The organism is Daeguia caeni (assembly GCF_042653845.1).
Taxonomy (GTDB): Bacteria; Pseudomonadota; Alphaproteobacteria; order Rhizobiales; family Rhizobiaceae; genus Brucella; species Brucella caeni.
The window spans coordinates 1-114,465 of sequence record NZ_JBHSEL010000001.1; the positions used below are offsets into that span (position 1 = coordinate 1).

Here is a 114,465-nt window from a genome sequence, read left to right on the forward strand (position 1 = left end):
TCCTTTGATAAAGCTATGATGAGCCGAAAACCCTCTCTTCTCAATTAATACAATTTGGTCTCATGGGCGTTGATGTCGGACACAATCCACTATACCATCGGTTCCCGAAATCGAGATTCGATAATGGGACCGGCTTTGAGGACTTCAGCAGATGGAACATCAGGAGCTCCTCTCCGGATTCATTCGGCTCCACGTCCTGCACCATGCCGCCGAGGGCGACCTGTACGGACAGTGGATGATCGAGGAACTGGCTCGGCATGGCTACCGCGTCAGCCCGGGCACGCTCTACCCGATGCTCCACGCGATGGAGCGCAAGGGGTATCTCGAATCCCGCACCGAACGGGCGGGCCGCTCGCATCGGCGCATCTACAGGGCGACGCCCTACGGGACCGAGGCGCTGAACCTCGCGCACGACAAGATCCGGGAGCTATTTCGTGAGGTCGTTCCGGGAAGCGACGGCGCCTGAGCGTGCCGGCCCGCAGGGCTCGGCGGGCGAGGTGTTCCGGGCTTTTCTGAAGCTCGGGCTCACCTCGTTCGGCGGCCCGATCGCGCATCTCGGCTATTTCCGCGACGAGCTCGTCACACGACGCAAGTGGATCGACGAGGCGGGTTATGCCGACCTCGTCGCGCTCTGCCAGTTTCTGCCCGGGCCGGCCTCGAGCCAGGTCGGCTTCGCGCTGGGCCTGCTTCGCGGCGGTCCGCTCGGGGCAGCCGCGGCGTGGGCGGCGTTCACGCTGCCGTCCGCTCTGCTGCTCGTGCTCTTCGCGTTCGGTGCATCCGCCTTCGACGGGCCGATCGGAGCGGGCCTCCTGCACGGGCTCAAGATCGTCGCCGTGGCGGTTGTCGCGCAGGCTGTCTGGGGCATGGCCCGAACGCTCGCGCCCGATCGCGGGAGGGCCAGCATCGCCCTTGCGGCGGTGCTGATCGTGGTCTTCGCCGCCGGATCGGTCGGACAAATCGTGGCCATCGTCGTCGGCGGTCTTGCCGGTCTCTGGCTCTGCCGGGGCGGCGCCGCTCCGACGACGGGGCATCTGACCTTCGCGGTCTCCAGGACGGTGGGAGCCGCTGCGCTCGGACTGTTCTTCCTGCTGCTGTTTCTTCTGCCGGTCCTGTCGACAGCGGCGGGATCGCAGGGGCTGGCGCTCTTCGACGCTTTCTATCGGGCGGGCTCGCTGGTGTTCGGCGGCGGTCATGTCGTCCTGCCGCTGCTCGAGGCGGAGGTGGTCCGGCCCGGCTGGGTCGGCGAGGACGCGTTCCTGGCCGGATATGGCGCGGCGCAGGCCGTTCCGGGGCCGCTCTTCACCTTCGGCACCTATCTGGGCGCGGTCATGGTGCCGGAGCCGAACGGCCTTGCCGGCGCGGCCATCGGCCTCATCGCGATCTTCCTGCCCGGGTTCCTACTGCTGATCGGCACGCTTCCCTTCTGGGACGCCTTTCGGACGCGGCCGCTGGCGCAGGCGGCCATGCGCGGCGCAAACGCCGCCGTCGTCGGCATCCTCGGCGCGGCTCTCTATGATCCCGTCTGGACGAGCGCGATCTTCAGCCCGCAGGACTTCGCGCTTGCTCTGGTGGGGTTCGTGCTGCTGACCGTGTGGAAGGCGCCGCCGTGGGTAGTGGTGGTGCTGATCGCGACAGGCGGGATTGCGCTCGCTCTCCTCTGATCACCGGCATCGGTCCGCGCCTCAGCGCTGCAGGATCAGCCGTGCGCCGAGCTGACACCGCGGGGCGGCCGCAGGCGGGATTGATCTCGCTCTACATCTCCACTATTGTGGAGAGATGGAAAAACAGGCCACACTCGCTGCGCTTGCCGCGCTCTCGCAGGAGACGCGTCTCGACATCTTCCGCCTGCTGGTGGAGGCCGGTCCGGAAGGGCGTGCAGTGGGGCGGATCGGCGAGGCGCTGGATCTCCCTTCGGCCACGCTCTCGTTCCACCTCAAGGAACTGAAGCACGCCGGGCTGGTGACGGTCCAGCGCGAAGGACGCTCGCTGATCTACTCAGCGGACTTCGCCACCATGACAGGCCTCATCGACTATCTGACCCGCCACTGTTGCGCCGGCGATCCGGCAGCATGCGGGATCGCCCCCTCGACGCACGCCGCCCGGAAAGAGACCGCATGACCACCAGGATCTATCACAACCCGAACTGCGGCACGTCGCGCAACGTGCTGGCGCTGATCCGCAACTCCGGCGATGAGCCGGAGGTTATCGAGTATCTGAAGACGCCCCCGAGCCGCGAGCGGCTCGGGGCGCTGATCGCCGCGATGGGGATCCCCGTGCGCGACCTCCTGCGCCGGAAGGGCACGCCCTACGACGAGCTCAAGCTCGATGCCCCCAAGTTCTCCGACGACGAGCTGATCGACCTGATGCTGGAGCATCCCATCCTCATCAACCGCCCCATCGTCGAGACGCCGCTCGGAACACGGCTCTGCCGCCCCTCCGAGGCGGTGCTCGACATCCTGCCGAACCCGCAGCGCGGGGAGTTCCGCAAGGAGGACGGCGAGCTCGTGGTGGACGCCGACGGGCGCCGCGTAAACGAGAGCCCCGCCCGATGAGCAACGACACCTACGCGCCCACGGCCGAGGCCATCGCAGCGGCGCCTGCCGGCATCGGCTTCTTCGAAAAGTGGCTCTCTGTCTGGGTGGCGCTCTGCATCGGTGCCGGGCTGCTGCTCGGCAACGTGCTGCCGGGCCTGTTCGAGACGCTCGCCGCGCTCGAGATCGCGTCCGTCAACCTGGTCGTTGCCGTCCTGATCTGGGCGATGGTCTATCCGATGATGGTGGCGGTCGACTTCGCGAGCCTGCGCCACATCGGCGATCGGCCGAAAGGGCTCGTGCTGACGATCGTGGTGAACTGGCTGATCAAGCCCTTCACCATGGCAGGGCTCGCCGTCCTGTTCTTCGAGGTTCTGTTCGCGGACCTGATCGCACCGGCCGATGCGCAGCAGTACATTGCCGGTCTGATCCTGCTGGGCGCGGCACCCTGCACCGCGATGGTGTTCGTCTGGTCGCAGCTCACTCGGGGCGACGCCACCTACACGCTGGTGCAGGTCTCGGTGAACGACGTCATCATGATCTTTGCCTTCGCGCCCATCGTGGCGCTGCTCCTCGGCGTCACCGATATCGTCGTGCCCTGGGAGACGCTCATCCTCTCGGTCGGGCTCTACATTCTGATCCCGCTCGCTGCCGGCGCCGCCACGCGCCAGTGGCTCGCGCGGGGCCGCCGGGGGGCGGACGCCGAGGCGGCGGTCGCGCGCTTCACGGCGGCGGTCAAGCCCTTCTCGGTGCTCGGCCTGCTGGCGACGGTCGTGCTTCTATTCGGGTTTCAGGGGCAGATCATCCTGGAGCAGCCGCTGCTGATCGCGCTGATCGCGGTGCCGCTCCTGATCCAGTCCTACGGCATCTTTGCGCTGGCCTATGCTGCGGCCTGGGCGTGGCGCGTGCCCTTCAACGTCGCCGCGCCCTGCGCGCTGATCGGTACGTCCAACTTCTTCGAGCTCGCGGTGGCCGTCGCGATCAGCCTCTTCGGACTGCAATCCGGCGCTGCGCTCGCGACCGTGGTCGGTGTTCTCGTCGAGGTTCCGGTCATGCTGTCACTTGTCGCCTTCGCCAATCGGACTTGTCACCATTTTCCCGCGGATGACGGAGGCGCGCGGCATGGTTGACCATCCCGTCCCGATCGAAGACCTGCCGAACATCGACCCAGCATCGCTCCGGCCGATCGACGTGGCTGCGCTCGCCGGGCCCGGCGCGCCGGCGCACCCGCCCCGCATCCTGATGCTCTATGGATCGCTCCGGACGCGCTCCTACTCGCGCTTTGCCTCGGAGGAGGCGGCGCGCCTGCTGCGCTGGTTCGGCGCCGAGACCCGCGCCTTCAACCCGTCCGGCTTGCCGCTGCCGGACGCGGAAGACCCCGACCACCCGAAGGTCAGGGAGCTGCGTGAGCTCGCCACTTGGTCGGAGGGCATGGTCTGGTGCTCGCCCGAGCGGCACGGCGCGATGACCGGCGTCATGAAGGCGCAGATCGACTGGCTGCCGCTGTCGCTCGGCGGCGTGCGGCCGACGCAAGGCAAGACGCTCGCGGTCATGCAGGTCTCCGGCGGCTCGCAGAGCTTCAACGCCGTCAACCAGATGCGCATCCTCGGCCGCTGGATGCGCATGGTGACGATCCCAAACCAGTCCTCGGTGGCGAAGGCGTGGGGCGAATTTGATGAGGGCGGCCGCATGCGGCCGTCGCCGTACTACAATCGCATCGTCGACGTCATGGAGGAACTCGTGAAGTTCACCCATCTCACGCGCGGCCGTTCGGCCTATCTAACCGACCGCTACTCGGAGCGGGTGGAAAGCGCTGAGCAGCTGTCCAAGCGCGTCAACCAACGCTCGATCTAGCATTTTCCTCTGCCGCTGAGGTGCTTGCGCGGAGCGGGGCCATTAATATCGCAGCATCGCACTCACTGAGACGAGGCGCTTGTCGACATCATCGCAAGAGGCGCAGCGGGTCGCTCCCGACCAACAACTACGAAGAAGCGCTACATTGCGTTGATCGACGCAGCGCGCGTGGTCAGTCGAGGAACTCGGGCTACCCCCGGACGCGTACGCCATCACCGACCGCGCCCCGTCACGCCAGAGCGCCATGAGGACCAGTACTTTCTCGATGGAGAAACCGTGCCCCTGAACGGGGCGGATAAAGCGCAACGTGTGACGCGCCGCAGGTCTCCTCTGGGCCGGGGGCCAAGCATCACCCTTGAAACGCCCGCTCATGAGGGAAATCGCCTTCCTTCAGATATGCAACTTCCGCCCGCGACGAGCGGCGGCCAAGAACCGGATTGCGATGGGGATGACGGCCGAACGCCGCGATCACTTGCTTCACGTCCAGGGCCTGCTTCACGAGCGAACGGTAAATCGGCTGCAGGTGCGTGGGGGCTTCTGCGGCGATCTCCTCGCGAAGTCCGATGAGAAGGTCCAGGCGCTGGAGATGGTCTGGCCCTTCGCAGTGGCCGAGTGGCAGACCATGAACGACCTTGAACCATGGCGTTGATAGCGCGGCGTAGTGGCCATTCAACAATCCGTTCATTGCCAGCGCCAGCGCCGCCTTGTCCTGCGCGAAAGCGTGGGCATTGCCTCGCCAGACCGATCGCGAGAACTGATCGAGCACGATGATGAGCGCGAGCCTGCCTTCGGGATCGGAGGCCCAGTGGTCAAGATTTCCCGCGGCTCCTTCAACTGTGAGTTCCGCGAAGCGGGCCGTGATTTCGTCGTCCGCGCCGCCCCGCATCCGCCAAGACCAATGGCTGCGATGGACGTCCGCATCTATGTCGAGCGAGTTCCCCTCAGGGAACCAGAATTCGAGTACGACCTGCCATTCATTGCGTTTGTTCGTGTTCTTCATCGCAAAATGTGTGCGCCGAGGGACTGAACATCGAGACTAACGCCCATCCATGTCAACAGGTCCAAAACGAAACACTCCATTTGGCCAACAGGTTTATACGAGGCCAATGTGGAGGCAAATTCAGGCCAGCTGGTGTCGCAGCAGCACGCGGACTGGTCATCCACACGTGATGGACCTATGGTTAAAGAGGCCTGCCAAAATACAAGGAGCACACCATGCGCGGATTTGTCGATGACATCGAAAAGTTGACCGAGGAGAACGCCGACTATCGGCGGGTCCTCTATACGGCGAGGAACATGCAGTTGGTCCTGATGGCGCTACAGCCCGGCGAAGAGATTGGCGAAGAGGTCATGACGGTGGCGACCAGTTCTTCCGTGTCGAGAAGGGGCAAGGCGAGATCCTGATCGATGGCGTCGTCCATTCGACCAAAGGCGAAGCCGACGCTGCCCACGAGCACTTCGACGGAAAGACGACCGAAGAATAGCTCGGCTTTGCCGACTCTGTCGGAAACCGGCACCAGTCTCACTGACAGGAGCCAGCGGCGACCATCGTCGAACGTTCATGATCTCGTCGCTACGGCGGGCGGCGCGCGTTGTTGCGCCCGGAAGCATAGTTTCGGCATGAGAGCCTGCGCCGCGATTAGGAGATGAAGTGGGAAAAACATTCGAGATCGATCGTTCGTTCGTTTTGACGGTCCTGACCGTCGCTGGGATGCTTCTGGCCATACTCGCTCTTTGGCCGCTGCAGGGTGCCGCCGCCGCGTACTTTTCCCTCGCAGGTCTGTTGCTCGTTTATCTAGCGGGCGGACTGCCAGCCGCTTGGCGGGCGGCCGCCACCTTGTGGGAGGAGCGGATCCTCGACATCGACCTCTTGATGGTCGTTGCAGCGGTCGCGGCTGCGGCCGTCGGGGCGCCTTTCGAGGGCGCCGTCCTGCTGACGCTCTTCAGCATCTCCACGACGCTGGAGGAACGGGCGCTCGGCCGCGCGCGCCGGGCCATCGAGGCGTTGATGGAGCTTCGGCCGGAGACGGCACTTCGCAAGGCGCCGGACGAGTCAGTCTCGGAAGTCCCTGCTGCCGATCTTCAGGTGGATGACGTCGTGGTGCTGCGGCCTGGCGCGCGGGTTCCGGCGGACGGGGTGATCGTCAGCGGCCGGGGCTCTCTCGATGAAGCCCATATCACCGGCGAGTCCATGCCCGTCGCCAAACAACCCGGCGCCCCGGTCTTCGAGGCGACGGTCAACCTCGACGGCGTGCTCGAGATGGCCGTAACGAAGACGATCGAGGAAAGCACCGTCGCCCGCATGATCGCACTCGTGACCGAGGCGCAGGCGGCCAAGGCTCCGTCGGAGCGCTTCAGTGCCTGGTTCGGGCAACGCTACACGGTCGCGGTCATGGTCGGAGCCGTCCTGGCCTTCGCCGCGTTCTACTGGCTGGGGCGCGACTGGGAGGAGGCGCTCTACCGATCAGCGACCCTGCTGGTAGCGGCGAGCCCCTGTGCAATCGTGATCTCCGTCCCTGCCGCGATCCTCTCCGCCCTGTCGGCTGCCGCACGCGGAGGTGTATTGTTCAAGGGCGGCGCCGCGCTCGAGACGCTGGCGGCGGTCGACACCTTCGCCTTCGACAAGACGGGAACGCTGACGACCGGCAGGGCCTCGATCACGAAGGTGGTGGCGCTCGACGGCAATGAGCGACGCTTCCTCTCGCTGCTGGCTGGACTTGAGGCCCACTCGGAACATCACAGCGCGGCAGCCATCCGGCAGGAAGCCGTCAGCCGCGGTGTTGAACCGGCCAAGGTACTTAACGTGATCACCCGGCCGAGTGCCGGCATCGTCGGCGACGACGGCGGGAGGCAGGTATGGGCAGGCAATCCGCGCCTCGCCAGGCAAATGGACGCTTCCATCGATCACCCGATGCTGAAGGCGTTGGCTGCGGACACCGAGACGGTCATCTATTTCGGGCGGGATCAGCAGGTGATGGGAGCTGTTACCATCGCGGATCAGGCCCGCCCGACCTCTGCGGCGGCGCTTGCCGCATTGCGGGAAGGTGGGGTCACCGCAATCATCATGATGACCGGCGATCGCCGTCCGGTTGCGTTGCGGATTGGCGAAGAGCTCGGATTGAAGCCCGAGGAAATCCATGCCGACATGCTGCCGGAGGACAAAGTCAGGATGGCGGGGGAGTTGACTGCAAGAGGCAAGGTCGCCTTCGTCGGCGACGGGGTAAATGACGCCGCCGCGCTGGCCCGCGCCGATGTCGGGATCGCCATGGGTGCTGCGGGCTCCGACGTCGCGCTCCAGGCAGCCGATGTGGCGCTTCTGTCGGAAGACATGGGACGGCTCGCGGAGGCGCATCGACTGGCGCGGCGCACGGCGCGGATCATTCGGCAGAACCTCGCCTTCGCCATGGGTGCCATGGTCATTCTGGTGACGGGCGCGCTGTTCTTCGAGCTGCCTCTGCCGCTCGCAGTGATCGGTCACGAGGGCGGAACGGTTCTGGTGGTGCTCAACGGGCTGCGTCTGCTGCGGGACCCCATCCGCCGCAACGAAAACAAGTCAGCGTCACCAGATCAGGTGGTGACGGTCGACAGCATCAGCGCCCCCGTCCAACGTCATGCCTATCGCAGAAAAATCCCGCGGCGCGCGGGTTGAAGACAACGACTTCAACTCGTTTCCGGCCCAGAGAAGGTTGGACGTCAGGCCCATCCCCTCCGCCATTAATTTCATGCAGGCTATTGATTTTATTCGGTAAAGTTCTTTGCGGCATTTATGTGCTGCCAATTTTGCTACAAATCCCGAAGACCGGCGCCTGAACAGGCTGATACCCCTGCCATCCTCACGGTCAGTCATGGCTGGCACTGTTGGCAGACTTGCTGTTGATGTGACGGGACAGCCGTGAAGATATCATTGTCAGGGTGGCGGTTTGAGAGTGCGGCGATGACAGACCGCCGGATAGAGACAAAACACCGGTTCAGACGGCCCAAGTGCGTTCTTTTTCCACTTTTCCAACCTTGCCCGAACAATGCCTATGTGCAGAAAGGCATGGGCGATCATCGTCATCAACACATGTAAATGCAGGCCTTGCCATGATCGCCTTTCGAAGTGATCGAGGCTGACTTCTTTCATCTGTTATTGCGCTTGCGCGCAAACCCGCGCGCATTGATTGTCGCGGCTCGTGTTCACATCGCCGCACCGGCCCGGTGAGGCCTTGAGCCGGTACAGGCCAAGGCGCTTGAGGATGCTGCTAGGGTTGATACGCAACAAGATTGCGGATCGTGCAATTGTTTGATTCCTTGCGGTCGGAGGTATTAGCGATGGCAAGGAAACGCGCTATTTATTGGCTGTCGGATGCGGGAAGCGACCCAGCCACATCTGCCGACCGGCAGGTGCGGTGCACGGCAGGTGGATGACCACCGCCCCATGTCATGGCTTTCTTGCGCAAGGGCAGAATATGCAGGCTGCACAGCCCCTTCATGCTCAAGGAGAGCGGAATGCCAAGCGGCCCCACATTCCGGCACAGGGCTGTCATTCTGAATAGTGGACAGCATGAATTCCAATGTACACGGACGCTGTGGTTCACGCCCTTGTTGACAAAGACAGCAATGCAGGCGACCGTCTGACAGCGGTAGTCAGGGCATGGCAGGCCGGTCACATCACATGATACCGTAGGGGAACAAGCAAGATCGCGGCGTCGAAGCGAAGCGCAAATCGTCACAGCATGGCCAGTTACAGCATTCGTCAGTCGTTAGGCATTCTGGGGCGAACCTGGCCCTTCATTCTCTTGCGCCTGATCGTGGTTGCGATTTCAACCATGATCGCATTGGCCTTCATCGGGGCCTGTTCTGCCGCCGGTTATAAAATCGGTGGCGTAGCAGCAGAATCTGCCCTGCCCGGTGCTGTCTTCGGCGCGTTTTGCGGCTTTACCGCCTATTGTTTCATTCTCTATGCCCTGCGTGAATATGTGTTCTACCTGCTGAAGGCAGCCCATATCGTCGCCATCACCAATTATCTGACGAAACAGCCTGCCCCTTCCGGCATGGCACAGATTCCTTACGGCATCGCGATTGTGCGCGAACGGCTTCTGGAAAGCAGTGCATTCTTTGCCATCGACCAGCTGGTCAAATCAATGATCTCGACCGCCATGTCGCTTCTCAATGGAACCATTCTGTCGGGTGCGCGGGGCACGCTGGGACAGGGCGTCAATGCGATCCTGAACATGGCCATTGGCACCATTGATGAGCTGGTGCTTGCCTATATCCTGAAATCGAACCGCCTTGGCGCATGGGAAGCGACCGAGGAAGCGCTTACCTATTATGTGCAAAACTTCAAACTCATGATGAAGAAGGCCACCATTCTTGCGCTCATCATGTTTGCTCTTTCCGCCCTCGCCTATTGTGCCGGGCTGGTTGCCATGGCCGCGCTGATTTTTGCCGGCAATGCAAGCCTGTGGAGCATTGGCCTTTCCATCCTGCCGCTAATTGCAGCATGGGCGTTCCGGCGCATCATCCTGAAGCCCCTGGCGCTGACCTGCCTGATGCAGATCTATTTTCACCTGATCGAAAACCAGGAACCGGACCCGGACTGGCGCCAGCGCATAAGCCGGTTTTCAGAAAAATGGACGCCGAACCTCGGCTGAATCTGGCACCTACTCTTGCCAGCCCGGACCACAGTCCTAGCGCGATGAGGCAATACGGGTTGGCGAGGTTGCCTGCGACAGGCTTGCGACCACGATCATTTGCCTGACTTCACCGCGCTTGAAGGCACGCAGGAAGCGCGGATAATCGCGGAAGACAACGCAGCCATTGGAGTCGCCGCGGCGGGCCAGCATATAGGTGTGCGCCAGGAAACCATCTCGATTGAACGGGTTCTTGCCATCGGCAGGCAACAGGCGAATCGCCTCAATGCCATGGAACAGCGCCTCGCGCATGCGCAGATTATAGGTCTTGGGCGGCGTGGAGCCACGATTCTTCACATGCACAAAGCGCGGATTGTCACGCATGTGACCGACACCTGAATGCGCCTCCAGCCTTTCGCCATTGGGCATGTAAACGGTGGCAGCCGAAATATCATAGACGGCAATGCGGTTGCGCGCCGCATGGCTGAGCAGGGGATGCGACAGGCCGGGCATGGGTGCCTCTTCCGTGGCACCGCTTGCTGGCGCATAGGCAAGCAAGTTGCGGGCAGATCGTCTGGGTACGGCAGGTTTCATGCCCGGAAGCGGGATTGAATCCGGTGCAAGAAACGGATTGCTGGCACTTTGTTCTTCAATATCCGCATCCGCCTCTTCGCCGAGCGAAAGGGGGCCCACCTGCGGCTGCAGGGTGGCAAGCGCCATGGCAGCAGAAGATGCAGCCGGTGTGGCAGCATAGGCAGCAAGCGTTGCCGGAGTTGCCTGTGCCGATGCACCATTGGCAGGCTTGGAAGGGTGGGCGGCGGCAAGCGCGACCGGCTCTGGCCGGCGCACGCGGTCCGCGCGCAATTCGATCAGGGATGCCGGATCAACCGGGACATATTCAGTCACCGCATCCGGCCCGATATCAGCCAGGATGATCGCATCCGCCGCAACCTTGCTGCGCCGCCAGTCGAGATTGGAATAGGCGGCATCTGCCGTATAGGCTTTGACAAAACTGTCGCGTTTCTGTCTGGCAAGGTTTTGCGTCGGGCTTACCGTGGCCAGGGCAAGTGGCGCCGTCATCAGGTGCATGGCATGGCTGCCGGCAAGCTTTGGCATGGTGGCATTCAGCGTTCCCAGCGTGGTGATGATCCAGCCGCCGGAGATGGTCACCATTGCGGCGATTGTTGCCGCACCTGTCAGGATACGCAAACCTTTGGGAAAGCGGATAGCTGAGCTGCGTGCAGCCTTATAACCATACTCAACGGATACGAACGCCATGATACTCGACCTGAACAGAAGACAAGCCAGTGGCATTGCTCAGAAAGGCCAAAATCCAATGATATGACTTGGGCGGCGCAGCAACTGGCGAATGCGGCAAGCATCGCCAATTATGGTAACTAAAGTCTTTACAAATCGCGGCGGTTGCAAAATTCCTGCCGCGCAACCGATGTGCTGGCACGATATCTGTTGCTTATGGAAATGCGGCCTTGGTTACGCCACGCCAAAATGGCATGTTTAAGCATTCCCGGAAAATCAGACGGAGATGATGGATGCGCCAACAGTTCGACCTATTTGCCCCGGCTGATGCGGAGGGGGAAAAGCAGGCTGAACTGCGCCCTGCGCATGCCAGATCTGCCCGCACAAAACCAGCGCGCAACCTGCCGCGCACAACTGTGCAGGATGAGTCCGAAATGGTCAGGCGCCTGAATGAAACCGGGCGCTATCGCATCCTGCGCCGGCTGGATCCGCTGCCGGTCGTTGCCAATGCCGACCGGGTGAAATTTCCCCGCCTCGGCGTGGTGGTTGATACGGAAACGACCGGCCTGAATGCGGCAAGCGATGAAATCATCGAAATTGGCGCCGTGGCCTTCCGCTATGCCGATGACGGCTCGATTGGCGATGTCACTGCCACCTTTGGCGCCCTGCAGGAGCCATCAAGGCCCATTCCGGCCGACATCAGCCGCATTACCGGCATCACCAATGAGATGGTGAAGGGCAAACGCATTCCGCGCGAGGAACTGGAAGCCCTGATCAGCGAGGCTGATCTCATCATCGCGCATAATGCCGGTTTTGACCGGCCGTTTCTGGAGCGCTTTTCGCCGGTCTTTGCCATCAAGCCCTGGGCCTGCTCGGTCAAGGAGATCGACTGGACAGCCCGTGGTTTTGAAGGCACCAAGCTTGGCTATCTGATTGGCCAGAGTGGCTATTTCCATAATGGCCACCGCGCAGAGGATGACTGTCATGCCCTGCTTGCCGTGCTGATGGAAAAGAATGGCAAGCAGACACCCTTTGCCGAACTGCTGCAGGCAAGCCAGCGCGTGCGCATACGCATCTATGCCGAAAACAGCCCGTTTGAAATGAAGGACAAGCTGAAGGCGCGTGGCTATCGCTGGTCTGACGGCAGCGATGGCAGACCGAAAAGCTGGTGGACGGAAGTTGGTGAAGAAGAACTCGACGCCGAACTCGAATATCTGCGCATGGAAATCTATGGCTGGCGTGATGCCGATCCCTTGATCCAGAAGCTGACGGCGGTTGAACGTTACAAGGAACGCGCCCCTGCGACCAAAGACCTAACGCAGCTTGTTCCGCACCCTGCGGCCGGAAAATGGCTTTGGCACTGCGGCAACCAGCGCCCTGGTATAATCATGCTGCGGATTGTCAAATACCGCGTGGGTCTCGCCCTCCTCGACAATCCGGCCCTGATAGAGCACGGCAACACGGTCGGTGATGGCGCGCACCACGCCGAGATCATGGCTGATGAACAGATAGGACAGGCCAAACTGCTCCTGCAGATCCATCATCAGATTAAGCACCTGCGCCTGAATCGACACATCCAGCGCCGAGACCGGCTCATCGGCGACAATCAGCGCCGGACGCGTGACCAGCGCACGGGCAATGGCAATGCGCTGTCGCTGTCCGCCAGAAAATTCATGCGGATATTTGTCTGCCGCCGATGCCGGCAGACCAACGGCATCGAGCACTTGCCGCACCCGCCTTTCGCATTCGCTCTTGCTGGTTTCAGGTTCAAGCGAGATGACCGGCTCGGCTATGATCCGGCGCACCGAATGGCGCGGGTCAAGCGAGCCATAGGGATCCTGGAAAATCGCCTGAAAGCCCTTGCGCGCCTCCCGCAGACGGCTGCGATCAAGCGCATAGATATCCTGTCCCTGAATGCAGATTTCGCCTGACTGTGGCCGTTCCAGCCCCATCACCGCGCGGGCAAAGGTCGATTTTCCAGAGCCGCTTTCCCCCACCAGACCAACGCTTTTACCTGCCTCTATATCAAGGCTGACGTCATTGAGGACGCGCAAGATTTCCGGGCGCGAAAACAGCGATTTGCGCGGCAGGCGATAATCGCGCACGACATTGCGCGCTTGCAGGATGAATGTGCTCATGTGCCAAATTCCTCATCGCGCGGGTGAAGACAGGCCACATGATGATTGGCGTCGCCATGAAGTGGCGCAAGTGGCGGCATGGCCTTGCGGCAATCATCCGCGGCAAAGCCGCAGCGCGCGGCAAAATGGCAATGGGACGGACGCTCCAATGGATCAGGCACCTGCCCTGGAATGGCAGCAAGACGCCGGCGTCCTTGTGCTGCGCCATTGACCAGAGCTGCCCCATGCAGAGGCGATTCGCCGAACGACAGCGGGCAGGCAGGCATTTTCAAGCCCGACAGGGGCTTGCCCGGCATGGATGGCGCAATCTGTCAGCCCGCAGGCCCGGAATTCCGGGCCTGTTGAATTTTTCCACAATGAACGCATGTATTTATGCGCGATTTTCTGTTGCAAAATGAAAAGCATTGGTCCATATACGCCCTGCCTGATGGCAATGACTTCAAGTCAGCGACTGGCGCGAGCGGGTGTAGCTCAGGGGTAGAGCACAACCTTGCCAAGGTTGGGGTCGAGGGTTCGAATCCCTTCGCCCGCTCCAGTCCAGACATTCAGGCCCTCAAAATCCCGGCTTTGACCGGGATTTTTGCTTTTCAGAGTTAGGCTTGCAAAAGGACCGGACGGGCCTCAAGCGTCCTTTGCCCGCGTGGATGCACGTGCTGCGGCTGATTCGGCCGCCTTCATCTGCCAGAGAATCGGAACCAGCATCAAGGCAACGATCGGGAATATCAGCCAGTTGATTGTCTGCCAGCCCGCAGCATTCAACAGTGCACCGGAAAAGAACGACGCACAGGCAACCGAGCCGAAGACCAGAAAATCATTGAGCCCCTGCACGCGACTGCGCTCTTCGGCGGTATGACAGTCTGTCACCATGGCCGTGGCCCCGATGAAAGCGAAATTCCAGCCAAACCCCAGCAGAATCAGCGCGCCATAAAAATGGGCAAGTGTCAGTCCGGACAAGGCTGTTATACCCGCAGTCACAATCATCAGCAGGCCCAGCGCCGTGATCTTTTCCTTGCCGAACCGCGCAATCAGGTTGCCGGTGAAAAAGCTTGGCGCGAACATGGCCAAGACATGCCACTGAATGCCGAAAGCTGCCTCGCCAATGGTGAAGCCACAGCCAACCATGGCAATGGGAGCAGCCGTCATGACGAAGGTCATCAGCCCATAGGACACCATCCCGGCAGCAACCGCGATGACAAAGCGCGGCGTGGCAAGAATTTCACGCAATGACCGTCCGCCCTTGCCTTTCGGGCTGGTCGGCCCGGGCGCTGGTACCGCCTCCTGCGTGCGAAGCAATAACAGAACCGGAATCGCAAGCAGGGCCAAGCCGGCCTGGCTCAGAAAACTGCCGGCAAAAGGCGCCTGCGGAAAGGCATCGCGCGTCCAGATCACAAGCTGTGGTCCGATGACGGCAGCAATCAGCCCGCCGATCATTACCCAGGAAATGGCCTTGGCCTTGAAACTGCCCGTGGCCGCATCAGCAGCCGCAAAACGATAGCTCTGCACATAGGAGCCATAGAAACCGGCCAGAAACGTACCCAGACAAAATACCAGAAAACTTGCCAGGACAATACCATAGGACGCCATCAGGCCGGCAATCAGCCCGAGCGTTGCCCCAATCAGATAGCCGGTGCGCCGGCCATTGCGACGCATGATGGCAGCAGCCGGCAAGGTTCCAAGCGCCAGCCCAAAACTGTACAGACTGATTGGCAGGGTCACCAGGGCCGGATTGGGCGCCAGCATCTGCCCGACAATCCCGCCGAGGGAAAAAATGATCGGCGGACCGGAAGCCCCTAGCGCCTGCGCAATCGTCAATATCCATACATTCCTGCGGGCAAGCGCTTCAGCAGACATCACCATCCCCAATCCTTGCGGCCATCCTGCAAGCATGGATTTCGGCAAATCACAGGTGTTACGGGACAGCGGTCAGCAATGTGCTGTCTGTGCGTGGAATTGTAAAGCACATAGAAAAATTGCCCGCAAAATTGTCTTTTGCGGGCATTATTTTTCCAGTTCGCATGGCTGACAATCCTTTCGGACCCGCCACGCTTGCGCGCGTCAATTGCCGCCGAACACCTCGTTGAAGGCCTTTTCGCCCGGCGCGCCCTTTTCAAGGCTGATCAATGCCCTGCGGCCATTGCGATAGGAAATCGGAATATCCAGCCAGTGCTGATTGCGCATCAGCTTCAGATTGGTATCGATGGCCGTACGCGCATCATTGAGCCAGATGATGAAGAAATTATCGGCAATCTTGGATGGCACGGCGATCAGCGGATTGCCGGCTGCCTCCTCCGTATCCTTGAAGGTAATACGCTGGACATTATCAACCACGCCACCACTGAAATCCTCCGGAACAGTGAAGAACAGCTCTACCAGATGGCTTGCCGGGATCGACTGATCCGTGTTCTTGCGGAAGGTCATTTTCAGCTCAAGATTGTTGGCCGGAATGGTGACTTTGGCGCGCACGGCCGGCTGGGCGGGCTCACCTTCGCTGGGGCTTTCCTCAATGACCGACCACTGAACCGTGCCCTTCAGCACCGTGCCGGATTCCGTGCCGGAGCGTTCTTCATAAAGCAGCGCCTCCTGACCCGTTACTGCTGGCTGTTCGGTTGCACTGGTCTGTGGTGTCTCGACAGGCGTTGCCTGCGCGGTCGAAGTGCCCTCGCCTATGCCCGGCGTGCCACCGGCCGGCCCTTCATCGCGCTCCGTGCCATCCGGCAGAAGACGCTGGGTCATCTTTGGCTCAGGCTTTGTTTCCGGTTGTTCCGGCATTGCCGTTTCAGACGCCTGATCGCTGCCGGATGATGCCGCAGGCACATCCTTGCGCCCCATGCTGGTTGCCAGTTCCTGCAGATTGTCCTTGTTCGTCCAGAAAGCATAGCCCGCGCCAGCAATCACGATCAGGGCAAGGGCGGCAATGGCCCAGGCCTTGAAATTGCGCTTTTCGTGCGGCTTGCGACGCTGCGGCCGTTCGCGATCATCAAGGCGTGAAAAATCCGTTTCGTGCGCCCGCTCCGTAAAGCCCGCATCGGCACGCTCGACGGCGAAATCAGATCCACCGTCCTGTCCTGGCGCTTTTTCTGCGCGGCCCGGCTGCGGTTCGGCCGCAAACTGATCGTCTGCGGCAGAGCGCGTTTGATCGGGCTCAGCACCGTGGAGAAAATCCTCCAATGCATCGTCCACCGGCTCTTCGGTTGGTTTGGGCGATGGCGCGTAATATGCTTCGACCTCTGCGATTGCAGCTTCAAGAAGGTTGCGCTGGCGCACCGCAAAAGCCTGCGACGCATTTGCGGTGACAAGCTTCTGCTCAATCGTCGCACGCGCCTTGGCGTAAACACGCTGGCGCAATTCAGGCGATTGATCTGCCTGCGCATCGATTGTCTTTTTCAGTACCGCTACAAAATCTGCCATGCCTTCTATCCGGTTTCTACCCGTTCAGGATGCAATGAATGCCTCAATAATCACAATAATCAAGGGAATGCAAAGTATACGCCTGCGTTAAAGGCGCCAGCTTGGCAAAAAGACCCGACAAATCAACTGAAAATCCCCGGTCAGGTCTGGCTGGCCGGGGATCGGATTGTCCTAGTCCTGGAAAGGATCCGTGACGAGAATTGTATCTTCGCGTTCCGGGCTGGTGGACAGCATCGCCACCGGCGCGCCGATCAGTTCCTCGATATGGCGGACATATTTGACCGCCTGTGCCGGCAGATCGTTCCACGAACGCGCACCAGCCGTCGTTTCCGACCAGCCCGGCAGCGTTTCATAGATCGGCTTCACTCGGGCCTGTTCATTCATCGAGGCCGGCAGATAGTCAATGCGCTTGCCGTCGAGCTCATAGGCAACGCAGATCTTGATTTCATCCAGACCATCCAGAACATCGAGCTTGGTCAGGGCAATGCCATTGATGCCGGAGGTACGAACCGTCTGGCGGACGATGACGGCATCAAACCAGCCGCAACGACGCTTGCGGCCCGTCACAACGCCGAATTCATGCCCCTTGGTGCCGAGGAATTCGCCGATTTCATCGGTAAGCTCGGTCGGGAACGGACCTTCGCCGACGCGGGTCGTATAGGCCTTGGTGATGCCGAGCACATAGCCAATCGCCGTCGGGCCAAGACCAGAACCGGCAGCAGCCTGACCGGCAACCGTATTGGAAGAGGTCACGAATGGATAGGTGCCATGGTCATTGTCAAGAAGCGCGCCTTGCGCACCTTCAAACAGGATGCGGGCGCCAGCCTTGCGCTGTTCATCCAGCACGCGCCAGACCTGATCAATATAGGGCAGGATTTCATGCGCGACCGAAGTCAGTTCCTCAAGGATGGCCTCGACCGTCACTTCCTCAAGGCCCATGCCGCGGCGCAGCGCATTGTGGTGCGCAAGCAGCCGTTCAACCTTCGGACGCAGATTGTCCGGATCAGCCAGATCGACCACGCGGATGGCACGACGGCCAACCTTGTCTTCATAAGCAGGGCCAATGCCGCGCTTGGTGGTACCGATCTTGAAACCGGATGTCGCGCCTTCACGCAAGCCATCGAGATCGCGGTGCAGCGACAGGATCAACGGCGCATTTTCGGCAATGCGCAGCACTTCCGGCGAAACTTCCACGCCCTGGGAACGCAGCTTGGCAACCTCCGTGACAAAGTGGTGCGGATCGACCACGACACCATTGCCGATCACGCTGAGCTTGCCGCGCACAAGACCGGACGGCAGAAGCGACAGCTTGTAGCTGACGCCATCGATTACAAGCGTATGACCGGCATTGTGGCCACCCTGATAGCGCACGATGACATCGGCGCGCTCGGAGAGCCAGTCAACGATCTTACCCTTGCCCTCGTCGCCCCATTGCGACCCGACGACAACTACGTTTGCCATTAAGAAACTCCTTGGTCCGGGCTTCACATCCCGCAACGAAAGCAGCGGCAGCGGAAGAAACGGCTTCCATCTACAGCTGCAAGAGACAAAATCTAGCCAGGGATCATTGCAGCCCTGACGCACAATTCGCGGTAAAGGGGCGCTGATCCTTCGTCTCTATACAGATTGAATCGCGATTATGCGACTCTTTCATCATTAAAAATCGCGGAAATTTTTCACTATCCACGCGCTCTGTGCCGCTTTTACCCAACGCGCACCATATAAAGTGCGTCATCCGAATAGGTCTGCAGCTTTTCTTCCAGTGCTGGCAGGCTGCGCACAACAAAGCCGTGCCTTTCCCAATAGCCGCGTGAGCCATTCACCGCAACCAGCGCCATTGTGGCAAATCCGTCATGCTCGGCCTGCCCCGCCATCAGCCTGACGACGTGTGCCGCATTGCCGCCCGAGCGGTAGGCAGGCAGGATGGCAATGTCGTGAATATAATAGGTGCTGGCATTATCTGGCAATTTTTCGATCACCGTATTGAGCGTCGGTATGGAATCAAGCCTCCAGGGATGGCTGATGCCATAGCCGACAATCTCATCGCCGGCTGTCAGCACGAAACAGCCGGCAGGATAAAGGGCGAAGCGGTTTTGAAAAACCGCTTCTTCCTCGAAAAAATCGACATGGATGGCATTACCCACCTCATTGGCGCGGGCGACATCCTCTTCACGCATGCGGCGCCATTGCGCCTTTGCCATCACATCTGTCATGATCGTCACGCATCTCCGACATTGAACTCGAGTGGCCGGGCATCCTTGATTGACTCCTGTGCGACCAGTTCGTCAATGGCTGCCTGCGGGATCGGCCCGTCTATATAAAGCATGGCAATGGCATCGCCACCCGGTCGGTTACGTCCCAGCGCGAAATTGGCGATATTGACCTGATGCTTGCCGCAAATCGTGCCAAGCAAGCCAATCATGCCCGGAACGTCGACATTGGTGACATAGAGCATGTTCGGGCCGACTTCCGCATCAAGATTGATGCCCTTGATCTGGATGAAGCGCGGACGGCCATCCGAGAAACAGGTGCCGGCAATGGTGCGTTCACGCAGCGACGTGCGCACCGTCAGCTTGATATAGCCGTCAAAAATGCCTGACTTGTCGCGCTTGACCTCGGAGACGATAATGCCACGCTCCTTCACCATGATGGGAGCAGAGACCATATTGACATCGGCCACCTGCGGGCGGATCAACCCCGCCAAGGCAGCACTCATCAAGGCGCGTGTATTCATGGCAGCCGTCGAGCCATCAAACAGGATTTCCACTTCCTGAATGGGCTCATCCGTCACCTGCCCGACAAAGGCGCCCAGCACTTCGGCAAGCTTGATGAACGGCCTGAGCCTTGGCGCTTCCTCTGCCGTGATCGGCGGCATGTTGATGGCATTCGACACCGCACCCTTGGTCAGATATTCCGACATCTGTTCGGCCACCTGGCGGGCGACATTTTCCTGCGCTTCCGTCGTGGAGGCGCCAAGATGCGGCGTGCACACCACATTGGGCAGGTCAAACAGGGCGCTGTCGGTTGCCGGCTCCTTTTCATAGACATCAATACCAGCACCTGCGACATGGCCGCTTTTGAGTGCCTCGACGAGGTCCTTCTCCACAATCAGCTCGCCACGTGCGCAATTGATGATGCGCACACCGGGCTTGGTTCGTGCCAGCGTCTCAGCGTTCAGAATGCCGCGCGTCTTGTCGGTCAGCGGCGTATGCAGCGTGATGAAATCGGCCTTTGCCAGCAGCTCATCCAGCTCCACTTTCCGTACGCCCAGTTCCTGTGCCCGTGCTTCAGACAGGAACGGATCAAAGGCCAGCACATGCATCTTGAGCCCGACGGCACGGCTTGCCACCACCGCACCAATATTGCCGCAGCCAATGATGCCAAGCACCTTGCCGGTGATCTCGACACCCATGAAACGGTTCTTTTCCCACTTGCCCGCGCGGGTCGACTGATCCGCCTCCGGCAATTGCCGCGCCACGGCAAACATCAGCGCAATGGCATGTTCGGCCGTGGTGATCGAATTGCCGAAGGGCGTATTCATGACAATGATGCCGCGGCGCGAGGCGGCATGAATATCTATATTGTCCACGCCAATGCCGGCGCGGCCAATGACCTTGAGATTCTTTGCCGCCTTGATCAGCTTTTCCGTGACCTTGGTGGCTGAACGGACCGCCAGACCATCATACTGCCCGATGATTTCAAGCAGCTTTTCCTTGTCCTTGCCAACATCAGGCAGATAATCGACCTCAATGCCGCGATCCCTGAAAATCTGTATGGCAGTCGGCGACAACTTGTCGGATACGAGTACGCGAGGTGCCATGATGGCCTCCTTCAACTGTCGCAATCCAGCGGGCAAGCGAAATCCGGTCTCTCCCCCCGGCATTGCTTTGAAACAGACCCGGAGCACGCCCCAAAGTGGCTAGCGAATTTGGCAGACATGCTCTTGATCGATCGGAGTCTGGTGACCGGTCAAGCCGGTCACCGCATGTGCATTCATGCTCAGGCCGCAAGGGCTGCCTTCTCGGTAGCAAAAGCCCAGTCAAGCCAGTGGGTCAGTGCTTCCAGATCGGAAGTCTCGACCGTAGCCCCCGTCCAGATACGCAGGCCCGCCGGCGCATCGCGATAGGAGCCGATGTCATAGGCAACCCCTTCCTTGTCGAGCCTGCTGACAATCGCCTTGGCAAATGCCGCCTGTTTTTCGGCTGGAAGTGCGGCCAGTTCCGGATCGGAAATGGTCAGGCACACAGACGTGTTCGAACGCGTTTCCGGCACTTTGGCCAGATTGGAAATCCATGGCGTCTTCTGAACATAGGCATCAAGCACCGCAAAATTGCGATCAGCACGACCAACCAGACCTTCAAGGCCACCGATCGATTTTGCCCATTTCAGCGCGTCAATATAGTCCTCGACGCACAGCATCGACGGCGTATTGATGGTTTCGCCAACAAAAATGCCTTCAATCAGCTTACCGCCGGATGTCAGGCGGAAGATTTTCGGCAATGGCCATGAAGGCTTGTAGCTTTCAAGGCGCTCGACCGCGCGTGGACTCAAGATGAGCATGCCATGCGCACCTTCCCCGCCCAGAACTTTCTGCCAGGAGAAGGTAACGACATCGAGCTTGGCAAAATCAAGCCGCTGCGCAAAGGCAGCCGACGTTGCATCGCAGAAGGTCAGCCCCTTGCGGTCGGCCGGAATAAAGTCCCCATTCGGCACGCGCACACCCGAGGTCGTGCCATTCCAGGTAAAGACCACGTCGCGATCGAAATCGACCTGCGCGAAATCGACGATCTCGCCATAGGGCGCAACGAATGTGCGCACATCGTCCAGCTTGAGCTGCTTGGTCACATCGGTAATCCAGCCTGAGCCAAAACTTTCCCAAGCGACCATATCGACGCCGCGCGCGCCGAGCATCGACCACAGTGCCATTTCAACCGCCCCCGTATCCGAGGCCGGCACAATGCCGATACGATAATCGGCGGGCACCTGCAGCACCTCACGGGTGAGGTCGATGGCTTCCTTCAGCTTGTTCTTGCCGATCTTCGCGCGGTGCGAACGGCCAAGCGGCGCATCGGCAAGCGCATCAAGCGACCAGCCGGGGCGTTTTGCACAGGGACCAGATGAAAAATTGGGATTAGCCGGACGAACCGTCGGCTTTGCAATCGTCGTCATGATGTATCTATCCTCTCAGATAGCGCGCGTCTCGTTGGGGAGACGTGGCCCACTGACTGGAATATCGCAAAGCGCAGTTTTCCACAATAGAACTTCGGCCTTCCCGGCTGCGTTTCACCATTCGGTGCAATGCAAACGCACATCCGGACTCCCCGTGCAATGCCACAAAGATGATGTCCCAAACCATTGGGATTATAACTGAAACATGATTGGTATAATTTGCCAATAAAATGAATTGGATAGCTTATGATATTTATATTTGTGGCATTGACAGGCTTTCTGAGCTGCCTGAACATTATTGCAATCTATATTACAATCAAAAAGTCAGCGCATGACGACACGCTGATCCTTGATCATTATTATGATCATGCCATTGGCGAGATAATGAATGGCCTGCTCCGTCATGGCAACGATCAGGACATGCCGATCGAAGCCTATCCGCTGGCACCAGAACGCATCCACTCACGGCTTTAGACCGGGGAAAGCGGGCACCGCAACTGTGAAGCACAATATGTCAGAGGGACCCAGCCCTTTCAGACCGGACGATCAATGAAAGGCATAGCGCAGGCCGATGCGCAGATCATGCACGTTCAGGCCGCGATCCGTGATGCTGCTAGCCCCTGCAACATCGTCATGGACCACACCACCATTGATGCGGCGGAAGCGATAACCGGCATCAAGCTTGAGATTATCCGAGAGGTCCATCGAAACACCGGCCATGACCGCATAGGTAAAGCGCCAGTTTTTCGCGCCATCGACCGACAGTGCACCCGTATCGCCCGTGACCGACCAGTCCATATGGGTGGCACCAAGACCTGCCCCGGCATAAGGGGTAAAACCGGCAAGATTACCGAGGTCGACATAGGCATTGGCCAGAACCGAAACGGCCGACAGCCTTGTTTCGATGCCGTCGCCCATGCGCGCCTCAAAATTGGCGCGCGTCAGATAATCAACCGTCACATCCGCACGCAGCCAGTCGGTTGCCTGATAGCCAATGCCGCCGCCAAGCAGGAAGGAGCCGCCCTTTTCGCCGGCAATGCCGACATCATCCGTACGCACGGACGACCAGCCATAGCCAAGATCGCCACGCACATACCAGCCATTGGTTACGGGCGCGCTGATGGTGACTTCCGGTACCGCTTCATCAATGTCAGCCGCATGCGACGGCACGCCCAGCGCCAAAAGCGAGAGTGCCAGTGTGATGCAGGATGGTCTTGCAAAAGCGCGCATTCGTCTGTCCGGTCAAAGCGCACCTTGAAAATGCGCGTTACAACACATGATGGAACCGCCTGCCGAAGCAGCAGGCAGAGCTGTCTGACATGAACATAGGCCGCAATGGTTAAGCAGCTGTTAACCCTGTTTGTTAACCGCTCGTTTTCCATAGCTCCAGACACATCATCTTCAGCCCCACGGGCAGGCAGGCTGCCGCTTTCGCTTGCGCCCTGCATCATGCCTGGTTGAATCGGAGTATGAGGCAGGTCTGCGGCCGGAACCTTCCTGGCACCGGGAATCGGCATGATGAATCATGCAACAATTCCGCGATCTTGCCGCATTTCAGCCTGTGCAGCCGTGTTTCTGCCGCAATTTGCCGCCATTGGCTATGCAGATTGCTGCGGGCGCTTGCCCCCAGACTGCAAGAAAACATTAACCATACTTATTGAGCCTGTTTTAACCTCAATATGATTATTGGGCCATCAAACAGGAACATTCATCTTAAGGAGCTTCGGCCCATGCGCCGCATCCAGTCGATTGCACGTAGCCCGATCGCTATTGCACTTTTCATGTCGCTCGCCGTTGCCGGCTGTGCCTCGAAAAAGAACCTCCCGAACAACGCTGGTGATCTTGGCCTTGGCGGAGCTGGCGCAGCAACACCTGGCTCGCCGCAGGACTTCACCGTCAATGTCGGTGACCGCATCTTCTTCGACCTCGACTCCTCGCTGATCCGTCCGGACGCACAGCAGACCCTGACCAAGCAGGCACAGTGGCTGCTGCGTTATCCGCAGTACAAGATCACCATCGAAGGCCATGCCGACGAACGCGGCACCCGCGAATACAACCTCGCCCTGGGTCAGCGCCGTGCCGCTGCAACCCGCGACTTCCTTGCCTCGCGCGGTGTTCCAACCAGCCGCATGCGCACTGTCTCCTACGGCAACGAACGCCCGGTCGCCGTCTGCGACGCCGACTCCTGCTGGTCGCAGAACCGCCGCGCCGTTACCGTTCTCAACGGCAACTGATTGGCCGTTTCGGCACAATCCTGAAAAAAGCGGTCTTCGGGCCGCTTTTTTATTGATGGCAGTCCATGGGCTGCCCGGTTTGACACACTTTGGCCGATTTCGCAGGGCCCCTTATGGACAATATTTGATCCATGCCCGGCACAAGGCTTTTCGGCAATCGTCGCACAAGCATCTTTGCTTTTTTTACGATTCCTCTAAAAGCTTGACGGGCCGCGTAATCACGCTGGCAATTGGCCGCAGATGAGCGGTGCTCGATCATCCTGCCTGTGCGAACAGGACAGGATAGTGGGAATGAGGAAACCGATGAGAAAAGTGACACTGGCGCTCGCCATGCTGCCGCTTTTGGCAACGACCCCGGTTCTGGCCGCAGCGGGCAATCTGATTGGCGCTGTGCAGCTGGACAATGACGCCGCAAACAAGGCAAGGCGCCTGAATGGTGCAACCATCTATCTGGCGCAGGCCAGCGACGGAACGCAACAGCTGTGCAGTCTCATCCAGCAGAATGCGCAATCCTATGGCAGGATCCTGCAATTGCGTGACAGGCTGGTGCAGGCGCAGCGCAGCAATGAAACCCGCTTCAAGGCGCTGGAAGCCAGGAAGGGCGTGGGAGGCGGTACACGCACTGTCAGCATCGGCTCGACCGCCCTTCTGGATGAGATCATCCGCGACAACACGGCCACATCCGGCAATCATGGCGATTATGTCAATCAGGGTGCCGCTGCCATGGCGGAACTGATCCGCAACCTGACCGGCAAGGTCGAGGATGTGGAAATGCAGATCACCGATACCGAACGGCAGTTGCAGAATGCGCAGGATGACATCGATTTCCGTTTCAAGGAACTCGAAAAGGCAGCCGGCATTGCCTCTCCTGCGCCGCAGCCAGCCCCGGCAAATGCCACCGCCGCAGCACCGGATCCCTGCACGCAAGGCCTGACCAATCCGGCTGCGATTGCCAATATTCTGGGCGCACGTGTTGAGGCCATGAACTTCCAGATCCTCGAATTCCAGGATCAGATGCAGAAAATGCTGGAAGAAAATGAGCGCCGCTTCGAAGCGCTTGAAACCGGCAAGCGCAGCGATGCAGGCGATGCCATGCCTGCAGCAGGCGATTCGGGGCTTGCCAGCGCACCGGCAGCCGATGTCCCGGCCGCAATTGATACGCCTGCAGGTGATCTCGCAGCCGCACCGGCGGATAATGGCGGCACACTGGCACAGGCCAGCCCCGGCCCGGATGGAGCTGCCCCGGCAAACAGCGGGCATGTGCTGGGTGAGCCGCCACAGACCCTCGGTTCGATCCGTTTTGACCAGCATGGCAATGTGATTGGCGACAGCATCACCGCCACGCCGCGCCCTGCCACCGAGCTTGCCCCTGCCGGGGGCGCTTCCGGTGGCGAACAGGTCGCCGCCCTACCCATGCCCGACAATCCGAACACGCTTTATCAGGCAGCCTACAAGTACCTGATGGCGGGCGATTACAAGGCCGCCGAGACTGGTTTTCGTGAGCACATCAAGCGCTATCCGGCCGATCCGCAGACCGCCGAAGCCCGTTTCTGGCTTGGCGAATCGCTGTTTGCCCAGGGACGCTATCCGGAAGCCGCAACGATCTTTGTCGATACGCAGCGCGACTACCCTGACTCCAAACGCGCGCCCGAAAACATGTTCAAGCTCGGCCTGACGCTGGAAAAAATGGACAATCGTGATGTTGCCTGCGCCACCTTCGAGCAGATTCCGCAGCGCTATCCCAAGGCAGCTCCAGCCGTTCTCAAGCGCGTGGCAGAAGAGCGCGCCCGGATCAAATGCTGAACGCAGGCGACCTGACGCATCTCCAACCCTCCCTGATCTTCGCGCCTCATGCGCTTGAAAACACCGGCGCGCTCATCGCTGCCGTTTCCGGAGGCAGTGATTCTCTCGCTCTGCTCTTTCTCCTGCACGATTATCTGACCGGACTGGACAATCCGCCAAGACTTCTTGCCGTCACGGTCGATCACCGGCTTCGCCCGGAATCAACCGCAGAAGCGGAAAATGTTGGCCGTCTGTGCCAGCGCTTTGGCATCGAGCACCAGATCCTGAGCTGGACAGACCCCAAGCCCGCCCACGGGATTGCTGCCGCCGCACGCGAAGCGCGCTATCGCCTGTTGCTCAAGGCCGCTCGTGAGGCACATGCCGCCTGCATCCTGACTGGCCACACCCGGAACGACCAGATCGAAACCTATCTGATGCGCAAGGCACGCAGCCAGGGCGCTGCTTCGCGCGGTCTTGCCGCCATGGCAGACAATGTCACGCTGGAAGGCACGGTCCAGTTGCTGCGGCCGTTTCTGGGCATCACGCGCGAGGCCCTGCGCGTCTATCTGAGGGCAAGAGACATTCCATGGGTTGATGATCCCAGCAATGTGAATATTGCCTATGAACGGCCGCGCATTCGCCTGAACGCCGACAAGGAACAGGAAGAGCGCATTCTGGCCGAAATTGCCGCCGCCACGGCCGCGCGGAAGCGCGACAATGACCGCCTGACCGCAGCCCTTGCCGATCCGGCAAGCCTCTGGCGCGATGCGGCCCATCAGCTCCATGTCGATGCTGCGATTTTTGCCAGCCTGCCGGAAAGCGTCCAGAGCCTTTTTGCCGGCCTTGTCACCGCCCTTGCGGGCGGACGCCGCTTCATGCCCGGCGAAGCCGAGCGCAGCCGCATCGCGCATTTCCTGACGACAGCCAATACCGTCGCGCGCATGACACAGGGCGGCGCGCTGATTACGCGCGCAGGCAAGAACAAAACCCATATTTTCCGGCGTGAGCAGCGCAATCTGCCGATGGACGAGCTTGCCCCTCATGCAACCATCATCTGGGATGGCCGCTATCGCCTGCATAATGAAGGGACAGCGACCGTCACGATCGCGCCGGCTGATTCTTGCAGCCTTGCAGCCTTTCTGGAACGAAAGGGCATTGCGGCAGATGCGGCCCTACGGCGGGCGCTTTGCGTAGCACCTGTCATTTATCATGATGGAGCGCCATGCGCCTTTCCGTTACTGGAAAGGGAGGAATCGCCTTCCCATATCAGGATCAGCAACCACTATGCCCTGTTTGATCATGTCCTGTCCGGTCATGACAGTGGGCTGGCAGAGGCAGTCAGGCTACGTCTGGAACACAAATAGGCGAAATTTCATAAACCAGAATGCGAAGAATCGCGCATCTTGAGCGTCTCCCGCCTTGGCAAGGCCATTCATCAATCCTATGTTAGACGGAAACACCATGCCGTCTCTGACGGCTGGATCGAGGCATCGATTGGACCCGTTATGAATCCGAATTATCGCAACTTCGCCCTTTGGGCGATCATTGCCCTACTTTTGATCGCGCTGTTTAACCTGTTTCAGAGTCCTGGCCAGCGTGGCAGCTCCCGTGAAATCTCGTATTCTCAGTTCATTGATGATGTATCCAATGGGCGTGTGAAGTCGGTTACGATAACCGGTGACCGCATCACAGGCACGCTGAACGACAACGGAACCACGTTCCAGACCTATTCGCCGGGCGATCCGTCACTGGTTTCACGCCTCGAATCCAAGAATGTCAACATCACCGCCCGTCCGGAAAGCGATGGTTCCAGTTCGCTGATTGGCATTCTCCTGTCGTGGTTGCCGATGATCCTGATCCTTGGCGTGTGGATTTTCTTCATGCGCCAGATGCAGGGCGGCTCGCGCGGCGCGATGGGCTTTGGCAAGTCCAAGGCCAAGCTTCTTACCGAAGCGCATGGCCGTGTCACCTTCCAGGACGTCGCCGGCGTTGATGAAGCCAAGCAGGATCTGGAAGAAATCGTCGAATTCCTGCGCGATCCACAGAAGTTCCAGCGTCTGGGCGGCAAGATTCCGCGCGGCGTCCTGCTCGTCGGCCCTCCCGGAACGGGTAAGACCCTCTTGGCGCGCTCGGTTGCCGGTGAAGCCAATGTGCCGTTCTTTACCATTTCCGGTTCGGACTTCGTCGAAATGTTCGTCGGTGTCGGCGCAAGCCGTGTCCGCGACATGTTCGAACAGGCCAAGAAGAATGCGCCCTGCATCATCTTCATCGACGAAATCGATGCGGTCGGCCGTCATCGCGGTGCAGGCCTTGGCGGCGGCAATGACGAACGCGAACAGACGCTCAACCAGCTCCTGGTCGAGATGGACGGCTTTGAAGCCAATGAATCGATCATCCTGATTGCGGCAACCAACCGCCCGGATGTTCTTGACCCGGCCCTGCTGCGTCCGGGCCGTTTCGACCGTCAGGTCGTCGTGCCGAACCCGGATATTGTTGGCCGTGAACAAATCCTCAAGGTACATGTGCGCAATGTGCCGCTGGCACCCAATGTTGATCTGAAGGTGGTCGCTCGCGGCACGCCGGGCTTCTCCGGTGCTGATCTTGCCAATCTGGTCAACGAGGCAGCCCTCATGGCTGCGCGGCGCGACAAGCGTCTCGTCACCATGCAGGAATTCGAGGATGCCAAGGACAAGATCATGATGGGCGCGGAACGCCGCACCGCCATGACACCGGAAGAAAAGGCCAATACCGCCTATCATGAAGCCGGCCACGCCATTGTCGCGCTCAATGTGCCCAAGGCTGACCCGGTACACAAGGCGACCATCATTCCGCGCGGCCGTGCGCTTGGCATGGTCATGCAGCTTCCGGAAGGTGACCGCTATTCGGCAACCTATACATGGATGGTGTCGCGTCTTGCCATCATGATGGGTGGCCGCGTGGCGGAAGAACTGAAATTCGGCAAGGAAAACGTCACGTCTGGTGCCGCTTCCGATATTCAGCAGGCAACCAAGCTTGCCCGTGCCATGGTGACCCAGTGGGGCTATTCCGACAAGCTCGGTCGCGTTGCCTATGGTGACAATCAGGAAGAAGTCTTCCTTGGTCATTCGGTTTCGCGCACCCAGAATATTTCGGAAGAAACGGCACAGATCATCGATGCCGAAGTGCGTCGCCTGATCGATGAAGCCTATGCCGAGGCAACCCGCATCCTGGCCGAAAAGAAGGATGACTGGGTCACGCTGGCCGAAGGTCTGCTCGAATATGAAACGCTGAGTGGTGAGGAAATAAAGGAACTGCTGGCCGGCAAGAAGCCATCCCGCGAACAGGGCAACGATACCCCCTCGCGAGGCTCTGGCGTGCCGAAGGCTGGCCGCCCCCTGAACAACAAGGGCAGCGAACCCGGAAACGAACCGGGCATGGAGCCCAACCCGCAGCCACAATAACAGGCTAATAAAGCAGATACTCTATACAAGAAACCGGGCTCCGTGCCCGGTTTTCTTTACTTCAATCAGCAATTGTTAGGCTTAACGATAAATCATCCATCAAAACATTACTCTGGTCATCCGGCCCGGAATAAAGTAATCGCCTGTTAGCCGTGTAGAAACGAATTGCTGGAATACAGTTGACGTTGAAATTGCAATAGCAAGGCATTTTACGGTAAAAATCTCGATAGGCACGGTGTTCGCATAATTAGAATTTGAAGTGATCAGGCCAGTCCGATTGCCTTCCGGTTTCAATTATGCGAGAGCACATGGAGCTCAAGGCAAGGCGAAAATACGATGCGAAAATATTTCGGAACCGATGGCATTCGTGGGCAGGCAAACAAATTTCCCATGACACCGGATGTCGCCATGAAGGTCGGCATTGCAGTCGGGCATATTTTCCGCAATCAGGGACATGCCTCCCGCGTCGTGATCGGCAAGGATACGCGCCGTTCCGGCTATATGCTTGAAAATGCGCTGGTGGCTGGTTTCACGGCAGCGGGCATGAATGTTTTCCTGCTCGGCCCGATCCCGACCCCTGCAGTTGCCATGCTGTGCCGGTCGCTGCGCGCCGATATCGGCGTGATGATCTCTGCCTCGCACAATCCTTATTACGACAATGGCATCAAGCTGTTTGGCCCCGATGGCTTCAAGCTCTCCGATGAGATCGAGCTCCAGATCGAGGAACTGATTGATTCCGATCTCAGCTCCTGTCTGGCAAGCCACGGCAATGTCGGACGCGCCCAGCGCGTTGACGGTGACATTTACCGCTATATCGAATTTGCCAAGCGCACCCTGCCACGCAATATTTCACTGAGCGGCCTGCGCATTGTGGTCGATTGCGCCAATGGCGCCGGCTACAAGGTCGCCCCTGCCGCCCTTTGGGAACTGGGCGCGGAAGTCATTCCGATCAATGTCGAGCCCAATGGCGTCAACATCAACGAGGATTGCGGCTCGACCCATCCGATCGGGCTGATGAAAAAGGTGCATGAAGTGCGCGCCGATGTCGGCATTGCGCTGGATGGCGACGCCGACCGTGTGCTGCTCGTGGATGAAACCGGCACGGTCATTGATGGCGACCAGCTCATGGCCGTCATTGCCGAGAGCTGGGCCAACGCCAACCGTCTGGAAGGGGGTGGCATTGTTGCCACCATCATGTCCAATCTCGGCCTTGAGCGTTTCCTGGCAGACCATAACCTGAAGCTGGAACGCACCAAGGTTGGCGACCGCTATGTCGTCGAACATATGCGCCAGAATGGCTTCAATGTTGGCGGCGAACAGTCTGGCCATATCGTCCTGTCCGACTTCGCAACAACCGGCGACGGCCTCATTTCCGCCCTGCAGATCCTGTCCGTGGTGCAGCAGGTCAACAAGCCGCTGAGCGAGGTCTGTCACAAGTTTGAACCCGTGCCGCAGCTTCTGAAGAATGTGCGCACGGGCGGCGGCAAGCCGCTTGAAAACAAGCGTGTCCAGCATGCCATTGACGAGGCACGCGCCCGTCTCGGCGTTCAGGGCCGCCTGGTCATCCGCCCATCCGGCACCGAGCCGCTGATCCGCGTCATGGCAGAAGGTGATGATCGCGCCCTGATCGAGAAGGTCGTCAACGACATCGTCAATGTGATTGCGGCTGAAAGCACTGCGGCCGCTTGAAAGCAGTAAAACGCAAGGGTCACTTCATCAAGGCTCATGCAGGTGATCTGCATGAGCCTTGATGTGCAAAATGCGAGCTTGCAATAGGTTGTCCATCCGATCCCGGCAGGAAGGCTGAGCTTGTCAAAGCTTCAGTGCTTCTCTGAAAGTGAATGGGCATCCATGAGAATGCCCGCCTTACTCTGCGCCTTCCAGGCTTGCGCAGGATGCCACCGATAGGCCGACAAAAGACGGCGGTTATCGTCCGCCTTAGCCGGATTGTTCCATGTCGCGGAAACGCAATCGCGGCTTTCCATCCCGTCCTTCCACCCAAGTGCTGAGGTTCAGCACGCCCTCTTCCATCGCCCGTCAGGATCGGCGTTGGCCAGCGTCTTCAGCGTGAACAGGTCTCGGGCGGTGAGAAGCAACGCGTTGCGCGGCGTGATGCGCTCCACCTCTCCTTGCCGACGATGGCGATCATCGCGTCGGTCCCCATGCTGTCACCTGCGAGATCATCAGACTGGCAAACGTGGCGAGGGTCACCGGCATGGCCGCAGACCAGTCCTGCAGAATGCCCCGCGAGGCTTCGTCCAGCGCGAAGGCAAGGGCAAGCGCGGCTGGACGAACAGGCATGATGAACTCCGATGATTGCGCGGGCATAGAGCAATTCAGATTTTCATGAAAACCTGAATTGCTCCAACTGTTTTGCAGCTCCGGATGGAAAACCGGTACCCACTTTTCCTGGAACTGCAGTTTATCCTTTGCGCAGTTCCCGGGCGGAAAACCGGTACCCACTTTTCCTGGAACTGCTATAGAACTTCATGCTGTTTCACGAAACAAGACGGGGGACCGAAGCCCCCCGCAAACCGTCTCCCTGGTTTCTCTCAGTCAAGCAACGGCGACCAAGCCGGATCCGATGCAAAATTCGGTGTCTGGATCTGGCGCTCATTGCGGCCAGTCAGATCGATCGTGTAGAGGCGTGGACCGCCGGAACCCGCAGCCTTGCGGAAGAACATCAGCACGCGACCATTTGGCGCCCATGTCGGGCCTTCATTGTGGAAACCGGAGGTGAGAATGCGCTCGCCCGATCCGTCCGGCTTCATCACGCCAATCGAGAACTGGCCCTGCGACTGTTTGGTAAAGGCAATCAGGTCGCCACGCGGAGACCAGACCGGCGTTGAATAGCTGCCGTCACCTGCCGAGATACGGCGCGGATTGGAGCCATCAGCGCCCATGACATAAAGCTGCGGACGGCCGCCACGGTCAGAGGCAAAGACGATCTGTGAGCCATCCGGGGAATAGGAGGCACTGGTATCGATGGCCTGGCTGTTGGTCAGGCGGGTGATCTGCCGATTGCGCAGATCCATGGTGTAGATATTGGCGCTGCCATCATCCTGCAGCAGGCTCATCACGACCTTCTGGCCATCCGGAGAGAAGCGCGGCGCAATGGTCATGCCGGGGAAATTGCCGACCAGCTCACGCTGTCCGGTTTCAAGCTGCAGCAGATAGACACGCGGCTGGCCGCCGGCGAAGGACATATAGGTCACTTCCTGACGGTTTGGCGAGAAACGGGGAGTCAGCGAAATATCGCGTCCATCCGAGAGATAGCGCACATTGGCGCCATCCTGATCCATGATCGCAAGGCGCTTGACGCGCTTTTGCGCCGGACCAGATTCGTCAACAAAAACGATACGCGTGTCGAAATAGCCCTTTTCGCCCGTCAGACGCTCATAGATGGCGTCGGCGATGATATGGGCAACACGACGCCAGTTATCGGGCGTGGTGAAGAATTGCTGGCCAATGAGCTGCTGGCCGCCAAACGTATCCCACAGGCGGAATTCAGCCTTCAGCCTGCCGTCCGGCTGCTTGCTGATGCGGCCCGTGACCAGCGCCTGTGCATTGATGACCTTCCAGTCCTCGAACCGTGGCGCGGCATCAGGATTGGAGATCTTTTCAATGAAGGCCGTCTTGTCGATGGGAGCAAACAGGCCAGAGCGCTCCAGATCCGCTGCAATCACCGCACTGATATTGGCGCCAAGCTGGTCGCCCGACAGGAAATCGGTGATGGCGATAGGCAGAGGCTCAATGACGCCCTTGTTGATATTGATTTCCACCACGGCACGCGCCGGCATGGTGCTGGCAAGGCTTGCGGCAATCACACATGCGAAAGCCGAAAAGACTGCCCGGATCTTCTTCTTGATGCCGATAGTCATATCTTTTGGGACCTCTTTTGTCCTTGGCATGGAGCAATCCAGCTTTTCACGGAAACTCCGACTGCTCTACCATATTGTCATTTCGCAGTTCCGGATGGAAAACCGGTTTCCACCTTTCCTGGAACTGCTCCAGTTTCAAGGTGATCAAGCCTGGCCTGATCAGAACATGTCACTTGGATCAAAGTGAACGATCACTTCACTCCATGAATCATACTTGTCGCGTGGCAGGTTGTATGGGGCACAGCGCAACACGGCGCGCTTGGCGCTTTCGGCTGCAGCACGCGCCACACCATCACCACCGCCGGACGTCACCTCTGGCGCACCTTCAATCTCGCCATTCTCGTTCAGGCGCATCTTGACGGTCACCACCAGACCCGGTGCATCCGCGACACCGGCCGGCACATTCCAGCACTTGGAAATGGCGCCCTTCAGCGCATCCATTTCCGTCTGGCTGAGCTTGTTGCCGCCCGTATTCTTCCTGCCACCAAGTGCGGCCTGATCGGTCGAACGCTTCGCACCGCCGCCAGCCGCCTTCTGCTTGTTCAGCAGCGCCTGCACCTCATCCATCAGCGCGTCATTCTTCGACTGACTGGTCTGCGACGTATTCTTCTTCGGCTTTACGTCCTCGGTCGGCTTCTTCTCCGCCGTCTTGGTCGGGGGCGTCGGCTTGGTCTGCGGGGTCGGCACACGTTCCGGCGGCTTCGGCCGATCTGGTTCCGGTGCTTCCGCCTGCGTGTCAATTGCCTCCTTCACCGGATCAGGCTCCGGCTTTGGTTCAGGCCGTGGTTCAGGCTTCGGTTCCGGTTTTGGCTCGGGCTTGGGTTCCGGTTTGGGCTCAGGCTTCGGCTCCGGCTTGGTCACCGGTTCCGGCTGCGCCATTGGTTCATCCGCTGTTTCCACCGGCTTCGGCTTGTCGCCCGGCATGGGCGGCGTATCAAGATCAATATCCTGATCCCCAATATTCTGCGCTTCCGGCACGGTCTGCGGCTTGCTGGTCGGCTTTGGCGCCGACTTTTCCGCCTTCGGCGCCGTCTTTTCGCCTATCTGAACCTGTGACAGCGCTTCAATCGGCACGATATCAACGGGAAACGCCTCCGAATCCGTCGCATCGAAGGTTTTCGGCGACGAAAAGGAGACCACGGCCAGCGCGATGACCAGCGTGTGAAGCGCAACAGAGGATGTGAGGCCGACCTTCATGATGACGTCAGCTATCCTGCTCCTGGAGGGTCACAAGGCCGATATTCTTGAATCCGGCGGCGGAAATACGGGCCATGACCTTCATCACGGTGCCGTAATCAGCGGCTTTGTCGCCGCGAACGAAAATGCGCTCTTCATAGCCTGTCTTGGCAATGGCCTGCAGCTTGGGCACGACCTCATCAATCGCGATCTCGGTTTCCTGCAGATAGATCTTGCCTTCAGGATTGATCGATACGGTAATGGGCTGGGTATCGGCATTCATGGCCTTGGCCTGCGTATCTGGCAGGTCGATCGGCACGCCAACGGTCAGAAGCGGCGCCGACACCATGAAAATGATAAGCAGCACCAGCATAACGTCAACAAAAGGCGTCACGTTGATTTCGCTCATCAGTGCCTTCTTGCGGCCGCGCCTGCGACGCCCGCCCGATTGCATTCCTGAATTTCCAACTGACATGCCCATTGCAATATTCCTGGAGGCTGAATTGGCCGTAATCTCAAGCCGCGTTCAATGACGCGGCGTCAGCTTCTCATCGATTTGGCGCGATAGTATGGCGGAGAACTCATCGGCAAAGCCTTCAAGCTGCGCCCCGATCTTGCCCGCATCGGCGGAAAGCTTGTTATAGGCAATAACGGCCGGAATGGCGGCGAGAAGACCGATGGCCGTTGCCAGAAGTGCTTCCGCAATACCCGGCGCAACCACCGCCAGACTGGTATTCTTCGACGCGGCAATGGCCTGAAACGAGGTCATGATACCAACAACCGTACCAAACAGGCCGATAAAGGGCGCCGCCGAACCAATCGTCGCCAGAAAGCCAAGGCGTGATTCCAGCTTTTCGCTTTCACGCGCGAGAGCCACATCCATGGCCTTTTCAATACGCATCTGCAGGCCGATCGGGGAACGTGCGCCCTTTTCCAGCGACTTTTTCCATTCCCGCATCGCCGCCATGAAAATCGACGCCATGCCCGAGGTGCGGCGCTCGCTCAAGTTACGATACAACTCTTCCAGCGACTGGCCAGACCAGAACGCCTCTTCAAAGCGGCCAATGGCGCGGCGTACGCGCCCATAGGCAATCACCTTGTCAAAGACAATCGCCCAGGTCCAGATCGAGGCACCGAGCAGACCCAGCATAACCAGCTTGACCACCCAGTTTGCCTGCATGAACAGACCCCAGAGGGTAACATCCGCGGCGGGGGCCGCTAAGGCAACATTTTCCATCGATCCTTCGTCCTCGAATCCAAACGCCCGGCTCTTGACCGGGCGGCATCGAAAATCCCTGACTGTACGCTTTGCAAGAAAGCGCTCAAACAAGTTAAGCTTGCTACACAGATACTGTCTGATCGTTCGCGCCGAGTTACAGCTTTCTGCATATCAAACGCGCCATGCTGGATTTTCTGTAAAATCCTCATAGGCTTGTAAGGTTAATTTTGGTGAAAGGAAGGCATCGCAGCACAAACCTGCCTTTCCACCGATTCCATCACCCTACTCATGAATGATTATGGTTAAAGATGCGTTAGCATATGCAACGAATTTGAAAGCAAAACATCGGGCAGACGGCAAAAATCCAGGCTTTTACGCGCCATATGGCAGGAATGCGGGTGTGTGTGTCTGAGAAAACAAAAACCGCTCCTGTCTGGCCGAATGGGACGCCATTGCAGCGCGCCGCATGCAACCCGTCATTTGGTGCCGGTAAAGGCGGCGCGCCATTCGTCCGGAATGCGCCGCGGATGGCCCTGTTTGGTGATCATCACCGCCTCCACTCTCGCTTCTGACAGGAGGCGTCCTTCGCAGGTGATTCTCTGCTGCATGATCACGCGCGCACCGCGAATTTCCTTCACGCTGGTTTCGATCAGGATCAGGTCATCCATCCTGGCTGGCGCACGGTAATCGATCTCCATCCGACGCACGACCCAGACCATCTCCTCGCCAAGCGCGCCTTCCGCAAGCTCAATATGGTGCACATTCTGCAGGCGTAGAAAATCGGTGCGCCCGCGCTCGTAAAATTCGAGATAGCGCCCATGATAGACAAAGCCGGAAAAATCCGTGTCGGCATAATAAATGCGTGCATAAAGCCGATGCACACCGTCCTTCAGCTCACCCGATACGGCCCGTTCGATCGCACGATCACCCATTTTATGACTCATCATCCATAAACAGACCGAATTGCGCCTGTTGCGCATTATCTGCCGGCGGTGTCAGCCCCAGATGCGCCCATGCCACGGAAGTCAGCACACGCCCACGCGGCGTGCGTTGCAGGAAGCCCTGCTGGATCAGATAGGGTTCGATAATATCCTCAATTGCGTCGCGCGGTTCGGACAGACCAGCGGCAATCGTCTCGATCCCCACCGGGCCACCGCCAAAATTGCGCGCAATCATGTTGAGATAACGCCGGTCAAGCTGGTCAAACCCGCGATTATCAACTTCCAGCCGCGACAGGGCCTCTTCCGCAATCTTGCGGTCAACCACGTCAGCTCCTGCGACCAGCGCAAAATCGCGCACACGGCGCAACAGACGTCCGGCAATACGCGGTGTGCCGCGCGAGCGGCGCGCCACTTCCAGCGCGCCATCGGGCGAAATGCCCATGCCCAGGATGCGCGCGCCACGACGCACAATATATTCGAGTTCCTCGACCGTATAGAAATTCAGCCGGACCGGAATGCCGAAACGGTCGCGCAGCGGCGTCGTCAGCAGGCCAAGCCGCGTGGTGGCAGCCACAAGCGTGAACTTTGCCAGATCGATCTTGACCGAGCGAGCCGCCGGCCCCTCGCCGATGATCAGGTCAAGCTGGAAATCCTCCATCGCCGGATAGAGAATTTCCTCAACCGCCGGGCTCAGACGATGGATTTCATCGATGAACAGAACATCACGTTCTTCGAGATTGGTGAGCAAGGCAGCAAGATCGCCCGCCTTGGCGATCACCGGCCCGGAGGTCGAGCGGAAATTGACGCCCAGTTCCTTGGCCATGATCTGTGCCAGCGTGGTCTTGCCAAGGCCCGGCGGGCCGACAAACAGCACATGGTCAAGCGCCTCGCCGCGCGCCTTGGCTGCTTCAATGAATACTTTCAGATTGGCGCGCGCTGCCGCCTGCCCGACAAAATCGTCAAGGCTCTGCGGGCGCAGCGTATTGTCGGTTTCATCACCGCGCTTGGTGACATCAATCAGAGGATTCCGTTCGCTCATGCCCCTCTCCTCGCATGCCTGCACCCCTGAGGCAAGGCAATCAACGCGAAAGCTCCTTCAATCCAAGCCGGATCAGCTTGGCTGAATCGGCATCCTCGCCTGCCTCGCGCAGCGCTGCGGCAACGGCATTGGCCGCCTGATCGCGCGAATAGCCAAGATTGGCCAGAGCCGACACCGCATCGGCAACCGGCGTCGACGCCACACCGGAGCCAAGCTCCTGTTTCAGCCCGATCGTGCCGCTTGCCTCGCCGGCAAAGGCGGGCGCCTTGTTCTTGAGTTCCGTCACGATGCGCTCGGCAACCTTCTTGCCAACGCCCGGTGCCCGCGCCACCATGGCAAGGTCACGCAGCGCAATCGCATTGGCAAGCTCGGATGGCGAAAGCGTGCCCAGCACGGCAAGCGCAACCTTGGCGCCCACGCCCTGCACATTCTGCAACAAGCGGAACCATTCGCGTTCAAGCTGCGTGGCAAAGCCATAAAGCCGGATCATGTCCTCGCGCACATAGGTTTCGATGAACAGCACAACCGCTTCCCCGACCGCGCCAAGATTACCCAGCGTTCGCGCCGAACAGAAGGCGACATAGCCAACCCCATGCACGTCGATGACGACATGGTCTTCCGCGATCTCATCAATCGTTCCCTTGAGCTTGCCGATCATTCCCGTCCCCTCAACCTGCCAGAAGCTCTTTCAGGCGTCTGGCATTGGCAATGCTCTTGCGGTTATGCGCATGACAGATGGCGATTGCCAGCGCATCCGCAGCATCGCTGGTATCGAAGTTGGCACGTGGCAGCAAAACCTTGACCATCATGTGGATCTGCTGCTTTTCGCCGTGTCCCACGCCAATCACCGATTTCTTGACCGCATTGGGTGCATATTCGGCAACCGGCAGACCGGCCTGCGCTGGCGCAAGCAGGGCAATGCCGCGCGCCTGGCCAAGCTTCAGCGTGGCGGTCGCATCCTTGTTGACAAATGTATGCTCAACGGCTGCCTCATGCGGCATGTACATGTGCAGGACTTTTGCAAGCCCCTCATGCAGCTGGCAAAGCCGTGATGCGAGATCAAGCTCGGCATCGGAAGTCACCGTGCCGGAGGCAATGAAATGCAGGGAATTGCCAAGCGATTCGACAATGCCCCAGCCGGTACGGCGCAGGCCCGGATCAATGCCAATGATGCGAATCGATTCTTTCATAAGTGAACCCTAGCTTGAGATGGGTTCGCTTGACAGCAGAAAAGTGAACAAAAGAGAAACATACGCACAAGATGCGCAGATTCCGTTCAAGCCACTCCGAAGGCCGTGCGCAGAAGCACGATCTGCTGTGAGACCGGGTTGCCATGCCGGTCCGTGGCCAGCTGGCGCTGTGGATTGCGCACTTCACAATCCATGTGGCGGATGCGCTCTTCCAGCCGCAGGGAACGCTCGACCAGATCAACAAAGGCCTGTGGCAATTCGCTCCAGCCGGGCGCAGCCTGGCCTGCGCTTGGGGTATCCAGACGAACCTTGGCCTTTTCGGCCGTTACCTGCTGGCGTGACATCTCGCCATTGCGCATGGCGCGCTGCAGGAGCAGCCATGAGGCGATCTGCATCAGCCGCGTGGTCAACCGCATTGATTCCGTTGCATAAAGCGAAGCGGCAACACGCGACAGATTGCGCGATTCAATGCGCCCTGCGCCATCGAGATAGCGCGCGGCTTCTTCCACCATCGCCATACCTTCGGCATAGAGCGGGCGGAACTTGTCCGAGAAAACGATGCGCTCAGCAAGGCTGATCATATTGCCCGTCACCTGACCCTGTTCGCTAATCACAACTGCCACCCTGCATCACCGCCATGATTGGCGGATCACTGTTTGCCGCGCAGACAGTCTGCCCACGCCATTATTCGAATGTGCTGACGTTCGAACACGGGAATGATCCTGAGAAAACCGTCCGCACGGACCGCTCCACGACAAAGTGCACAGTCATGCACGGTTGCGCAAGAATATGTTTAATTTTGGGTTAATGCTGCAAACCACCCGTTAACCCCTGTTGGGCAGGCAAAAAAAGAGCCGCAAGGGCGGCTCTCGAATTTAACAGGGAGGCGTCAAACAGAGTGACTAACCACTCGGTCAGAATCCAGCCGAACTGGATAGGATCAGTTAACCATCACAGGGTTAATGAATGGTTAATGACTGCTCCGAGCGTGAGGAAAATGGAACTATACGGTGCGAAGCGCAGGTGCCGGCTCTGGCACTGCGTGCCCGGCCGGCGTGGTGGCATTATCGGCCGGCTTCGGCTCGACAATTGCAGCCGGCTTGATAACGCCGTTCTTGCCCCAGCCAATGCTCGGCAGCCATTCCAGATAATAGGCCAGCGCAAACTGCACCACGATGCCGGTTGCAATCAGCAGCGTGTCGTAAGGCAGGCCGCCCGGATTGACCAGCTTCATGACCTGCGCCGTCATCGACAGAAGTGTGCCGACGATGAAGATCGGCAGCGAGTGCTTGCCAAGAATGGCAAGCGGATTGTCGGGCCGGGTGCGCGCCATGTTCGACAGGGCCGGAATCACGGCAATCAGATAGGCCATTGCCAGAACATGCAGCAGGCGCGGCAGGGACAGATAGGTCTTGTCAAAACCGGTCAGCACCATGGGCAGGCCCATGGACGTATCAATGCCCCACAGCGGAATGCGCACCCATGCCAGCGCCAATACCAGATAGGCAACCGCCGCCGCAATCAGGGCCGGATGATGCGGCAGTGTTCCGCCGCGGCGTACATGAAGCATGCCGGCAATGCCGATGGCAAACAGGAACTGCCATGACAGCGGATTGAGGAACCACTGGCCTTCGGTCGGGAAATTGACCGGCGCCACCATGTAATAGCCGGACAGGAACCAGACGGTTCCGGAAATGGCAAGCATCAGCGGCAGACTGATGCGCGCAAGCAAAAGCATCAGCGGCGCAAACAGCATCAGGACGGCATACATGGACAGGATATTGTTATAGCCGAGCTGATGACCAAGCAGGACAAGGCCGAACAGAGCCTCAACCGGCTGTTTGACCAGTGGGCCGATATTGATCTCGTTGAGCAGCTCGGTGCGCTTGAGGAAGATCGCCGCGGACGCAAAAATGGCAATGGTCGCCATGGTCGTCATGATATGCGCGGTATAGAGCACACCAGCACGACGCCACATCTTCAACGACAGCAGCAGCCTGTTGCCGGCCACGAACCTGCTGCCATAGGCAAGCGCGACGGCAATGCCGGAAATCAGCACAAAGGCTTCCGCAGAATCGGAAAAACCGAAATTGCGATGGGTGAAATGCTCGTAGATCGTACCCGGCACGTGATTGACAAAGATCGTCAACAGCGCAAGCGCGCGAAAGACGTCAATACGTGTGTCGCGTGCCTTTACCGTTGCAGGCAACGTTGGCCGTCCAACTGCATTTGTCATCTGCGTTACTGCCTATCCTGTCTGGAACGGCGCTGGATCGGGAAGACCGCGCGTTCCATTCTTCGTTTCCTGGCTTGCCGTCAGGCGCGCATTCCCAACATCATGTTGGCTTCCTACCCAACCGCCAGCCGTGCCTCATTCGCAATATTTCCGCCTTATATAGTGCTATCGTGGCAGAAACAGAGAGCGCGCCAATCAACTTTGGTTCACACTGATAACAAATCGACAGCAAAGGCCTGCCGGAATGCAAAAAAGCTGTTCTTTGCGGCATAGTTAATCTATGCCCGAATTCCATCATGATTTTCACGTTAGGTTGCGACCATGAACACGACCAATCCTCAATCTGAACGTTGCCGCATCGTGCTGGTTGCGCCACCGCTTGAGCATGGCAGCAAACTGGCGGAATTATTGGCCTCAGCCCTTTCCGGCGGCGATGTCGCAAGTGTCATTCTCGATTCAAACGGACTTGATGAGGCAAGCTTCCAGACGGTTGCCGAACAGGCCGTGCCGATCATCCAGCAGGCCGGGGCTGCGGCGCTGATCATCAATGATACGCGCATTGCCGGACGCGTTGGCGCCGATGGCGTCCACATTGAAGGCAAGGCCGAGGATGTGGCCGAAACCCTTCAGAAACATTCGCCCAGGATGATCGTCGGCAGCGGCAATCTTCGCGACCGCCATACCGCCATGGAAATTGGCGAATTGCAGCCCGATTATGTCTTCTTTGGCAAGATCGGCGCGGACAACAAGCCGGACGCCCATCCGCGCAATCTGTCGCTGGCCGAATGGTGGGCGGCAATGATCGAAATTCCGTGCATCGTTCAGGCAGGCAGCGACCTGCAAGGCATCGTCGCAGCCGCTGAAACCGGCGCAGACTTCGTCGCACTTGGCCGCGCAGTCTTTGATGCGCCCGATCCCGCCATGGCCGTTGCCGAGGCCAACCGGCTTCTTGATGAGAGGGCGCCACGATTTGAGAGCTGAAACGTCCGCAATGAAACGTGATTCAGGAACAAGCATGAAGGCGAAGATATTGCTCACGACAGCCTTGTCATTGGCCATGCCTGCCATGACACCTGCCGCTGCCGAGCCTGCCGGATCGCAAAGCCAAACCAGACAGGACACGCAAGCCCCAGACAAGAAGCAGCAGGCAGACAAGGGCGACAAGCCGGTGATGCTGCGCCAGCCCGCCACCATGGAACCCATGCCGCCCATCGACCCGCACCGTTTTGGCGACAAGGTGCCGGATGAAGCCTTTGGCGCCTATCAGCGCGGTCTTTATCTGACCGCATTCAACCTCGCCAGACCGAAGGCCGAGCAGGGCGATCCGGCTTCCCAGACGCTGATTGCCGAAATCTATGCCCGTGGCCTTGGTGTTCCTGCAGACCAGACCAAGGCTGCCGAATGGTATGCCAAAGCCGCCGAGCAGGGCCAGCGGGAAGCCCAGTTCCGTTATGCTGCCATGCTGCTTCAGGGCAAATATGTGCCCAAGGATCCGCAAAAGGCTGAATTCTACATGAAAAAGGCAGCCGAAGCCGGCAACCCCATGGCGCAGTTCAACTATGCCCAGATGCTGATGCTCAAGACACCGGGCAAGGCCGGCCTCGACCTCGCATTCCCGTGGTTTGAAAAGGCGGCAGAAGCCAATCTTGCCGATGCGCAATATGCCCTGAGCCAGATCTATGCCAATGGCACCGACAAGATTGCCCGCGACGACAATAGGGCTCGCGCCTATCTGTTGCAGGCAGCCATCAAGGGCTATGACACCGCGCAATATGATCTCGGCGAATGGCTGGTGACAGGCCGCGGCGGCGAACGCAATTATGAGGCAGGCTTCAAATGGACGGCGGCAGCCGCCCGCCGCGGCCTTGTTGCCGCACAGGCCTCTCTTGCCCGGCTTTATCGTGACGGGCTTGGCACGGAAGGCGATCTGGTCAAGGCCGCTGCCTGGTATATTGTCGCCCAGCGCGCCGGCTATCGCGCTCCAGACCTCAACGACATGATGGACGGACTGGACGACGAACAGATCAAACAGGCGATCGAAACGGCAAACAAACTCGATATCCGTTAATTTAAGACGGATTTTTATCGCAAGTGATGGCAAGTTCTGCCCGCAAGTCTTGCGCAAAGCGGCTTTTTATGGTCTTGGAAACGCCGATTGTCGTGGTTCGGGTCAGGACAGCATGATCGTCGGAAATTGCCGGTCGATCGCTTCTGATTTTTTCAGACGAACCGCTAATGTTTCACATCAGTCCCGGATCAAACGCATGAAGATCAATGGTAACGAAATCCGCCCAGGCAATGTCATCGAGCATGATGGCAGCCTTTGGGTTGCCGTCAAGTGCAATGCAGTCAAGCCTGGCAAGGGCGGCGCTTACAATCAGGTCGAACTGAAGAACATCATCAACGGCACCAAGCTCAATGAACGCTTCCGCGCCGCTGAAACCGTCGAGCGTGTCCGTCTTGAACAGAAGGATTTCTCTTTCCTCTATGAACAGGGCGACTCGCTGATTTTCATGGATACCGAAACCTATGAACAGCTTGAGCTGCAGAAGGACTTCGTTGGCGACCGCGCTGCCTTCCTGCAGGACGGCATGATGGTCACGGTCGAACTCTACGAAGAAAAGCCGATCGGCATCCATCTGCCGGATCAGGTCACGCTGACGATCACCGAGGCCGATCCGGTCGTCAAGGGCCAGACCGCAGCCTCCTCCTACAAGCCGGCCGTGCTGGAAAACGGTATCCGCATTCTCGTTCCGCCATTCATTGAAGCTGGCGAACGCATCATCGTTGACACCAACGAAATCACCTATGTAAGCCGCGCATGACAAGCGCGCCTGTTCGTTGATTGAAAATCCCGGCGGCGCCAGCCACAATTGGCGCCGCGGTCCGGCTGCCATGACGGCACCGCGACGGTTCTTTTACAAACTGCTCAATTCCAGAGGACGATCAGAAAATGGCTCGTTCAGCCCTTCTCAATGTTATGGTTCAGGCCGCCATGAAGGCCGGGCGCAGCCTTGCGCGTGATTTCGGCGAAGTACAGAACCTGCAGGTCTCGCTCAAGGGGCCAGGCGATTATGTCAGCCAGGCTGATCATCGCGCCGAAAAAATCATCTTTCAGGAATTGAGTCGCGCTCGTCCCGATTACGGCTTTCTGATGGAAGAAAGCGGTGAGATCGCAGCCAAGGACGGGCAGCATCGCTGGATCGTTGATCCGCTCGATGGCACCACCAATTTCCTGCATGGCATTCCCTTCTTCGCAGTCTCGATCGCGCTTGAGCGTCAGGGACAGATCGTTGCCGGCGTCATCTACAATCCGGCTCTGGATGAGCTTTACACTGCCGAACGTGGTGGTGGCGCCTTCCTGAATGACCGCCGCCTGCGCGTTGCCGCCCGCACCAAGCTGGTCGATGCCGTCATCGGCACCGGCATCCCGCATCTGGGCGTCGGCCATCATGGCCATTATCTGGTTGAACTGCGCAATGTCATGGCGGAAGTCTCTGGTGTGCGCCGCATGGGAGCCGCAGCGCTTGATCTGGCATCGGTTGCCGCTGGCCGTCTCGATGGTTTCTGGGAAGACGGCCTGTCACCATGGGATATGGCCGCAGGCATCATCATGGTGCGCGAGGCTGGCGGTTTCCTCTCCGACAAGAACGGCGGACAGGACATGTTCACCACCCGGAACATCGTCGCCGGCAATGAGGCCATTCACCGCGCCCTGCTGAAGACGATCAAGAAACCCATCTGATCAGACAAAAAATAAAATATGGCCGAACCCTGAACAGGTTCGGCCATTGTTCATCCGCCCCATATATCTCTGTCATCAATTGACACGTGAAGCGCAATTGATCAGCTTGGAAATATAATATGATGGAAGCAAAAGAACTTTAAATAACTATCGACGTATAACGCCGACCGTTATTTATTAGAGGAACTTGTGGATGATGTCCGGGATGCATTCGATCAGCTTGTTGGCTGCACCAAGAGCAATATTGGTAAGCAAAAAAGTCCAGTCCATTTAAATATTCATTTCCTAAAATAATGATTACGACGCTTATGTAAAAAAGTATGAAGGTAAATTCAATATACAATTTTGAAGTTAATTTTTACTACAGGATTTTATGGTGTTTATTGTGTTTTGCTGCTTTAGGCGGCAATTTGATAAGAATAAAAATTTCTTCAACAAATGATTCCTAATGCCTTCGTTTTCAAGTAGTCTTTCATCCGACAACAGGTACGGAGCATGAAGGATGAGTGACAAGACAGCTTCTCGGGCACGTGATGACGCTGGCTATGATTTCGATCCCTATCGCCTGAGCAGCCCGCATATCGCCATTCTGTCAATGGTGATCTTTCTTATTCTGGTTGGTTTTCTGGCTGTCATCCTGAGTCGGCAGATTCATACTTTCTTCGTCACCAACCCGCTTTTGAACGGCCTGATTCTGGGCGTTTTGCTGGTTGGCATTCTGCTGGCCTTTGGTCAGGTTCTGCGTCTTTTGCCAGAGATTCGCTGGGTCAATTCGTTTCGCGAGGGTAACAGGGATGGCTCCACCCGTGCGCCCGTCCTGCTTGCCCCGATGCGTGCGCTGATCGGCAGACGCCAGTCCATGGCGCTTTCCCCCACCTCGATGCGCTCCATTCTCGATTCGATTGCCACACGCCTGGATGAAAGCCGCGACACATCGCGCTATCTGATCGGGCTTCTGGTCTTTCTCGGCCTGCTTGGCACGTTCTGGGGACTTCTGGAAACCGTCGGTTCGATCGGACATACGATCCAGTCCCTGAGCGCGGAAGCAGGCGACACAAACAGCATCCTTGATTCGCTGAAAGCCGGTCTGCAGGCTCCGCTTTCCGGCATGGGCACGGCCTTTTCCTCATCATTGTTCGGCCTTTCCGGCTCGCTTATTCTTGGCTTTCTTGATCTTCAAGCAGGCCGTGCCCAGAACCGCTTCTATACCGAACTGGAAAACTGGCTGTCGTCGGTGACGGATCTGGGCTCCGACATCAATGCCGACTATGGCAATAATGAAGAACTGCGCCTGCTTGCTGACCGCCTGCAAAGCCTGCAGGGAACGGAAGCCTCGTCCCATCGCACCACGGCAGCCCTTGCCAGTCTGGCCGAGGGCATACAGGGGCTCGTCAAGAACATGCGCAGCGAACAGCAGATGATGCGCGACTGGGTCGAAAAACAGGCAGAAGAGCAAAAGGCCATGCGCGCAACGCTGGAGCGCCTGTCACGCCTGCTTGCGGCCAGCGACCAGCACATGCACAACGACAAGGCGGAGTAGGCCCGATGGCGCTCGCCCGCAATCGCAAACCACAACGCCATATCGATTACTGGCCGGGCTTCGTTGATGCCCTGACGACGCTCCTTCTGGCCATCATGTTTCTGCTGACGGTCTTTGTCCTGGCGCAGTTCATTCTGAGCCAGGAAGTCAATGACAAGGACAGCGTACTGGCCCGTCTCAACAGCCAGATTCAGGAACTGACCCAGCTTCTGTCGCTGGAGCGCAGCAACAGTCAGGATTTGCAGGAGACGATCGCCACCCTGCAAGCCTCCCTTGCCAGTGCCGAAAGCGAACGCTCCCGCCTGCAGTCCCTGCTCAATGAAGGTGCTGGCGCGGGAGCCGCCGCCGAAAAACGCGTTGGCGAACTGTCGGCCTCGCTTGAGGCAGAAAAACAGGTCAGCGCACGTGCGCTCAGTCAGGTCGAACTGCTCAATCAGCAGATTTCGGCCCTGCGCCGTCAGATTGCCGCACTTGAAGAAGCATTGAACGCATCCGAAGCGCGCGACAGGGAATCCAATGCCAAGATTGCCGATCTTGGGCGGCGCCTCAATGTGGCGCTTGCCCAGCGCGTGCAGGAACTGAACCGCTATCGCTCCGATTTCTTCGGCCGGCTGCGCGAGATTCTCTCTGACAAGGAGAATATCCGCATTGTCGGCGACCGCTTTGTGTTCCAGTCGGAAGTGCTGTTTCCAACTGGTTCAGCCGAAATCAATCCGGCCGGTCAGGCAGAGCTGAAGAAGCTGGCGGATGCGCTTATCGCGCTCAATCAGGAAATCCCAAGCGATATCAACTGGGTGCTGCGGGTGGATGGCCATACCGACAATGTGCCCCTGACCGGCACCGGCAAGTTTCAGGACAACTGGGAATTGTCGTCGGCACGCGCCACGGCCGTGGTCAAATTCCTGATTGCCAATGGCGTTCCGGCCAATCGCCTGGTGGCCGCCGGCTTTGGCGAATATCAGCCGCTGGATACGAGCGATACGCCCGAGGCCCGCGCCCGTAACCGCCGCATCGAGCTGAAACTGACAGAACGTTAGAACATCAAGCTTGCGTTCAGACCACCCTCCGGACATTTAAGAGTCTGAAAACAAGGGATTCGAGTCTGATCCTCATGTAAGAAAGAGCTGATCCATCCGATCAGCCCTTTCGACATTCCTGTTCTTCAGAGCCAAAGGCTTCCGCGCCTGTATCAAATTGCAGCTTGGCCAGACGAGCATAGATACCGCCCCTGGCAACAAGGCTTTGATGATTGCCTTCCTCGACAATGCGTCCGTGATCGAGCACCAGAATGCGATCTGCCTTCAGCACGGTCGCCAGACGATGCGCGACGACCAGCGTCGTGCGGCCCTGCATCAGCCCATCAAGCGCCTGTTGCACCAGCATCTCGCTTTCCGCATCAAGGGCAGAAGTTGCCTCATCCAGCAGCAGCACCGGCGCATCGCGCAAGATTGCCCGCGCGATGGCAATGCGCTGGCGCTGGCCGCCGGAAAGCGTAACCCCGCGCTCACCCACTTCCGTATCATAGCCATTGTCGAGTGCCATGATGAAGTCATGCGCAAGGGCAGCCTTCGCCGCCGCCACGATCTCGGCATCGCTGGCATCGGGGCGGCCAAAGGCAATGTTTTCACGCACGCTCGTTGCAAAAATCGTCACATCCTGCGGCACGAGCGCAATGCGCGAGCGCACATCCTTAGGATCTGCATCCGGCAGCGCCACGCCATCAAGCAGGATCCGGCCCGATTGCGGATCATAATTGCGCATGACCAGGGCAAAGACCGTACTCTTGCCCGCCCCTGAAGGGCCGACAATGGCCACTGTCTCGCCCGAGCTGACGGTAAAGCTCACACCATTGAGCGAAGGCGCCTCCGGCCGGGTCGGATAGGAGAAATGCACATTGTCGAAGACAATTTCGCCACGAGCCGGCTCTGGCAGGCGTACCGGATGGGCGGGGGAGACAATGCCGGGCTTTTCATCGAGAATTTCGGCCAGACGCTCGGTTGCACCGGCAGCCTGCGCAAGCTCACCGCCCACTTCCGACAGTGCACCGAAAGAACTTGCCGCAAACACGGCATAGAGCACGAACTGCCCCAGCGTGCCGGCAGAAATGGCACCTGACAGGACATCGCGCGAGCCAAACCACAGCACGGCGACCACGCTGGAGAAGACCAGAAAGATCGCAAAGGACGTCAACAATGCGCGCGCCGTCACGGAAGAACGCGCCGCCGCATAGGCATCTTCCACCGCACGGGCAAAACGGCCAACCGCCCTGTCCTCATGGGTAAAGGCCTGCACGGTGCGCATCGCGCCGATCTGTTCACTGGCATAGGAATTGGCTCTGGCCAACATGTCCTGCGTCATGCGCGAGCGGCGGCGCACGGAACGGCCAAAGGCAATCAGCGGAACGACAATCACCGGAATGGCCACGATCACCAACGCCGAAAGCTTCGGGCTTGTCACCACCATCATGGCAAGCGCACCAAGGCCGAGAATCAGGTTGCGCAGCGCCACAGAGGCTGTTGCCCCGACAACGGATTTGATCTGCGTGGTATCAACCGCAAGACGTGAGACGATCTCGCCCGATTGCGAACGGTCAAAAAATTCAGGCGACAAGGAGCTGACATGGGAAAAGACCGCATTGCGCAGGTCCGCCACCACACGCTCGCCCAGCGTGATGACGAAAAAATAGCGCAGGCCTGAGGCCACCGCCAGAAAGAAGGCCAACAGCACCAGCATGCCGAAATAATTATTGACGAACACCGCATCCGAGCCGCTGAAGCCGTGATCAATCATCCGCCGCACGGCAACCGGGACGGCAAGCGTGCTCAATGCCGCCGCCACCAGTGACAACAGGGCGCCAGCCACCAGACCCTTATAGCGGCCAATGAATGGTGCCATACGCTTCAACGGCTTCAGGGAACGACGCTTGCGCGGCATCTGTTCACCTGTTGAAAGCGGAGAAGATTGCGTATTTGTGCGAATTTGATCAGATCGTTCTGCCATTCTTCGGATTGCGCCCTTGTTATTAGCGTGCGCCTGATGTATAGGCTCGGCAACCCTTTTGGAAGCCGTTGCGTGTGTAACGGGTCTTCATAATTGCCATTGGGCGGAAGTGCCGCAGTCTGGATCATATTCAGAATGCGCCTTGGCGCCGACTTTCAGGAATAAGACAATGAAAGCCAATATCCATCCCGATTACCACACCATCAAGGTCGTGATGACCGATGGCACCGAATACCTGACCCGTTCGACCTGGGGCAAGGAAGGCGATACGATGAACCTCGATATCGACCCGACCACTCATCCAGCCTGGACCGGCGGTGCCCAGACCATCGTTGACCGCGGCGGTCGCGTTTCCAAGTTCAAGAACCGTTTCGGCAATCTCGGCCTCTGATCCAGATCTTGCCAACGAAAAGCCCCGCCTTCGGCGGGGTTTTTTATTGCCTGCGGAAGGCATCAACCAACAAAAAACTCCCGGCCATCTGGCCGGGAGTTTCAGAATCCAGCGTCTGGCCAATCAGGCGCTCAGCTTTTCCATGATTTCGTCGCTGACTTCAAAGTTGGTGTAGACGTTCTGGACGTCATCATCTTCTTCGAGAACGCTGAGAAGCTTCAGCACGGAGCGTGCCTTTTCCTCGTCAAGTTCGGTATAGGTCTGCGGCTTCCAGATCGTCTTGATCGATTCTGCTTCGCCCAGTGCGGCTTCGAGCGCCTTGGAAACTTCACCGATGCTTTCAAATGCGCAGATGATGACGTGACCGTTTTCATCGCTCTGCACATCGTCCGCGCCTGCCTCGATGGCAGCTTCCATCACCTTGTCGGCATCACCGACTTCCGGCTTGTAGACGATTTCGCCAACGCGATCGAACATGAAGGAAACAGACCCGGTTTCGCCGAGCGAACCGCCCGCCTTGGTGAAGGCAGCGCGCACATTCGATGCGGTGCGGTTGCGGTTGTCGGTCAGCGCCTCAACGATCACCGAAACACCGCCCGGGCCGCGACCTTCATAACGCACTTCATCATAGTTTTCCGCATCATTGCCGGAAGCCTTCTTGATGGCGCGTTCAATGTTTTCTTTTGGCATGGACTGCGCCTTGGCGTTCTGGACCGCCAGACGCAGGCGCGGGTTCATCGCAGGATCAGGCAGACCCTGCTTTGCAGCAACCGTGATTTCGCGCGCAAGCTTGGAAAAGATCTTCGACCGCATGGCGTCCTGACGCCCCTTGCGGTGCATGATGTTCTTAAACTGTGAATGGCCAGCCATGGCACCCCTGTTCTGTTAATTGGCAGCGCATGCGGAAAGCTGTTCGCCTGATGGAGAATGGGCGCGCAAGTCCGCCGCCGCGCTTTCCGTGCAGAGAATGGCGGCGTTATAAGAAATTGAGCGTGGTTCGTAAAGTGCAAGAGCCGTATTGTATAACGGCCGAAATTTCAGAAAATCGCGAAATCCCTCATATTTAAAAGAAAACAGGCCAGTGCCGATCAGGCTCGACGAAGCCCGTGCATCTGATTATCTATAAATCATGACCAAGCACGCATCCGAAACCATCGCCGCCCGCATCAGCCGCATCCTCGCCGACCGTATCATTGCCGGTACGATCGAGCCCGGCACCAGATTGCGGCAAGATCATATAGCAGAAGAATTTGCGACCAGCCATGTGCCGGTGCGCGAGGCCTTCCGGCGGCTGGAAGCGCAAGGTTTGGCCGTATCCGAACCGCGGCGCGGCGTGCGTGTCGCCGCATTTGACATCAGCGAAATCCGCGAAGTGGCCGAAATGCGCGCCGCACTTGAAGTCCTGGCCTTGCGCCATGCCGCACCCAACCTTACCCGTGCGATCCTCGACGCCGCTGAAAAGGCAGCCATCGAAGGCGACAGATCAAGCGATGTCAGAAGCTGGGAAGAAGCAAACCGCAAATTCCATCGCCTGATCCTTGCGCCATGCAACATGCCACGCCTGATGGCGGCAATCGATGATCTGCATGCCGCAAGCGCGCGTTTCCTGTTTGCGACATGGCGCTCGGAATGGGAAGTACGCACCGATCACGACCATCGCGCCATTCTGGCCGCCTTGCGCAAACAGGATGTCGAAAGCGCTGCCACCATATTGGCACGCCATGTGCAATGGATTGGCCACCGCCCGGTCAAGACGGCCTCCGGCCAGACGCGGGACGCCTTCGCGATTGTGGGCTAGCCACGAAACGCAATTTGCCCGAAAGTGATTGCCGCGACGCTGCTGACATCTGACAAAAGATCTGCCCGTTATAGCGGGTTGCGATGCCGCGAAAGCCCTTGAGCCAGCCGCCGTTTGGTCGCGAAACCGGGGCCAGCTTCAGCGAATGGCGTCAACGGTGCGTCTGCTGCGGGCTCTGGAATTACTGGCAGCCGGTCAATCCGTGACCGCCGTGGCGCTGGATTCAGGCTATAACAATGTGAGCGCCTTCATCACACTGTTTCGGCTGGTCTTCGACGTCACGCCGGGAAGGCACCAGACTGATCCTGAACTCCTTGAGTGTTTCTGAAGCGTTCGGTGCAGATGGGAATAAAACTCCCATGAAAAACCTGAACACAGGAACCGCCCCCACGTCTTCTCCAAACCTTAATGCTGCATCATGCAAGCCTTGCGCCTGTGCATGTCTTCCCTGCAGGACAGAAGAACAGCCCCAAAGCGGGCATTGCGCAATCATCCGGCGGCAGCCAACCACTCGCGCAGGCCGATATGATCTGCCGAACCAATCGCCACGGACCCGAACGCCTTTCTGCACGCCCCTGACATTCCAGCCATGAGACATGAAGGCAGCCGCTTCCATACACCCCTGCCGAATGCGCACGGATGGATCTTGCAGCATCGAACAGATCAATATCACAGACTGCAGGTTGGCACGCTCATGCTTGCGGCTTTGGCCTGAATTGTACCGCCATATGCTGGTTGTGGCGATGAAGGCGATGGCAGGAAAATAGCGACGCGTGTCGTGGCGAAAGACGCGGCACCGGAAAGTCCTGCGGCGGCAGAAGATGCGCCCGATGCCATTGCTGGCCCTGCAAACTTGCTTTCTCGCGACACGTCCGCTTGCCGGGCAGCGCCCCCTGCACAGGCACATTCTATAATTTTATAGATAATCATCCCGTCATTTATTGATAATCAAATCAGAAGCACAACCAATCGGCCCATCTCTCCATTTTTTCTTGCAATATTATCTATATTTGTTTGATAGTTGAATCGATGATTCAAAAATTATCTATAATTCGAGGAAACCATGACCGCACTGACCCAGACAAAATCTTTCAGCCCGCTCAACCTGCAATCGCGCAGCCTTGCGGTTAAGATCTTCGCTGTCCTGTTCGGCACGCTGGTGCTTGCCATCACCTCCCGGATTGAAGTGCCGATGATCCCGGTTCCCATCACGCTGCAAACGCTGGTCGTACCCATGGTTGGCGCGATTTATGGCGCACGCCTTGGCACAACAACGGTTCTGGCCTGGCTTGCGGAAGCCTTCGTCGGCTTTCCGGTTCTGGCGGGCGGCGCTGGCGGAGTCGCACATTTTGCCGGGCCAACGGCCGGCTATCTCGTCTCCTTCCCGATCATTGCCGCAGTCACGGGCTTCCTTGCCGAACGTGGCTGGAATGGAAGGCGTGTGGCGCTTGCCTTCCTCGCCTTCCTGCTTGCCAACGCCCTCTGCCTTGTCATCGGCGCGGCCTGGCTTGCCGCATTGATCGGCATTGAAAAGGCCATCGCTTTCGGCGTAACGCCCTTCCTGCTGGGCGGACTCATCAAATCGGCACTTGGCGCAGCCATGCTGAAGGCCGCAACACGCAGCTGATGCGGAAAAACCTGTGCTAAGCCTGCGCGGCCATCACCTGCTCTGCATGCTGAGCTATCGCGGCAATGGCTATTCGCCTGAATTCGTTCAGAATTTTGATGTCATTGCCGAACGCCTCAACAACAGGGAGACAATCCGTCTCGTGGATGGACCGGACGACATCTGTGCGCCTCTTTGCCGAGGGGGCGCTTCCTCGTCCGGTCACTGTCATAATGAAAGCGTCACCCGGCGCGACAGGCTGGCGCTTGCAGCCATAAGCCCCCTGCTTGGCCGCACACTGCAATCCGGCACGGAAATGGTGCTGGATGGCAGACAGCTTGCGCTGTTACGCAGGGCCTTTGCCGAAGGCGCAATCCGCAAGGCCTGTCATGGCTGCGAATGGTTTGATCTGTGCACGACGACAGCCGCTGAAAACTTTGCCCATACAAGAATAAATGACCACCCTCGTGACAGGGTGGTCAATGCCTGCAAGCCTTGTGCGTCCTAATCGACGCTCGTCGAGCCACCCCCCTTTTGCTTGCGCCGTGCCAGCATGTTCAATGCCTCCACCATCGCCGAGAATCCCATCGCGGCATAGATATAGCCCTTGGGCACGTGATAGCCGAAGCCTTCGGCAATCAGCGTCGTGCCAATCATGAGCAAAAAGCCGAGCGCCAGCATGATGATGGTCGGATTGGCGGCAATGAAACGCGACAGGGGTTCGGCGGCCAAAAGCATCACCATCACAGCCACAATCACGGCAATGACCATGATGACAATCTCATCTGTCATGCCGACCGCGGTAATGATGGAATCCACCGAGAAAACGAGATCCAGCAACAGGATCTGCATGATTGCGGCCCCAACCGTGAGACCGGCCACCGAACGCCCAAGCTTTTCCTTGTTGTCGACCGGATCCACAGAGTGGTGGATTTCCTTGGTCGCCTTCCAGACCAGGAACAGGCCGCCGGCAATCAGTATGATGTCGCGCCAGGAAAAACCATGGTCAAAGGCATGAAACAGCGGCTCTTTCAGTTGCACGATGATGGAAATCGTAAACAGTAGCGCCAGACGCAGGATCAGGGCCGCACCAATGCCGATCCGCCTTGCGCGCGCCTGTTGCGTGAGCGGCAGCTTGTTGGTCAGGATGGAAATGAAAATCAGATTGTCGATGCCGAGGATAACCTCCATCGCCACCAGGGTTACAAGGGCTGCCCAGCCTTCCAGGCTGGTCAAAAAGGCAAAATGCTCGACGATAGGCGCCATATGACTATCTTCCAATATGATTGTCTTCCATCAGGAATCCTGCCAGCAAAGACCGGACAGAGATGGATCGATAATCGGAAGATAATAAGCGCAAGACGGGTTTCAATCGGCCGACTGAAACAAAACAGGAAATGCGAGCAAAGCCGCCTTCCCTTCATTGGCTCGGCATCAGAAAATCGATTAGCACCAGAAGGAAGGAATGGTTTCTTCAAGATGCGGGCCGATGCGCAGCGGCGCGATCTTTTCGGCAAGTCCCGTGCGATCGGAAATCTCGATCCCCACGCCGCAAAGCGTTGCCGGGCCATTTGCCGCCTCAAAGCGTCCCTTTGGTACCTTCGACAGGAAGCGATTGAGCGGTTCTTCCTTGTCCATGCCAAGCGATGAATCGTAATCGCCGCACATGCCGGCATCCGACATATAGGCTGTGCCATTGCGCAGGATCTGGTAATCGGCGGTTGGCACATGGGTATGCGTGCCGACAACAGCACTTGCCCTGCCATCGACAAAATGGCCGAAACACTGTTTTTCGCTGGTTGCTTCGGCATGGAAATCAAAGAAGACCACATCCGCCTGCTCGCCAAGCGGGCAGGCGGCAAGGATCTGCTCGGCGCAGCCGAACGGATCGTTGAGATCCGGATGCATGAACACCCGGCCCATGATGTTGGAGACGAGAACACGCGCGCCATTGCGGGCAAGATAAAGCCCCTCGCCCTTGCCGGCCGTCCCTTTCGGAAAATTGGCCGGACGCAGGAAACGATCCTCGCGCCGCGAAAATTCCAGCGCCTCGCGCTGATCCCAGACATGGTTTCCGGTCGTCACCACATCGGCACCGGCACGGATCGTCTCGTGGAAAATCTCTTCGGTAATGCCAAAACCGCCAGCGGCGTTCTCGCCGTTGACGATCACAAAATCCAGCTTCAGATCGGAAATCAGACCCGGCAGTTTGTCAAAGACCACCGTGCGCCCCGACCGGCCCACCATATCACCCAAAAACAGCAATCTCATGGGGAGGCCTTATAAACCTGCGGAAAAGGAACGCAAGCCGCTCTCTGTCAGTATCTGATCAAGACCAATGTCATGCGGCTCATTGGGCACATGGTCAACTTCCTGGCAATCAAAGGCCATGCCGATCAGAACCGGCTTCACACCCCGCGCGGCAAAACGCGCCAGAGCCCGGTCATAATGGCCCGCACCATAGCCAAGCCTGTGCCCGCGCCTGTCAAAGGCAGCCAAGGGCATCAGCATGAGCGCCGGATCAACCATGGGCGCATTGCTGTCAGGCCCCATCGTGCCAAAGCCGGTCTGTACCAGCTCGGTATCCGGCAGATACTCCCGAAAGCCGATCGTCTCGTGATCAAGCACGACAGGCAGGCAGATGCGCGCGCCCCTTTCCCGCATCGAGAACAAAAGCGGGCGCGGATCAATTTCCGAGCGAATCGGCCAGTAACCGGCCACAATGACCCCTTCGACAATCGCAATGCCCGCCTCGCCTGCCTTTGCAGCTGCCAGACCGGCATCATAGCGAAAACGCGGGTCAAGCCCGTCCCGCCTGGCCAGAACCATGCGGCGCAATTGCTGCTTTTCTGTCGTATCGGGAGGGAACGCTTCCACCATCTTCATGCCTTCCTTCGTCCGGCGCCGTATCCCGCATGAGGGAAACAGAACCTGAGAACGCATGAAAGCACAGCCTTCCATGAAGCGTAAACAGGCTTTTGTGGGAAAATGAAACAGTGGCGACCACGACAACCGATGGAGAGATTGATCCCGGGTACCTACAAAGTAGGTGGGCGCCATATGCGAAGGCCCACGAGCCTTCACAGGGACAGCTCCCTAAGAGATCAATAAGGCCCCAGGGAATGCTGTTACTCCTGTCGGGAAGCGCAGTACGCCGAAGCACAATATAATGGCTGGCATACCGGATTGCCAGACGGCAAACCACTTTCACGAAAAACTTTTTTCAGAATTTTACGAGCCGGTGCGCGGTGCGATGCGGGCAGCCATCTGCTCAAGACGGACTGCGATATTCGACAGAAGATCCGTCAGGGCCGCATCATTCCTGTCAGCGCGGTTAAGCGCCTCATCACGTGCCTGACGCAGGGAATCAAGCTCGTTTTCAATACGCTGCAGGCGCTTCTGCAGCTCGTCCAGCTCGTCCATGACCATGATGCCGGCCATGACCGTCAGACGCAGATCGCCGATCTCACCGAAGGAAGATTTCAGATGCGTGACATATTGGTCAAAGCGCGCTGCAAGCCCGGCCAGATGCTCTTCCTGACCCTCGTCACAGGCCATACGATAGGATTTGCCATCAATGGTAACGGTAACGGTTGCCACGCTGCCCCTCCTATCGATCCAGAACGGCGCGAATGGTTTCCATCGCGGTGACAAGACGGCGGGAAACTTCACGATTGGCCGCCTCAAGCCGTTCGGCCCGCGCCTCAGACAGATCGAGCTCCTGCGCAAGACGCGAACGATCGGCATTCATGCGCTGCACTTCTTCTTCAGCCTCGATCAGGTCGCCTTCCTTGTCGAGGCGAAGTTCGATGGCCTGCTCAAGTATATTGACGGCCTTTTCAAGCCGTTCCAAGACTTGCCTGAGGGGTGCTTCCGGTGCCATCCATATCCTTTCTGAGGCCGCATCTGATTAATCGAATCGAGACTGCCAGACGGGCATCTTGGAAAAGACTGTAATAAGCGTATGATCGATAAGCAACAAATGAGGAAGCAATCTGCCCCGTCATGCACTGTTATCGGCAGGAAATTTGACTTTCCACCGAATAAAATTCCATCTTGTCCGCAACTCAATCGATTAGGCTGACGCAGTTTCCTGCTGAAAAGCCATCGTTTTATTGACTCCTCATGCGCAGGTGTTATGTGTCCCCTGTCTTCTGGCGCGCGCGGCAAAGATACCCCCATCTTCGTGTGACACGCGCCCAGACATGAGGCATCGCCGCAAACCCGGTAAACCTTTCTATGGAAAGACGGTTGGTACCATGAGCAATTCCGAAAAACAGAACCAGATGGCTAACGCAATCCGCTTCCTCTCGATGGATGCGATTGAAAAGGCCAATTCCGGCCATCCCGGCCTGCCCATGGGCGCAGCCGATATCGCGACGACGCTCTATACGCGTTTCCTCTCGCATGACCCGAAAAACCCGCATTGGCCAGACCGCGACCGTTTCGTTCTGTCAGCCGGCCACGGCTCGATGCTGCTTTATTCGCTGCTCTATCTTTCGGGCTATGAAGACATCACCATCGACGAAATCAAGAATTTCCGTCAGCTTGGCTCGCGCACCGCAGGTCATCCTGAATATGGCCATGCAGCAGGCATTGAAACCACAACCGGTCCGCTCGGCCAGGGCATTGCCAATGCCGTCGGCATGGCGCTGTCCGAGCGCATCCTGAATGCGCAGTTCGGTGATGATCTCGTCGACCACTATACCTATGCGCTGGTTGGCGATGGCTGCCTGATGGAAGGCATCAGCCAGGAAGCCATTTCGCTTGCGGGCCACCTGAAGCTCAACAAGCTCATCGTCTTCTGGGATGACAACAACATCTCCATCGACGGTCCGATCTCGATCACCGACAACACCAATCAGGCCGCCCGTTTCGCCGCTTCCGGCTGGAACACGCTGGCCGTTGACGGCCATGATCAGGACGCCATTGCCGCAGCCATCGAGGCCGCAAAGGCATCCGACAAGCCAACCCTGATCGCTTGCAAGACGACCATCGGCTTTGGCGCACCAAACAAGGCCGGCACAAACAAAGTGCATGGCTCGCCGCTGGGTGCAGAAGAAATCGCGGCCACGCGCAAGGCGCTGGGCTGGACGGCAGAGCCCTTCGTCGTCCCGGCTGAAATTCTCGATGCATGGCGCGTGGCCGGTCTCAATGCCGCCAAGAAGCGTCTGGAATGGGAAAAGCGCTTTGCCGCGGCCGATCCTGAAACGCGCGCCGAATTCGAACGCCGCATGCGCGGCAATCTGCCGGCAAATTTCAACGATGCCATCATTGAATACAAGAAGAAGCTTTCTGCTGAAAAACCAAAGGTTGCAACCCGCAAATCTTCGGAAATGGCACTGGAAGTCATCAATAACGTTGTACCGGAAACGGTTGGTGGCTCGGCCGACCTCACCGGCTCCAACAATACCAAGACCAGCCAGACCGTTTCCATCACGCCGGAAAATTATGGCGGCCGTTTCGTCCACTATGGTATCCGCGAGCTTGGCATGGCCGCTGCCATGAACGGCATTGCGCTGCATGGCGGACTGATCCCCTATTCCGGCACGTTCCTGTGCTTCTCCGACTATGCGCGTCCGGCCATGCGCCTGTCGTCGCTGATGGGCATTCGCGTCATTTATGTCATGACGCATGACTCCATCGGCCTTGGCGAAGACGGCCCGACCCACCAGCCGGTTGAACATCTGGCGGCCCTGCGCGCCATTCCGAACCACAATGTCTTCCGCCCTGCCGATGCGGTTGAAGTGGCGGAATGCTGGCAGCTGGCACTCCAGAACAGGAAGACACCATCAACCCTGGCGCTGACACGTCAGAGCCTGCCGACCGTTCGCACCGAACATCGCGATGAAAACCTCTCGGCCTTTGGTGCCTATGAGCTGGCTGCAGCAAGCAGCGATGCGAAGGTCTCGATCTTCGCATCCGGCTCGGAAGTCGAAATCGCGCTCAAGGCGCGCGACCTTCTCGAAGCCAAGGGCATTGCCACCCGCGTTGTTTCCGTACCGTGCTTTGAGCTGTTCGAGGAACAGAGCGCCCAGTATCAGGCAGCAACCATCGGCAATGCGCCGGTCAAGATCGCCATCGAAGCGGCAATTTCCCTCGGCTGGGAACGCTTCATCGGCGAAGACGGCATCTTCATCGGCATGAAGGGCTTTGGCGCTTCCGGCGAAATCAAGGATCTTTACAGGCATTTCGGCATCACGGCGGAAGCTGCTGCCGAAGCTGCCGAAAAGAAGCTCAACGCCGCATGAATTTCATGGCGCCGGGGGTGAAAGCCCCGGCGCTTCTCATTCGTGCCTGTCGTCACACCGCAGGCCAAGGCAACCAGTGAAGAACCCCATCGGGAGATTAAGAGAAATGGCAGTTCGCGTCGCAATCAACGGCTTTGGCCGCATTGGCCGTAACGTCCTCCGCGCTATCGTGGAATCGGGCCGCACCGACATTCAGGTCGTCGCAATCAACGATCTTGGCCCTGTCGAAACCAATGCACATCTTCTGCGTTATGACAGCGTGCATGGCCGTTTCCCGGCTGAAGTGAAGGTTTCCGGTGATACGATCGACGTTGGCTATGGCCCGATCAAGGTACATGCCGTGCGCAACCCGGCCGAGCTGCCCTGGGCAGCAGAAGGCGTCGACATTGCGCTCGAATGCACCGGCATCTTCACCGCCCGCGACAAGGCTGCGGCCCATCTTGAGGCAGGCGCCAAGCGTGTCATCGTTTCAGCTCCGGCTGACGGCGCCGATTTCACCGTTGTCTATGGCGTCAACCATGACAAGCTGACCAAGGATCATCTGGTCATCTCCAATGCCTCCTGCACCACCAACTGCCTTGCTCCGGTTGCGCAGGTTCTCAACGATGTCGTTGGCATCGAAAAAGGCTTCATGACCACGATCCACTCCTACACGGGCGACCAGCCGACGCTGGACACCATGCACAAGGATCTCTACCGCGCCCGCGCCGCAGCCCTGTCGATGATCCCGACCTCGACGGGCGCAGCCAAGGCTGTTGGTCTGGTTCTGCCGGAACTGAAGGGCAAGCTCGACGGCGTTGCCATCCGCGTGCCGACTCCGAATGTCTCGGTTGTTGACCTCACCTTCATTGCCAAGCGCGAAACCACGGCCGAAGAAATCAACAATGCCATCCGTGGAGCCGCAAATGGCCGCCTCAAAGGCATCCTCGGCTATACCGATGACAAGCTGGTTTCCTCGGATTTCAACCATGATTCCCATTCCTCGGTCTTCCACACAGATCAGACCAAGGTCATGGAAGGCACCATGGTTCGCATCCTGTCGTGGTACGACAATGAGTGGGGCTTCTCCAACCGTATGAGCGATACCGCTGTTGCCTTGGGCAAGCTGATCTAATCCTTTGCAGCGCCCCTCCCCAGGAGGGGCGTTTCACTTCATTATGAATTTCGGGGAGAAACATGAATTTCCGCACTCTTGATGATGCCGACGTCAAGTCGAAGCGCGTTCTGGTTCGCGTTGACCTCAACGTACCGGTCGCCAATGGCGAAGTCACCGACCTCACCCGCATCGAACGCATCGTGCCAACCATTGCCGAGCTGTCAGACAAGGGTGCAAAAGTCATTCTTCTCGCCCATTTTGGCCGCCCGAAAGGCATTGCATCCGAAGAAAATTCGCTGAAACAGGTCGTCAAGCCGCTGGCAAGGGTGCTGGGCAGGAATGTCCATTTCGCCGAAGACTGCATTGGCGACAAGGCCAAAGCCGCAGTCGATGCGCTGATGGATGGAGAGATCCTGCTTCTGGAAAACACCCGCTTCCACAAGGCGGAAGAAAAGAACGAACCGGATTTCGTCAAGGCTCTGGCAGCCAATGGCGATGTTTTTGTCAATGACGCCTTCTCGGCAGCCCACCGCGCCCATGCCTCGACCGAAGGCCTTGCCCATGTCCTGCCTTCCTTTGCCGGCCGCTCCATGCAGGCTGAACTGGAGGCACTGGAAAAGGGTCTTGGCAATCCGGCTCGCCCGGTCGTTGCCATTGTTGGCGGCGCCAAGGTTTCCACCAAGCTTGACCTTCTGTCCAACCTGATCGAAAAGGTGGATGCGCTGGTCATCGGCGGCGGCATGGCCAACACCTTCCTTGCCGCCCAGGGCCATAATGTCGGCAAGTCGCTGTGCGAACATGATCTTGCGCCGACTGCGCGCGAAATCATGGAAAAGGCCAAAAAGACCGGATGCGCCATCATCCTGCCGGTTGACGCCGTCGTGGCCTATCGCTTTGAGGCCGATGCGCCGAACCAGACCTATGGCATTGACGCCATTCCGGCCGACGGCATGATCCTCGATGCCGGCGCACTCTCAACCGAAAAGATCGCTTCGGTCATTGATGACGCCAAAACACTGATCTGGAATGGCCCGCTTGGCGCCTTTGAACTGCGTCCGTTCGATACGGCAACGGTTGCAACCGCAAAGCACGTTGCAAAGCGCACCAAGGAAGGCAATCTGGTTTCGGTCGGCGGCGGCGGTGATACGGTCGCAGCCCTCAACCATGCCGGCGTGGCCGATGACTTCACCTATATTTCAACCGCTGGTGGTGCCTTCCTCGAATGGATGGAAGGCAAGCCTCTGCCGGGCGTTGAAGTGCTGAAGAAATAGGCCGGTCTCAGCTCCGGGGCGTGAGTTTCACAAGCCGCCCCGGACTGTCATCCTCGATGAGCCAGACAGCACCATCAGGGCCGACCGCAACATCACGAATGCGGTTGCCCATGTCAAAGCGCTCCACTTCGTCTGCCCTTCCATGCGCATCAATCGCCACACGGACCAGCGCCATTGAGGCAAGCCCGCCGATCAAGGCCGAGCCTTTCCAATTCGAAAACAGTTCAGCCTCGTAAAAGACGAGCCCTGCCGGCGCAATGACCGGATTCCAGTACAATGGCGGCGGCTCAAATTCGGGCCTCGTTGCATGACGCGGGATTTTCGCACCACCATACTGGTCGCCATTGGAGACGACCGGCCAGCCATAGTTCAGGCCCGGCCGGATCAGGTTGAACTCGTCACCTCCGCGCGGCCCCATCTCATGTTCCCACAACCGGCCATCGGCTGAAAAGGCAAGCCCATAGGGATTGCGGTGGCCCAGACTATAGGTCAGCGCACGCACACCCTTTTCATGGGCAAAAGGATTGTCTTGCGGCACCGTGCCATCCAGTTTCATGCGCAGGATCTTGCCCATGGGCGCATCCCTGTCCTGCGCCTTTTCAGGCAGCATCCGGTCGCCAACTGTCAGGAAAAGGTGCCTGCCATCCGGCGCAAAGGCCATGATGCCGCCCGGCTGGCCACCGCGGGCAGAGACATCCTGTCGCCATAGCGTGGCAAGATCCTGAAGCCTGGCCGTTGCCTTGTCTTCCTTCAGTTCGCCACGGGCAAGGACGAGACGACTGCCCGTTTGTGCAGGCTCGTTATAGGTCAGGTAAATCCCGTGGCTTGACTGGAAATCCGGCGCTGGCGCAATATCGAGCAACCCATTCTGTCCGCCAAAGGCGACCTTTGGCACACCCATGACTTCTTTCTTCACGCCTTCTTGCGTGACCAGAAAGATCTTCCCTGCCTTTTCGGTCAAAATCAGCCTGCCATCCGGCAGAAAGGCAATCGCCCATGGTCGATCGAAACTTGCAATTTCCTCGACATGGAATGGAAGACTGGTCATGGCAGGGCGCCCACCCGCATTGATGCCTGTGGCCCAGACTGGTAAAATTTCCAGCCCCACAAGAAGAACGCCAACCGTGATGACGCGATTTATCAGGATCGGAAGTACCATGATCCGTGTCTCCTTGGTATTGGCATGGTGGAGCCAAGTTATCCCCAAGTCAAATACTGTGTGTATCTGTTTCCCGGACCCAGCAAGAAAACTTGTCCAATCTAAATCGTTTAAAATAATTTCAATCGTTTCAATCGGTTGCACCACCATTTGTTTTCCTGGACTCTTCTGCTATCGGCAATCAACCAACTTCAATTGGGAATGATCTGCGACCCGCTGGGTGTCAAAAGGAGCTTGCACATGACCGAACGTCTCGAAGATATTGCAGTTGCCATGGTAGCATCGGGCAAGGGCATCCTCGCCGCCGATGAAAGCTCCGGCACGATCAAGAAGCGTTTTGATACGATCAATCTGACCTCGACCGAGGAAACGCGCCGCGACTATCGCGAAATGCTGTTCCGCTCGGAAGAGGCAATGAAGAACTACATTTCCGGCGTCATCCTTTATGACGAAACCATTCGCCAGAAGGCCAAGGACGGTACGCCGCTGACCGATCTCATCCGCAATGCCGGCGCAATTGCAGGCATCAAGGTCGATGCCGGCGCCAAGCCGCTGGCAGGTTTTCCGGGTGAAACCATCACCGAAGGCCTTGATGGTCTGCGTGAACGCCTGAACGAATATTATGGCCTTGGCGCGCGTTTCGCCAAGTGGCGCGCCGTGATTGCCATCGCCAACGGTGTTCCGACCTGGGGCGCAATCAAACAGAACGCACAGGCGCTCGCACGCTATGCTGCGCTGTGCCAGGAAGCCAATATCGTGCCGATCGTTGAACCGGAAGTCCTGATGGACGGCAATCCGGGCGATCATTCGATCGACACCTGCTATCAGGTCACCGAATGGGTGCTGAAGACGGTCTTTGCCGAACTCTATGACGCCCGTGTCAAACTCGAAGGCATGGTTCTCAAGCCGAACATGGTCATCGACGGCAAGAACGCCCGCAAGGCATCGGTTGAGGAAGTGGCCGAAAAGACCGTCCGTTGCCTCAAGTCCACCGTTCCGGCTGCGGTTCCGGGCATTGCCTTCCTTTCGGGCGGCCAGTCCGACGAAGAAGCAACTGCCCACCTGTCGGCCATGAATGCGGGCTATGATCTGCCGTGGAACCTCACCTTCTCCTATGGCCGCGCCCTGCAGGCTGCTGCCCTGAAGGCCTGGGGCGGCAAGCCGGAGAATGTGGCTGCTGGCCAGCGCGCATTCACCCACCGCGCCCGCATGAACAGCCTTGCTGCAACCGGCACCTGGAACAAGGAACTCGAAAAGGCTGCCTGAAGCAGTTTCAGGAAAAACGGCAACCGGTTTCCGTCCGGAACTGCGGAAAAACGCTATGCCAGAGCAATTCGGAATTTCTCAAAGAATCTGAATTGCTCCAAAGCCTGGTCATCGCAACGAAGAAGCCCACCCCTGGTGGGCTTTTTTGTTGGACAATCTCAATGGCCGGCCAGATGCATCGCAAAGGCAAGCCCCATGGCCAACAATGCCACGACGGCAATTTTCCAGAAATCGCCGCGCCGCCGCAGCCCTGGCAAACCAAACGGCTTAATCACATGCAGGGCCATCAGCATCATCAGCAGGACTGCCAGAAGTTTGACCACGAAATACCTCGCTGACTGCCAATGTCCGGACACGTGAAACGACCCGACCGCTTATGCTGCAGAATACGCCGTGGCGCAAACAACAATACGCAAGCAGCAGGAACCGCGCCATATCACCCATAAGTCCGATGGACGCAAAGCCTTCGCTTTGCTTAAATCACAGCAGGAGGATGTGAAATCGCACGGAGGAGCTCAAGTCCGGCCACTTGCCGGATCAGCGTGTGAAGGCACATCACACAATGAAAACGACATCGCCTGACCTGCAGGAGGGGTCTGGCGCATGCGTATCTGGGGAGGATACCTATGACGTCGCACTATGCCGCAACCTATGCCGGCTGGCAGCACGATCCTGAAGCTTTCTGGGCACAAGCGGCACAAGGCATCGACTGGTTCAAGCCATGGGACAGGGTTTTTGCGGCAGATGAGGGCATTTATGGCCGCTGGTTTTCAGGCGCCGAATGCAACACCTGCCATAATGCGCTGGATCGCCATGTTGCCAATGGCCGCGCCGATCAGACCGCAATCATCTATGACAGCCCTGTCACCGGCCAGAAGCGCAACATCAGCTATCGCGAAATGCTGGAAGAGGTGGAAGCGCTTGCCGCCGTCATGCTCGACAATGGCGTGACGAAGGGCGACCGCGTGATCATCTATATGCCGATGGTGCCGGAAGCGGCGGTCGCCATGCTTGCCTGTGCGCGCATTGGTGCGGTGCATTCGGTTGTCTTTGGCGGCTTTGCCGCGCATGAGCTTGCTACCCGCATTGATGACGCCAAGCCCGTCATGATCATCGCTGCCTCCTGCGGCATTGAGCCAAACCGTGTCGTTCCCTATCAGGACATGCTCGACAAGGCGATCAGCGAGGCTAGCCACAAGGTGCCGCACTGCATCATTCTTCAGCGCCCGCAGCATGGTCATGAACCGGTTCCGGGCCGCGACATTGATTACCGTTCGGCCGTTGATGCCGCGCGCGGCCGGCATGTGCCCTGCACGCCGGTCAAGGCCACCGATCCGCTCTATATCCTCTACACTTCCGGCACGACGGGCGAGCCGAAAGGCGTCGTACGCGACAATGGCGGCCACATGGTGGCGCTGACATGGTCTATGAAGAATGTCTATGGCATCGAGCCGGGACAGGTGTTCTGGGCCGCTTCCGACGTCGGCTGGGTGGTTGGTCATTCCTACATCATCTATGCGCCACTGCTTTATGGCGCGACTTCGGTCCTGTTCGAGGGCAAGCCGGTCGGCACGCCGGATGCCGGCACATTCTGGCGCGTGATCGCCGAGCACAATGTCGCGGTGATGTTCACCGCGCCAACCGCCATCCGCGCCATCAAGAAGGAAGATGCCGATGGCGCCCATGTGCGCAAATATGACCTGTCACGACTGCGCGCCCTGTTCCTGGCCGGCGAGCGCGCCGATCCCGACACGGTTCACTGGGCAGAAAACCTGCTGAAATGCCCGGTCATCGACCATTGGTGGCAGACGGAAACCGGCTGGGCCATTGCTGCCAATCCGCTTGGTCTTGGCCTGCTTGAAACCCGCTACGGCTCGCCAACAGTCAGCATGCCGGGCTATGAAATCCATGTGCTGGATGATGAGGGCCATCCGGTCGAGCGTGGCCAGCTTGGCAATATCCTGATCAAGCTGCCGTTGCCGCCCGGTTGCCTGCCGACGCTGTGGAATGCCGATGAGCGGTTCAGGAAATCCTATCTCAACGAGTTCCCCGGCTATTACAAGACGGCCGATGCCGGCTATATGGATCATGATGGCTATCTCTACATCATGGCGCGCACCGATGACATCATCAATGTCGCGGGCCATCGCCTGTCCACCGGCGCGATGGAAGAAGTGCTTGCCAGCCATCCGGACGTTGCCGAATGCGCCGTTCTCGGCATTGCCGATGCGCTGAGAGGCCAGGTGCCATGCGGTCTGATCGTGCTGAAAGCCAATATCGATCGCGATCCGCATGAGGTGGAAAAGGAATGCATCGCCATGGTGCGTGATGCGATCGGCCCGGTTGCGGCCTTCCGCCTCGCCATCACCGTCAAGCGCCTGCCCAAGACACGGTCGGGCAAGATCCTGCGTTCAACCATCCAGAAGATTGCCGATGGCGAACCATGGAAAATGCCGGCCACGATCGATGACCCGGCAATTCTGGATGAAATCAGCGCCATCTTGCGCGAGCGCCATATCGGTCTCGCATTTGCCTGATGCACCTCGGCACGAGCGGCTGCCGGCTTATGTCAGAGGCCGCCCTTGCCCCTGATCTTTGCGCCTTTGGCCGCAAGGCATCTGGAGGCATGGCTGAAAATACCCTGTTGACCGGCCTGCAGGAACATTTCCCATTTCACTGGATCACGGGAAATGGTCTATTGGTCTGAACACACGTCCGGCCCGGCAGGTTTTGCAGACATGCCCGTGCCGGTACACGGCAAGGTACGGAGACAGGAAATGCAGCTTGAAGGTAAGGTCGCCATCGTCACCGGCGCAGCCAGAGGTATCGGCCATGCCATTGCAAAACGCCTGCTTGTTGATGGCGCCCGCGTTGTCCTGGCCGATATTGACCATGATGCCGTGCAGCGCGCGGCCAGGGATCTTGCGCTTTATGGCACGGTGCGTCCGATGGTGGCCGATGTCAGCGACAAGCTCGACATTCACAATCTCCTCACCTCGACCAGCGCCGCACTGGGCGAAATCGACATTCTCGTCAACAATGCCGGCATTGCGCATCAAGCAGCCTTTCTCGACCTCAAGGAAGAGGATTTCGACCGCGTCATGCGCGTCAATACCAAGGGCGCATTTCTATGCGGTCAGGCTGTGGCGCGGCGCATGGTTGAACGTGTCGAGGCAGGCGGCAATCCCGGCACCATCATCAATATTTCATCGGTGAATTCCGTCTTTGGCGTGCCGGATCAGCTGGCCTATGCCGTTTCCAAGGGCGCGCTCAACCAGCTTACACGATCCATGGCACTGGCGCTGGCACCATGGGGCATCCGCGTCAATGCCATTGGCCTCGGCTCGATCGAAACCAATATGCTGGAAGGCATCAATCCAAGCCTGGAAAACCGCAAGAGACTGGCCGCGCAGACACCGCTTGGCCGGATTGGCCAGCCTGACGAGATTGCTGCCATTACCGCATTTCTGGCCTCTGACGAGGCAAGCTATGTCACCGGGCAAATTCTCTATGCCGATGGCGGGCTCATGGCAATAAGCGCTTCCGGCCAGCTGCCACAGAGAATCTGACGGCGAACCAGAACACACACGTAAGCGCGCGACAGGAAACGCCAGTCTGTTCAGGTGCCCATATCCTTTGGCGGCGGTGCTTTCCCGATGGACACGATCAAGGTTTGCATCACACATGGATCTGGCTCTACAATGGCCATTCCTCCTGACACCGGGCTGTCAGCAGGGCTGTGCGATAGTGCGATAACAGGAAGCCACGTACAGGAGGGAGTAGCCATGGCTTTGGCAATCGCACCACTCATCGCAGCCTTGAAGGCTTACCGGCGCCGACATGTTGCAAGGCGCCGCATGGCGACTGTCGCGCACAGCATTGACCATTTACCAGACTATCTGCGCAAGGATCTGGGCTGGCCGGATCGCTATCTGGAACAGCACAACCTGAAAGGAGATTGAGCAGGCATGCGTCGCGCAGACCGCTTATTCCAGATCGTTCAGTATTTGCGCGGTGGCAGACTTGTCACCGCGCGCAAGCTCGCCGAACGTCTGGAAGTCTCCGAGCGCACCATTTACCGCGACATTGCCGATCTGCAGTCATCCGGTGTCCCGATCGAAGGCGAAGCGGGCGTTGGTTATATTCTGCGTCAGGGCTTTGAACTGCCGCCGCTGATGTTTACCCGCGATGAGATCGTCGCACTTGTGGCCGGTGCAAGGCTGATTCGCGCCTGGGGCGGCCTGTCCATGGCACGCGGTGCCGAGGAAGCGCTGGTGAAGATCGAGGCTGTCCTGCCGCCGGAAGAACGCGCCCGCGTCTCCGGCACGCAGATTTATTCGCCAAGCGCCAGCATCAGCATTGAAGAGCGCCGCATACTCGACATGGTCGAACGCGCGGTTGATGAACGTTGCATTCTGAGCATCCGCTACCGTGATCTGGAATCGCGTGACAGCGAGCGCGACATCCGCCCGCTTGGCCTCTGGTTCTGGGGCAAGGTCTGGACGGTGATCGGCTGGTGTGAGCTGCGCAATGCCTTTCGCACCTTCCGCACCGACCGCATTATGGAAGCCAGCATTTCAGAACGACATTTTCGACTCGAGCGCGGCAAGACACTGTCTGATTTCTACCGCCTGATGGAAATGAGTGAATATAACGCCTTCAGGGACTGATCAGATGAAAAACCCCGGAAAGGCGATGCCTTCCGGGGTTCTGTTCTGCGGCGGGCATAAGCCCGGCAATCCTATTCTTCGTCTTCGTTCGTCCTGTCGCTCTTCAGCGAAGACAGCTTGGCGAAAATCTTGTCGGCATCGAGTTCTTCTTCGGCAGGCGACTCGTCGCGATAGTCGAAGTTTTCCGTTGCCGATGCCGGCAGCAGCGTATTGTCGCCCTCCGGCATTGCCGGACGGTTGCGGGCTGCGCGTTCGACTTCCATGTCGAGATCGATCTGCGAGCACAGGCCAAGCGTGACCGGGTCCATTGCCGTCAGATTGGCCGAATTCCAGTGCGTACGGTTGCGGATCTGCTCGATCGTTGACTTGGTGGTGCCGATCAGGCGGGCAATCTGTGCATCCTTCAGCTCAGGATGGTTGCGTACCAGCCAGAGAATCGCATTCGGACGATCCTGGCGCTTGGACAGCGGCGTGTAGCGCGGGCCCTTGCGCTTGGTTTCCGGCACGCGCACCTTTGGTTCTGCAAGCTTCAGGCGATGGTTCGGATCCTTTTCGCCCTTGGCGATTTCTTCACGCGTCAACTGACCGGTAATGATCGGATCAAGCCCCTTGATGCCCTGCGATGCTTCACCGTCGGCAATTGCCTTCACTTCAAGCGGGTGCAGCTTGCACAGGGCAGCGATCTGGTCGAAGGTCAATGCCGTATTATCGACAAGCCAGACTGCCGTAGCCTTCGGCATGAGAAGCTGGGTGGCCATAAGATATAATCCTCTTGTTCGTCCGCTCCGGTGGGGCGGGCCGTGGGAAAAACCACAAATTCCGGGAAATCGTGGTCTATATATAGGTTTTTTCTCCTCAGAGCAAGAAAGCCGCAGGCATGAGCCACATATTCAATCAAGATCCAGCACGATCTTGCCGATATGCCTGCCCTCTTCCATACGTTCATGCGCGAGGGCAGCATCTTTCAGCAGAAAAATCATGTCCATCGTCGGTGCAACCTGGCGGCTTGCCAGAAGTGGCCAGACTTTTGTTTCAAGTTCACGTGCAATCCCTGCCTTGAATTCGACCGAACGGTTGCGCAATGTCGAACCTGTATGGGTCAGACGCTTGGTCATCAGAATGGCATAATTGGCGCTCGCCTTGGCACCATTCAGAAAGGCAATCTGCACGATACGCCCGTCTTCTGCCGCCGCCTTGTAATTGCGGTCGACATAATCGCCGCCCACCATGTCAAGAATGACATCTGCGCCCCGGCCATTGGTTGCCTGTTTGACGGCGGCAACAAAATCTTCTTCGCGGTAATTGATGGCATGTTCTGCTCCGAGCTTCAGACAGGCATCGCATTTTTCCTTCGAGCCGGCCGTGGCAATTACATGCGCGCCAAAGGCCTTGCCAAGCTGGATTGCCGTGGTGCCGATGCCGGAGGTTCCGCCATGCACCAAGAGCGTCTCGCCCTGTTTCAGCCCGCCCCGTTCAAACACATTGTGCCAGACCGTGAAGAAGGTTTCAGGAATGGCCGCAGCTTCAATATAGCCATAGCCTTGCGGTAGCGGCAGCGCATTGGTCTCATGCACGACCGCATATTCGGCATAGCCGCCGCCGGGAAGCAGCGCCGTGACCTGATCCCCAATCCGAAAGCGCCTGACACCTTCGCCGGTTGCCACGACATCACCGGCAATTTCCAGCCCCGGAATATCGGAGGCGCCGGGGGGCGGAGCATAATGACCCTGGCGCTGCAGCACATCCGGCCGGTTGATCCCGGCAGCTTTCACCCGCACCAGCAATTCGCCCGCATCCGGCGCAGGAACAGGCCGTTCCACCGGGCGCAGAACCTGCGGTCCGCCGAATTCGCTGATTTCGATCGCAGTCATGACTGAAGGCACTGCCGGCATTTGTAAACGCTCCCATGATAGCCTGATAGTTACGCGAAGGCTTTTTGACAGGCGCCATGCTGATGGCGGGTGAGGGAAATCATATCGATTTTCACAAATATATATGTCAGGATTCAGCCGTTCAACGATTTCTCATTTTGCCTGCACATCCTTGGCAAGGAAGGACGGCCATGCGTGATTTTGATGATGATGCTGCAAAACAACAGAAAAGCCTTGTGCTCAGCGATGATGCGCTTTCGCTTCTGTCGGTCACGGAAATCGACCAACGCATCGCCCTGCTTGAAAACGAGATTGCCCGCCTGCAAGCCGAACGCACCAGGAAAGGCGATAGCCGTGCCGCAGCAGAAGCCCTGTTCCGTTAGAACATAATTCTTGATTCAGTTTGCCATCGAACTACGCTAAGTTGGCTGCTTCGTTCGATGATATCCAACCATCTGCCAAGCTTGAATGCACCGGCAGGCAGGCCTTGCAAGCGTCGGGAACAGACTATTGCGTATCTACATTCAGGTGCTGGCCCTGTTATGCGGGACAGCCTTTCTACTCATTGCTTCGGGCTTGCATAGCCTGCTTCTGCCGCTGCGCGGCCAGCTGGAGGATTTTTCCGTCACATCGCTTGGCATGCTCGGCACGACCTGGGCTGGCGGCTTTGTCGCCGGCTGCCTGCTTGCACCGCGCCTGGTGCGCCGCGTCGGCCATGTCCGCGCCTTCAGCTGCTGTGCTGCCTCTGCCGCCATCATCGCACTTCTGACCGGCATATTCATCGACCCGACAAGCTGGATCATCCTGCGCGCCTTTACCGGCTTTGTCATGGCCGGTTCCTTCATGATCATCGAGAGCTGGCTGAATGAACGCGCCACCAATGCCACACGCGGGCGCATCTTTGGCCTTTACATGATGGTCAGCTATTGCGGCACAGTGAGCGGCCAGATGCTTGTTGCCGCCGGTGACATCGGCTCGGATCATCTTTTCATGGTGACCGGCATTTTCTTCTGTCTTGCCCTGATACCGACCGCCATTTCCAATGCCGTCAGCCCCAAGCCGCTGACGCAGGTGCAACTTGACCTGAAGGCGCTTTATCGCAATTCGCCCGCCTCCTTCATCGGCTGCATCCTGATTGGCATCGCCAATGGCGCATGGGGCACGCTGGGTGCGGTCTATGGCGCGCAATCCGGCATTTCGACGGCTGAAATCGCACTGATGGTGAGCGTCACCATCGCCTCAGGTGCGCTGATGCAGATTCCGGTCGGTCGCATTTCCGACCTGACCGATCGCCGATTCGTTCTGGCAGGTGTTGCTGCCCTTGCCGCAGCCATCGGGCTGCTCATCTTCCTCATCTCACCTGCAAGCGGCTATGTCATCATCCTGATGGCCGGCTGCTATGGCGCGCTTGCCTATTCGCTCTATCCGGTTGCCGTTGCCCATGCCAATGACCATGCGAGCGCGGAAAGTTTCGTCAAGGTTTCAAGCGGCCTGCTGCTGCTTTATGGCTTCGGCACGATGCTGGGGCCGCTTCTGGCAGCGTCTGCGATGGAGGAAATCAGGCCATCCGGCCTGTTTGCCGTAACCGCCCTTGCGCATATCCTGATCACGGTCTACGCACTTTTCCGCTCGCGCAAACGCGCAGCCCCGCCCCGCGAGGCCAAGGATCAGTTCACGAGCGTGCCTGCCCCGCGCCAGACAACGCCGGAACTCGTCAAGCTTGATCCGCGCGCAGAGGGTGAGAATCAGGAAGGATGAAATCTTCTGGCCCTGCGGCGGCTGTCATCCAGCCGCCCGGCCTGTTCGTGTCATGGCCTGTCAGTCTGACAGGCATTCAATACGGTCTGTCTGAGCGCCAGCCTGCCTGCCGGGATCAGTGACACGTTGCTTCGGCTTTCAGCTTTTCAATCTGCTCCTTGAGCACCAGTTTCTTTCGCTTGAGTGATGCAATATGAAGATCGTCCACCGCAGGTGACGCCATAGCTTCGGAAATTTCCCGTTCCAGAGCGCCGTGCTTCTTTTCAAGCGCGGCGAGATGGGATTCGATAGCCATTCCATATCTCCTTCAAATCATCTTCCCAAACATTGGGCAGATTAGCGAAAGCGCCGATCGGTGTCATTCGACCACCTGCCCTCCCAAGGAAGGCCGCCCTTCCAGTGGATCTGGTGCGGCACCTCCAGAGCCAATCTACGCATCGATTTTGGCGAGAATCGATCCAGTCCTGTCGATACGCAGATCTGCCTGCCCTTTGCTGCCTACAGCATGGTGCAGGCCGTACCATCCTGACGGCCGTGCGCCCGGTCATTCATGACGGTACTGTGACAGTTAAACATGACTTCACGACAAAGTCGAATTTGTCGTGGTAGCATTTTCCAATCGCAAAAAATATGATAAGGGCTTGCCGCAAAACGGGCCAGAACAATGCCGGTTTTCGGCAAACGACAATGCCTGAAAATCATTGCAAACGAATGAGGCGCACAGCATGTCCGATCAGGAACAGGCCGAAATCAGATTGGCCGTCGCACGTCTGAAACAGGAACATGCGGATTTTGATGCAGCCATCAATGCGATGATCGAAGTGGGCTGCGATCAATTACGCATTCAACGCATGAAAAAGAAAAAGCTGGCGATCAAGGACAAACTTCAGGAACTGGAAGACCAGATCATTCCGGACATCATTGCCTGATCAGTCACAGCAACCAGACAAGAGCCGAGCCGGGTCAGCCCGGCTTTGTTTTTCACCCTCCCAACCATATTGAAAAGGATCGCAAGTGTGAGTGCAGACGTCGCCATCATCATGGGCAGCCAGTCGGATTGGGAAACCATGCGCCATGCTGCCGAGACTCTTGAGGCGCTTGGCGTTTCGTTTGACGCACGTATCGTCTCAGCCCATCGCACGCCAGACCGCCTTGTCGCCTTTGCCAAGGGCGCAAAGGCGGAAGGCTTCAAGGTCGTGATTGCGGGTGCCGGCGGCGCCGCCCATCTGCCCGGCATGACTGCTGCCATGACACCGCTGCCGGTTTTTGGCGTGCCGGTTCAGTCAAAGGCGCTGTCGGGCCAGGATTCGCTGCTGTCGATCGTTCAGATGCCGGCAGGCATTCCGGTCGGCACGCTGGCCATTGGCCGTGCAGGCGCGGTCAATGCAGCCCTTCTTGCCGCTGCCGTTCTGGCACTCAATGACGAGGTGCTTGCCACCCGCCTTGATGACTGGCGCAAGGCTCAGACCGAAAGCGTCGCCGAACGCCCATCCGACGAGGTCTGATCATGACAAGGCAAACTCTCAAGCCCGGTTCCACCATTGGCATCATTGGCGGCGGTCAGCTTGGCCGCATGCTGGCCATGGCCGCTGCCCGTCTTGGCTTTCGCACGGTGATTCTTGAGCCGCAGGCCGACTGCCCGGCAGCCCAGACCGCCAATCGTCAGATCGTTGCCGCCTATGATGATCCTGCTGGCCTGGCAGAACTGGCTAGGGTGAGTGATGTCATCACCTATGAATTTGAGAATGTGCCGGTCAGTGCGGCCGACAGGCTGGCTGAAACAAGGCCTGTCCTGCCGCCGCCGGCCGCGCTTGAAATCTCCCAGGACCGCTTCAACGAAAAGAAGTTCCTCAACGATAGCGGCATTGCAACCGCGCCCTGGCGCGTTGTTGATGACCTGGAAACGCTCATCGCCGCCCTTGGCGCACTCGGCGGACGCGGCGTTCTGAAAACCCGCCGCCTTGGCTATGACGGCAAGGGACAGGTGCGGCTCAATTCGCTGGATGAGGATCAGGCGCGCGCAGCGCTTGAAACCATCGGACATGCGCCAGCCATTCTTGAAGGTTTCATTGCCTTTGAACGTGAAGTGTCGGTGATTGCCGCGCGCGACAGCAATGGCAATGTCGCCTTCTTCGACATTGCCGAGAATGTCCACAAGGACGGCATTCTGTCGACCTCGACCATTCCGGCCAATATTTCCGACGCAACCGCGCTTGCCGCGCGCACCGCAGCAGAAAAGCTGCTCCATGCTCTTGATTATGTCGGCGTGCTGGGACTGGAGTTCTTCGTGCTGCCGGATGGCACCCTGCTTGCCAATGAATTTGCCCCGCGCGTGCACAATTCCGGCCACTGGACGGAAGCGGCCTGCGCCATCTCGCAGTTCGAGCAGCATATCCGCGCCGTTGCCGGCCTGCCGCTTGGCGACACGGAACGGCACTCCGACTGCGTGATGGAGAATCTGATCGGCAATGATGTTGATTCTGTCCCGGCGATTCTCACCGAAAGGAATGCCGTGCTCCATCTTTACGGCAAGGCGGAAGCCCGCCCCGGCCGCAAGATGGGCCATGTGACGCGCATCACGCCGCGCCAGTAAAGCATGAGGCCGGGAATCTGACTGCTTCCCGCCTCCGCCCCGGAATTTCAGGCAAACTGCCTGTGAATCTGCTCTTCGGGAGTTGACATTCGCCTGAATTCCTGTGTATTTCGGCCAACCCTTCGGGCAAGTTCCTTGCCTGTAACCATTCGGCGCCTTGAGCGCCTGTTTTATTGCAGCCCGGCGGCATGTCCTGTCGATGGGCCAACCAGACCGGTGATTGACATGAAGATCAAGAACTCGCTTAAAGCGCTTAAGGCCCGTCATCGTGACTGCCAGCTGGTCCGCCGCAAGGGCCGCGTATACATCATCAACAAGAGCGCCCCACGCTACAAGGCTCGTCAGGGCTGATCCTGACACGGCTCGATCTGATTGATGCTTTTGCATTTGACGTTCCGCATCACTTGATAAACATTAGGTGCATGCGGAACGTTTTTGTATGTCTGGCGCTCTGCGCCCTTTTGCTTTCAGCGCCGGCTCTGGCGCAGGAAGATGATGCTGCACCCTATCCCGACGCACCGCTGGGCGGGCTTCCCCTGCCCGAAGCGCCGCAAACAGACATGCCTGCCGATGAAGCCGCAAAGGCCAGCGCAAAACCGGCAGAATCGCCCAGCGACGACGCTTCCCGGAACGCGGAAACATCCCTGACCGAACAGACAGTCGCAGAACGTCTGGACTCGCTTTTTGTCAGGCTCCGCCGTGAACGCGACGATGCCAAGGCATTGGCCATTGCTGCCCAGATCAAGACGATCTGGTCACGATCCGGCAGCGCGACAGTCGATCTGCTGATGCAATGGGCCACCAAGGCGATGGTGGAAAAGCGCTATGCCTCGGCGCTTGATTTCCTCAATGAGGCGATCGCGCTTGCCCCGGACTATGCCGAAGCATGGAACCGGCGTGCAACGGTCTATTTCCTGCAAAAAGACTACCAGAACGCCATGTACGACATTAATCGCACATTGGAGCTCGAACCACGCCGTTTCGATGCGCTGACCAGCATGGCAACGATTTTGCGCCGCACTGGCCTCAAACAACGGGCGCTGGAAGCCTATCAGAAGGCGCTGGATGTCTATCCGATGATGCGTGAAGTGCAGAAAAACTACAGCGATCTGGCCGACGAACTCACCGACACCCGCACGTGATTTCAGGCTTCCGGATTGGCGCCAATGAAAAGGGCGCCGTCGGCGCCCTCTTCCGATACGCAGTTCCTGCCTGCTCAGATGCCACTCTGGCCATCTGCGCCAATATAGGCAATGCGCAGCATATTGGTTGCCCCCGGCGTTCCGAACGGCACACCAGCGGTAATGATGATGCGGTCGCCAGCCTTGCCGAACCCCTCGCGATGGACGATTTCGCAGGCATGGTTGACCATATCCTCAAGGTCGCTCGCATCTTCGGCGACCACGCAATGCAGTCCCCAGACCAGCGAAAGCCGGCGTGCAGTATCCACCACTGGCGACAATGAGATGATCGGCGTCTGCGGCCGCTCGCGCGCCGCGCGCAGACCCGTCGTGCCGGACGCCGTATAGGTGACGATGGCCGTAAGCTTCAGCGTTTCGGCAATCTGGCGTGCGGCGAGCGAAATCGCATCCGCGCCCGTCGGTTCCGGAACCGCGCGCTGCGCATCAATGATGCTGGCATAGGTCTGCTCGCGCTCGACCTTTTCGGCAATGCGGTTCATCGTTGCCACGGCTTCGACCGGATATTGGCCGGAGGCCGATTCGGCCGACAGCATCACTGCATCCGCACCTTCAAACACAGCCGTTGCCACGTCGGAGACTTCCGCGCGCGTTGGCACCGGCGCGCTGATCATCGATTCCAGCATCTGGGTTGCAACAACCACCGGCTTGCCGGCACGGCGTGCACGGCGCGTGATCTGCTTCTGGATGCCCGGAACGCTTTCCAGCGGCATTTCCACGCCCAGATCGCCACGCGCCACCATGAGCGCATCGGAAAGCTCGATGATTTCATCCAGACGCGCCACGGCCTGCGGCTTTTCGATCTTCGACATCAGGCCGACCTTGCCCTGCGAGATCTTGCGCACTTCGACGAGATCTTCCGGCCGCTGGATGAACGACAGGGCCACCCAGTCAACCTCTTCCTGCAAGACGGCATCAAGATCGCGGCGGTCCTTGTCGGTCAGCGCGCCAACGCCGAGTGTCGTATCCGGCAGGCTGACGCCCTTGCGGTCGGAAATGCGCGTGCCCGCCACAACCTTGCAGCGAATCGACTTGCCATCGCAGTCTTCCGCCACCAGATGCAGCTTGCCATCATCGATCAGCAGGCGGTCGCCCGGCTGCACGGCTTCCAGAATTTCCGGATGCGGCAGGAAAACGCGCGTCTCATCGCCCAGTTCCTCATTGTTGTCGAGGGTAAAGGTCTGCCCCGGAACGAGATCAGCCTTGCCATCCCGGAACTTGCCGACACGCAGCTTCGGCCCCTGCAGATCGGCGAGGATGCCGATCGGACGACCAACAGCCTTTTCGACATTGCGGATGCGCCGGACAAGCGTGCGCATCAGATCGTGATCGGCATGGCTCATATTGATGCGGAACACGTCTGCGCCCGCCTCGAACAGCTTATGGATAATGGCTTCGTCACTGGAAGCCGGGCCAAGGGTTGCTAAAATCTTGACCTTGCGGTTGCGCTTCATTGGCTATTCGTTCCTGTTACAGTCGGATTTTCGGATGGTGCGTCATCGGAGAGCTGGACCATCCAGCTGGTCTGTTCTCCAGTGTCATATTCCTGGAATCCGACGCGTTGATAGCCTCGTGAGAAGCATTCCTGAACGCCTTCAATACGGAATTCCTTTTCTGCGACGCACATGTTCACATTGCCTGCCCAGCGCCCGCCCCCTTGGGCATCTTCGGCATAGAGGTAATAGAAACGTGAAGACAATGGACCTTCGAGCAGCGTCTTGCAGGTTGAACCGTCAATATGCCACCAGCCTTCGGTAACCCATCCGGTTTTCGCCCGGTACCCGATTGCAACGCCGACCACATTCTGGGTCGCATTGCAAACGCGGAAATCAGCGTGAGCCGCCATGGATGATATGCCGAGTGTTCCCAGCACAACACCCGCATACAAGGCCAGAGATATTGGAAGTCGCATTCGCCGAACCCTTCAGCCCGCAATCGCATTGTCTCACGAATGGAAAACCCGTTCGGGAAATCCGGTTTTGGAAGCTCTCTTTTCGGCAGTTTCGCCTGTGATGTCAACGCAGTCACTGCCCGAAGCAAGCGCATCATACACAATCATGCTCGTAACGGAGATTGCAATCGCGTCATTCTCATGACACTTCTGGCAAGGACTGAAAATTTCTGCACAGCCCCGATCAAATTTCCGAGACAGTTTCATGTCATTTTCACCTGCAATCCGGATCGATGGTGATTTCGGCCTCGGTCTTTTCCTGACTGCCGACCATGCACGGCGCGAACTGCCTGCCGAATATGGCACACTTGGGCTTGATGCGCACGAATTTGAGCGCCACATCGCCTATGACATCGGCGTCGAGGCGCTCACGCGCGAACTGGCAAGGCGGCTCAATGCGCCCGCTGTCATGGCCGGCTTTTCCCGCCTGCTGATTGATCCCAATCGCGGCGAAGATGACCCGACACTGATCATGCAGCTTTCTGACGGCGCCGTGATCAAGGGCAATTATCCGATGTCGGCCGGCGAACGCGAGGAGCGCATGCAGCGTTTTTACCGCCCCTATCATCAGGCCATTGCCGAAATGAGCGACAGGGTGGAACAGACAAGCGGCAAGGCACCTTTCATCGTGGCCGTGCATTCCTTCACCCCCTTCTGGAAAGGCAAGGCGCGGCCCTGGCATGTCGGCCTGTTATGGGACAGGGATGACCGCGCAACCGCCCCGCTTCTGCAGCGCCTGCGCGCAGAACCGGGCCTCGTCGTGGGCGACAACGAACCCTATGATGGCGCCCTGCGCAATGATGCGCTTTATCGCCATGGCACGTGCAAGGGCTTTGCCCATGTGCTGATCGAGGTGCGGCAGGATCTGATCGCCGACGAAAAGGGCGTGCTGGAATGGGCAGAACGTCTGGCCCCCATGCTGGCAGAGATCAACAGCATGGATGAGATGCATGTTGTCCGGCATTTCGGCTCCCGCACCGGCCCGGTCGATGCGGAACATCGCCGGGAGGCCAGTGTGCCCGCTATCCACAGGCCCTGAGGCGTTAAATTGCATTGCAGGCAAATTTTGCCCTTACTTTTGCCTGCGACTCGGAGAAAACACGGGGCAACCTCAGGAGCGGATGCATTGGCGCTCCGTATATGTTGAACTGAAACTGGAGAGAATGCCGTGAGCGACGATATTACCCGCGAAGCCCAGACCATTGCCGTCGGCCAGTTGCGCGCCTTCATCGAACGCATTGAGCGCCTTGAGGAAGAAAAGAAGACCATCGCCGACGATATCAAGGAAGTTTATGCGGAATTGAAGGGTTCGGGGTTTGACAGCAAGATCGTTCGCACCATTATTCGTTTGCGCAAGAAAGAAGACCACGAACGACAGGAAGAAGAAGCCATGCTCCAGCTCTACAAGGATGCGCTGGGCATGAGCTGACCGGCTGGGGCAGTTCCAGGACAAGTGGAAACCGGTTTCCGTCCGGAACTGCGAAAACAGCATGTTAGAGCAATCAGCCTTTCCGTGAAAATCGGGATTGCTCTAAGGCGTGTCGGCCGCAGGATCGGGATTGATTTTCGGCAGACACGATGTGCCATTTCCATGTGAGCACGCCGTTGACCGTTACCTATGATGGCACGCTGGCCCGCCCTTCCTGTCGTTTATCTGGGTCGCCTGCGGCCCCTGATGACAGCAAAGGACAGGTTCATGGAATACCGCACGCTCGGAAAGACTGACATCAAGGTTTCGTCGCTTTGCTTTGGCGGCAATGTGTTTGGCTGGACGGTCGATGAAGCGACTTCCTTTTCGCTTCTCGACCGTTTTGTAAATGCCGGTCTGAATTTTATCGATACGGCCGATGCCTATTCTGCCTGGGCGCCAGGCAATGTCGGCGGTGAATCCGAAACCATCATCGGCAACTGGCTGAAATCACGCGGGCTTCGTGACCGCGTGGTCATTGCCACCAAGGTCGGCTCACAGATGGGACCCGACGAAAAGGGGCTTTCGCCTGCCTATATTCGCAAGGCGGTCGACGCATCACTGAAACGGCTGCAAACCGACTACATCGATCTTTATCAATCACACTGGGATGACCCGGAAACGCCTTTCGAGGATGTGCTTGGCGCCTATCAGGATCTGATCAGGGCTGGCAAGGTACGCGCGATTGGTGCGTCAAACCTGACACCTGACCGTCTTGCCGAAGCGCTCGAAACGGCAAGACGGCATGATCTGCCGCGTTATGAGACCCTGCAGCCGAAATATAATCTCTATGACCGGGCCGAATATGAAGACGGGCTGGAACAGATCTGCCGTGCCAATGGCCTTGGTGTAATCCCCTATTATGCACTTGCCGCCGGATTCCTCACCGGCAAATACCGCTCTGAAGCCGATCTTGGCCGGCGTGCGCGCAGCACGACAGTAGAAAAATATCTCAATGAACGCGGGCTCAGGATCGTCGCGGCACTGGATGAAGTGGCACAGGATCTCAACGCAACACCTGCGCAGGTTGCGCTGGCCTGGCTGATGGAGCGGCCCAGCATTACCGCGCCGATTGCAAGCGCCACCAGCCTTGCCCAGCTTGGCGAGATGATCAATGCCATCCATCTGAAGCTCAATGACGCAGCACGCGCAAGGCTCGAAGCCGCAAGCGCCCCCTCTATCCCGACCTGATCAGGCCCCATGTAGGAAGCAAACTGACTGGAAGGGGCTTACCCTTCCAGTTCCTCGCGCAGCATTTCCAGTTCCAGCCATTCCTCTTCCATGGCCGAATTTTCAGCCCGCTTCTTTTCCAGAAGTTCGGCCGTTCTGGCAAAAAGCACCGGATCCTTGCTGTAAAGCTGCGGATCGGCCAGCTTTGCTTCCAACACGGCAATCTCCCTGGCCAGCGTCTCCATCTTGCCTGGCAGGGTTTCAAGCGCAAATTTCTGCTTGTAGGACAGCTTGCGCTTTTCCTCGCGTCTGACCGGCGCTTCCGTTTCAGTCTTCCCCTCTGCCCGGCCAGCTCCTTCTGCCCTGACAGTGCGGCGGTTGAGCGCCTGCTCCTTGCGCTGCGCCATCATATCGCTATAGCCGCCGGCATATTGCAGCCAGCGCCCATCGCCCTCCGGCGCAATCACCGAACTGACTGTGCGGTCAAGGAAATCACGGTCGTGGCTGACCAGAATGACCGTGCCGGGAAAACCTGCCACCAGCTCCTGCAACAGATCGAGCGTTTCCATATCAAGATCATTGGTCGGCTCGTCGAGGATTAGCAGATTGGCCGGCCGCGACAGGACACGCGCCAGCATCAACCGGGCACGCTCGCCGCCCGAAAGCTCACGAATGGGTGTACGCGCCTGTTCCGGCTGGAACAGGAAGTCCTTCATGTAGGACACGACATGGCGCTGCTCGCCATTGACGATCAGGTTTTCGCCGCGCCCATCGGTCAGGTAATGCGCCAGCGTGTCATCCGGATTGAGGCCTTCGCGCTTCTGGTCAAGCTCGGCCATTTCCAGATTGACACCCAGACGCAATGTGCCGGAATCGGGCTGAAGCTTGCCGGTAAGCAGCGACAACAGCGTGGTCTTGCCAGCACCATTGGGCCCGACAAGGCCAATGCGGTCGCCACGCTGCACGCGAATGGAAAAATCCTTGACCAGAACACGCTCGCCATAGGCCTTGTTGAGCCCCTGGGCCTCAATCACCAGCTTGCCGGATTCCTTCGCATCACTGGCTGCAAGCACCGCCGTGCCTTGCGCCTTACGATGATTTCGGAATTCAGCCCGCATGGCATTCAGCTCGTTCAGGCGGCGCATATTGCGCTTGCGGCGCGCCGTTACGCCATAACGTAACCAGTGCTCCTCACGCACGATCTGACGGCCGAGCTTGTGCAATTCGCGTTCTTCTTCCTCAAGGATCTTGTCGCGCCATTCCTCAAAATGGGCAAAGCCCTGATCGATCCGCCGCGTCATGCCGCGGTCGAGCCAGATGGTGGAACGGCTGACATTTTCGAGGAAACGCCGGTCATGCGAGATCAGCACGATTGCCGAGCGGATCTGGCGCAATTCGCCTTCCAGCCATTCAATGGTGGTCAGATCCAGATGGTTGGTCGGCTCATCCAGAAGCAGCACATCCGGCTGTGGCGCAATCACGCGCGCAAGGGCGGCACGTCGCGCCTCGCCACCGGAGAGATGATCAGGCGTCTCCTCACCCGTCAGCCCCAGATGTTCCAGCAGATAGGTCACGCGATGCGGATCATCGGCCGGCCCAAGCCCTGCCTCGACATAGGCGCGCACATTGGCATAGCCTTCCATGTCCGGCACCTGCGGCAGATAGCGGATGGTGGCACCCGGATGCTTGAACACTTCACCCGATGTCGGTTCGACCATCCCGGCAGCGATCTTCAGCAAAGTGGACTTGCCGGAGCCGTTACGGCCGACCAGCGCAATGCGGTCGCCTTCGCTCACCGACAATGCGGCCTCTTCAAGAAGCGGCGTGCCGCCGAATGTAAGCTTGATCTGGTCGAGACGAAGAAGCGGAGGAGCCATGGTTCTCTTTGCAATGCGATGTGAAAACTGCAGTGCTTGTCCGCGACAAATCGCTTTCTGTCAAATGCGAAGACACTAAAAACAGACAGGCCGGGTTTCCCCGGCCTGCAAAACCCTCATGATCCATGAGGCAACTGCCAGTCTTACTGGCAAGGTGCTTCATAGATGCGACCATAACGGTCACGGTAACGGCAGTAATCAACGCCATTACGGGTCTGCGCTGCACCAACCAGCGTTCCGGCAACAGCACCGATTGCAGCACCCGTCAAGGCACCGCGCGTATTGCCGCCAATGGCGCCGCCTGCCAGCGCGCCAAGTGCTGCACCGCCTACGCCGTAGCCAGCCGTACGCTGTTCAGCAGTGGTGCAGGCTGCCGTTGACAGCGCAAGAATTGCTGCAACTGCGATCGTGGAAAGACGTGACTTCATCAAACAGACTCCTACAAGAGTGACTCACACCGATTATGCATCCTGCGCGATATGCATTCCAGCTCGGCGTAAAAAGCAGTAATACCCGCCTTCTCTCATTTACAATACATTTGAATGGCCATCGTCAAGCCTAAACAGATGTCTGACATGCTTTATTGCAAGAAACCAAGGTCTGCCAACAATATCGCCATGCCGGAGCGTGTCGTAACTTCAAGTTGTCCGCGCACTATATTGGAAACTGTCCATGAAGAGCCGAATGGCAGGGTCACATTGTCTAACGGCCACTCAGCATTTGTGATCGAAAGCCCCTCGACTGTACAGAAATTCAGGATGCTGAAGGTCGTGCCGGACGGAAAATCATAGACCGCATGGCCGGGAAGCAGGGGATAGGCCTCTTCCCTGCCGCTGGTGAGCATGACAGCACGCCCATTTGCCGCCTGTGCCGTCGCCATGGTCAGATGCAGAAACGTGTGGTCGGTGCGCGCTCCGCCAAAGGCGCCGCACATGATCACCCGCGAAGCACCGCGCGCAAAGGCTTCCGCAAAGGCAAGCTCGCCATCGGTCTTGTCCTTGGCACGCGGGAAGGTCATCCTGGGCACATGCGCATAGGTTTCCAGCAGGTGTTGGCCTGCCGAATCAAAATCGCCCAGCCACAATTCCGGCTCAACGCCCAGGGCTGCTGCATGGCGAATGCCGCTGTCGGCAGCCAGAACACGCGCTCCGGCAATCTGGCTTTTCAACCGTTCCGTCACAACCAGATCGCCGCCCAGAAGAAGAATGAATGTGCTCATGCGACGCTCATAACATGCGTGAGTCGCGCACGAAAGCCCGGCATGGCATCAAGAGCAACTCTTGCCCTTCAAAAATGAATTCGCTATTTTGACGGCGCTCTAACGGGGTGCCGTGCACAATCATCGTGCATGGCTGAGAGGCCATCCAGCCAACCCGCTGAACCTGATCCGGTTTGTACCGGCGGAGGGATTAGACGCCACATAGCTTCAATGGCGCCAATCCTTATGTGAAACGACGAAAGGAGGAGCCGTTGCGGCACCTGAGATCACTCTTCACTCTCACCATTTCAGCCTGTATCCTTTTTGCCCCGGCAAGCCTTGCCGAGGACAAGACGCTGACGATCTATACCTATGACAGTTTTGTCAGCGAATGGGGCCCCGGCCCCAAGGTCAAGGCAAACTTTGAAAAGGAATGCGACTGCACCGTTGAATGGGTCGCATCCGCTGATGGCGTGGCGTTGCTGAACCGGCTCAGGCTTGAAGGCAGCAATACCAGGGCCGATATCGTGCTTGGCCTTGATACGAACCTTACCGCCGAAGCACGTGCCAGCGGCCATTTCGCCCCGCACACTATCGACCCGGCCAATATCAATGTGCCCGGCGGCTTCAAGGACGATATCTTCCTGCCCTATGATTATGGCTATTTCGCCGTGATCTATGATTCCGAAAAGCTGGCCAATCCGCCAAAGAGCCTGAAGGAACTGGTCGAAGGCGACGCAAGCCAGAAGATCGTGCTGCAGGATCCGCGCACCTCGACCCCCGGTCTTGGCATGCTGTTGTGGATGAAGTCGGTCTATGGCGACAAGGCATCCGAGGCATGGCAGCAATTGCAGAAACGCATTCTCACCATCACCCCTGGCTGGTCGGAAGCCTATGGACTGTTCACCAGGGGCGAGGCGCCGATGGTTCTGTCCTATACCACCTCGCCCGCCTATCACATGATTGCGGAAAATACCGATCGCTATAAGGCGCTTGCCTTCCCGGAAGGCAATTATCTGCAAATCGAGCTGGCCGCCCAGACCGTCAATGGCGCGAAAAATCCGCTGGCAGCACAGTTCCTGCAATTCATGACCAGCCCCGGCTTTCAGGACGTGATCCCGGAAACCAACTGGATGTATCCGGCGGGCAAGACCTCGACGCCACTCAATCCTGCCTTTGACAAGCTGCCGAAGCCGGAAAAAACCTTGCTGATACCCGCTGAGGAGGTTGCGCAAAACCGCAAGGCCTGGACGGATGAGTGGCTTGCGGCGACCAGCAAATGACAGCCAGCCTCGCCACCCGCGGCATGACAGCGAAACACGGTCTCAAACCTGTTGCAGGCTGGCTGGCGCTTGGCTTTCTGGGCCTGCTTGCCGGTGGCGCACTGGTTGCCCTTGGCTTTGAGGCAACAGGCGGCGGTTTTGCGACCGCCGCCCAGTTCGATGCCTATCTATGGCGCATTGCACGCTTCACGCTCTGGCAGGCCATCCTGTCGAGCCTGTTGTCGATCCTTTTCGCCATACCGCTTGCGCGTGCGCTTTATGCCGAACCACGCTTTCCGGGTCGCGCACTGATCCTGCGCCTTTTTGCGCTGCCGCTTGCCCTGCCCGCCCTTGTTGCCGTATTGGGCATCACCAGCATCTATGGCCGCAACGGGCTTGTGGCATGGATGTCTGCGGCACTGGGCCATCCATTCCAGCCCGACATCTATGGCCTGACCGGCATTCTGATCGCGCATGTCTTTTTCAACATGCCGCTTTGCGTGCGCATGATTCTGGCCGCCTATGAGTCCATTCCAGGCGATTACTGGAAACTTGCCGCCCAGCTTGGCATGTCGGCGACGGCCCGTTTTCGTCTGATCGAATGGCCGGTGATCAGGCGCAATCTGCCCGGCATGATCGGCCTTGTCTTCATGCTCTGCGTGACAAGCTTCACCACCGTGCTGACGCTTGGCGGCGGCCCGCGCGCCACCACGCTGGAAGTCGCCATCTATCAAAGCCTGCATTTTGACTTTGACCCCGCCCGCGCGGTTGCCCTTACGCTGACGCAACTGGCACTGACCCTGCTCATCCTGATCGCCCTGCGCCTGACCGGCAAAACGGCAGAAGAGGCCCATACATTCACAACGACACCGCAGCGCTATGGAAAGCCGGGGCGAAGCGAACGCCTGACCAATATCGTCACCATCACGCTCGGCTTTCTCTATGTGGCGCTGCCCATTGCCGGTGTTCTGGTCTCCGGCCTTGCTGCCGATCTGATCCGTCTCTTAAGCGAGGCGGCCGTATGGCGCGCCATCATCACCAGCCTTGTCCTTGGCTTTTCAGCCGCACTGCTTGCCGTCCTGTTGTCATTGGCAATCGTTGCGGCGCGTGAAGCCGTCAGGAACACCGGCAGCGCCCAGATTTTCGAGACAGGCGCAAGCCTCATCCTTGTCATGCCGCCGATCGTGATTGGCGCCGGCTGGTTCATCCTGTTGCGCCATTTCACCGACCCCTTCACGCTGGCACCACTGATGATCATCGCCGTCAATGCGGCCATGGCCATGCCCTTTGCCATGCGGCTCATGCGCCCGGCATGGGATACCGCAGCCGCACGCCATAACCATCTGTGCGCACAGCTCGGCATTCATGGCTTCAACCGTTTCCGCCTCATCGAGTGGCCATCCATCCGCCGCCCCTTCGGCATGGGCTTTGCCTTTGCCATGGCGCTTTCACTGGGCGATCTTGGCACGGTGGCGCTGTTTGGCAGCGATGCGGTGCTGACACTGCCCTATCTCCTGTTGCAGCGCATGGGCAGCTATCGCACATTCGATGCAGCAGGACTGGCGCTGATATTGGGGGCGCTCTGCCTTGCCCTGATGATGATTGCCGACCGCGCCGCAGCCTCGTTCAAGGATAACCAGCCATCATGACCCCCTATCCACCCGCAGAAATCCGACTTGACGCCGTGCGTTTCGACTATGGTGACATGCACATGCTGTATGACACCACCATTCCAGCAGGTGCAATCACGGCCATTGTCGGCCCCAGCGGTTCCGGCAAATCGACCCTGCTCAATCTGATCGCAGGTTTCGAACAGCCTTTATCAGGCCGGGTGCTGATTGGCGGCGCGGATGTGACCGGTCTTGCGCCAGCCGAACGGCCAGTTTCCATGGTGTTTCAGGAAAACAACCTGTTTGCCCATCTGACGGTGGAACAGAATGTCGGCCTTGGCCGCTCGCCACGGCTGAAACTGGATGCCGAAGATCATGCCGCAATCCGATCGGCCCTTTCCCGCGTCGGACTGGATGGCAAGGAAAAACGCAAGCCCGAAGCACTTTCCGGTGGCGAACGCCAGCGGGTTGCCATTGCCCGCGCACTTGTGCGCGACAAGCCCGTGCTACTGCTGGATGAAGCCTTTGCCTCGCTGGGACCAGCCATGCGCCTGCAAATGCTCGATCTCATCCTGGAGCTGAAGCGCGAAACCGGCATGACCGTGCTCATGGTCACTCATACGCCGGAAGACGCGCTCTATCTCGATGCCGGGCTTGTCTTCATCGAGAATGGCCGGATTTCCGCACAGGGGCCAGCAAAAGAACTGCTGGCAGAAACAGGGCCGGAAGCGCTCAGACGCTATATTGGCAGCCCGCCCTCCCATTCCGTTGCAACGGCTATTTGATAAAAGCCATATTTTATACGTAATTGCCCCAAAGATACGCCTAGATGATTGTTTTCACGCAGTTCGTGTAAACAGTGCAGTTTTCATTTGGGGCAGAAATGCTCTAGATTTAACTTGGTCGAGCGTTACGTGATTTGCGAGGATAAGACCCTGTTTCGTCAAACGCCCCATATGCGGGCATGTCAGTCATTTTCCTGTCTCACGCCTGCACGGCCGCGCCTTCAATGGCGGCAGCCGACGCTGGGGCTTACCCTGATTCTGACCGGTTTCTTGTCCGCCTGCCAGTCGATCAGTTCGCATCAGGACTTGGGATTACAGCCCTCATCCAATCCGGTGACGGTGGAAAATGTCACGCGCAATGACCGCCTCGCACAGCTTGGCGCACAGCAGCATCCGCGCATCCTCGCCACCTATGGCGGCGAATACAAGGATCCCAAGCTTGAACGCATGGTCGCCAAGATCGTCGGCAAGCTGACCACCGTTTCCGACAAGCCGGATCAGACCTACCGCATCACCATTCTCGATTCGCCCAATATCAATGCGTTTGCGCTGCCTGGCGGCTATCTTTATGTGACGCGCGGCCTGTTGGCGCTGGCCAATGATTCTGCCGAAGTTGCCGCTGTCATTGCGCATGAAATGGGTCATGTCGTTGCCAATCACGGCATTTTGCGGCAGGCAAAGGAAGTCGAAACGGCAATTGCTGGCCGTGTGGCCACGGAAGTGCTGCACAATGAGGCGGCAAGCCGTGAAGCCGCCATTCGTGGCAAGCTGCGCCTTGCCCAGTTCTCACGCAATCAGGAACTGCAGGCCGATGCCATCGGCATCAGGATGATCGGCGAGGCAGGCTATGATCCCTTTGCCTCAGCGCGTTTCCTGCAATCCATGGATGCCTATTCCGCCTTCCGTTCGGTTTCGGGCGCAACCGATGCCAGCCTCGACTTTCTGGCAAGCCACCCTGCCACCCCGCAGCGCATTGAACTGGCCATGCGCCATGCCCGCCTCATTGGCGCACCGGGCGTTGGCACGACAGACCGCAATTCCTTCCTCGACGGGATTGATGGGCTTCTCTATGGCGATTCGCCCAATCAGGGTTATGTCCGTGAACAGACCTTCATTCACCCGAAACTGGGCCTGACCTTCCGCGTGCCGAATGGCTTTGTCATCGATAATTCGGCCACGGCCGTCATGGCGACCGGCCCTGGCGAGGTGGCCATCCGCTTTGATGGCGCGTCCCTGCCATCCGGCTCCAGCCTCACCGAATATCTGCGTTCCGGCTGGGTGACGGGGCTGGATGAAAGCACGATCCGTGAAACCATTATCAACGGCCTGCCGGCTGCAACGGCGCGAGCAAGTGCCGACCGCTGGCAGTTCGATATTGTCGTGATCGGCGTCAACAACAAGGTCTATCGTTTCCTCACCGCCGCTCCAAAAGGCAGCAATGCCCTCCTGCCGGCATCACAAACGGCAACCCATTCCTTCCGCCTGCTCACCCCAGGCGAGCAACAGGCCATCAAGCCCTTGCGCATTCGCGTGGTGACCGTAAAGCCCGGCGATACGATGGAAAGCCTTGCTGCCCGCATGCAGGGCACGAACCGCAAGCTTGAACTCTTTCAGCTGATCAATGCCATGCCGCCCGGCTCGACCGTCTCGGTCGGCGACCGCGTGAAACTGATCAGCGAATGATTCCCGGAAAACCGGCCCGGATGGGCCGGTGGGCCGGATCGTGAAAGACAATGCTGTCTTGGCACATGCGCGGTCCGGACAAGCCTTCCGTTGGGTGGTGCCGCAGCCCCTGCTGCCCTGCCCCCTATCGTGTTGCTCATGTCGTTCTCATGATTGCAGACGTGCTTTGCAGATTGCATCCAGCCCGTCGGCCAGAAATGCAAAAGCCCGGCACATGGCCGGGCTTTTGAAAACACACTGAAGCACCAATTATGCTGCTTCAACCTCATCGTCTTCGACTTCGACTTCAGCCTTGCCGCGCTTTGGTCCCTTGGCAAGATTGGCTTCGATCAGACGGATGGCTTCGGTTTCCGACACCTTGTTCACCGCGGCGATTTCGCGTGCCATGCGGTCGAGGGCAGCTTCATAAAGCTGGCGTTCCGAATAGGACTGTTCAGGCTGGTTTTCCGCACGGAATAGATCGCGCACGACTTCCGAAATCGCGATCAGATCGCCGGAATTGATCTTTGCATCATATTCCTGAGCCCGGCGCGACCACATGGTGCGCTTGATGCGCGCACGTCCCTGCACAACCTTCAAAGCCCGCTCGACATAGTCGGTTTCAGACAGTTTGCGCATACCGATGGACGCTGCCTTGGCAACCGGCACTTTCAGGCGCATCTTGTCTTTTTCAAAGTCGATCACGAAAAGTTCAAGCTTGTGGCCAGCCACTTCCTGTTCTTCGATTGCCACAATCTGACCGACACCATGAGCTGGATAAACAATCGACTCACCGCTTTTGAAACCCTGACGCGCTGAGGACTTTTTCTGCTGGGATGACATACGCTTCATTACTCCCTGTTGTGCCCGGCGCAACCCGCCGGTTGACACATGATTTTCGACCGCGTTTCACGAAAAACGCCGAAGTTACAGTCGGTTAAGAACTGAAAACGTATCTGACAGCGAATTGCATCACCCGGGAGATGTTTCATGGAACAAACAGCATCACATGCGCTTGTCCCGGTGCCATGCAGCCCGGTGTAAAAATTAGCCCATTCAGAGATTAACGCATTTGCGCCACGACTTGACGTCCAGTCACCGAAATTGTGGCAACACCATACCACAATTTCGGACCAGAATCAACAAACTGCAAAAAACGCCGGTAACAGCATAATTTTGCGCATTTCTGCAACTTCCACCAGACGGCTTCAAACAGTTTTCAACTGACTAAATCAAAAAAACTGCAGTTCACACGTTTCATGAAAGCGAACGGATACCATCCTGTTCCTGAGGAACTAGTCACCGCTGCCAGGGTTGGGCGAGAAGAACTGTTCATACTTGCCAGGAACGCCATCCATTTCTTTTGCCTCAGGCAGCGCATCCTTCTTCGCGGTGATATTCGGCCATTTGGTTGAATATTCCGCGTTGATTTCCAGCCATTTTTCGAGGCCTGGTTCCGTGTCCGGGCTGATTGCTTCAGCAGGGCATTCCGGCTCACATACGCCGCAATCGATGCATTCATCAGGGTTGATGACGAGCATATTCTCGCCTTCATAGAAGCAATCCACCGGACAAACCTCGACGCAGTCCGTATATTTGCAACGAATGCAATTATCGGTCACGACATAAGTCATCGTCGAACTCCTGTTACCGTCCGGAGGGAGCGGTTTGTCTATCCTGTTGAGGCCAGCGTGGCTTATTCGATGCTGGCGCACCGAAGTGCTACGTCGCCGTTATTTAAATAAAAAGCGCATAATCGCGCCCTATCCGTTTCAGACATGCGTGAGGTAACGATTTTATGCTGCACTGACAAGGGCACAATCGCCGCATCGTGATCAACAAATTCAAATGGAAAGATTTTATCCCGTCCTGCCCTGCCAAAGGGCGCAGGCCTGCCGCTCCCCAGCAATCATGACAGCACGCCCATGGCAAGGGTCACAGGCCGCGCAACCGATCCAGAACACGCCGATCCCTTTTGGTCGGCCGCCCTGCCCCGGCATCACGCTGCGGCACGGCTTCGCTTTCCAGCCTTGGCGGCGGTGGCGGGGACAGATCCTCATAGAGAAGTCGCGCTTCCGGCGCAGGCCCGCGTCGTTCACCCAGACCGAGCACCCTGTAGACCAGAATGCGCCGATCAAGCGTTATCGTCAGCACATCGCCGATCTTCACCGGATGGGAGGCCTGCTCGATCTTGTCGCGGTTCAACCGAACCTTGCCGCCGACGGCGAGCTTCGCCGCCAGCGATCTCGATTTGACCACGCGTGCAAAAAACAGCCATTTATCGATCCGCTGTTTTGCCGGCGCCTCACCCATTACTTCTTCAGCTGTTCCTTCAGCGCAAGCAGCTTGGCAAAAGGCGAATCGGGATCAATCCTTGCCGAACGTTCCTGTTCAGGACGTTTCGGCGCATTGCCACCCTTGTTGCCGCCATGATCACGCCTGGCCTGACCTGGATGACCGTGTTTGCCACCCTTGGCCTGTCCATCGCCATCGCGGTGCGGCTTCTTCTTGAATGGCTTGCCGCCACGGGCCTGCTGTTCCTCACCATCCTCGCCCTTGCCACGATGGCGATTGCCGCGATTGCCGTCGTGACGGCCACGATTCTGATCCTGATGACGACCACGGCCTTCAAAACGGCCCTGACGCCACAGAAGAACAGGCTTGGCTTCCACTGCGGCTTCTTCCGCCGGAGCGGCGGCAGGCGCCTCTGCGGGCGTCTCAGCGGCTGCAGGGGCTGTCTCTTCAGTCTTGGCCTCGACAACAGGTGCGGGCACCGGCTCAGCCGGCGGAACCGCCGGCTTGGCTTGAGCTTCTGCCTCTGCCGTCACGGCATCAAGTTCAGCAAGCTTTGCCGCAACGGACGCCGCATCCATCGTCTCGCTGCGATAGCCAAGGCTCTTCAGAATTTCTTCCATGTCTTCCGAGGTTGCCCCCAGGATCGACATCATGGCAGGTGTCACGATGAAACGGCCGCCATCGAACGCGCCATCCGGGCGCGCACCCGATCCCGGGCGCCAGGCAAGCGCCGGACGGATGAGGTCTGCAAGGCGCTCAAGAATATCAATGCGCACCGCACGACGGCCAAGCACACGATAACCGGCCAGGCGATAGAATTGCTGATCAAAGTTCGGATCAACCACAACCGAGGTGCGGCCTGCGGCCAGAACCTGCACCACATCGCCATAGCCCGGGCGTTCACGCGCATCGTTCTTCAGCGCCCACAGGAGCGTGATGAGTCCAGCCGGCGCGGGCTTGAGCAGCATCGGCATGAAGACATGATAGGCGCCGAAGCGAACACCCAGGCGGCGCAGTGCTGCACGTGAATCCTGATCCAGCCCCCGCACCTCTTCCGCCACATCGCGACGCGGCAAAATACCGAGATTTTCGACAATCTGGAAAGCAAGACCGCGTGTCATGCCCGTCAGCGCATCGGCATTGGCCAGATCATGCAGCGGCTTCAGCACTGTCTCAATGTGATGGGCAATGAAACGCTCGATACGGGCTGCAACCTTCTCGCGCGCCGGGCCGGTCAGCTGCTCATCCGCCAGAATGACCGCACGCGGCTTCAGGATTTCCTCGCTTGCAACCAGCATGGCGACAGGTGCCCCCACCCAGCGCAGCACGCCGTCAGAACCAATGGCGAAATCGCCATTGGGCGCTGCCGCAAACCGTTCGGCGCGACGTTCAAATTCCACCGCAAGCGCCTTCTGCGCTGCCGCCTTCACGGCCTTGGCATCCGGGCCATCGGCCTGAACATCGGCAGTAAAACGGAAACCGTCCAGTTGGCCGACATTATGACCCTCGACAATCACGTCTCCGGTCGGACTAATTTCTGCTTCCAGCATAGTATTCTCTCTCAGGCGCCTCATAAGCACGCTTGTCCTGCGGTCTACAAAGCGTTTCGTCAACCTCTCATGCAGCGCGTCGGACAGTCTATCCTCTATTTCGCGCGTCTTTTCCTGCCAGTGTGTCGGATCGGCAAGCCATCCGGGCCTGTGCGACACAAAGGTCCAGGTGCGAATTTGCGCCACGCGGTGCGACAGAGTGTCGATTTCCCCCTCCGTGCTGTCGGCGCGGCGTACCTGCTCGCTCATATAATCTTCATCGACGCTCCCCCGGCGAACCAGATCCTGGTAAATGGTTGCAATGATGTCGGCATGTTGTGCTGGCGCTATCTTACGATAATCAGGCAGCGCACAGGCATCCCACAAAAGCTGTATTCTTTCCGGCGTTGTGGCAAGCGCCGTAATGTCTTCGTCTTTCGACAAATTTTCAAGCGCCTGTTGATCGACCGCCGGCAAGGCCCGCGTCAGCCCCTCGACCGGTGCCGGCGTCTCAAGCGAACGCAACAGCGCATTGATCGACGAGAAATCAAACCGGCTCGTGCGCCATTGCAGCACCTTCACCGGATCGAACTCATGCGCCTCGACACGCTCGACCAGTTCGACATCAAACGGATCAACCTGTCCCGTCACGCCAAATGTGCCATCGCGCACATGCCGGCCGGCGCGCCCGGCAATCTGCCCCACTTCGGCAGGCGTCAGATCGCGGAACTGATAGCCGTCATATTTGCGATTCTGCGCAAAGGCGACATGATCGACATCCAGATTAAGCCCCATGCCAATGGCGTCGGTGGCAACCAGAAAATCCACGTCACCGGATTGATAAAGCTCGACCTGCGCATTGCGCGTGCGCGGGCTGAGCGCACCCATTACCACCGCCGCACCACCGCGCTGGCGACGGATGAGTTCGGCAATGGCATAAACCTCTTCCGCCGAAAAGGCGACAATGGCTGAACGCTCCGGCAGGCGCGTGATCTTCTTCGATCCGGCATAGGTAAGCTGCGACAGACGCGGCCGCGTGACAATATTCACCCCGCGCAAAAGTTTCTCCAGAATGCCGCGCATGGTCGCAGCACCAAGCAGCAGCGTTTCCTGGCGCCCGCGCAGATGCAGGATGCGATCGGTGAAGATATGGCCGCGTTCCAGGTCGCCTGCGAGCTGCACTTCGTCAATCGCGACAAAGGCGGCATCCGTATGCCGTGGCATGGCCTCCACCGTACAGACCGAATAGCGCGCCCCCGGCGGCACGATCTTCTCCTCCCCTGTCACCAGCGAGACATTGGCGGCCCCCACGCGCTCGACAACGCGATTATAGACCTCGCGCGCCAGAAGGCGCAGCGGCAGACCGATGATCCCGCTGCCATAGGACAGCATGCGCTCAATGGCCAGATGCGTCTTGCCTGTATTGGTCGGCCCCAGAACAGCAGTCACATCGCGACCGCTCAGGACCAGAGGCAAATCATGGGCAGGGTACTGGTTCATGCCAAATTCGAATTCCCGGAATATAAAATCCCGCGATAGCATTATCTGAAGTCAATCGAAAGCGCTCCTGTAAAGTTTAAGGCCATTACCCAAAATCTCTTGCGGCTTTTTACGGCCTCCCTACTTTAACCAATAGAACGACTCTGGAACGAATCGGCTACGAATCGCTGACCTCCGATCTTTCCCTGTTTGTTCACGGCTACATATTGTGACGTCAATACGACCCCACACAACATGATGAATCAAGATAAAAAGAGGAAGGCCTTTGCTGCGGCATCTGCCGGTGTCGCGTTAACCTTTGGCAAAAGACCGAAAAATCATTGTGCCTGCATTGCCTGCCAGTTTTAAGAAAAAATTAATAAATACTTATGGTTGGTTAATACAGACAAGCCCGGACCGGCCATTTCATTAACTTTCAGGTCAAAGGCAGAACGAATCAGCGACGAATCGGTGATGGCTGATGTTTCCCGTTTTGTTCACACAATATGTAGTGGTTTTATTCGGCGCCTTCTACAAGCCGGAACGTAAAACCGCCGCCTGAGCGGCCGATTCGACGCATTCTGTTAACTTTTTCACGCTCCTGGTGGCACCAAAAGCAAACGGGCAAAGGCTTGCGCCACTGCCCGTTGCCGTTTCATCTGGAAAACCGGATCAGTCACGTTCAAGGCACATGGCAATGCCCATGCCACCGCCAATACACAGCGTTGCAAGACCGCGCCTCGCATCGCGCCGCTTCATTTCATAAAGCAGGGTGGTCAGGATGCGCGCGCCTGAAGCGCCGATCGGGTGGCCAATGGCAATGGCGCCGCCATTGACATTGACGATCTCAGGATTGAGCCCCAGATCACGCACCACGGCACAGGACTGTGCCGCAAAGGCCTCATTTGCCTCGACCAGATCAAGATCTGCCACAGTCCAGCCGGCCTTTTCCAGCGCCTTGCGCGAGGCCGGGATCGGGCCCGTGCCCATGATCGACGGATCCACACCTGCCGTTGCCCAGGAGACGATACGTGCCAAAGGTGATGCACCGCGCCTGGCGGCCTCTTCCGCGCTCATCAGCACGACGGCTGCCGCCCCGTCATTGATGCCCGAAGCATTGCCTGCCGTCACCGTGCCTTCCTTTTCAAAGGCTGGCTTCAGCTTGGCCAGCCCCTCAAGCGTCGTGCCGGGGCGAATGTATTCGTCCGCATTCACCACGACCTCGCCCTTGCGGCTTTTAACCGTTACCGGCGCAATTTCCTCCTCAAACCGGCCCGCCTTCTGGGCTGCTTCCGCCTTCTGCTGCGAGGCCAGCGCAAATTCATCCTGCTCACTGCGGCTCAGCTGCCATTGGCGCGCAATATTCTCGGCCGTAACACCCATATGATAGCCATGGAAGGCATCCGTCAGGCCATCATGGATCATAGTGTCGACCATTTTGAAATCGCCCATCTTCACGCCGCTGCGCAGATGCGCGCAATGCGGCGCCATGGACATGGATTCCTGCCCGCCAGCGACAACAATCCTGGCGTCGCCGGCCAGAATCTGCTGCATGCCAAGTGCAACCGCGCGCAGACCCGAACCGCAAAGCTGATTGATGACAAAGGCGGTTGCCTCCTGACGGCAGCCTGCGGCCATTGCCGTCTGGCGTGCCGGATTCTGTCCTGCGCCCGCGGTCAACACCTGCCCCAGAATGACTTCATCCACCTCGCTTGCCGTCACGCCTGCACGCTCAAGCGCCGCCTTCACCGCAACCGCCCCCAGCTCATGCGCTGGCACATTGGCAAAAGCACCATTGAAGGCTCCTACGGCCGTTCGTGCGGCACCGACGATGACGATGGAATCTGGGCTGGTCATTTTCTCTCCCCTTGCGCGCATTGCTCTCAAGCGCATGTTTTACCCATTCGCTGCAGCGAACAGGGCATGATGAAATCCGGCATACAAAAGACAAAAAACGCCCGCTTTGCAAGCGCCAAGGCGACAATCGCCAGCCCCGTCTTCATGCAAAGTGGGAACCATGTTGCAACAAAAAGGAAACGCCGCTTCCGGCAAACCGGAAACGGCGTTTGAAAAAGTCTGGCGGGCAGACCGGAAAACCGGTCAGCCTGATATCCAGCTTATTCCTTCGGCTCAAGAACCTGACGGCCGCGATACATACCGCTCTTCAGATCGATATGATGCGGACGACGCAGTTCGCCCGAGTTCTTGTCTTCAACATAGGTCGGTGCCTTCAGCGCGTCGGCCGAACGGCGCATACCGCGCTTCGACGGAGAAGTTTTTCGTTTTGGTACTGCCATGGATCCAGCTCCACTGATCGGTCAATAAACGTCCGGCACGGCCCCGGTGGAGCCTGTCACAGCGGACAAAATTCCGGAAAGTCACGTGCCTATACACGCTCTCGCGCCATTTGACCAGTCGGACTCGCATTTTTTTTCAATTGATCCTGTTATTGGACACAAGTGACATAGGGCCCGGAGCGCAGCGCACGTCGCTGCACGATATTGGCAATGCGTTGCATGTTGCGCGTTGGCTTGGCCGGATTGCGCATGATCGGGTTCGGCAGGGTCACGGCCAGAAGCGCTGCCTGCCGTGCATTCAGCTTCGATGCCGGGCGGTTGAAATAATGCTGGGCGGCTGCCTCAATGCCATAAATGCCCGGTCCCCATTCGGCAATGTTGAGATAGATCTCCATGATCCGGCGTTTGGACATCAACAGATCAGCCGCCAACGCCAGCGGAAATTCCAGCCCCTTGCGCAAATATGAACGCCCGTTCCAGAGAAACAGATTCTTCATCGTCTGCATGGTGATGGTCGATGCGCCCCGGCTTGGCCCCCCATCACCTGCATCATCAAGCACAAGGCTCAGCTGATGCCAGTCGACGCCGCCATGACGGCAAAACTGGCCATCCTCTGCCATCATCACGGAATTGATGAGAACTGGCGCGATATCGTCAAGATCCACCCAGCGCCGTTCGACCGATTGCAGCATCACCGTATCGCGCATCATCAGCGTGGAAACGGGATGAACAAAAGGCAGGGAATAAACCAGCATCAAGACAAGCGGAAGAAGTGCCAGACCCGCCGCAACAATGCCGGCGACCCTCAAGCGCCGTCCCCAGACCGGACCGGCAAGAGAACCGCATCCATCCTTGGCCCTGATGACAAGTCTCGACACATCCACGGTCCAGCCACTTTCAACCAGTTTACGCCACCGCGACGGGAAGCTGTAAAACCCTTAACAATATATTACCCGATTCCATAAACAGACACACGGCACAAGGCGCAAGGCCAGAAAAACGGCCGGTTTGATGAAAGCCTGCTGAAAAAGCCTGTCGACAAGCCCCTTGATGGTTGACCGGCGCACCGCTTTCGTCCATCCCCATTTCATGGAAAACGCAGCTTTCGATTTCACCCATCGCCTGCACCTGCATGCGGCCGCTGTTGAGGCCATGCTGGACAGGCTTCTCGACCGGCATCCGCTCAATGGCGAGATTGCCCGCCCTGAGCGTCTCCTCGCAGCCATGCGCCATGGCGTACTGAATGGCGGCAAAAGGCTGCGACCTTTTCTGGTGATCGAAAGTGCTGCCCTGTTCGGCCATCGTGGCGAAGCGGTCATGCGTGTTGCCGCAGCCCTTGAATGCATCCATTGCTATTCGCTGGTGCATGACGATCTGCCCGCCATGGACGATGATGACCTGCGCCGCGGCCAGCCAACCGTGCACAAGGCCTTTGACGAGGCTGCAGCCATTCTGGCAGGCGACAGCCTGCTGACTTACGCCTTCGACATCATCGCAGCCGATGAAACCGAACTGAGTGCCGATATCCGCGTAAAACTCATTGCCGCGCTGGCGCGCGCCGCTGGCCTTGGCGGCATGGCAGGCGGTCAGGCGCTTGACCTGATGGCGGAAACCCGCAAACCTGATGAGGCCGGCATTATAATGTTACAGGCGATGAAGACCGGCGCACTGATCCGTTTTGCCTGTGAAGCTGGCGCGATCATTGCCAATGCACCGCGCGAAGAGCGCGAACGAATGGCCGAATTTGGCTCGGCCATTGGTCTTGCCTTCCAGCTTGCCGATGATCTTCTCGATGTCACAGCCGATGCTGCCGCCATGGGCAAGGCAACCGGCAAGGATGCCGCCGCAGGCAAGGCAACGCTTGTCGCCATACATGGCGTGGACTGGACGCGCAAACAGCTTTCCGGCCTTGTTGCCCAGGCAGAAGAGCTGCTTTCTCCCTTTGGCAAGGAGGCAGCCCTGCTCAAGCAGGCCGCCCGTTTCATTGCCGAACGGCAGAACTGATCCATCAGATCAGGACGCAGCCTTTCTTCCAAGTCCGAAACGGTTTTCGATATAGTCGGCAACCATTTTCTGGAATTCTTCCGCAATGGCCGGCCCGCGCAGGGTGGTCACCTTCTTGCCCTCGATGAAGACGGGAGCTGCCGGCGTCTCACCCGTGCCCGGCAATGAAATGCCGATATCGGCATGTTTGGATTCGCCCGGCCCATTGACGATGCAGCCCATGACGGCAACCGACAGGGCTTCCACACCCGGATATTTCTCGCGCCAGATCGGCATATTGCGCCGGATGTCTTCCTGAATGGTCTGTGCCAGTTCCTGAAACACAGTCGAGGTCGTGCGCCCGCAGCCAGGGCAGGCCGCGACAATCGGAATGAACTGGCGGAAGCCCATCGTCTGCAACAATTCCTGCGCCACCTGCACTTCGCGCGTGCGGTCTCCCCCCGGCTCCGGCGTCAGTGAAATGCGGATCGTGTCGCCAATGCCCTGTTGCAGCAAAATGCCCATCGCGGCCGATGAGGCGACTATGCCCTTGGTGCCCATGCCGGCTTCGGTAAGCCCCAGATGCAGCGCATGGTCACAGCGCGCCGCCAGCATCGTATAGACGGCAATCAGATCCTGCACCTGACTGACCTTGGCCGACAGAATGATCTTGTCACGGCCAAGCCCCAGTTCCTCTGCCAGATTGGCCGAAATCAGCGCCGACTGAACGATCGCCTCACGCATGACTTCCTGTGCGCTCAAGGGCGCGCCTTCCGCCTGATTGCGATCCATCAGCGTGGTCAGCAATTCCTGATCGAGCGAACCCCAGTTGACGCCAATACGCACCGGCTTGTCATGGCGGATGGCCATTTCAATAATATCGGCGAACTGCTTGTCTTTCTTGTCCTTGAAGCCGACATTGCCCGGATTGATACGATATTTTGCCAGCGCCTGCGCGCAGCCCGGATGGTCAGCCAGAAGCTTGTGACCAATATAGTGAAAATCGCCCACCAGCGGCACATTCAGCCCCAGCCGTTCCAGACGCTCACGGATTTTTGGCACGGCCGCAGCCGATTCATCGCGGTCCACCGTCACGCGCACGATCTCGGAGCCTGCGCGATGAAGGGCGGCCACCTGCGCAACCGTCGCATCCACATCCGCCGTATCGGTATTGGTCATCGACTGGACGACTATCGGCGCACCGCCGCCAACGACAACACCGCCAACATTGACGCCAACAGACTGGCGGCGGGGAAAGGGATGTGAAAAATAGTGAGGGGTCGCGGAAGACATGATGCTCTGTTCTAAAAGGCCTGAACTGAGGAAATCTGCGCGGGAGGCGAGCGCCAGCGCAATCGGTTCGCCCCTATATAATCACTTGCTACGCCCTTGTCGCCCACTCATTCACACTGTTTTTTGCAACAAAGGCGCTTCACATTATCGCCCCCCCCGGATTTAATGCCTGCGGTCGGCATAACGGGCAAGACCGGAACAGGCAAACACCACCAGAAGCAGAACCGGCAAGGACGCAAAGACCACGCCAAACCCATGATGTTCCGCAACAAAACCAATCAGTGATGGCGCAACCAGAATGCCGGAATAACCGAGCGTGGTGACCACCGACAGACCGATGCTCGGATTGACACCCGGAATGTTGCCAGCCATGGAAATCACGATCGGCACCATGTTGGAAATGCCGATGCCGCACAGCGCAAAGCCAAGAATCGCCAGATAGGCATTTTCCGCAAAGCCAACCGTCAGGAGGCCGGCAATGGCAATCACCGTACAGATGCGCAGCGTCTTGACCGCGCCCAGCCGGTCGCGCACCACGTCGCCGGCAAAGCGCATCGCGGCCATGGACAGCGAAAAAGCCGCAAAGCCAAAGCCTGCCAGCGTGACGGAAGCGCCCAGATCGCGCTGCATGTGAAAAGCCGCCCAGTCGAGAATGGCCCCTTCAGGCACCATGGAAAACAGCGCCATCAGGCCGACCAGCCAGAGTAGCGGCTTGCGCGGGAATGTCAGTTTTGGCTTCACGCTTGCCTGATGATGCGCGTCATCCGGATTGACCCATGGCCAGGCAATGGCCATCATAACGGCCGCCATCGCCGTTGCAATCAGCGCATGTGCGGTTGAACCCAGATAGGCGATGAAAAAGCCACCCGTTGCTGAACCGATCAGGCCGCCAAGGCTCCAGAACGCATGGCAGGATGACATGACAGCACGGCGCAGGGATTTTTCCACCGCCACGGCATTGGCATTCATCGCAACATCCATCGCGCCGATTATGCCGCCAAAATAAAACATCACCACAACTGCGCTTGCGACATTGGGCACCAGCGAAATGATGAGCAGAGACGGTATGGTGGCAAGCGCACATAATCTGACGACAAAGCCCGATCCGCGTCGTGCGGAAAAGGCGCCGGTGAAAGGCATCATGGAAAGCGAGCCAAGACCGAAGATCAGGAGCATCAGCCCCATCGCCCCGCTATCAAGCCCCAGCCGTGCGGCAAATTCCGGTATTTTCGGGGCCCAACTGCCAAAAATGTAACCATTCATCAGAAACAGCAGCGAAACGGCAATGCGCTCGCGCGCAAAAGGCGAACCCTTTACAAGCGTGGTGCTGTTTTCATAACCACCGATCTGACTGCCCAACCGCTCCATCACGCCCTCAATTGCACTTCACATCAGCGCAAACCAGGCGGATGCCCCGATATTGCACTTTCATCCCTGCCAGTCTGGCGCGTCATATGCCGCACGCCGAAAGGCAGCCCACGTTTTGCCATATGCCTGCCCTGGAATCCGCCCGTTTGCCAAGCCAGTCCCAAGACAGCTGTTTCTCAACAGCCGCTGAAAAGATCAAGGGCTTGGAGTCAGCAGATGAATCAAATTCTGAAGTAATACTACTATAACATGAAACCTGTCATATCAGCGCGGTATAATACGGATATGTAATAAAATTTCAGGCCGAAATGTGAAGCTCATGCCCGAGGGGCGGTTTTTACGCCTGTCTCGCAACAAAGCAGTTCCAGGAAAAGTGGAAACCGGTTTTCCATCCGGAACAGTGAAACGATAATATGTTGCAACAGTTCAGCTTTCCGTAAAAGCGGAATTGCTCTCCCCTACGCAAGAGCAGCCTAGCTCCGGCTCAAGGCCGTCGCCGTACCAGAAAGGATGAGTGCGCCGCCCCCTGCCCGCTTGGCCCAGAGCCGCGCTCTGGGTGCGGCAAGAAATGCACGCGCGCGCGATGCCGCCAGCGCATAAATCCCATCAGTGCAGGCAACCACCAGCGTAAAGGTTGCAATCAGAATGGCTGCCTGCGACCAATAGGAACACTGCGTATCAATGAATTGCGGTGCAAAGGCCACAAAGAACACAATGGTTTTCGGATGAAAAACGCCAACCGCAATATTGCTCAAGAATGCAAGCCGCGGCGAGATTGGCTGGCTTTCAACCACAGTCCCGCCCGATGGTTCGGCGCGGCTTTTCCACAGTGCAAACAGCCCCAGCCCGATCAGATAAAGCGCACCCGCCCATTTGAGAATGGTGAAGGCGGTTGCAGAAGCTGCCAGCAAAGCGCCAACACCGGCAAGGGACAGGGTCATGGCGAGGAAATTGCCGACCGCCATGCCCGCCACCGAGGCCAGCGCCGTGCGCGTGCCGGAGCTGATGGCATAGCCGATAATGCTCAAAACCCCCGGCCCCGGAATAAGCCCCATGACGAGCGAAGCCAGAACAAATCCGATCCACAAATGCATGTTCATTGGCCTGCCCACTGCCTGATCATCAGGCATCATAAACGATGAGAAGATCCTTCGCGTCGATCTGCTCGCCCGGCTTGACGAGAACTTCCGCAATGGTTCCATCGCGTTCGGCATGGATGGCGGTTTCCATTTTCATGGCTTCGATGGAAAGAAGCACATCACCCTGCGTCACTTTCTGGCCTGCCGTGACCATCACGGTCGAGACCACACCGGGCATCGGCGCGCCAACCTGGGACGGATTGCCGGCTTCCACCTTGCGGCGGACACCGCCAGTCGCTCCCTTGGCACGGTTCGGCACCTTGATGCGGCGAGGCTGGCCATTCAGCTCGAAGAACACGGTTACCATGCCCTTCTCATCCGTCTCGCTGATCGCCTGATTGACGATCACCAGCGTCTTGCCGCGTTCAATATCGACAAAGACCTCTTCTTCCGGCTTCAGCCCATAGAAATAGACAGGTGTCGGCAGCGCACTGGTCGGGCCATAGGTTTCCTGTGCTGCGGCAAAGTCGGTGAAGACCTTCGGATACATCAGCGCCGAGGCAAATTCCTGATCCGTAATCTTGCGGCCAACCGTCTTTTCAAAGGAAGCGCGTTCCGCATCCAGATCAGCCGGCGGCAGAAGCGAGCCGGGGCGCACGGTAAACGGCTTTTCCCCCTTCAGCACCTTCTTTTGCAAGGCCGCCGGCCAGCCTGACGGTGGCTGACCCAGATCACCGCGCATCATCGAGACAACCGAATCCGGGAAGGCAATATCCTTGTCCGGGTTCTCGACATCGGCAACCGTCAGATCCTGGCTTACCATCATCAACGCCATATCGCCAACCACCTTGGAGGATGGTGTGACCTTGACGATATCGCCGAACATCCTGTTCACATCCGCATAGGCCTGCGCCACCTCATGCCAGCGCGTTTCAAGGCCAAGCGAGCGTGCCTGTTCCTTGAGATTGGTGAACTGCCCGCCCGGCATTTCATGCAGATAGACTTCCGATGCTGGCCCCTTGAGATCGCTTTCAAAGGCCGCATACTGATTGCGCACGCCTTCCCAATAGAAGGAAATGCGGCGCAGCGCATCCATGTCGAGCTCCGGATCGCGCTCGGAGCGTTCAAGGGCTGCAACAATCGAGCCAAGACATGGCTGCGACGTATTGCCGGAAAGCGCATCCATTGCCGCGTCGATCACATCCACCCCGCTTTCGACCGCAGCCAGCACCGTTGCCGCCGAAATGCCCGACGTATCATGAGTGTGGAAATGGATCGGCAGGCTGGTTTCCTCGCGCAGCGCCTTGAACAGGACCCGCGCCGCAGCAGGCTTCAGCAGCCCCGCCATATCCTTGACCGCAATCATATGCGCGCCGGCCTTTTCCACTTCCCTGGCCAGATTGACATAATAGTTCAGGTCATATTTGGCGCGTTCCGGATTGAGAATATCGCCGGTATAGCAGATGGCGGCTTCGCAGATCTTGTCTTCTTCCAGCACCGCATCCATCGACACGCGCATATTCTCAACCCAGTTGAGGCTGTCAAAGACGCGGAACAGGTCGATGCCCCCGCGCGCGGCCTCACGGACAAAGTATTTCACCACATTGTCGGGATATGACTTGTAGCCAACGCCGTTTGCGCCGCGCAGCAGCATCTGCAGCAGGATGTTCGGCGCGCCTTCGCGCACCAATGCCAGACGCTCCCATGGATCTTCAGTCAGAAAGCGCATGGAGACGTCAAAGGTCGCCCCGCCCCAGCATTCGAGCGAGAACAGGTTTGGCAGCGCCTGAGCATAGGAACGGGCAATGCGGGCAATGTCATAGGTACGCACACGTGTTGCCAGAAGCGACTGATGCGCATCTCGCATCGTCGTATCGGTAATCAGCACACGCTTTTCATTGCGTATCCACTCGGCAAATTTCTTTGGCCCAAGCTTGTCCAGAAGCTGCTTCGTGCCATCAGCAATCGGCTTGTCGCCAAACCATGGTATGCGGGGCTTTGCCGCATCCTTGGGCGGCATGGCCCGGCCCTTGGTTTCCGGATGGCCATTGACCGTCACATCGGCAATGTAGGTCAGAAGCTTGGTCGCGCGATCCTGCCGCTTGACCTGCTGGAACAATTCCGGCGTCGTATCGATAAAGCGCGTCGTATAGTCGTTCGATTGGAATTTCGGATGATTGATGATCGCTTCAAGGAAGGTAAGATTCGTCGCAACACCGCGAATGCGGAATTCACGCAAGGCCCGATCCATACGCCGGATCGCCTCATAAGGTGTCGCCCCCGATGCCGTGACCTTGACGAGCAGCGGATCATAATAGCGCGTAATGACAGCGCCCGAATAGGCCGTACCGCCGTCAAGACGAATGCCGAAGCCCGATGCCGAACGATAGGCCTGAATGCGTCCGTAATCGGGAATGAAATTCTGTTCCGGATCTTCCGTGGTGATACGGCATTGCAGCGCATGGCCATTGAGATGAATGTCTTCCTGCCGCGGCACGCCTGATTCCGGCGTGCCAATGGCATGACCATCCATGATGTGGATCTGTGCCTTGACGATATCAATGCCGGTGACGACTTCCGTCACCGTATGTTCGACCTGAATGCGCGGATTGACCTCGATGAAATAGAATTTGCCTGTATCGGCATCCATCAGGAACTCAACCGTTCCCGCGCCGACATAATCCGTCGCATGCGCAATCTTCAGCGCATATGCGGCAAGCTCCTCGCGCTGTGCATCATCGAGATAGGGGGCGGGCGCACGCTCCACCACCTTCTGGTTGCGGCGCTGGATCGAGCAATCGCGCTCATAAAGATGAACCGCATTGCCATGCATGTCTCCAAGGATCTGCACCTCAACGTGACGTGCCCGCTCAATCAGCTTTTCGAGGTAGACTTCATCCTTGCCAAAGGCAGCCTTGGCCTCGCGCTTGGCCTCTGTCACTTCGCGCGCAAGATCAGCCTCTGAGCGGATGACGCGCATGCCGCGGCCACCGCCGCCCCAGCTTGCCTTCAGCATCAGCGGATAGCCGATTTCGGCTGCCAGCCGCTTCACTTCTTCCATGTCGTCCGGCAAGGGCTCGGTTGCCGGCACCACCGGCACACCGATCTCGATCGCCAGATTACGGGCAGCAACCTTGTTGCCGAGACGGCGCATGGTCTCCGGCTTCGGTCCGATGAAGATGATGCCATTCTCAGCACAGGCTTCGGCAAATTCCGGGCTTTCCGACAACAGACCATAGCCGGGGTGAATGGCATCAGCCCCGGAAAGCTTTGCCACACGGATCACCTCATCAATCGACAGATAGCTTTCGATCGGCCCCAGATCACGCTCCAGATGCGGCCCGCGCCCAACCTGATAGCTCTCATCCGCCTTGAAACGGTGCATTGAAAGTTTGTCTTCCTCCGCCCAGATCGCAACCGTTTTCAAGCCCAGTTCATTTGCCGCGCGGAAAACGCGGATTGCTATTTCAGAACGATTGGCAACAAGGATCTTTCGGATAGGCAAGACAGTTCTCCCAAGCTGTAATAACATTGTGCATTGTGCATAACTTGCGTCGGAGTTTTATGCAACAAGCTGATCGGCATGCTTCCCCGGCACGCAAGCCTGCCGGATAGGCATGCGCAACAGAATGTGGGCGCATTCCGCATGATTTCGTGGCATGGGAAATGCGACACAGGGCTGATCCGCACTCTGCAAGCAGATATGCGAAACGGCCTTCACACCAGATTTTGTTCCTCCATCACAATCGACTTCCTCGTCCGCACAGCAAAAATGCGCATACCGGCAATGAGCTGCATGTCCGGACGCCCAGGAGTGTAAGCATATTTTTGCAATCTTCCAGAAAATACTGAACACAAAAGAAAATGCCCGGCAATTGCCGGGCATCTCCTTGTCCAGTTGTCTGGCAGATTACTGCTGAACGTAGGTGTACTTGCCGTCCGGGCCCTTTTCCCACTTGTACATGACGTAACCAGGCAGCTTCGGATCGCCCTTTTCGTCATAGGAGAGTTCGCCAAGAACGGTCTTGAACGGACCCTTTTCCTTCAGAGCCTTGGCAATTTCCTGCGGATCATTGGAGCCTGCAGCCTTGGCAGCGTCAGCCAGCGACTGAACGGCTGCGTAGGAATAGAGCGTGTAGGCTTCCGGTTCGAAACCTTCCTCGCGGAACTTCTTGACCAGCTCAGCATTGTCCGGGTTGTTGCGCGGATCCGGGCCGAAGGTGTTCAGCGTACCGGCAACTGCATCGCCAGCGATCGAAGCCAGCTCATTCGAGACGATACCGTCGCCCGAGATGAACTGAACCTTGAGGCCCTGGTCAGCGAGCTGACGCATGATCAGGCCGGCTTCAGCGTGCAGACCACCCCAGTACAGAACGTCAACGCCCTGCTGCTTGAGCTTGGCGATCAGGGCCGAGAAGTCCTTTTCACCAACATTCACGCCTTCATAGACGGCTTCCTGAATGCCGAGATCATTGAGGGTCTTCTTGGTTTCGTCAGCCAGACCCTGACCATATGGGGTCTTGTCATGGATGACGGCAATCTTTGCGTCCTTGAAATTGTCGGCAATGTACTTGCCGGCAACAATACCCTGCTGGTCGTCACGGCCGCAGGTGCGGAAGGTGTTCCACAGGCCACGTTCGGTATAGACCGGATTGGTTGCAGCTGGCGAGATTTCGAGAATGCCGTTTTCGGCATAGACTTCGGAAGCCGGGATCGAAACGCCCGAGTTGAAGTGACCGATAACAGCCTTCACACCGTCAGCGGCAAACTTGTTGGCAACCGAAATACCCTGCTTCGGATCAGATACGTCGTCGCCGATGGTCAGAACAATCTTTTCACCGTTGATGCCACCGGCATCATTGATTGCCTTGACAGCAGCTTCAGCGCCTTTCTGGATCTGCGCACCGTAAACAGCGTTCGGACCGGTGATCGGAGCGCCGATGCCTACAAGGAAATCAGCCCAGGCAGAACCGCTGAAAGACACAAGCGCAGCAAGTGCAACGCCAGAAAAAAGAGACTTTCTCATTTATGCAACTCCCATTGTTTTAATAACCCTCAAGACGATGCTACCCGCACCGCTCTACAATTGCGCTGAATACTCAGCAATATCTACGCTGAAGCATGGATCTGTCAACGTAATCTTTTGATATTCATCTACCTCATTTCAGGAAATGAAAATTTACTTTGCCTTCCAGGTAAGTGGCGATGATTTCTCATAAAGCCAGCTATATTGGCGAACCATTTGCTTGGTGCGTGTATAGCGATAACCAACCGAGCCGATGATGATCAGGACAATCGTGTCGACAATGTAATAATGCAGTGACAGCAATGTTCCGCCAAACAGGGCATAATGGATGAAGCGAACAGCCGCCCCAAGCGGGATCATATAGACCAAGAACTGCACATAGCTGCGCCACGTCGAAGCGCAGGCACGTCCCGTCATCCATGCGGCCCAGCCGCCAAGAAGGCAGGTGATGAAGAAAAACAGCCAGAATGATGGCTCTTCGTAAAGAATACCCTGCATGATTTCCTCCTAATGCCTTCCGCCTTCGAGATAGGCAGCACGCACTTCCGGATCGGCCAGCAGCTCGCGGCCGCTGCCACTCATCGTGATCGAACCATTGACCATGACATAGCCACGATCCGCCAGCTTCAATGCGCCGAATGCGTTCTGCTCGACGAGAAACACCGTCAGCCCCTGTTTCCTGTTCAGCTCCTTGATGGCTTCAAAGATCTGCTTGACGATCAGCGGTGCCAGACCAAGTGAAGGCTCGTCCAGCAGAAGAAGCTTGGGCCGCGCCATCAGCGCGCGGGCAATGGCCAGCATCTGCTGCTCGCCACCCGAAAGCGTACCGCCACGCTGATGCAACCGTTCCTTCAGACGCGGAAACAGATCAAACATCATCTCCACGTCTTCTTCGAAATATTGCTGGTTGTCGAGGCTCGCGCCCATCTGGAGATTTTCCAGCACCGTCATGCGCGGGAAGATGCGACGGCCTTCCGGTGACTGCGCGATGCGCAGCTTGGCGATCTCATGCGGCGGCAGACTGGTGATGTCACGTCCGCCAAACAGGATGCGGCCACTGCGCGCACGCGGTGAACCGAAGATGGTCATCATCAGGGTCGACTTGCCGGCACCGTTTGCACCAATGAGGGCAACGATTTCACCTTCATTGACCGTGAGTTCAATGCCCTTGAGCGCGCAAATATTGCCGTAATAGGTCTCGACCTTGTCAACGACGAGAAGCGGCTGTTTCGTCTGCATGGTTTCTGCCTGCATCATTCTGCCCCCTTCGTCTTCTTGTCCGACGCATCGGCGGCTGCATTGTCTTCACTGAGTGAAGCTTCCTCCTCGACGAGCAATTCCGCCACCGCAGCAGCCGGATCCGCAACGCCGTGATGTTCAGCTTCCTCAATCAGTTCGGCAACTTCATCATCATCGACACCGAGATAGGCCGCAATGACGCGCGGATCATTGCGCACCTCATCAGGCGTGCCGTCAGAAATCTTCGTACCATATTCCAGAACGATGACATGGTCGGAGATTTCCATGACCACCGACATGTCATGCTCGATCAGCAGAATCGACGTGCCGGTCTCATTGCGGATATCGAGCAGAAGCTTGTTGAGCTCTGCCGATTCGCGCGGATTGAGACCTGCCGCCGGCTCATCAAGACAGAGGATTTCCGGCTCCGTACACATGGCGCGGGCAATTTCCAGACGACGCTGGTCACCATAGGGAAGATCACCGGCCGGATCGTCGGCCCGATCAACCAGATTGATCTTTTCAAGCCAGTAGCGCGCCTTCTCCTTTGCCTCTTCCGCTGCCTTGTGATAGCCAGGCAGCCCCAGCAGGCCAAGGATGGTGTAGCCGGAAGCACGCATCAGCGTGTTGTGCTGGGCAACCAGCAGGTTTTCCAGAACCGTCAGGCCCGAGAACAGGCGGATATTCTGGAAGGTACGCGCCACCTTTGCGTGCTTGGTGATCATGAAGTCAGGCAGACGTTCAAGCAGGAACTCCTCGCCCGTCTTGCTCTTCATGGTGAGCTTGCCACCCGTCGGCTTGTAGAAGCCGGTGATGCAGTTGAACACCGTGGTCTTGCCTGCACCGTTCGGGCCGATGATTGCTGTGATATCACCACGCTTCACATCGAAACTCAGGTCGTTGATGGCGATCAGACCGCCAAAACGCATGGACAGATGTTCAACCTGAAGAATGGTGTCCTTGTTCGATTTGCCAGACATAATTTTCGTCCCCGACATCAGCCATGCCCTTCCTTGGTAAAGGCACCCGACACCATCTTCCTCTCGTTCAGGAACGCACTTGGTTCCCGGCTTCCGACAAAGCCACGCGGCTTCCAGACCATGACGACAACCATGGCAAGACCGAAAATGAGCATACGATAGAGTTCAGGCGTGAAGTCTGGGCCAAAAATGAGTTTGAGGAAGCTCATTTCACGCAGGATTTCCGTGCCGCCAATCATCACGACAGCAGCAATCGCGATACCGACCAGAGAACCCATGCCACCCAAAACCACAATGGCCAGAATGACAGCAGACTCGATGAACACGAAGGATTCCGGGCTCACGAAGCCCTGACGCGCAGCAAAGAACGAACCGGCAAAGCCGCCGAACATGGCGCCCGTGGCAAAGGCCGTCAGCTTGGTTGCCGTCGTGTTGATGCCAAGCGAGCGGCAGGCGATCTCGTCCTCACGCAGTGCTTCCCACGCACGGCCAACCGGCATGCGGCGCAGACGAACCGTCACAAAGGCGGTCAGCAAGGCCAGGAACAGGATGACGTAATAGAGGAAGAACTTGTAATGCGCCGGCGAGAAGGTCAGGCCGAAAGTTGCGGCAAAACCATTCGGGCTCGCATTGAAGGGAATGCCGAAGAAGGTTGCCTTGGCAATGCCCGAAATACCGAACGTACCCTTGGTCAGCGCCGTCCAGTTGATGAGGACAAGACGGATGATTTCACCAAAGGCAAGCGTCACGATGGCGAGATAGTCGCCGCGCAAACGCAGAACCGGAAAGCCCAGCATGATGCCCCAGCTTGCCGCCAGAAGACCGGCGACCGGTAGAAGCACCCAGAAAGACAGGCCAAAATAGTTCGACAGCAGCGCGTAGGAATAGGCGCCAACCGCATAGAAGGCGACATAACCGAGGTCGAGGAGACCTGCCAGGCCAACCACGATATTTAGACCCCATGCCAGCATGACATAGATCAGGATCTGGATGCCGAAATTGTCGACCCATTTCAGCGAACCCTGCCAGCCAAGGGCAGAGACACAGAAAATCGGATAGATGAACAGAAAGGCAATCGCGATCTTCGAGAAATGCCGTTTGAAGGCGCTCTGTTCGGTGACGAGACCGACAGGCTTGGCGTTCTTGATACGCTTTCGCTCATCAAGCCAGGGCTGAAGGAATGCGATGAAGAGGAAACGGCCAACGGCAGCAAGCGCCACCATGACGGCAAGCAATCCCCAGCGCTGCACCAGCACCAGCTCGTTATTGATGTTCTGTTCGGTCTTGAAACCGACGATCAGAATGAAAAGCCCAAGCGCCAAAAGCGCTGAATAGAAGGCTTCACGCAGTGCCCGGCCAAAAAGGGAATCCGGGCGTGAACTTGACTGAACAGCCATGATTACACCTTTTCGACTTCAGGACGACCAAGAATGCCGGAAGGCATGAAGATCAGAACGATTGCGAGGATCGAAAAAGCAGCCACATCCTTGTAATCGATCGTGAAATAAGCCGACCACAGCGCCTCGATGAGTCCGATCAGAAGACCGCCGACAACCGCACCCGGCAGCGATCCGATACCGCCAAGAACAGCCGCCGTGAACGCCTTGACGCCAGGAATGAAGCCGTCAGCAAAAGAGATCACGCCATAGAAGGTGAGATAGAGCGTACCGGCAACGGCTGCGAGCATGGCACCCATGACGAAGGTCAGCGAAATCACCCGGTCAACATTGATGCCAAGAAGCGAGGCCATCTTGCGATCCTGCTCACAGGCGCGCTGTGCGCGACCAAGCGAGGTCTTGTTGACGACATACCAGAAGATGGTGAGCAGAATGGCCGTGACGACAATCACGACAATCTGCTTGAGCGAGATCGTGACACCTGAACCGAAGAGTTCAAACGAACCACTCAGAAGCTGCGGAACCGGCTTATTGCGTGGACCCTGCGTTACCTGAACGAAGTTCGAAAGAGCAATCGACATGCCAATTGCAGTAATCAAGGGTGCCAGACGGAACGAACCACGCAGCGGCCGATAGGCAACGCGCTCAATGGTCCAGCTCCACAAGCCAGTCAGCACCATCGCAACAATCATCATTAAAAAGAGCATTAACCAGACCGGCAATGCTCCAATGAATGTCATGATGATAAGGAAAACGATCAGCGCCATGAACGCGCCGAGCATAAAAATATCGCCATGAGCAAAGTTGATCATGCCAATAATGCCGTAGACCATCGTATATCCGATGGCAATCAGGCCATAGATCGAACCGAGCGCAAGCCCGTTGATCACCTGCTGGAAAAAATAGTCCATTGATAAGCCACCCATTTGCTAACCGAGGAATTCCGCGCATCTTTATTTCGTGCGGTTAATCATTTTCTTCGGATTTATAACACCTAACCGTTGCGATCAGGAATGCAAGCCCATTTTCACGGCAACCATAAACAAAACGCTAATCAGCTAGGCAAAGCAAACAATTTCACTACATTTTTTCGTTTTAATACCCATATCCACCGAGTTTCACCCCTGAAAACAGACTAATCACTATGCCATACACCTATAATAATTCGATTTGTCCGTGAATTTTGCTACCGTACCAACTTCATGAAAAATACGAATGGGGGAATGCACATTGGGAATTTGTGGAAAAAACCGGCAATTTCCCCATCCCATCATAAAGAATAGGCAAGCTGCAAACAATTCAGCCCTTGCCATAAATCACAACAGGTCCATTTTGACAGTAAAAATATAGTATTACACTTAGTAATCATAGAACTATACATATAAACATATTTTTATCTCACGCGTCGCCTGATGGGATTGCCATCAATGCAATTGCAACTCCATCACGCATTGATCGCGCATGTCAGACTTCAGGCCACCTGACATGACAGGCAAGAATATCTGAAATAACAATGGGTTATACAAGATTTCGCCAATCTGCCAAAAATTTTGAGCCCCATGCATTGCCGGATGATGATTTGGCCGCGTACTTATTATCGTGAATTGATCGCGCTGCAGCGATGACGCAGTCAATGTCACACCGAGCTGCACTGAATTGTGAATTGCCAGCACGACCATGCCTTGCCGCAAGGATTTAGAAAAATTCATGCATAAAAGTTGAGCAATATTGCAGCATAAAAAAACGGGCCGAAGCCCGTTTTCATGTCCTTGCCATCAGGCCGGCAGGATCGCCCCCTGCAGCGTCATGAGCTGATAGAGGAAGGTCTCTGCCTTGGTGCGATGTTCCTCGCTTGACGCATTGTCGAGCATACGACGTGCTTCATCAATACGGCGTTGGATATCGCTGTGATCAACCTCATCCACATGGGTTGCAGATTCGGCGAGCACCGTGCAGCCTTCAGGCGTGATGTCGGCAAAGCCGCCAAAAACCACGTAAGAGTCGGACTTGCCATCGGCCAGCTTAACCGTAACGACACCCGGCATGATTGTCGTCATGAGCGGCGAATGACCGGCGAGAGCCGTCAGATAGCCTTCGCTACCCGGAATGACCACTTCGGTCACCTGCGTGGAAAGCAGGAGTCGTTCTGGCGACACGAGTTCGAATTGGAAAGCTTGAGCCATGGTTCTCACTTGAATTTCTAAATGAAAGGGCCTTCACGGTGGCCTTGCGGCCCACCGGAAACGCAATTCATTAAGCAGCTTCTGCTGCCAGCTTCTTGGCCTTCTCGATGGCTTCCTCAATGGTGCCGACCATGTAGAAGGCAGCTTCCGGCAGATGGTCATATTCACCTGCGCAAAGCCCCTTGAAGCCCTTGATCGTGTCCTTCAGGTCAACCAGCTTACCTGGCGAACCGGTGAAGACTTCAGCCACGAAGAACGGCTGCGACAGGAAGCGTTCGATCTTGCGCGCACGGGCAACGGTGAGCTTGTCTTCTTCCGACAGTTCGTCCATGCCCAGGATCGCGATGATGTCCTGGAGAGCCTTGTAACGCTGCAGGATCGACTGAACCTGACGGGCAACTTCGTAGTGCTCTTCACCAACAATCTTCGGATCAAGCATACGCGAAGTCGAGTCGAGCGGATCCACAGCCGGATAGATACCCTTTTCTGCGATCGAACGCGACAGAACCGTCGTGGCATCGAGGTGGGCGAACGAGGTAGCAGGTGCTGGATCGGTCAAGTCGTCGGCAGGAACGTAAATGGCCTGAACCGAGGTGATCGAGCCCTTGGTCGTCGTGGTGATGCGTTCCTGCATCGCGCCCATGTCGGTTGCCAGCGTCGGCTGATAACCCACAGCCGAAGGAATACGGCCGAGCAGAGCCGACACTTCCGAACCGGCCTGCGTGAAGCGGAAAATGTTGTCCACGAAGAACAGAACGTCCTGACCCTGGTCGCGGAAATATTCGGCAACCGTCAGACCCGAGAGAGCAACGCGGGCACGTGCACCCGGAGGCTCGTTCATCTGACCGTAAACCAGTGCGGCCTTGGAGCCTTCACCGCCACCGAGCTTGTTAACGCCCGATTCGATCATTTCGTGGTAAAGGTCGTTACCTTCACGGGTACGTTCACCAACGCCTGCGAAGACCGAATAACCACCGTGGGCCTTTGCAACGTTGTTGATGAGTTCCATGATG

The 114,465-nt window shown here is 58.0% G+C and carries 108 protein-coding genes, 1 tRNA gene, 1 other RNA gene, 3 pseudogenes and 1 riboswitch (1 of these 114 only partly in view); of the genes and pseudogenes, 51 read left to right on the forward strand and 62 right to left on the reverse strand.

Annotation, left to right across the window (positions count from 1 at the left end; all coding sequences use genetic code 11):
* Positions 1-151: 151 nt before the first annotated feature.
* The 6 genes from ACFO1V_RS00005 (at position 152) to arsH (ending at position 4,385) form a co-directional block, all read left to right on the forward strand.
* Positions 152-466 carry a PadR family transcriptional regulator gene (locus tag ACFO1V_RS00005; protein ID WP_121987334.1) on the forward strand — a complete coding sequence of 105 codons (315 nt, stop codon included), beginning with the start codon at positions 152-154 and terminating at the stop codon, positions 464-466.
* Positions 435-1,661 carry a chromate efflux transporter gene (gene chrA / locus ACFO1V_RS00010; protein ID WP_121987333.1) on the forward strand — a complete coding sequence of 409 codons (1,227 nt, stop codon included), beginning with the start codon at positions 435-437 and terminating at the stop codon, positions 1,659-1,661. Before ACFO1V_RS00005 ends, chrA begins: the two co-directional genes overlap by 32 nt.
* 115 nt (positions 1,662-1,776) lie before the next feature.
* The gene (locus ACFO1V_RS00015) at positions 1,777-2,118 is read left to right on the forward strand and encodes an ArsR/SmtB family transcription factor (protein WP_121987332.1); all 342 of its coding nucleotides are present in this window, start codon (positions 1,777-1,779) and stop codon (positions 2,116-2,118) included.
* Positions 2,115-2,552, forward strand: coding sequence for an arsenate reductase (glutaredoxin) (gene arsC / locus ACFO1V_RS00020; RefSeq protein ID WP_121987331.1), 438 nt, complete (start codon positions 2,115-2,117; stop codon positions 2,550-2,552). Before ACFO1V_RS00015 ends, arsC begins: the two co-directional genes overlap by 4 nt.
* Positions 2,549-3,661, forward strand: a complete 1,113-nt coding sequence (gene arsB, locus ACFO1V_RS00025) for an ACR3 family arsenite efflux transporter (RefSeq protein ID WP_051520660.1) — start codon at positions 2,549-2,551, stop codon at positions 3,659-3,661. Before arsC ends, arsB begins: the two co-directional genes overlap by 4 nt.
* Positions 3,654-4,385 (forward strand): arsenical resistance protein ArsH, encoded by a 732-nt coding sequence (gene arsH, locus ACFO1V_RS00030; RefSeq protein WP_374829983.1) that lies wholly within the window; start codon positions 3,654-3,656, stop codon positions 4,383-4,385. Before arsB ends, arsH begins: the two co-directional genes overlap by 8 nt.
* A gap of 349 nt (positions 4,386-4,734) precedes the next feature.
* Here the strand turns inward: arsH and ACFO1V_RS00035 are convergent, their stop codons facing one another.
* The gene (locus ACFO1V_RS00035; protein WP_374829981.1) at positions 4,735-5,385 is read right to left on the reverse strand and encodes a DUF924 family protein; all 651 of its coding nucleotides are present in this window, start codon (positions 5,383-5,385) and stop codon (positions 4,735-4,737) included.
* Between the two features lie 215 nt (positions 5,386-5,600).
* On the opposite strand from ACFO1V_RS00035, the gene ACFO1V_RS00040 reads away from it, so the two are divergent.
* The gene (locus ACFO1V_RS00040) at positions 5,601-5,789 is read left to right on the forward strand and encodes a cupin domain-containing protein (RefSeq protein WP_374829979.1); all 189 of its coding nucleotides are present in this window, start codon (positions 5,601-5,603) and stop codon (positions 5,787-5,789) included.
* A gap of 307 nt (positions 5,790-6,096) precedes the next feature.
* A complete protein-coding gene (locus tag ACFO1V_RS00045; protein ID WP_374830015.1) occupies positions 6,097-8,034 on the forward strand; it encodes a heavy metal translocating P-type ATPase in 1,938 nt (645 codons plus the stop codon).
* Positions 8,035-8,292: 258 nt separating this feature from the next.
* On the opposite strand, the pseudogene ACFO1V_RS00050 reads toward ACFO1V_RS00045, so the two are convergent.
* Positions 8,293-8,505: pseudogene (locus ACFO1V_RS00050) on the reverse strand (hypothetical protein); the annotation flags it as partial.
* Positions 8,506-9,100: 595 nt separating this feature from the next.
* Here ACFO1V_RS00050 and ACFO1V_RS00055 point away from each other — a divergent pair.
* Positions 9,101-10,018: a hypothetical protein gene (locus tag ACFO1V_RS00055; protein ID WP_374829977.1), complete on the forward strand. Its 918-nt coding sequence runs from the start codon at positions 9,101-9,103 to the stop codon at positions 10,016-10,018.
* 36 nt (positions 10,019-10,054) lie between these two features.
* Here the strand turns inward: ACFO1V_RS00055 and ACFO1V_RS00060 are convergent, their stop codons facing one another.
* A complete protein-coding gene (locus ACFO1V_RS00060; protein ID WP_374829975.1) occupies positions 10,055-11,275 on the reverse strand; it encodes a DUF2778 domain-containing protein in 1,221 nt (406 codons plus the stop codon).
* Positions 11,276-11,547: 272 nt separating this feature from the next.
* Between ACFO1V_RS00060 and ACFO1V_RS00065 the strand changes: the two are divergent.
* A pseudogene (locus tag ACFO1V_RS00065) lies at positions 11,548-12,555 on the forward strand (3'-5' exonuclease); the annotation flags it as partial.
* Between the two features lie 12 nt (positions 12,556-12,567).
* On the opposite strand, the gene ACFO1V_RS00070 reads toward ACFO1V_RS00065, so the two are convergent.
* Positions 12,568-13,392 (reverse strand): ATP-binding cassette domain-containing protein, encoded by an 825-nt coding sequence (locus ACFO1V_RS00070; protein WP_374830013.1) that lies wholly within the window; start codon positions 13,390-13,392, stop codon positions 12,568-12,570.
* Positions 13,389-13,688, reverse strand: a complete 300-nt coding sequence (locus tag ACFO1V_RS00075) for an oligopeptide/dipeptide ABC transporter ATP-binding protein (protein ID WP_374829973.1) — start codon at positions 13,686-13,688, stop codon at positions 13,389-13,391. Before ACFO1V_RS00075 ends, ACFO1V_RS00070 begins: the two co-directional genes overlap by 4 nt.
* A gap of 164 nt (positions 13,689-13,852) precedes the next feature.
* On the opposite strand from ACFO1V_RS00075, the gene ACFO1V_RS00080 reads away from it, so the two are divergent.
* Positions 13,853-13,927, forward strand: a tRNA-Gly gene (locus ACFO1V_RS00080).
* Positions 13,928-14,013: 86 nt separating this feature from the next.
* Here ACFO1V_RS00080 and ACFO1V_RS00085 read toward each other — a convergent pair.
* The 6 genes from ACFO1V_RS00085 to ACFO1V_RS00110 all read right to left on the reverse strand — a co-directional run bounded on the left by ACFO1V_RS00085 (position 14,014) and on the right by ACFO1V_RS00110 (position 21,969).
* Positions 14,014-15,243: an MFS transporter gene (locus ACFO1V_RS00085; protein ID WP_374830011.1), complete on the reverse strand. Its 1,230-nt coding sequence runs from the start codon at positions 15,241-15,243 to the stop codon at positions 14,014-14,016.
* A 204-nt stretch (positions 15,244-15,447) separates the two neighbouring features.
* Positions 15,448-16,800, reverse strand: coding sequence for a transcriptional regulator (locus ACFO1V_RS00090; protein ID WP_374829971.1), 1,353 nt, complete (start codon positions 16,798-16,800; stop codon positions 15,448-15,450).
* A 171-nt stretch (positions 16,801-16,971) separates the two neighbouring features.
* Complete coding sequence (locus tag ACFO1V_RS00095) at positions 16,972-18,261, reverse strand: adenylosuccinate synthase (protein ID WP_374829969.1); 1,290 nt, start codon at positions 18,259-18,261, stop codon at positions 16,972-16,974.
* A 242-nt stretch (positions 18,262-18,503) separates the two neighbouring features.
* Positions 18,504-19,013, reverse strand: a complete 510-nt coding sequence (locus ACFO1V_RS00100) for a GNAT family N-acetyltransferase (RefSeq protein ID WP_374830009.1) — start codon at positions 19,011-19,013, stop codon at positions 18,504-18,506.
* 5 nt (positions 19,014-19,018) lie between these two features.
* On the reverse strand, positions 19,019-20,620 hold the full coding sequence (gene serA / locus ACFO1V_RS00105) for a phosphoglycerate dehydrogenase (RefSeq protein WP_374829967.1): 1,602 nt from the start codon (positions 20,618-20,620) through the stop codon (positions 19,019-19,021).
* 179 nt (positions 20,621-20,799) lie between these two features.
* Positions 20,800-21,969 carry a phosphoserine transaminase gene (locus ACFO1V_RS00110; RefSeq protein WP_374829965.1) on the reverse strand — a complete coding sequence of 390 codons (1,170 nt, stop codon included), beginning with the start codon at positions 21,967-21,969 and terminating at the stop codon, positions 20,800-20,802.
* Positions 21,970-22,215: 246 nt separating this feature from the next.
* Here ACFO1V_RS00110 and ACFO1V_RS00115 point away from each other — a divergent pair, with 246 nt between their 5' ends.
* Positions 22,216-22,443: a hypothetical protein gene (locus ACFO1V_RS00115; RefSeq protein WP_374829963.1), complete on the forward strand. Its 228-nt coding sequence runs from the start codon at positions 22,216-22,218 to the stop codon at positions 22,441-22,443.
* A 72-nt stretch (positions 22,444-22,515) separates the two neighbouring features.
* Here the strand turns inward: ACFO1V_RS00115 and ACFO1V_RS00120 are convergent, their stop codons facing one another.
* Entirely contained in the window at positions 22,516-23,199 is a 684-nt protein-coding gene (locus tag ACFO1V_RS00120) for an outer membrane protein (protein ID WP_374829961.1), read from the reverse strand.
* Between the two features lie 500 nt (positions 23,200-23,699).
* Between ACFO1V_RS00120 and pal the strand changes: the two genes are divergently transcribed.
* From pal to glmM, 5 genes are all read left to right on the forward strand, one after another.
* A complete protein-coding gene (gene pal / locus ACFO1V_RS00125; RefSeq protein WP_374829959.1) occupies positions 23,700-24,203 on the forward strand; it encodes a peptidoglycan-associated lipoprotein Pal in 504 nt (167 codons plus the stop codon).
* Positions 24,204-24,494: 291 nt separating this feature from the next.
* The gene (gene ybgF / locus ACFO1V_RS00130) at positions 24,495-26,006 is read left to right on the forward strand and encodes a tol-pal system protein YbgF (RefSeq protein ID WP_374829957.1); all 1,512 of its coding nucleotides are present in this window, start codon (positions 24,495-24,497) and stop codon (positions 26,004-26,006) included.
* Positions 26,000-27,349, forward strand: coding sequence for a tRNA lysidine(34) synthetase TilS (tilS, locus tag ACFO1V_RS00135; protein WP_374829955.1), 1,350 nt, complete (start codon positions 26,000-26,002; stop codon positions 27,347-27,349). The genes ybgF and tilS overlap by 7 nt, the downstream gene beginning before the upstream one ends.
* Positions 27,350-27,490: 141 nt before the next feature.
* Positions 27,491-29,425, forward strand: a complete 1,935-nt coding sequence (gene ftsH / locus ACFO1V_RS00140; RefSeq protein WP_374830007.1) for an ATP-dependent zinc metalloprotease FtsH — start codon at positions 27,491-27,493, stop codon at positions 29,423-29,425.
* Between the two features lie 336 nt (positions 29,426-29,761).
* A complete protein-coding gene (gene glmM / locus ACFO1V_RS00145; protein WP_374829953.1) occupies positions 29,762-31,114 on the forward strand; it encodes a phosphoglucosamine mutase in 1,353 nt (450 codons plus the stop codon).
* Between the two features lie 456 nt (positions 31,115-31,570).
* Here the strand turns inward: glmM and ACFO1V_RS00150 are convergent, their stop codons facing one another.
* The 11 genes from ACFO1V_RS00150 to ACFO1V_RS00200 all read right to left on the reverse strand — a co-directional run bounded on the left by ACFO1V_RS00150 (position 31,571) and on the right by ACFO1V_RS00200 (position 41,107).
* Positions 31,571-31,726 carry a hypothetical protein gene (locus ACFO1V_RS00150; protein WP_374829951.1) on the reverse strand — a complete coding sequence of 52 codons (156 nt, stop codon included), beginning with the start codon at positions 31,724-31,726 and terminating at the stop codon, positions 31,571-31,573.
* 251 nt (positions 31,727-31,977) lie between these two features.
* A complete protein-coding gene (gene tolB / locus ACFO1V_RS00155; RefSeq protein WP_374829949.1) occupies positions 31,978-33,306 on the reverse strand; it encodes a Tol-Pal system beta propeller repeat protein TolB in 1,329 nt (442 codons plus the stop codon).
* 159 nt (positions 33,307-33,465) lie between these two features.
* The gene (locus tag ACFO1V_RS00160) at positions 33,466-34,503 is read right to left on the reverse strand and encodes a hypothetical protein (protein ID WP_374829947.1); all 1,038 of its coding nucleotides are present in this window, start codon (positions 34,501-34,503) and stop codon (positions 33,466-33,468) included.
* A 7-nt stretch (positions 34,504-34,510) separates the two neighbouring features.
* Positions 34,511-34,963 carry a protein TolR gene (gene tolR, locus ACFO1V_RS00165; protein ID WP_374829945.1) on the reverse strand — a complete coding sequence of 151 codons (453 nt, stop codon included), beginning with the start codon at positions 34,961-34,963 and terminating at the stop codon, positions 34,511-34,513.
* A 45-nt stretch (positions 34,964-35,008) separates the two neighbouring features.
* Positions 35,009-35,719 (reverse strand): protein TolQ, encoded by a 711-nt coding sequence (gene tolQ, locus ACFO1V_RS00170; protein ID WP_374829943.1) that lies wholly within the window; start codon positions 35,717-35,719, stop codon positions 35,009-35,011.
* Positions 35,720-36,177: 458 nt separating this feature from the next.
* The gene (locus tag ACFO1V_RS00175) at positions 36,178-36,633 is read right to left on the reverse strand and encodes a YbgC/FadM family acyl-CoA thioesterase (RefSeq protein WP_374829941.1); all 456 of its coding nucleotides are present in this window, start codon (positions 36,631-36,633) and stop codon (positions 36,178-36,180) included.
* A gap of 1 nt (position 36,634) precedes the next feature.
* Positions 36,635-37,681 carry a Holliday junction branch migration DNA helicase RuvB gene (gene ruvB, locus ACFO1V_RS00180; protein ID WP_374829939.1) on the reverse strand — a complete coding sequence of 349 codons (1,047 nt, stop codon included), beginning with the start codon at positions 37,679-37,681 and terminating at the stop codon, positions 36,635-36,637.
* A 40-nt stretch (positions 37,682-37,721) separates the two neighbouring features.
* On the reverse strand, positions 37,722-38,339 hold the full coding sequence (gene ruvA / locus ACFO1V_RS00185) for a Holliday junction branch migration protein RuvA (protein ID WP_374829937.1): 618 nt from the start codon (positions 38,337-38,339) through the stop codon (positions 37,722-37,724).
* A 10-nt stretch (positions 38,340-38,349) separates the two neighbouring features.
* Positions 38,350-38,871 (reverse strand): crossover junction endodeoxyribonuclease RuvC, encoded by a 522-nt coding sequence (gene ruvC / locus ACFO1V_RS00190; protein WP_374829935.1) that lies wholly within the window; start codon positions 38,869-38,871, stop codon positions 38,350-38,352.
* Positions 38,872-38,957: 86 nt separating this feature from the next.
* Complete coding sequence (gene rcdA, locus ACFO1V_RS00195; protein ID WP_374830005.1) at positions 38,958-39,464, reverse strand: protease adaptor protein RcdA; 507 nt, start codon at positions 39,462-39,464, stop codon at positions 38,958-38,960.
* A gap of 410 nt (positions 39,465-39,874) precedes the next feature.
* A complete protein-coding gene (locus ACFO1V_RS00200; RefSeq protein ID WP_374829933.1) occupies positions 39,875-41,107 on the reverse strand; it encodes an OpgC family protein in 1,233 nt (410 codons plus the stop codon).
* 321 nt (positions 41,108-41,428) lie between these two features.
* On the opposite strand from ACFO1V_RS00200, the gene ACFO1V_RS00205 reads away from it, so the two are divergent.
* From ACFO1V_RS00205 to ACFO1V_RS00230, 6 genes are all read left to right on the forward strand, one after another.
* Entirely contained in the window at positions 41,429-42,088 is a 660-nt protein-coding gene (locus ACFO1V_RS00205) for a thiamine phosphate synthase (protein WP_374829931.1), read from the forward strand.
* Between the two features lie 34 nt (positions 42,089-42,122).
* A complete protein-coding gene (locus tag ACFO1V_RS00210) occupies positions 42,123-43,175 on the forward strand; it encodes a tetratricopeptide repeat protein (protein WP_374829929.1) in 1,053 nt (350 codons plus the stop codon).
* A 196-nt stretch (positions 43,176-43,371) separates the two neighbouring features.
* On the forward strand, positions 43,372-43,932 hold the full coding sequence (gene efp / locus ACFO1V_RS00215) for an elongation factor P (RefSeq protein ID WP_374829927.1): 561 nt from the start codon (positions 43,372-43,374) through the stop codon (positions 43,930-43,932).
* A 128-nt stretch (positions 43,933-44,060) separates the two neighbouring features.
* The gene (locus tag ACFO1V_RS00220; RefSeq protein WP_374829925.1) at positions 44,061-44,852 is read left to right on the forward strand and encodes an inositol monophosphatase family protein; all 792 of its coding nucleotides are present in this window, start codon (positions 44,061-44,063) and stop codon (positions 44,850-44,852) included.
* A 502-nt stretch (positions 44,853-45,354) separates the two neighbouring features.
* Entirely contained in the window at positions 45,355-46,392 is a 1,038-nt protein-coding gene (locus ACFO1V_RS00225) for a flagellar motor protein MotA (RefSeq protein WP_374829923.1), read from the forward strand.
* 5 nt (positions 46,393-46,397) lie between these two features.
* Complete coding sequence (locus tag ACFO1V_RS00230; RefSeq protein ID WP_374829921.1) at positions 46,398-47,429, forward strand: peptidoglycan -binding protein; 1,032 nt, start codon at positions 46,398-46,400, stop codon at positions 47,427-47,429.
* 100 nt (positions 47,430-47,529) lie between these two features.
* Here the strand turns inward: ACFO1V_RS00230 and ACFO1V_RS00235 are convergent, their stop codons facing one another.
* Complete coding sequence (locus tag ACFO1V_RS00235; protein ID WP_374830003.1) at positions 47,530-49,326, reverse strand: ABC transporter transmembrane domain-containing protein; 1,797 nt, start codon at positions 49,324-49,326, stop codon at positions 47,530-47,532.
* A gap of 235 nt (positions 49,327-49,561) precedes the next feature.
* Between ACFO1V_RS00235 and rpmE the strand changes: the two genes are divergently transcribed.
* Positions 49,562-49,783 carry a 50S ribosomal protein L31 gene (rpmE, locus tag ACFO1V_RS00240; RefSeq protein WP_374829919.1) on the forward strand — a complete coding sequence of 74 codons (222 nt, stop codon included), beginning with the start codon at positions 49,562-49,564 and terminating at the stop codon, positions 49,781-49,783.
* A 123-nt stretch (positions 49,784-49,906) separates the two neighbouring features.
* On the opposite strand, the gene ACFO1V_RS00245 is transcribed toward rpmE, so the two are convergent.
* Positions 49,907-50,653 (reverse strand): YebC/PmpR family DNA-binding transcriptional regulator, encoded by a 747-nt coding sequence (locus ACFO1V_RS00245; protein WP_374829917.1) that lies wholly within the window; start codon positions 50,651-50,653, stop codon positions 49,907-49,909.
* Between the two features lie 259 nt (positions 50,654-50,912).
* Between ACFO1V_RS00245 and ACFO1V_RS00250 the strand changes: the two genes are divergently transcribed.
* From ACFO1V_RS00250 to ACFO1V_RS00265, 4 genes are all read left to right on the forward strand, one after another.
* A complete protein-coding gene (locus ACFO1V_RS00250) occupies positions 50,913-51,581 on the forward strand; it encodes a GntR family transcriptional regulator (RefSeq protein WP_374829915.1) in 669 nt (222 codons plus the stop codon).
* 145 nt (positions 51,582-51,726) lie between these two features.
* On the forward strand, positions 51,727-51,909 hold the full coding sequence (locus ACFO1V_RS00255) for a helix-turn-helix domain-containing protein (protein WP_374829913.1): 183 nt from the start codon (positions 51,727-51,729) through the stop codon (positions 51,907-51,909).
* Positions 51,910-52,644: 735 nt separating this feature from the next.
* Positions 52,645-53,208, forward strand: a complete 564-nt coding sequence (locus ACFO1V_RS00260) for a biotin transporter BioY (protein WP_374829911.1) — start codon at positions 52,645-52,647, stop codon at positions 53,206-53,208.
* A gap of 46 nt (positions 53,209-53,254) precedes the next feature.
* Positions 53,255-53,695, forward strand: coding sequence for a DUF1284 domain-containing protein (locus ACFO1V_RS00265; protein ID WP_417323459.1), 441 nt, complete (start codon positions 53,255-53,257; stop codon positions 53,693-53,695).
* Here ACFO1V_RS00265 and ACFO1V_RS00270 read toward each other — a convergent pair.
* The 6 genes from ACFO1V_RS00270 to ACFO1V_RS00295 all read right to left on the reverse strand — a co-directional run bounded on the left by ACFO1V_RS00270 (position 53,692) and on the right by ACFO1V_RS00295 (position 57,070).
* Positions 53,692-54,453, reverse strand: coding sequence for a TerC family protein (locus ACFO1V_RS00270; RefSeq protein WP_374829907.1), 762 nt, complete (start codon positions 54,451-54,453; stop codon positions 53,692-53,694). The two genes, ACFO1V_RS00265 and ACFO1V_RS00270, sit on opposite strands and share 4 nt — an antisense overlap.
* 180 nt (positions 54,454-54,633) lie before the next feature.
* Complete coding sequence (locus tag ACFO1V_RS00275; protein ID WP_374829905.1) at positions 54,634-55,458, reverse strand: TIGR00282 family metallophosphoesterase; 825 nt, start codon at positions 55,456-55,458, stop codon at positions 54,634-54,636.
* A 9-nt stretch (positions 55,459-55,467) separates the two neighbouring features.
* Positions 55,468-56,067 (reverse strand): 5-formyltetrahydrofolate cyclo-ligase, encoded by a 600-nt coding sequence (locus ACFO1V_RS00280; RefSeq protein ID WP_374829903.1) that lies wholly within the window; start codon positions 56,065-56,067, stop codon positions 55,468-55,470.
* A 117-nt stretch (positions 56,068-56,184) separates the two neighbouring features.
* A non-coding RNA gene (gene ssrS / locus ACFO1V_RS00285) (6S RNA) lies at positions 56,185-56,343 on the reverse strand.
* Positions 56,344-56,418: 75 nt separating this feature from the next.
* On the reverse strand, positions 56,419-56,787 hold the full coding sequence (locus tag ACFO1V_RS00290; protein ID WP_374829901.1) for a cell division protein ZapA: 369 nt from the start codon (positions 56,785-56,787) through the stop codon (positions 56,419-56,421).
* A gap of 10 nt (positions 56,788-56,797) precedes the next feature.
* Positions 56,798-57,070: a DUF4164 domain-containing protein gene (locus ACFO1V_RS00295; protein ID WP_374829899.1), complete on the reverse strand. Its 273-nt coding sequence runs from the start codon at positions 57,068-57,070 to the stop codon at positions 56,798-56,800.
* 376 nt (positions 57,071-57,446) lie between these two features.
* Between ACFO1V_RS00295 and tkt the strand changes: the two genes are divergently transcribed.
* The 3 genes from tkt (at position 57,447) to ACFO1V_RS00310 (ending at position 61,805) form a co-directional block, all read left to right on the forward strand.
* Positions 57,447-59,438, forward strand: coding sequence for a transketolase (gene tkt, locus ACFO1V_RS00300; protein WP_374829897.1), 1,992 nt, complete (start codon positions 57,447-57,449; stop codon positions 59,436-59,438).
* A 106-nt stretch (positions 59,439-59,544) separates the two neighbouring features.
* Positions 59,545-60,552 (forward strand): type I glyceraldehyde-3-phosphate dehydrogenase, encoded by a 1,008-nt coding sequence (gene gap / locus ACFO1V_RS00305; protein ID WP_374829895.1) that lies wholly within the window; start codon positions 59,545-59,547, stop codon positions 60,550-60,552.
* A 62-nt stretch (positions 60,553-60,614) separates the two neighbouring features.
* A complete protein-coding gene (locus ACFO1V_RS00310) occupies positions 60,615-61,805 on the forward strand; it encodes a phosphoglycerate kinase (RefSeq protein WP_374829893.1) in 1,191 nt (396 codons plus the stop codon).
* A gap of 7 nt (positions 61,806-61,812) precedes the next feature.
* On the opposite strand, the gene ACFO1V_RS00315 is transcribed toward ACFO1V_RS00310, so the two are convergent.
* Positions 61,813-62,964, reverse strand: coding sequence for a PQQ-dependent sugar dehydrogenase (locus ACFO1V_RS00315; protein ID WP_374829891.1), 1,152 nt, complete (start codon positions 62,962-62,964; stop codon positions 61,813-61,815).
* A 240-nt stretch (positions 62,965-63,204) separates the two neighbouring features.
* On the opposite strand from ACFO1V_RS00315, the gene ACFO1V_RS00320 reads away from it, so the two are divergent.
* Positions 63,205-64,230 (forward strand): class I fructose-bisphosphate aldolase, encoded by a 1,026-nt coding sequence (locus ACFO1V_RS00320; protein ID WP_374829889.1) that lies wholly within the window; start codon positions 63,205-63,207, stop codon positions 64,228-64,230.
* Between the two features lie 158 nt (positions 64,231-64,388).
* On the opposite strand, the gene ACFO1V_RS00325 is transcribed toward ACFO1V_RS00320, so the two are convergent.
* Positions 64,389-64,553, reverse strand: a complete 165-nt coding sequence (locus ACFO1V_RS00325) for a hypothetical protein (protein ID WP_374829887.1) — start codon at positions 64,551-64,553, stop codon at positions 64,389-64,391.
* A 303-nt stretch (positions 64,554-64,856) separates the two neighbouring features.
* Here ACFO1V_RS00325 and ACFO1V_RS00330 point away from each other — a divergent pair, with 303 nt between their 5' ends.
* The 4 genes from ACFO1V_RS00330 to ACFO1V_RS00345 all read left to right on the forward strand — a co-directional run bounded on the left by ACFO1V_RS00330 (position 64,857) and on the right by ACFO1V_RS00345 (position 68,900).
* Positions 64,857-66,767, forward strand: a complete 1,911-nt coding sequence (locus ACFO1V_RS00330; protein ID WP_374829885.1) for a propionyl-CoA synthetase — start codon at positions 64,857-64,859, stop codon at positions 66,765-66,767.
* Between the two features lie 240 nt (positions 66,768-67,007).
* Positions 67,008-67,799: an SDR family NAD(P)-dependent oxidoreductase gene (locus ACFO1V_RS00335; protein WP_374830001.1), complete on the forward strand. Its 792-nt coding sequence runs from the start codon at positions 67,008-67,010 to the stop codon at positions 67,797-67,799.
* Between the two features lie 216 nt (positions 67,800-68,015).
* Positions 68,016-68,192, forward strand: coding sequence for a hypothetical protein (locus tag ACFO1V_RS00340; RefSeq protein WP_374829883.1), 177 nt, complete (start codon positions 68,016-68,018; stop codon positions 68,190-68,192).
* Positions 68,193-68,198: 6 nt separating this feature from the next.
* Complete coding sequence (locus tag ACFO1V_RS00345) at positions 68,199-68,900, forward strand: helix-turn-helix transcriptional regulator (RefSeq protein WP_374829881.1); 702 nt, start codon at positions 68,199-68,201, stop codon at positions 68,898-68,900.
* Between the two features lie 71 nt (positions 68,901-68,971).
* On the opposite strand, the gene ACFO1V_RS00350 is transcribed toward ACFO1V_RS00345, so the two are convergent.
* Positions 68,972-69,658 carry a DUF1013 domain-containing protein gene (locus ACFO1V_RS00350; RefSeq protein WP_374829879.1) on the reverse strand — a complete coding sequence of 229 codons (687 nt, stop codon included), beginning with the start codon at positions 69,656-69,658 and terminating at the stop codon, positions 68,972-68,974.
* A 132-nt stretch (positions 69,659-69,790) separates the two neighbouring features.
* The gene (locus tag ACFO1V_RS00355; RefSeq protein WP_374829877.1) at positions 69,791-70,792 is read right to left on the reverse strand and encodes an NAD(P)H-quinone oxidoreductase; all 1,002 of its coding nucleotides are present in this window, start codon (positions 70,790-70,792) and stop codon (positions 69,791-69,793) included.
* Positions 70,793-70,962: 170 nt separating this feature from the next.
* On the opposite strand from ACFO1V_RS00355, the gene ACFO1V_RS00360 reads away from it, so the two are divergent.
* Together ACFO1V_RS00360 and ACFO1V_RS00365 are read left to right on the forward strand one after the other, a co-directional pair.
* Complete coding sequence (locus tag ACFO1V_RS00360; protein ID WP_374829875.1) at positions 70,963-71,154, forward strand: DUF1192 domain-containing protein; 192 nt, start codon at positions 70,963-70,965, stop codon at positions 71,152-71,154.
* Between the two features lie 127 nt (positions 71,155-71,281).
* Complete coding sequence (locus ACFO1V_RS00365; RefSeq protein ID WP_374829873.1) at positions 71,282-72,529, forward strand: MFS transporter; 1,248 nt, start codon at positions 71,282-71,284, stop codon at positions 72,527-72,529.
* 115 nt (positions 72,530-72,644) lie between these two features.
* On the opposite strand, the gene ACFO1V_RS00370 is transcribed toward ACFO1V_RS00365, so the two are convergent.
* Positions 72,645-72,824: a YdcH family protein gene (locus ACFO1V_RS00370; protein ID WP_374829871.1), complete on the reverse strand. Its 180-nt coding sequence runs from the start codon at positions 72,822-72,824 to the stop codon at positions 72,645-72,647.
* Positions 72,825-73,254: 430 nt separating this feature from the next.
* On the opposite strand from ACFO1V_RS00370, the gene ACFO1V_RS00375 reads away from it, so the two are divergent.
* The 5 genes from ACFO1V_RS00375 (at position 73,255) to ACFO1V_RS00395 (ending at position 76,264) form a co-directional block, all read left to right on the forward strand.
* The gene (locus tag ACFO1V_RS00375; protein ID WP_374829869.1) at positions 73,255-73,458 is read left to right on the forward strand and encodes a YdcH family protein; all 204 of its coding nucleotides are present in this window, start codon (positions 73,255-73,257) and stop codon (positions 73,456-73,458) included.
* 87 nt (positions 73,459-73,545) lie between these two features.
* Complete coding sequence (gene purE, locus ACFO1V_RS00380; RefSeq protein ID WP_374829867.1) at positions 73,546-74,034, forward strand: 5-(carboxyamino)imidazole ribonucleotide mutase; 489 nt, start codon at positions 73,546-73,548, stop codon at positions 74,032-74,034.
* 2 nt (positions 74,035-74,036) lie between these two features.
* A complete protein-coding gene (locus tag ACFO1V_RS00385; protein ID WP_374829865.1) occupies positions 74,037-75,122 on the forward strand; it encodes a 5-(carboxyamino)imidazole ribonucleotide synthase in 1,086 nt (361 codons plus the stop codon).
* A gap of 225 nt (positions 75,123-75,347) precedes the next feature.
* Positions 75,348-75,473 carry a type B 50S ribosomal protein L36 gene (ykgO, locus tag ACFO1V_RS00390; RefSeq protein ID WP_374829863.1) on the forward strand — a complete coding sequence of 42 codons (126 nt, stop codon included), beginning with the start codon at positions 75,348-75,350 and terminating at the stop codon, positions 75,471-75,473.
* A gap of 71 nt (positions 75,474-75,544) precedes the next feature.
* Entirely contained in the window at positions 75,545-76,264 is a 720-nt protein-coding gene (locus ACFO1V_RS00395; RefSeq protein ID WP_374829861.1) for a tetratricopeptide repeat protein, read from the forward strand.
* Positions 76,265-76,338: 74 nt separating this feature from the next.
* Here ACFO1V_RS00395 and pyk read toward each other — a convergent pair whose 3' ends face one another.
* Complete coding sequence (gene pyk, locus ACFO1V_RS00400; RefSeq protein ID WP_374829859.1) at positions 76,339-77,775, reverse strand: pyruvate kinase; 1,437 nt, start codon at positions 77,773-77,775, stop codon at positions 76,339-76,341.
* Positions 77,772-78,233, reverse strand: coding sequence for a DUF1036 domain-containing protein (locus ACFO1V_RS00405; protein ID WP_374829857.1), 462 nt, complete (start codon positions 78,231-78,233; stop codon positions 77,772-77,774). Before ACFO1V_RS00405 ends, pyk begins: the two co-directional genes overlap by 4 nt.
* Before the next feature lie 244 nt (positions 78,234-78,477).
* On the opposite strand from ACFO1V_RS00405, the gene ACFO1V_RS00410 reads away from it, so the two are divergent.
* The 3 genes from ACFO1V_RS00410 to ACFO1V_RS00420 all read left to right on the forward strand — a co-directional run bounded on the left by ACFO1V_RS00410 (position 78,478) and on the right by ACFO1V_RS00420 (position 80,931).
* Positions 78,478-79,311, forward strand: coding sequence for an N-formylglutamate amidohydrolase (locus ACFO1V_RS00410; RefSeq protein WP_374829855.1), 834 nt, complete (start codon positions 78,478-78,480; stop codon positions 79,309-79,311).
* Between the two features lie 129 nt (positions 79,312-79,440).
* Positions 79,441-79,701: a DUF2312 domain-containing protein gene (locus ACFO1V_RS00415; protein WP_374829853.1), complete on the forward strand. Its 261-nt coding sequence runs from the start codon at positions 79,441-79,443 to the stop codon at positions 79,699-79,701.
* A 267-nt stretch (positions 79,702-79,968) separates the two neighbouring features.
* Positions 79,969-80,931, forward strand: a complete 963-nt coding sequence (locus ACFO1V_RS00420) for an aldo/keto reductase (RefSeq protein ID WP_374829851.1) — start codon at positions 79,969-79,971, stop codon at positions 80,929-80,931.
* Between the two features lie 38 nt (positions 80,932-80,969).
* On the opposite strand, the gene ACFO1V_RS00425 is transcribed toward ACFO1V_RS00420, so the two are convergent.
* The 3 genes from ACFO1V_RS00425 to ACFO1V_RS00435 all read right to left on the reverse strand — a co-directional run bounded on the left by ACFO1V_RS00425 (position 80,970) and on the right by ACFO1V_RS00435 (position 84,006).
* Positions 80,970-82,787, reverse strand: coding sequence for an ABC-F family ATP-binding cassette domain-containing protein (locus ACFO1V_RS00425; protein ID WP_374829849.1), 1,818 nt, complete (start codon positions 82,785-82,787; stop codon positions 80,970-80,972).
* Between the two features lie 143 nt (positions 82,788-82,930).
* Positions 82,931-83,215, reverse strand: a complete 285-nt coding sequence (locus ACFO1V_RS00430) for a glycine zipper domain-containing protein (RefSeq protein WP_374829847.1) — start codon at positions 83,213-83,215, stop codon at positions 82,931-82,933.
* A gap of 152 nt (positions 83,216-83,367) precedes the next feature.
* On the reverse strand, positions 83,368-84,006 hold the full coding sequence (locus ACFO1V_RS00435) for a thiamine diphosphokinase (RefSeq protein WP_374829845.1): 639 nt from the start codon (positions 84,004-84,006) through the stop codon (positions 83,368-83,370).
* A gap of 93 nt (positions 84,007-84,099) precedes the next feature.
* A riboswitch (TPP riboswitch) is annotated at positions 84,100-84,213 on the forward strand.
* 53 nt (positions 84,214-84,266) lie between these two features.
* Here ACFO1V_RS00435 and thiB point away from each other — a divergent pair.
* The 4 genes from thiB to cdlP all read left to right on the forward strand — a co-directional run bounded on the left by thiB (position 84,267) and on the right by cdlP (position 89,325).
* Positions 84,267-85,268 carry a thiamine ABC transporter substrate binding subunit gene (gene thiB / locus ACFO1V_RS00440; RefSeq protein ID WP_374829999.1) on the forward strand — a complete coding sequence of 334 codons (1,002 nt, stop codon included), beginning with the start codon at positions 84,267-84,269 and terminating at the stop codon, positions 85,266-85,268.
* Positions 85,265-86,896 (forward strand): thiamine/thiamine pyrophosphate ABC transporter permease ThiP, encoded by a 1,632-nt coding sequence (gene thiP / locus ACFO1V_RS00445; protein WP_374829843.1) that lies wholly within the window; start codon positions 85,265-85,267, stop codon positions 86,894-86,896. The genes thiB and thiP overlap by 4 nt, the downstream gene beginning before the upstream one ends.
* Complete coding sequence (thiQ, locus tag ACFO1V_RS00450) at positions 86,893-87,642, forward strand: thiamine ABC transporter ATP-binding protein (RefSeq protein WP_374829841.1); 750 nt, start codon at positions 86,893-86,895, stop codon at positions 87,640-87,642. The genes thiP and thiQ overlap by 4 nt, the downstream gene beginning before the upstream one ends.
* Positions 87,643-87,813: 171 nt before the next feature.
* On the forward strand, positions 87,814-89,325 hold the full coding sequence (gene cdlP, locus ACFO1V_RS00455; RefSeq protein WP_374829997.1) for a cell division protease CdlP: 1,512 nt from the start codon (positions 87,814-87,816) through the stop codon (positions 89,323-89,325).
* 249 nt (positions 89,326-89,574) lie between these two features.
* On the opposite strand, the gene ACFO1V_RS00460 is transcribed toward cdlP, so the two are convergent.
* The 8 genes from ACFO1V_RS00460 to ACFO1V_RS00495 all read right to left on the reverse strand — a co-directional run bounded on the left by ACFO1V_RS00460 (position 89,575) and on the right by ACFO1V_RS00495 (position 98,023).
* Positions 89,575-90,147, reverse strand: coding sequence for a CarD family transcriptional regulator (locus ACFO1V_RS00460; RefSeq protein WP_374829995.1), 573 nt, complete (start codon positions 90,145-90,147; stop codon positions 89,575-89,577).
* Between the two features lie 452 nt (positions 90,148-90,599).
* Complete coding sequence (fdxA, locus tag ACFO1V_RS00465; RefSeq protein WP_374829839.1) at positions 90,600-90,938, reverse strand: ferredoxin FdxA; 339 nt, start codon at positions 90,936-90,938, stop codon at positions 90,600-90,602.
* Positions 90,939-91,239: 301 nt separating this feature from the next.
* On the reverse strand, positions 91,240-91,617 hold the full coding sequence (locus tag ACFO1V_RS00470; protein WP_374829837.1) for an RNA-binding S4 domain-containing protein: 378 nt from the start codon (positions 91,615-91,617) through the stop codon (positions 91,240-91,242).
* A complete protein-coding gene (locus tag ACFO1V_RS00475; protein ID WP_374829835.1) occupies positions 91,617-94,628 on the reverse strand; it encodes a helicase-related protein in 3,012 nt (1,003 codons plus the stop codon). The genes ACFO1V_RS00470 and ACFO1V_RS00475 overlap by 1 nt, the downstream gene beginning before the upstream one ends.
* Positions 94,629-95,279: 651 nt before the next feature.
* Entirely contained in the window at positions 95,280-96,464 is a 1,185-nt protein-coding gene (locus ACFO1V_RS00480) for an acetyl-CoA C-acetyltransferase (RefSeq protein WP_374829833.1), read from the reverse strand.
* Between the two features lie 260 nt (positions 96,465-96,724).
* On the reverse strand, positions 96,725-96,904 hold the full coding sequence (gene rpmF, locus ACFO1V_RS00485; RefSeq protein WP_119043292.1) for a 50S ribosomal protein L32: 180 nt from the start codon (positions 96,902-96,904) through the stop codon (positions 96,725-96,727).
* Between the two features lie 149 nt (positions 96,905-97,053).
* Positions 97,054-97,782, reverse strand: coding sequence for a monofunctional biosynthetic peptidoglycan transglycosylase (gene mtgA, locus ACFO1V_RS00490; RefSeq protein WP_374829830.1), 729 nt, complete (start codon positions 97,780-97,782; stop codon positions 97,054-97,056).
* A gap of 28 nt (positions 97,783-97,810) precedes the next feature.
* Positions 97,811-98,023, reverse strand: a complete 213-nt coding sequence (locus ACFO1V_RS00495) for a hypothetical protein (protein ID WP_374829828.1) — start codon at positions 98,021-98,023, stop codon at positions 97,811-97,813.
* Between ACFO1V_RS00495 and ACFO1V_RS00500 the strand changes: the two genes are divergently transcribed.
* A complete protein-coding gene (locus ACFO1V_RS00500) occupies positions 97,994-98,908 on the forward strand; it encodes a polyprenyl synthetase family protein (RefSeq protein WP_374829826.1) in 915 nt (304 codons plus the stop codon). The genes ACFO1V_RS00495 and ACFO1V_RS00500 overlap by 30 nt on opposite strands.
* Positions 98,909-98,917: 9 nt before the next feature.
* Here the strand turns inward: ACFO1V_RS00500 and ispG are convergent, their stop codons facing one another.
* From ispG to atpD, 13 genes and pseudogenes are all read right to left on the reverse strand, one after another.
* Positions 98,918-100,180, reverse strand: coding sequence for a flavodoxin-dependent (E)-4-hydroxy-3-methylbut-2-enyl-diphosphate synthase (gene ispG / locus ACFO1V_RS00505; RefSeq protein ID WP_374829824.1), 1,263 nt, complete (start codon positions 100,178-100,180; stop codon positions 98,918-98,920).
* Between the two features lie 162 nt (positions 100,181-100,342).
* A complete protein-coding gene (locus ACFO1V_RS00510; RefSeq protein ID WP_374829993.1) occupies positions 100,343-101,443 on the reverse strand; it encodes an MFS transporter in 1,101 nt (366 codons plus the stop codon).
* A 578-nt stretch (positions 101,444-102,021) separates the two neighbouring features.
* Positions 102,022-102,648, reverse strand: coding sequence for a LysE family translocator (locus ACFO1V_RS00515; RefSeq protein WP_374829822.1), 627 nt, complete (start codon positions 102,646-102,648; stop codon positions 102,022-102,024).
* A 22-nt stretch (positions 102,649-102,670) separates the two neighbouring features.
* Positions 102,671-106,159, reverse strand: a complete 3,489-nt coding sequence (gene pyc / locus ACFO1V_RS00520) for a pyruvate carboxylase (protein ID WP_374829820.1) — start codon at positions 106,157-106,159, stop codon at positions 102,671-102,673.
* A 378-nt stretch (positions 106,160-106,537) separates the two neighbouring features.
* On the reverse strand, positions 106,538-107,653 hold the full coding sequence (locus tag ACFO1V_RS00525) for a branched-chain amino acid ABC transporter substrate-binding protein (RefSeq protein WP_374829818.1): 1,116 nt from the start codon (positions 107,651-107,653) through the stop codon (positions 106,538-106,540).
* A 153-nt stretch (positions 107,654-107,806) separates the two neighbouring features.
* Positions 107,807-108,151, reverse strand: a complete 345-nt coding sequence (locus ACFO1V_RS00530; protein WP_374829816.1) for a DUF6867 family protein — start codon at positions 108,149-108,151, stop codon at positions 107,807-107,809.
* A 9-nt stretch (positions 108,152-108,160) separates the two neighbouring features.
* The gene (locus ACFO1V_RS00535) at positions 108,161-108,907 is read right to left on the reverse strand and encodes an ABC transporter ATP-binding protein (protein WP_374829991.1); all 747 of its coding nucleotides are present in this window, start codon (positions 108,905-108,907) and stop codon (positions 108,161-108,163) included.
* Positions 108,908-108,927: 20 nt separating this feature from the next.
* A pseudogene (locus ACFO1V_RS00540) lies at positions 108,928-109,872 on the reverse strand (ABC transporter ATP-binding protein); the annotation flags it as partial.
* Between the two features lie 17 nt (positions 109,873-109,889).
* Positions 109,890-111,269: a high-affinity branched-chain amino acid ABC transporter permease LivM gene (gene livM, locus ACFO1V_RS00545; protein WP_374829814.1), complete on the reverse strand. Its 1,380-nt coding sequence runs from the start codon at positions 111,267-111,269 to the stop codon at positions 109,890-109,892.
* Between the two features lie 2 nt (positions 111,270-111,271).
* Positions 111,272-112,180 (reverse strand): branched-chain amino acid ABC transporter permease, encoded by a 909-nt coding sequence (locus ACFO1V_RS00550; RefSeq protein WP_374829812.1) that lies wholly within the window; start codon positions 112,178-112,180, stop codon positions 111,272-111,274.
* A gap of 513 nt (positions 112,181-112,693) precedes the next feature.
* A complete protein-coding gene (locus tag ACFO1V_RS00555; RefSeq protein ID WP_374829810.1) occupies positions 112,694-112,948 on the reverse strand; it encodes a hypothetical protein in 255 nt (84 codons plus the stop codon).
* A gap of 96 nt (positions 112,949-113,044) precedes the next feature.
* A complete protein-coding gene (locus ACFO1V_RS00560; RefSeq protein ID WP_374829808.1) occupies positions 113,045-113,452 on the reverse strand; it encodes a F0F1 ATP synthase subunit epsilon in 408 nt (135 codons plus the stop codon).
* Between the two features lie 70 nt (positions 113,453-113,522).
* A protein-coding gene (gene atpD / locus ACFO1V_RS00565; protein ID WP_374829806.1) for a F0F1 ATP synthase subunit beta crosses the window boundary here: on the reverse strand, positions 113,523-114,465 show its 3' portion. Its footprint extends 596 nt past the window's final position; 943 of the gene's 1,539 nt are visible here — the last part of the coding sequence; its start codon lies beyond the right edge, outside the window; the stop codon is at positions 113,523-113,525.

Coding starts and splice junctions, on each gene's coding strand:
- ACFO1V_RS00525 (WP_374829818.1), bottom strand. CDS start 107,653: ATGAGAAAGTCTCTTTTTTCTGGCGTTGCACTTGCTGCGCTTGTGTCT.
- ACFO1V_RS00405 (WP_374829857.1), bottom strand. CDS start 78,233: ATGCGACTTCCAATATCTCTGGCCTTGTATGCGGGTGTTGTGCTGGGA.
- ACFO1V_RS00245 (WP_374829917.1), bottom strand. CDS start 50,653: ATGGCTGGCCATTCACAGTTTAAGAACATCATGCACCGCAAGGGGCGT.
- ACFO1V_RS00115 (WP_374829963.1), top strand. CDS start 22,216: ATGATATTTATATTTGTGGCATTGACAGGCTTTCTGAGCTGCCTGAAC.
- ACFO1V_RS00470 (WP_374829837.1), bottom strand. CDS start 91,617: ATGGGTGAGGCGCCGGCAAAACAGCGGATCGATAAATGGCTGTTTTTT.
- ACFO1V_RS00075 (WP_374829973.1), bottom strand. CDS start 13,688: ATGCCGGGCAAGCCCCTGTCGGGCTTGAAAATGCCTGCCTGCCCGCTG.
- cdlP (WP_374829997.1), top strand. CDS start 87,814: ATGCGGGCATGTCAGTCATTTTCCTGTCTCACGCCTGCACGGCCGCGC.
- ACFO1V_RS00250 (WP_374829915.1), top strand. CDS start 50,913: ATGACCAAGCACGCATCCGAAACCATCGCCGCCCGCATCAGCCGCATC.
- ACFO1V_RS00420 (WP_374829851.1), top strand. CDS start 79,969: ATGGAATACCGCACGCTCGGAAAGACTGACATCAAGGTTTCGTCGCTT.
- tolR (WP_374829945.1), bottom strand. CDS start 34,963: ATGGGCATGTCAGTTGGAAATTCAGGAATGCAATCGGGCGGGCGTCGC.
- ACFO1V_RS00330 (WP_374829885.1), top strand. CDS start 64,857: ATGACGTCGCACTATGCCGCAACCTATGCCGGCTGGCAGCACGATCCT.
- arsB (WP_051520660.1), top strand. CDS start 2,549: ATGAGCAACGACACCTACGCGCCCACGGCCGAGGCCATCGCAGCGGCG.
- ACFO1V_RS00515 (WP_374829822.1), bottom strand. CDS start 102,648: ATGAACATGCATTTGTGGATCGGATTTGTTCTGGCTTCGCTCGTCATG.
- ACFO1V_RS00160 (WP_374829947.1), bottom strand. CDS start 34,503: ATGAAGGTCGGCCTCACATCCTCTGTTGCGCTTCACACGCTGGTCATC.
- ACFO1V_RS00310 (WP_374829893.1), top strand. CDS start 60,615: ATGAATTTCCGCACTCTTGATGATGCCGACGTCAAGTCGAAGCGCGTT.
- ACFO1V_RS00150 (WP_374829951.1), bottom strand. CDS start 31,726: ATGCCTGTTCGTCCAGCCGCGCTTGCCCTTGCCTTCGCGCTGGACGAA.
- serA (WP_374829967.1), bottom strand. CDS start 20,620: ATGGCACCTCGCGTACTCGTATCCGACAAGTTGTCGCCGACTGCCATA.
- glmM (WP_374829953.1), top strand. CDS start 29,762: ATGCGAAAATATTTCGGAACCGATGGCATTCGTGGGCAGGCAAACAAA.
- ACFO1V_RS00375 (WP_374829869.1), top strand. CDS start 73,255: ATGTCCGATCAGGAACAGGCCGAAATCAGATTGGCCGTCGCACGTCTG.
- ruvB (WP_374829939.1), bottom strand. CDS start 37,681: ATGAGCGAACGGAATCCTCTGATTGATGTCACCAAGCGCGGTGATGAA.
- ACFO1V_RS00320 (WP_374829889.1), top strand. CDS start 63,205: ATGACCGAACGTCTCGAAGATATTGCAGTTGCCATGGTAGCATCGGGC.
- thiQ (WP_374829841.1), top strand. CDS start 86,893: ATGACCCCCTATCCACCCGCAGAAATCCGACTTGACGCCGTGCGTTTC.
- ACFO1V_RS00495 (WP_374829828.1), bottom strand. CDS start 98,023: ATGGGTGAAATCGAAAGCTGCGTTTTCCATGAAATGGGGATGGACGAA.
- ACFO1V_RS00070 (WP_374830013.1), bottom strand. CDS start 13,392: ATGAGCACATTCATCCTGCAAGCGCGCAATGTCGTGCGCGATTATCGC.
- tolQ (WP_374829943.1), bottom strand. CDS start 35,719: ATGGAAAATGTTGCCTTAGCGGCCCCCGCCGCGGATGTTACCCTCTGG.
- pal (WP_374829959.1), top strand. CDS start 23,700: ATGCGCCGCATCCAGTCGATTGCACGTAGCCCGATCGCTATTGCACTT.
- ACFO1V_RS00040 (WP_374829979.1), top strand. CDS start 5,601: ATGCGCGGATTTGTCGATGACATCGAAAAGTTGACCGAGGAGAACGCC.
- ACFO1V_RS00035 (WP_374829981.1), bottom strand. CDS start 5,385: ATGAAGAACACGAACAAACGCAATGAATGGCAGGTCGTACTCGAATTC.
- ACFO1V_RS00230 (WP_374829921.1), top strand. CDS start 46,398: ATGGCGCTCGCCCGCAATCGCAAACCACAACGCCATATCGATTACTGG.
- ACFO1V_RS00370 (WP_374829871.1), bottom strand. CDS start 72,824: ATGGCTATCGAATCCCATCTCGCCGCGCTTGAAAAGAAGCACGGCGCT.
- ACFO1V_RS00175 (WP_374829941.1), bottom strand. CDS start 36,633: ATGGGTGATCGTGCGATCGAACGGGCCGTATCGGGTGAGCTGAAGGAC.
- ACFO1V_RS00280 (WP_374829903.1), bottom strand. CDS start 56,067: ATGGTGGAAGCGTTCCCTCCCGATACGACAGAAAAGCAGCAATTGCGC.
- ACFO1V_RS00275 (WP_374829905.1), bottom strand. CDS start 55,458: ATGAGATTGCTGTTTTTGGGTGATATGGTGGGCCGGTCGGGGCGCACG.
- ACFO1V_RS00530 (WP_374829816.1), bottom strand. CDS start 108,151: ATGCAGGGTATTCTTTACGAAGAGCCATCATTCTGGCTGTTTTTCTTC.
- tilS (WP_374829955.1), top strand. CDS start 26,000: ATGCTGAACGCAGGCGACCTGACGCATCTCCAACCCTCCCTGATCTTC.
- fdxA (WP_374829839.1), bottom strand. CDS start 90,938: ATGACTTATGTCGTGACCGATAATTGCATTCGTTGCAAATATACGGAC.
- tolB (WP_374829949.1), bottom strand. CDS start 33,306: ATGACTATCGGCATCAAGAAGAAGATCCGGGCAGTCTTTTCGGCTTTC.
- ACFO1V_RS00435 (WP_374829845.1), bottom strand. CDS start 84,006: ATGAGCACATTCATTCTTCTTCTGGGCGGCGATCTGGTTGTGACGGAA.
- ACFO1V_RS00430 (WP_374829847.1), bottom strand. CDS start 83,215: ATGAAGTCACGTCTTTCCACGATCGCAGTTGCAGCAATTCTTGCGCTG.
- tkt (WP_374829897.1), top strand. CDS start 57,447: ATGAGCAATTCCGAAAAACAGAACCAGATGGCTAACGCAATCCGCTTC.
- thiP (WP_374829843.1), top strand. CDS start 85,265: ATGACAGCCAGCCTCGCCACCCGCGGCATGACAGCGAAACACGGTCTC.
- ACFO1V_RS00360 (WP_374829875.1), top strand. CDS start 70,963: ATGCGTGATTTTGATGATGATGCTGCAAAACAACAGAAAAGCCTTGTG.
- efp (WP_374829927.1), top strand. CDS start 43,372: ATGAAGATCAATGGTAACGAAATCCGCCCAGGCAATGTCATCGAGCAT.
- ACFO1V_RS00235 (WP_374830003.1), bottom strand. CDS start 49,326: ATGCCGCGCAAGCGTCGTTCCCTGAAGCCGTTGAAGCGTATGGCACCA.
- ACFO1V_RS00555 (WP_374829810.1), bottom strand. CDS start 112,948: ATGGTCGTGCTGGCAATTCACAATTCAGTGCAGCTCGGTGTGACATTG.
- ACFO1V_RS00260 (WP_374829911.1), top strand. CDS start 52,645: ATGACCGCACTGACCCAGACAAAATCTTTCAGCCCGCTCAACCTGCAA.
- ACFO1V_RS00270 (WP_374829907.1), bottom strand. CDS start 54,453: ATGGCGCCTATCGTCGAGCATTTTGCCTTTTTGACCAGCCTGGAAGGC.
- ruvA (WP_374829937.1), bottom strand. CDS start 38,339: ATGATCGGCAAGCTCAAGGGAACGATTGATGAGATCGCGGAAGACCAT.
- ykgO (WP_374829863.1), top strand. CDS start 75,348: ATGAAGATCAAGAACTCGCTTAAAGCGCTTAAGGCCCGTCATCGTGAC.
- ispG (WP_374829824.1), bottom strand. CDS start 100,180: ATGTCTTCCGCGACCCCTCACTATTTTTCACATCCCTTTCCCCGCCGC.
- ruvC (WP_374829935.1), bottom strand. CDS start 38,871: ATGAAAGAATCGATTCGCATCATTGGCATTGATCCGGGCCTGCGCCGT.
- ACFO1V_RS00410 (WP_374829855.1), top strand. CDS start 78,478: ATGTCATTTTCACCTGCAATCCGGATCGATGGTGATTTCGGCCTCGGT.
- ACFO1V_RS00295 (WP_374829899.1), bottom strand. CDS start 57,070: ATGGCACCGGAAGCACCCCTCAGGCAAGTCTTGGAACGGCTTGAAAAG.
- ACFO1V_RS00265 (WP_417323459.1), top strand. CDS start 53,255: ATGCTGAGCTATCGCGGCAATGGCTATTCGCCTGAATTCGTTCAGAAT.
- ACFO1V_RS00480 (WP_374829833.1), bottom strand. CDS start 96,464: ATGACCAGCCCAGATTCCATCGTCATCGTCGGTGCCGCACGAACGGCC.
- arsH (WP_374829983.1), top strand. CDS start 3,654: ATGGTTGACCATCCCGTCCCGATCGAAGACCTGCCGAACATCGACCCA.
- ACFO1V_RS00550 (WP_374829812.1), bottom strand. CDS start 112,180: ATGGACTATTTTTTCCAGCAGGTGATCAACGGGCTTGCGCTCGGTTCG.
- ACFO1V_RS00060 (WP_374829975.1), bottom strand. CDS start 11,275: ATGGCGTTCGTATCCGTTGAGTATGGTTATAAGGCTGCACGCAGCTCA.
- ACFO1V_RS00475 (WP_374829835.1), bottom strand. CDS start 94,628: ATGAACCAGTACCCTGCCCATGATTTGCCTCTGGTCCTGAGCGGTCGC.
- ACFO1V_RS00095 (WP_374829969.1), bottom strand. CDS start 18,261: ATGGCAAACGTAGTTGTCGTCGGGTCGCAATGGGGCGACGAGGGCAAG.
- ACFO1V_RS00395 (WP_374829861.1), top strand. CDS start 75,545: ATGCGGAACGTTTTTGTATGTCTGGCGCTCTGCGCCCTTTTGCTTTCA.
- ACFO1V_RS00225 (WP_374829923.1), top strand. CDS start 45,355: ATGAGTGACAAGACAGCTTCTCGGGCACGTGATGACGCTGGCTATGAT.
- ACFO1V_RS00510 (WP_374829993.1), bottom strand. CDS start 101,443: ATGAATGGTTACATTTTTGGCAGTTGGGCCCCGAAAATACCGGAATTT.
- ACFO1V_RS00045 (WP_374830015.1), top strand. CDS start 6,097: ATGCTTCTGGCCATACTCGCTCTTTGGCCGCTGCAGGGTGCCGCCGCC.
- ACFO1V_RS00345 (WP_374829881.1), top strand. CDS start 68,199: ATGCGTCGCGCAGACCGCTTATTCCAGATCGTTCAGTATTTGCGCGGT.
- ACFO1V_RS00220 (WP_374829925.1), top strand. CDS start 44,061: ATGGCTCGTTCAGCCCTTCTCAATGTTATGGTTCAGGCCGCCATGAAG.
- ACFO1V_RS00255 (WP_374829913.1), top strand. CDS start 51,727: ATGGCGTCAACGGTGCGTCTGCTGCGGGCTCTGGAATTACTGGCAGCC.
- ACFO1V_RS00560 (WP_374829808.1), bottom strand. CDS start 113,452: ATGGCTCAAGCTTTCCAATTCGAACTCGTGTCGCCAGAACGACTCCTG.
- gap (WP_374829895.1), top strand. CDS start 59,545: ATGGCAGTTCGCGTCGCAATCAACGGCTTTGGCCGCATTGGCCGTAAC.
- ACFO1V_RS00535 (WP_374829991.1), bottom strand. CDS start 108,907: ATGCAGGCAGAAACCATGCAGACGAAACAGCCGCTTCTCGTCGTTGAC.
- ACFO1V_RS00385 (WP_374829865.1), top strand. CDS start 74,037: ATGACAAGGCAAACTCTCAAGCCCGGTTCCACCATTGGCATCATTGGC.
- arsC (WP_121987331.1), top strand. CDS start 2,115: ATGACCACCAGGATCTATCACAACCCGAACTGCGGCACGTCGCGCAAC.
- ACFO1V_RS00315 (WP_374829891.1), bottom strand. CDS start 62,964: ATGGTACTTCCGATCCTGATAAATCGCGTCATCACGGTTGGCGTTCTT.
- ACFO1V_RS00200 (WP_374829933.1), bottom strand. CDS start 41,107: ATGACAAATGCAGTTGGACGGCCAACGTTGCCTGCAACGGTAAAGGCA.
- ftsH (WP_374830007.1), top strand. CDS start 27,491: ATGAATCCGAATTATCGCAACTTCGCCCTTTGGGCGATCATTGCCCTA.
- ACFO1V_RS00055 (WP_374829977.1), top strand. CDS start 9,101: ATGGCCAGTTACAGCATTCGTCAGTCGTTAGGCATTCTGGGGCGAACC.
- rpmE (WP_374829919.1), top strand. CDS start 49,562: ATGAAAGCCAATATCCATCCCGATTACCACACCATCAAGGTCGTGATG.
- livM (WP_374829814.1), bottom strand. CDS start 111,269: ATGGCTGTTCAGTCAAGTTCACGCCCGGATTCCCTTTTTGGCCGGGCA.
- ACFO1V_RS00350 (WP_374829879.1), bottom strand. CDS start 69,658: ATGGCCACCCAGCTTCTCATGCCGAAGGCTACGGCAGTCTGGCTTGTC.
- ACFO1V_RS00210 (WP_374829929.1), top strand. CDS start 42,123: ATGAAGGCGAAGATATTGCTCACGACAGCCTTGTCATTGGCCATGCCT.
- ACFO1V_RS00085 (WP_374830011.1), bottom strand. CDS start 15,243: ATGTCTGCTGAAGCGCTTGCCCGCAGGAATGTATGGATATTGACGATT.
- rpmF (WP_119043292.1), bottom strand. CDS start 96,904: ATGGCAGTACCAAAACGAAAAACTTCTCCGTCGAAGCGCGGTATGCGC.
- ACFO1V_RS00335 (WP_374830001.1), top strand. CDS start 67,008: ATGCAGCTTGAAGGTAAGGTCGCCATCGTCACCGGCGCAGCCAGAGGT.
- ACFO1V_RS00500 (WP_374829826.1), top strand. CDS start 97,994: ATGGAAAACGCAGCTTTCGATTTCACCCATCGCCTGCACCTGCATGCG.
- ACFO1V_RS00460 (WP_374829995.1), bottom strand. CDS start 90,147: ATGTCATCCCAGCAGAAAAAGTCCTCAGCGCGTCAGGGTTTCAAAAGC.
- ACFO1V_RS00110 (WP_374829965.1), bottom strand. CDS start 21,969: ATGACGACGATTGCAAAGCCGACGGTTCGTCCGGCTAATCCCAATTTT.
- ACFO1V_RS00355 (WP_374829877.1), bottom strand. CDS start 70,792: ATGCCGGCAGTGCCTTCAGTCATGACTGCGATCGAAATCAGCGAATTC.
- ACFO1V_RS00100 (WP_374830009.1), bottom strand. CDS start 19,013: ATGACAGATGTGATGGCAAAGGCGCAATGGCGCCGCATGCGTGAAGAG.
- ACFO1V_RS00205 (WP_374829931.1), top strand. CDS start 41,429: ATGAACACGACCAATCCTCAATCTGAACGTTGCCGCATCGTGCTGGTT.
- ACFO1V_RS00425 (WP_374829849.1), bottom strand. CDS start 82,787: ATGGCTCCTCCGCTTCTTCGTCTCGACCAGATCAAGCTTACATTCGGC.
- ACFO1V_RS00005 (WP_121987334.1), top strand. CDS start 152: ATGGAACATCAGGAGCTCCTCTCCGGATTCATTCGGCTCCACGTCCTG.
- ACFO1V_RS00015 (WP_121987332.1), top strand. CDS start 1,777: ATGGAAAAACAGGCCACACTCGCTGCGCTTGCCGCGCTCTCGCAGGAG.
- ACFO1V_RS00120 (WP_374829961.1), bottom strand. CDS start 23,199: ATGCGCGCTTTTGCAAGACCATCCTGCATCACACTGGCACTCTCGCTT.
- pyc (WP_374829820.1), bottom strand. CDS start 106,159: ATGTTATTACAGCTTGGGAGAACTGTCTTGCCTATCCGAAAGATCCTT.
- ACFO1V_RS00090 (WP_374829971.1), bottom strand. CDS start 16,800: ATGGCAGATTTTGTAGCGGTACTGAAAAAGACAATCGATGCGCAGGCA.
- pyk (WP_374829859.1), bottom strand. CDS start 77,775: ATGAAGCGCAACCGCAAGGTCAAGATTTTAGCAACCCTTGGCCCGGCT.
- ybgF (WP_374829957.1), top strand. CDS start 24,495: ATGAGGAAACCGATGAGAAAAGTGACACTGGCGCTCGCCATGCTGCCG.
- ACFO1V_RS00340 (WP_374829883.1), top strand. CDS start 68,016: ATGGCTTTGGCAATCGCACCACTCATCGCAGCCTTGAAGGCTTACCGG.